This window comes from Bartonella sp. AA2SXKL (assembly GCF_042197205.1).
Lineage (GTDB): Bacteria > Pseudomonadota > Alphaproteobacteria > Rhizobiales > Rhizobiaceae > Bartonella.
Genome location: NZ_JBHIRN010000002.1, coordinates 1 through 105,439, shown reverse-complemented (window position 1 = coordinate 105,439; position 105,439 = coordinate 1). Strand labels below are relative to the sequence as shown.

Below are 105,439 nucleotides of genomic sequence, written 5' to 3'. Positions count from 1 at the left end.
TGAGAAACAAATTGGCGAAAAATTTCTGGCAATTCATGCCAATGAGGGGTTTCAAGTTCCAATGTCGGTGTATGAAGTGACACTTTTACAATTTCTTTTTTTATTTGTTCTGATGACATTTCTCCTTCGCACAAAGCAAGGGGAGGCCCTCTAAGAACGCCCAAAGGCTGTTTTGAGCAATTCGATTTGTTTTCCCACTAGATTATCATCGTTCAAGATAAAGCCGCCCCTTATTGACCAGAACGCTTAAACTACAGCAGCATCTCTAAATGAAAAAAATGCGCGCTTCTAAACGCAATGAATGAGAAACAAATTGGCGAAAAATTTCTGGCAATTCATGCCAATGAGGGGTTTCAAGTTCCAATGTCGGTGTATGAAGCGACACTTTTACAATTTCTTTTTTTTATTTGTTCTGATGACATTTCTCCTTCGCACAAAGCAAGGGGAGTCCCTCTAAGAACGCCCAAAGGCTGTTTTGAGCAATTCGATTTGTTTTCCCACTGGATTATCATCTTCTAGAGCACAGGAGGCCGCAGTTTCCCACCCAGCACGCATATAGGTTATCCGCGCTTCTAAACGCAATGAATGAGAAACAAATTGGCGAAAAATTTCTGGCAATTCATGCCAATAAGGGGTTTCAAGTTCCAATGTCGGTGTATGAAGTGATACTTTTACAATTTCTTTTTTTATTTGTTCTGATGACATTTCCCCTTCACGCTCTGCGCGAAGAAGAAGGAGTTGAGAAGCGATTTGCATAAGTCGTGTACTTAAATACATAGCCTCTTTCGCATAAACTGCAGAAACCTCTGCCGAAAGAGAGCGTGCTACTAATTTCCCTTCTGAGTCAATATACGCTGCGGTTTTTTCAATCAGCGCCATTGTTTCTTCATAGAGACGATTAAAAGCATTTTCAAAAGCATTATGCTCAATCATGATAATAGGTTCATCATATGGACGTTTATGTACACTCACGCTTTTATACTCCAAGTATCAGCACAAAATCATACCCCTTAACGAATAGAGTATTAAAAAGTTTCTTTTGTTGCTGTATAGAACGCTTTTTTTTAAAACTGCTACCTCTTTTAATTTTTTTGCGCAACGCACTTTTTATACTAAGGTTAACGTGCCCAACAAACACTACAGGAATATTTTTTATAAACGGATCATTTTCCTTGAAAAGGACCACTGCCAAGATTGCCGTTTTTCACAATAATAAGCGACTCCAAATTGCAAAGCAATACCCGTTATTATTAAGAGGGTATCGGAAAAAAACGTTTCTGTCATCACTGTTTTTATAATTTGTCCAAACATCGCAAAAATGGTTCCCGTTACAAAGACCGGTAAACTATGTTTTCCTAAAATTGCTAAAGGATGTTTCTGAGAGACATAAAACCATTTATTGATGCGCGGCAAAGAAAGAATGAGAAAGGCTAATGCAAGAACATGGAGTAAACGTGGCAAGCTTAAAAAGGTTTTATTAAAGTTCAACAATGGGGAAGACCAGCCAAGCCACCCCAAAATGCCCCACCAGTTTAAGCGAACCCATAACAGCGCCAACAAGAGATACGCTGCCGCACAAACAATCCAAAAAGACTGAAAAGCGATTTTTTTTCCTTGTTTAAGCGCTAAAGTACTGGTCAATCCTATGACAAATAAGAATTGCCAAGACAAAGGATTTAAAAACCACTTTCCCTTTAAAGGATAAGAAGGAGGAGCAATTTTATAAAATCCGCAGATAAGATACAGTGTAAAGGAGCCCAAAAGCAGCCATTTTGTCTGCTTACAACTCAAATAAAGGATAAAAGGCGCAAAAAACATCAAAACGATATAAAGAGGAAGAATATTATTATATCCCAATTGATGCCCAAAGCTTAAGGTACTCAAAAATGCGATACTAGGCTCTTTAAAAAAGAGTCCCACATTGTTCATCGATAAAAGTTTTTCTGTTCGCCATAATAAAAAGGCAGCAAAAAAAAGACTTAACGTGACAAAAGTCGTAAAAAGATATGCACCATAGAGCTGCAGAGCTCTGTACCAAAGTTTTCGGATAATAAAAGCAAAGGATTTTTGCTGTAATCGTCCATGAAAGCTTAACCCAAGAGCAATCCCTGAAAGCAAAACAAACACTTCTGCACAATCAGAAAAACCGAAGTTTCTATGAGTAAAAGACTCATAGATCGTTCTGGGAATATGGTTGATGAAAATCGTCAATAAGGCCAAAGAACGAAAAACATCAATGCGTGTATCACGATGAGAAGGTTGAGTATTATGCTCAAGAATACCTTGGTATTTCATCAGTGGACTCCCACACGTCACAAACCCCTTGAAGTCCCAATAAAAATGGTGCTTACCCTTATTGCCAACAAGCATGAACAGGATGAAATTTTAATTTTTAAGAGTCAAGTTTCATTTTAAGCGTTTATTTTTTTAAAAGCAAAAGTTTTTTAAAGGCAAAAGAACGAAAAGCGTCCATACGTGTATCACAACAAAAAGGCGACATATTATGCTTAAAAACACTCTCATTTCTCATAAACAGGCTTCCACACACCCACAAATCCTTTAAATTACGTGAAAATGGTGGTCACTTTCATCGCAAATAAGCATAATAGAATGAAACTTTAATTTTTAAGCGTTATTTTTTCTAAGAAACAGGGATTTGACATGACAGAACAAAAAAATAAACCAATTGATCCACCTCTTTTCCCTCAGTTGATTTTAACACTTGATGTTCGGCGCAACACCCCACACGCATTATTGCGGCAAATTTTGCAAACAAAGTCTTTTGCATGCGTCATCCTCTATGATTCTGAAAAGTTGAAAGATGATAGCTCTTTTTTGCAACAACAAGCGCAAATTTACGCAGAAGATATTCAACATCATGACGCAGCCCTTCTCATCGCGGGTGACAGCCGCATTGCTGGGCGCATAAAGGCTGATGGATTGCACATAGAAGATGATCTTAACGCTCTTGAAAGCTTCAAAAATCAGCAAAAGGAACAAAAAATTATAGGCTTTGGCAATTTACGCAATCGCCATAGTGCTATGCTTGCAGCGGAAACAGGTGTTGATTATCTATTTTTTGGCAAATTAGGGGCTGATAAAAAACCCCAAGCGCACCCCCGCAATCTCCAGTTAGCAACATGGTGGGCAGAGATTATGGAAATCCCTGCTGTTGTGCAAGCAGGAAGCGATTTTTCAACCTTTGATGAAGCCTTAAAGACTGGATGTGAATTCATTGCTGTAGAAGAAGTCATTTTCGGGAACGACAATCCCTTAATACTGCTTAAAACAATGCAAGAAAAATGTAAGGACACCCCCTTGTAATATAGGAGAAGAATTTATAAATAAAACGTTAACTTTTGTGTTTCTTATAGAGAACATAATGATATATAAAAATAGGAGAAAAATTCGTTTCGTTTATTCATAATTCAATCAGATCGCTTCATCACGCAGTAAAATTTCCCATCATTTAGTCAAGTTTTCCCACGTTTCAATCAATTGAATGGAAGGTGACCGTCTCTTTTTGTGCATTGTATAAGAAAATGAAATCATAAAGCTATTTAAATTCAAATAGTTATAAAAATAAATCAACATTTTATATTAATAACCAGCGATATTGAAAGAATATAAACAGTGAAATATAGCGGCACCTTCGAAGACCTTAAAGATATAGTTAAAACAGCTGGATATAAAATCATAGAAACTAAGTTTCTATCACTTAATTCTTCTAAAGGATATCAGATCAAAACCTCCGAAGGAGGCGTTATTAATTGGTATGAAAGCACAGGAACAATCAACGTTCAAGGCAAAGAAAACATAAAACAAAAGTTAATAGAAGATTTAGCAAAGCATATAGAAGAAACATCAACGATTCCTTCCTCAAAAACTGCCTCCAATCCTTCAAATAAAAAAATTTTTATCGTTCATGGTCATGATTGTTATGCCTTAACGGAGCTTGAAAATGTTCTTCTCAAGCTTGGTCTCGAACCATACATCTTACAAAACACGAGTGGTAATGGTTTACCCATCATTCAAACTTTGAAAAAAGAAATTTGTGACAGTTCTATAGGTTTTGGTATTGTACTCCTCACGCATGATGACATGGGTTATGCTATATCTCAAGGTGCAGAAAAAATTCAACCCCGTGCACGACAAAACGTTATTTTCGAAATGGGCATGTTAGCTGCCGCACTTCCTCTTGAGAGGATTGCTATTCTACAAAAAGAAGGCATTGAAATGCTTTCAGATGTTGGTGGAGTTTACTACCTTTCTTTTAAAGAACACGTAAACGAAACATTTCCCAAACTTATTAAGCGCTTACAAAAAGCTGATTTCTCTTTTAATACAGATACAATTCATGCATTAAAGTAAATTTGAATAATGCTTATGTTTATTTTTTAAAGCGCACGCCCAAAACCACAAGGCACCCCACCACATTCCACAGACACACATCCTATAGCACAGAGAAACGATCACCCCCCCTTCTTCAAACAGCAAGCGATTGTGCAAATTTTAATGAAGAGACCGCGTGTAAATTCATTACCATAGAAGAAATCATTTTAATCCCTTTGATAAACACGGAGGCTGTTGTCATGATTTTGGTAATTGTTCCAGAGAGATTTAAGAAGCAGATAGCCTCTCATTAGATTAAAGAAAAATAGGAATTTCACGTCAGGCATGTACTACAGCTACAATTTCGATTTGATGTGCAGCTACTCGATACAATATAAGGTAATTTGGATGCGCTACAATTTCTCGTAATCCTAATACCTTCTCACTCTGTCTGTATAAATATGGATGTTCAGCCAATGGCAGTAAGGATGCTTCCAAAAACCTTTTCATTCGGCGCGCAGCAGATGGATTTTCGCGAGCAATATAAGTTAAAATCTGACGCAAATCGTCGCGCGCCGAAGACAACCAAAACCGGAAGCATCACTTGTCCTGTTCAGCTTCAAGCTGACTGATTATAACTTCCATTTCAGCCATAACCTCATCATGCGGAATAGGAGGATATGGATTTGCAAGACTGCTCGCTACCTTATCGCGCAGCCATGCAGTGTAGCTGCTTTCCTGTTCAACGGTTTCGAACTCTGAAATTAGCGGAGAAAGGGTGGTCTTCATAATATATGTCCTTTCTATTCCTGAATATTGAAGATAATTACTCTTGGCTATGTTGTTAATATTAGCGAATTGAAAATGTTTAACTTTTAAGCGTCCAAAGTTCTTTTGATCTTAAAACTTAAGGCTTTTTAACCCTCTCAAAAAACACGGGGGCTAATGTCATGATTTTGACAATCATTCCAGAGAGATTTAAGAGGAAGATAGCCTCTCATTAAAAAACAAATTTTGTAAGTAAAAAACTATTTTTATTGTAAATTTCCTGAAATTACTTTATGAATTAAAAGATGTTTTGGTCGCATACGCAACGACCAAGAGGGTCTTGAAAGCCCGAAAATCTAAACATGAATTTACCCCACTTTGTGGGTATCCCGGAATTCCGGGAGTTTTTGCTATGTCCAGGTGCTTTAAGCACTAAAAGCAAAAAAAGCTGATTAGATTTCAGTACTTTCAAGCTCCCGGAATACTCATGCGAGGGCGCTCGCAACCGGCGGGGAAAAATGCAATCTCAAAATCTTAATATTGATCTTTTTATTGGCAAAAAAATTCGTTTGAGACGAAAAATGCTAAAAATGTCTCAAACAACTTTAGGGCACGCTTTAGGCGTAAGCTTCCAACAAATTCAAAAATATGAAAAAGGCTTAAATCGTGTCAGCGCAGGGCGATTAAAGAAAATTTCCGATATCTTGAATGTTCCCATTGCCTTTTTTTACGCGGATATCTTAACAAAACAGCAGTCCCCATACCACCATGATGAAATCGCATCAAGCACAGAGGAATACCTGCTTCTCAAAAGATTTAGAGTTCTAACAACGGTAAAAAAGAAAGCCTTTTTACAGCTGATCTCTGATGAGAATGCAAGCTAACATCACGCGATAGTGTGTGCTATTCAAAGTCCCCTTTGTGAACACTTTATTGCTTGAATGCAAAACATGCCACCCCTCCATTTTAAGAAACGACACGTTAAGAGACACTATTTTAATTTTTATTGTAAATTTCCTAAAATTACTTTATGAATTAAAAGATGTTTTGGTCGCATACGCAACGACCAAGAGGGTCTTGAAAGCCCGAAAATCTAAACATGAATTTACCCCACTTTGTGGGTATCCCGGAATTCCGGGAGTTTTTGCTATGTCCAGGTGCTTTAAGCACTAAAAGCAAAAAAAGCTGATTAGATTTCAGTACTTTCAAGCTCCCGGAATACTCATGCGAGGGCGCTCGCAACCGGCGGGGAAAAATGCAATCTCAAAATCTTAATATTGATCTTTTTATTGGCAAAAAAATTCGTTTGAGACGAAAAATGCTAAAAATGTCTCAAACAACTTTAGGGCACGCTTTAGGCGTAAGCTTCCAACAAATTCAAAAATATGAAAAAGGCTTAAATCGTGTCAGCGCAGGGCGTTTAATGGAAATTTCTGATATTTTGAATGTTCCCATTGCCTTTTTTTACGCGGATATCATTACAAAACAACAGCCCCCATACCACCATGATGAAATCGCATCAAACACAGAGGAATACCTGCTGCTCAAAAGATTTAGAGTTCTAACAACGGTAAAAAAGAAAGCCTTTTTACAGCTAATCTCTGATGAGAATGCAAGCTAACATCACACGGATAGCGTGCGCTATTCATAAGCATTCATACATATTTTAAAAAGCAACCTCCATTGTAAGCATTTTTTCATTTTAAGCGGAGAAGCCATTGATATAATAGAAGATAAGCATCTTTACATACGATAACCCTTCATCATTATTATTTTTAACAGAACTGTATTATTTTTAACAGGACTGTTTTAAACAGTCTGTCTCTCGTCGACATTTATGCTACTTTTTTAACTTACCCAACCCTACCTTGAACCAAGACGAAAAACTGAGAGATAAAAAGTAATATAGAAATGAGATTCTTATACGGCTTGTAATGATGAAAAAAAAATGTGAAAATTCTGATCGGTAATGAGGAGAAAACACCATGATCAAGAGAAGCGTGAAGCTGCTTATCTTAGGCGTGATTGGGCTTGCAAGTTCTGCTGTAAGTTCAGCGGGAAACACTGAAGAAATCTCAAATTCTGAAAGCTCTTTCAATACGATTCAAGAAGCTTCAAACACTCAAGAACCCTTTCAGCCCTTAAAAGCTGGAGACTATGACCAAGCCTATGACTATTACATCCAAGGTTATTATTTAAAAGCTTTTCGTGAAGCACTCCGACGTGCTGAAAAAAATGATCCTTTTGCACAAACTCTTCTTGCCCGAATTTATATGGAAGGATGTGCTGTTCCTATTGACGGTGCGCGTGCTGCTTTATGGTTTGAACGCGCTGCAAAACAGGGGGAACCCCAAGCACAACTACGCTATGGACTTATGTTGTTTGATGGTAACTTTATAAAACAAAATCAAGAACTTGGTGCGCAATTCATTCAAAAAGCTGTCAAAGCAGGCGTCAAGGAAGCCTATTTTTATTATGGACAACTGCTTCTTTATAAGGCCTCACAGGAAAAACAAGCTCTCCCTGGTGTTTCTTCCCAAAGTCGTGAAAATGAAGCAATAGAGCAAGCCTTAAAATGGTACTTAAAAGGTGCTGCTCTTGGCGATGCTGAAGCGGCTTTTTCTGCTGCAAAAATTCTTTCCTTAGGCACATTAAAGCGACCAAAAGATGATCGCAATGCCCGCAAGCTTATGGAAGTAGCAGCTCAAAACAACCACTTAAAAGCTCAACTTCATTTAGCACAATGGCTTGTACAGGGGCGTGGAGGAGAAACAGATTTTCAGCGTGCTTTTCATTTACTTCACAGAAATGCCGTCAACATGATTGCACCAGCACAGATTTCCCTTGCAAGGCTTTATCGAGATGGCACAGGAACAAAAGGCGATATAATAATGGCAGCGGCATGGTATATGCTCGCAAAGGAAGCAAAAATGCAAGCTCCTGATCTTGAAATAATGCTCCAAGGCATGGACAAGACACAACTAGAAAAAGCGCACAAAGAAGCAATAAAGCTCCTTCCTGTTTTTTAAAATACTCCTCTCTGCTTCAAAAAGATAAAATTTATAGAAATTCCGGGAGATTTTGCTCTGTCCAGGTGCTTTAAGCACTAAAAGCAAAAAGGCTGATTCGAGGTCAGTGTTTTTAGACTCCCGGAATACCAACGCGAGGGCGCTCGCAACCGGCGGGGGCTTTAAAATGCGAGCCAAAAATCTTGATAACGACATTTTCATTGGTAAAGAAAACGCACTGGTATCATTTGCTTAACAAACAATATCCAATAAGCAAAAGAGCTAGACTATCCCGAAAATTCCGCAAGCTCTATTTTTTCATTCTTTTTGCTTGGACGAAAAACACGCCGTCTCTTATAAAAAAACTATTTTTTATTGCCAAGCCTCCGAAATTACTTTACATATTTAAAGGTATTTTTGATCGTATACGCAACGATCAACGGGGATTAAAAACCCTAAGGTCCGATACATAAAAATGAACCCACTCTGTGGGTATCCCGGAATTCCGGGAGATTTTGCTATGTCCAGGTGCTTTAAGCACTAAAAGCAAAATGCTGATTCGGACTCAGTGTTTTTAACTCCCGGAATACCAATGCGAGGGCGCTCGCACTCGGAGGGGGCTTTAAAATGCGAGCCAAAAATCTTGATAATGACATTTTCATTGGCAAAAAAATTCGTTTGAGACGAAAAATGCTAAAAATGTCTCAAAAAACATTAGGTCAACATTTAGGTGTTACTTTCCAACAAATCCAGAAATATGAAAACGGCTTAAATCGTGTCAGCGCAGGGCGTTTAAAAGAAATTGCCGATATCTTAAATGTTCCACTTGTCTTTTTCTATGCGGATATCTTAACAAAACAACAGCCCCCGTACTCTCATGATGAAATCGCATCAAGTACAGAGGAATACCTACTTTTAAAAAGATTTAGAGTTCTAACCTCGATAAAACAAAGAGCCATTTTACAATTACTCTCTGATCAAAATGAAAGCTTTTAACATCATAATATAGGGCGCTACACTCTCTATTCTTGACTTGCCTCCCATCCCTCAAAGGACAGAAGCCCCTTCCCTATCCAGTTGGGAAACAATCCGTCTTCTCAGAACAGAACTCTTTTAGCTTCCCATTTTATGTGGTTCATTTCACAAGATTATCCGGACAAGCTCTCCCTCAAATATTCACCACACACTCTCATAAAAACATCACATGTACAAAGTTTTATGTCTTATAGCACCACACCTCAAACGACAGTATTTTACAGCAAACAGAATAAGCATTCATACGTATTTAAAAAAAGACAGCCCTTAAAAAGCAATGCTTGAAAATTTTTTTTGGTCGATCTGGAACAGAACCTAACGCATCATTTTATAATGGTGATAGAGGACATGATCTTAACATGCAAACGCAAAAATTTGCTTTTTTATCATAATCACTAAAAGCAGCAGTTTATTAAAATATACGCCACCAGAAGCACTTCAAGCAGCCTGTACAGCTGAAACCATTATTCATTGATTAATTAACCGATTGATTAGATACCGATATGTTGTTAATGTGCTATAAGTAAAGTTGCTCTTAATTTCTGGAAGAGGAGCTTCGCAAATAAAGAGCAACAATAAGTAAGGGGAATTAAAGATGTTAAAATATTTATTGCTGTCACCGGTTGTGTTGGTGGCTGGTTGCGCATCTGTAGGCAATTATTCATCAAATTATGTTGATCAAAGTCTTACAAAGCGTCAGGCACAATTAGTTGCTAACAAATTTATTAGCGGTAACAAAGGGTTTTTACCACCAGCTACAACCACACTTCTTATAAAGAAAAATAATACAGCAGACAACTTTACTCCTTTATTTATCAATCTGTTGCGACGGAATGGATATAATGTGATCTATACAGATCAACCTCAAAAGCAACAAAACATGGGTGTGAATTTGAGTTATAGAATAAGATTAAATAGTAGCACTATAGTGTCTCTTTTTCAGTATAACGTGAACGGAGAGCCGCGTTCTTATATAAATACTCAGCCCAGATGAACCCGCTATTTAATGTAAACATACTCTATATTTTACACGTAAAGACTTAAAAGCTCTTGCGAAAGGCAAAGAGATTTGCACCTCAATAAAAAACCTCATTTTTAGCCAGAGTGGATAAATTTTATTATAGATTGTGACAATACAAAATAGTGTAAATTATAGCTTTGAGATTTAAGAAAAGAAGAATACTAAAAATAATGAAAATGCCCCACACCCTAGTGAATTGTTACGCGAAGATGTAAATGCAAAACTTGGACTATCTGTGATTGAAGCAGCTGAAGAGTTTTCTATATCCCGTGTAGCATTTTCTAGGGTTTTGGTAAAAATCCTTATAACGACATTTTCAGCGGCAAATTCATTGGCAAAAAAATTCGTTTGAGACGAAAAATGTTGAAGATGTCTCAAAAAACATTAGGTCAACATTTAGGTGTTACTTTCCAACAAATCCAGAAATATGAAAACGGCTTAAATCGTGTCAGCGCAGAGCGTTTAAAAGAAATAGCCGATATCCTAAATGCTCCACTTGTCTTTTTCTATGCTGATATCTTAACAAAACAACAGCCCCCGTACTCTCATGATGAAATCGCATCAAGTACAGAAAAATACCTGCTTTTAAAAAAATTTAGAGTCCTAATCTCGATAAAACAAAGAGCCTTTTTACAATTACTCTCTGATCAAAATGAAAGCTAACACCACGCTCTATCCCATGAGACACTATAATAAACTCCGTATTCACATATTCATCACATATTCTTAATTAAAAACACCTCATGGTTTTAGGGAACTTATATCATTGCCATCAATTATATTATTGCCATCAATGATGATATTTTACGACACAACGGGATAAATTTCCCCAAAAATTCTAAAAAATTTTTGTGCAAATTTTTAAAAAGCTTGCGTCTGAGCGCTTTTTATGGTCTTGCAAAGAACTGAAAAGCAAAAATACATAAAGGTCCTTTTTTACTTAAGCTTTTCTCTTTGCAAAAAGCAGGAGAAAGCCCATAAAGAGCACACAGGACCATGAGAGAGCCGCAAGGTTAATCAAAGGGATTTTAGCCCGAAAATAACAAAAGAGCTTGACTGTTAAAGGCAGCAAAGAAAAGCGCCATAAAAACAACAAGAGAGTTCTTTTTGCAAGAATAGAATTGGATAGAAACGATGAAAATTAATGGCAATGAAATTCGCCCTGGTAATGTGATCGAACATCAAGGAAGCTTATGGGTTGCTGTTAAATGTAACGCTGTAAAACCAGGAAAAGGTGGTGCATTTAACCAAGTTGAAATGAAAAATTTGATTGATGGTACAAAACTTAATGAGCGATTTCGCGCTGCTGAGACAGTCGAACGCGTGCGCCTTGAACAAAAAGATTTCACCTTTCTTTATCAACAAGGGGATGCTTTGGTCTTTATGGATTCAGAATCTTATGAACAACTAGAACTTCAAAAGGATTTTGTTGGTGAACGTGCTGCTTTTCTCCAAGATGGGATGACAGTTACAGTTGAACTTTATCAAGAAAAGCCTATTGGCATCTCACTTCCTGATCAAGTTGCTGTCACGATTGCAGAAGCCGACCCTGCCATCAAAGGACAAACGGTTACCTCCTCTTATAAACCCGCCATTCTTGAAAACGGGATTCGTATTCTTGTTCCCCCCTTTATGAATGCTGGTGAACGTATCATTGTAGACACCAATGAGTTGATTTATTTGCGTCGCGCAAATGAAAAAGATAAATAAAGGAATAAAAAATGGCCCATTCTGCAGTCATGAATGTCATGGTGCAAGCTGCAATGAAAGCAGGACGCTCGTTGGTACGTGATTACGGTGAAGTGCAAAATTTGCAAGTGTCTTTGAAAGGACCAGCAGATTATGTCAGCCAAGCAGATCGCAAAGCGGAAAAAATTATTTTCAATGAACTAAGCAAGGCGCGCCCCAAATTTGGTTTTCTGATGGAAGAGTCTGAAGAAATCATTGGAGAAGATTCACAACACCGTTTTATTGTTGACCCTTTAGATGGTACTACAAATTTTCTCCATGGCATTCCTTTTTTTGCTGTTTCCATTGCCTTAGAAAGCCAAGGGACAATCGTTGGTGGTGTCATTTACAATCCCGTGAATGATGAACTCTTCACCGCAGAACGCGGGTGTGGTGCTTTTTTCAATGACCGCCGCTGTCGCGTTTCTGCTCGACGCAGACTAGAAGATTGTGTCATTGCCACAGGAATGCCTCATTTTGGTCGCCCAAATCATGGAACCTACCTTATTGAATTACGTAATGTGATGGCAGAGGTTGCCGGACTTCGCCGTTTTGGTGCTGCTGCTCTTGATTTAGCTTATGTGGCTGCTGGAAGAACCGATGGCTTTTGGGAAGATAACCTGCAAATTTGGGATATGGCTGCTGGAATATTGATGGTTCGTGAAGCCGGTGGTTTTGTCACCGATAAAGAAGGCGGCAACAATATATTTCGCAAAAAAAATATCATTGCCGGCAATGAACACATTCGCCTAAAATTAGAAAAAACCCTCAAAAAAGGCATTTAAGCCTAAAAAAATCCAGCAGATTACCTCAGCCAAGCAGATCGCAAAGCGGAAAAAATTATTTTAAATGAATTAAGCAAAGCGCACCCCAAATTTGGTTTTCTGATGGAAGAGTCAGAAGAAATCACTGGAGAAGATTCACAACACCGTTTTATTGTTGACCCTTTGAGATGGCACCACAAATTTTCTCCATGGCATTCCTTTTTTTGCTGTTTCCATTGCCTTAGAAAGCCAAGGAAAAATCGTTGGTGGTGTCATTTACAATCCCGTGAGTGATGAACTCTTCACCGCAGAACGCGGGTATGGTGCTTTTTTCAATAACCGACGCTGTCGCGTTTCTGCTCGACGCAGACTGGAAGATTGTGTCATTGCCACGGGAATGCCTCATTTTGGTCGCCCAAATCATGGAACCTATCTTATTGAATTACGCAATATAATGATGGAAGTTACTGGATTGCGCCGTTTTGGCGCTGCTCTTGAGTTTATCTTATGTCGCCGCAGAAAAAACCGATGGTTTTTGGGGAGATAACCTGCACATTTTTGATAAAACTACCAGCATACTGATGCTTCGCAAAGCCGGTGGTTTTGTCACCGATAAAGAAGGCGGTAGCGATATATTCCGCAAAAAAAATATCATTGCCGGCAATGAACACATTCGCATCAAACTATAAAAAAAACTTCAAAAAAGCATTTAATTCTTACAGTTTTTTACAAAACCCTTAGAACCTTAAACAAACACATGAAGAAAGAGTTTTTAATTTTCTTTCAAATAACGATAGGAAATAACTGATTAGATAGTGACAAAAAACATCACCACGAACAAAAAATGTACTTGCTATAAGCCCCCACAAAAGCAATCCCCAATAGCTTACCTTATGGACGTTTCTGTTATTCAAATTCCCCTGCAAACAAACTGAAAAAGGCAATAAACAAAAAAACATCACAACCAAACGCCACAAGAAACAATTATCGCACCTGAGGCAAAAACCTCTCCTACTTCTCTTGAGAGATCACTCTCTCCTTTTTGGTAAGAGCTGCTGTACATTACTCTCACTGCTTATCAATATGTTTCACCACCGCGTGTGATAACAGAGGTTTCAGTAAATTCACCGATTCATACAATTGTTATCAGCTTCTCCTTCTTTTCAGCATTATTCTAAAGTATGTATCAAATAGGCATGGGATTTATAAAAATGCACATTTTTGTTCTCGAGAATTGCTTCTTGAAATTCGCTCACGAACTGTTCTTGATCTTTTTTGATAGCCTCTTCCAGTGCATTTACCTTTTCATCACCAAAAATGATTTTTAATTTTTCTTTTGAATTTCCTATTTTGACAAGCATTTTCCAAAAGATCCATTGATTATCACATTTCTTACTTGACCACTTCATCCATTCTATGACTCCTAATTTATAGGCTTTTTCATATGTTGGAGTCTCTTTAGCAATACGCAACCCCTTTTTCTTTTCTTTATCTTTCTCTCTACAAACATCAATGTCATTTCTAACCGTGGAGTAACGACAATCCTTATCAAAGGCCATATATCCTTCTTTTACCGTATCAATAAGCTGCTTATAGTAAATAAAAGTTTTTCTTGCCGCTTTATAAGCACTGGAAATATCATACAATAATGCTAGAAGCTCTCTTTTATAAATGCATAGTAATTCAGCATCTCTAGGCAGACTAAGATACCAACAAGACAGTATCTCTTCTAGCGTTTCATATTCTGTATATTTAGGTATATCTGCATAATAAATTTCCAAAGACTTTAACTCTTCATAGTATCCTGAAGCCTTGTCTTGTAGTTGCTGTTCATATTCAGCCGTAATCATATCATCAATCATATATAACCACCAATGAAACAACAGCATTGTAGGCTTATAGCGCTTTTTTTTCGTCAAAGGGTCCACAAACTTTCGTAATGTGACACCATTCTGTCTCATGAATCGCACAACTTTAGGATAAGTTTCTTTAAAAATTGGACGCATCATTAATTCATTTATTTTTTTGATATGTTCATCAGTCAGTTCTTTTGTCAGCGCCTTTTCATACAAAAACCACGCTTCTCCATATCCTTGCATACAAATATCTTTTACCATCAAAGGCCATTGTCCGCTCGATTCAGAAGATAGCCAATGTTCAGGATTTTTTATCTCCAGTAAATCTCTTTCCCAATGCTTTGCTTCTTCATCCCATTGTTTAATCCATTTTGGCGATATTTTTTGAGTTTTTTTAACAAGCCTTTGTTCCCATTGTGCAATAATATCTTGGTATATCGCGCACTCTCGATCTTTTAGCTGCCATAATTTCTCATATTGCTCAAGTTGTTCACTTAATTGCTTTTTCTGATAATTTGCTAACCAAAGACTATAGATTATGCTCCCTATTATAACTATTCCTACTATAACTATGAAAGTATCGTGATCACTCATTCTTGCTTTCTTTTATTCTCACCAGTATTTAACGCAGCTCTTTTATCGATCCCTCGATATTGTATCATTATGTGTATATCTGATTTGAAAATCACTACATATTATATTTTAATAAAAACAATACACAAAATACAGATATTTTTTCTGGTAAAATAAAACAATTTGTATTTAATTGTACTGCTCTAATGATTTATGCACTTTTAAGAAGAGCTTTATAATTCTTAAAATGCACTCCCACAATATTGGTTCAAAGTACTCAAAAGCCTAACACAGCAAAACATGGCTGCGTGCTCACCTTGTTTTATAAAATTGATAAAAAGCGTCTTTCTACTCATTTATCGGCTCTTTTTTAGTAAAGCGACATCATCATACACTTTCCTAATCCCCTCAATATTACTACAGCCCCTAAAACTTGAGACGCTTCATGAAGAAGACTTATTCTTTCTTTAAGTATTTTTACTTCACGCAATCTTCCCTGCTTGGTATATGCAAGAGACATGGTTTTGACTAATGCAACATAATCAAATTTGAAACGAGAAATTCCATGTAAGATCTTTCATGAAAAACAATGAGTTATCCTTATAAATCAACGTGACAGTGCTGTTATGAAGAGAACTCCTCGCTCATCTTAATAGTCCATAGCGATTTAACTGGGTATTATTTTATATTTCGTACACAGAAGTGTCTTTATAAAAAGACTTCATCTCAGGCAAAAAAAAAGAACAGCCTATTAAAAAAGAAAAACATCTCAATACTTGCCTTTCTTTTTTCCATGAGAGTTTCAAATTGATAAGCCTGTCTGAAAAGAGTGCTGTTTATGCCCTTAAAAATACTGCTCTTGTATCAAGATCACTTACTCAGATGAGAATTGCAGTTTAGCCAAATGCGCATAAACATTATTTTTTATAATGAGTTGTGTGTTCCTTCTTCCACAAGGGCGCCTTTATCCATCACAAGAATGCGATCTGCTTTTAAAATTGTTGCCAAACGATGTGCAATGACTAGGATTTAGGATTTTGCATCAATCCTTCTAAGGTATCTTGCACTAACTTTTCACTGTTTGCATCTAAAGAAAATGTTGCTTCATCAAGCAGCAACATTTTGATTTATAATAATAATTCATTATTTTATAGGTTGAATGAAAATCCCGAATACCGTAAGATTCTCTCATTTCAAACCTGTTCCATGGTGAACCAATCAAAACCATGTCTTTTGCACGTACCAAGCGGAGAGAGCCCGCGTGAATAAAAAACTATTAAGAAAGAACTTAAAATGCCTATAATAAATTATCTCAAGTGCCAAGGGCTGTAGCAACATCCACGAGTTGGCAAATATAATGACGGTGCCAGCTTGCAACAAGAGGGCTGCATTTCTTAAAATCGCCAGTATAATACCAATGCGTTGTTTTTGCCCCCCAGAAAGCATAGTACCACGTTCTTCTACTTGCGTATCCAAGCCATCTGGTAAAGCTTGAATAAATTCAAATGCATTGGCAGCTTTAGAAGTGGCCAAAATTTCCTCTCCATGGGTATGTTCAGTTCCAAAAAAAGAAGAAAAGTTTACAATTATTTTATTTCAAGTCTTTATACTCTAGGGAAGAAAGGATTTATGCATATATTCAAAATGATTTTTGAATTTAAAAACGCAACCACAATGATTTATAAGTGTTTAAGACCCATCTGTTTATGTCGGATGCGTTTTTGAATTAATATTTAAAGTGCACTCTTTGATAGGATAAAAAACTCATCGTTTGCAATCGATTTGTTTAAAACCCTTGTTCCCCATAAAAAGGAGGCTTTTACATGCCAATATTACCAAAACGATTTTTGAATTTAGAAAGACGACCACCACGATCTACGAGTGTTTGGGAGCCACCTGTCCATGCCGGATGCGTTCTTGGATCAATATCTAGATTAAGAGTATCGCCTTCTTTTCCCCAAGTAGAGCGCGTCGTATATTGGGTTCCATCCGTCATAACAACGGTAATTTTATGATAGTTGGGGTGAATATTCGCTTTCATGCGTCAAACCTTTTGCGTTTATAGAATGAAATAGCACTTGCTTGTTTTTTTAAGTGCACTTCCTTTGTCTTTTTGATACATTGATTTAAAGTATTTATTCCTATAACTGAGCACGCATCAAAAAACAAGTGTTCAAGATACATCATTGTATCAAGTGTTACAAATCCAATACAGTGAGCAAAATTTTATGACATTACGTTCTCGTTCAGAAAAATCGACAAAGTCTTCCCCTAAAAAATCTTCATTCTCTTCGCTTGCAATTTTTGTTCCTTATCTTTTGCGCTATCGTTGGTTGTTTATCTTTGCTTTTCTAGCGTTATCTGTTGCTGCTCTAGTCACATTAGCTTTGCCTGTGGCTATCCGCCAAATGTTTGATCATGGGTTTTCTACTTCAAGCCATGGACATATCAATTTTTACTTTGGAATTTTGTTTATCTTAGCCTTGTTTCTCGCATTTGCTTCAGCAGCCCGTTATTACTGTGTTATCACCTTAGGAGAACGGATTGTTGCCGATTTACGGCGTGATGTGTTTGTCCATATTATGAAACTTTCTCCTGCTTTTTTTGATCGATCACATTCAGGAGAGATTGTTTCAAGGCTTCTAACAGATACCACACAAATAAAATTAGCTGTGGGCTCTACCGCCTCTACCGCATTGCGTCAGCTGATTATCGTGATCGGAGCCGTCGTGATGATGGTGATCACCAATGCTAAATTGTCTTTGTTGGTTTTAGCTGCTATTCCTGTTGTGGCCATTCCCTTGGTCGTCTTTGGACGTAAAGTTCGCTCTCGTACCCGCGCGGCGCAAGATCGTCTCGCAGATGCCAATGCTGTTGCTACAGAGCAGGTAAGTGCTATTCGCACTGTGCAAGCTTTTACCGCTGAAAAACTCGTTACAATACGTTTTTCACAATTGATAGAACGTGCTTTTCAAACAGCACGTGCTTCTGTAATCTTGCGCTCCTTTTTTACGGGGTTTGCAATTTTTTTGGTTTTTAGCAGTGTGGTTGCTGTTTTATGGATTGGATCGCGCGATGTTTTGAATGGAACGATGACAGGAGGGACATTAGGGCAATTTGTCCTTTATGCGGTTTTTGGAGCTTCTACTTTTGCGCAATTATCGGAACTGGGAGCAGAATTAATCCAAGCAGCAGGCGCTGCTGAACGGCTTGCCGAATTGTTACAAGAACAACCTACTATTGTAGCTCCTAAAAATGCTTTATCATTAGAGCAACCTGTTCGAGGTGAACTTGTTTTTGATCAGGTTGATTTTACCTATCCTTCTAGACCACAAGAGAAGGTTTTACGCTCGCTTTCATTTTCTGTAAAAGCAGGCGAAACGGTTGCTTTTGTTGGGGCTTCCGGAGCAGGAAAAAGCAGCATTTTTTCTTTGATCCTTCGTTTTTATGATCCGACAAATGGAACAATTCGGTTGGATGGCATAGAAATTAATCGCCTTTCTTTACAAGATTTACGCAGTGCAATTTCCTATGTTCCACAAGATGTTGCTATTTTTGATGGAACATTGCGTGATAATATTATTTTTGGAACTGAAAATACCCATGAAGAAGAAATCCTTGCTGCTGCTAAAGCGGCTAATGCATTTGAATTTATTCAAGCTTTACCAGATGGCTTGGATACGCAAGTAGGAGAACGCGGTACCATGCTTTCTGGGGGACAAAAACAACGCATTGGTATTGCGCGGGCAATTTTAAGAAATGCACCCCTGTTGCTGCTTGATGAAGCAACATCGGCTTTAGATGCAAACAGTGAAAAGTTGGTGCAAGACGCCTTAGAAGGGTTGATGCAAAACCGCACAACCTTGGTCATTGCACATCGTTTGGCAACAATTTTAAAAGCAGATCGCATTCTTGTTATGGATAAAGGCGCCCTTGTGGAAGAAGGAACCCATGCCGAACTTGTGGCAAAAAATGGCGTTTATGCTTACCTCGCAAAACTCCAATTTTCACCCGAATAAGTAATCTTGATACAAGAGCAATATCTTTAAGGGCATAAACAGCACTTTTTTCAGACAGGCTTATCAATTTAAATCTCTCATGGAAAAAAGAAAAGCAAGCATTGAGATGTTTTTCTTTTTTCTGCGCAAGATGGAGTATTTTTATAAAGACACTTCTGTGTACAGAATATAAAATGATACCAAGTTAATCGCTATGGGCTATTAAGATGTGCAAGGAGTTCTCTTCATAACAGCACTGTCACGTTGATTTATAAGGATAATTCATTGTTTTCCATGAAAGATCATGAATACCATAGGATTTTCTCATGTCAAACCCTCATAGTGAGTCAAACAAAATCTCTTGGCTTGCTCATCACAAGCAGAGTTGGTGTGTGGAGTAAAACGGTACAAGAAAGAGGTAAAATACCTCCCTTGCCCCTTTACGTTCTAAGGGCTGTCAAAACATTGGGGCGCTGACAAAAGAGTATACGCTGGCAAAAAGTATAATAGGTGCTCGCTTGCTGAAACCCTTATGCGGCTCACTTGATAGGCTCTAGGGACACAAGCACTACCCTAAAGACTGACCACACTCTTTAAAAAAACTGAATATGAAAATTTTTTCATGCCCTCTCTCACCGCTCTAAACAATAGTGCTTACCGAAAATCATGACAAATTGTAATTCACAAATACGCTTCTCTATTGCAAGAATATCCTTTTATTCTCTTTCAAAAACACGAACACTTTTTGAATATTGTTTGCAGATTCATATTATTGAAAAAGAGCAAAGACTTTTTTAGCACTTTTGGGCTTCTTATAACTTTGTGAGAGCACATGAGCAACAGCTTTTATAATAAACCGGCTTTTGGCAAAATTGTAAAATTTTATCAAATTTATTGTTTGTAAATATCACCACGATCACTGTTCTGCTCTTGCAGACACCGCAACCTCAAAACACCGTTCTCTTTACTCATAAATTGTCTCTCCAGCTCTCTCTTTCAGGCATAGCCCATAAAAATAAGGATAGAGTACTTCGATTGAACACCATCTTCTCACCCCCTCCAAGCCCCATATATTTTACAGCCCTCAACTTTATAGCATCCCCTGTCGTGCTTTAAGAAGGCATTTTAACGATGATAAGAACATGTACAAAGAGGATATATCTTTAGGGTATTTATGTTTTAAAGCTTGCACGAAATCGTAATTTTTTTGTATAGCGAGTCAAGCATATGCAGAACTGACACCCTAACCATTTCAAACCATTCAGCTGTTTCAGGAACAGATAAGCCAAGTTTTACGATTATATCTTCAACCACGAATTCACCGAAGTACGGAGGATTTTCATCATTTTTTAGCGCTCCCTCTTCAGTGATCCTCTCGATAATTAACTCATTCAGCATCTATACCAGCAAAGCGAAATATTACGTGCTAATTTTCCTTTACATTCATTAGCCAAGCCCCCTCAAAATGACCTTTTAGTGAATAGAGCTAAAAGGATAAGTCTTCAAAACCATTTGGTGAGATAGCTATATCAAGAGCACCTAAAATACGCCTTAGTTTCTAAGATAGGCAACTTCCCCCCTTTATCGTATCAGTCTTGTAGAACTTTAAACCCTTTACCTTCAAATCAAAAAATTATAATTGGATTATATTGCATAAAGATGCTTTTTCTCATTTTTCCATTTAACACACGATAAGTTACCATTTAGGCACGATGAGAAGCTTTCCCCTTATATCATGATTTCAGAACCGCATGAGAAGAATAAAAGATGATGTGGCTTAATAAGAGAGTTTGTTCATAAGCCGTTTTGCTGTCTTAAGGTCAAGGATGCCGTTAGGCGCACCGCCCTTGTAAAGGGTTGCCTTGAGGCTTAAGGACCCAAGGCTTGTTAGTCCCTTCATTAAAAGCGGGTTTGATGTTATGATTTTGGAGAGCGATTATTAAGAATTTGAGAGGCAGACAGCCTCTCATTTTTATTTGTATGCAAACGAATTGCACTCTATTTATTCAGGGAGAATAAGAACATACCCAGGAGGTGCTAAACGGAACAAGAGAGCGTCGTAACCCCACATAGCATACATGCAGCAAATAGAAAAAACGCCTTCACCAATTGCTAAGATTAATGTGAGCGATATACCGGCTTCATCTGCTGTTGCTTCGCGGCGTTGTAAGTAGTATCCGACAAAAAAGAAAAAGCACGCTAATCCACTCGCACCCGAAAAGAAGCTTAGTATGGCATGAACCGGTCCACGTATGTTGAACAGGATAAGAAAAATTGTGAAAGTAAATACTGTAAAGATCCCTTCGAATACCCCACGCACCATATTGCACAATTTTCGCATCATAATTGCAGAAAAGCTCTGTTCTGCGTATCGATTTTTTCTTTTGATGCTTGTATTCTTAGAAGATATACTGTTATTTTTAGAAGATATACCGTCCACAACTCCCCCCCGTTTTAAGCCAAGATGCTATGAAGTTAGACATTTGTAATTATATCATCAAAAAATACAAGAAAAATTTATCCATTTTAATGAAAAAATAGGTGTTTTATTGAGGTGCAAATCTATTTTCTTTCGCAAGAGTTATTCAATTCGTTCGCCAATAGAAAAACTACCCCCATTGAAGAGGAAGCTATCCTGACGTAGAAAAGCTTTATAAGCTGTATTCCAATCCGCTCAGAAATCGCAACTCTCTAATCTACCCGCTTAATCCACCTTTGAAACTGCAATCAAATGAATTCTGCCGATGACAAGTAATGATAACATGAAAAAGAAAAAATATCACAATATCAAACTCTTCAATACAGTATGAGCTTTATGATTTTCACGCAAAAAGTAAGTACCCACCCATGAACGACACCATACTAAAGTGCTGTGCATTCACAAATTTCCTAGCATTGTCTCCCCTTCTCGAAATTGCACCTCTCCCGCAATTTTATCTCTCGATAGCACCCATTAAAGACTTTTAAAAGGTCCAAGGAAAAAACTCTCTGAGAAAGCTTTCAAGCCTAAAATGCCCCCGCCATTTTTATCATGATGAGGGCACAAAAAATCACGCAGAAATATGAAAAATCTCTCCGCATTTAAAAACAGAGCTTGTGCTTCAAGCGCACGCTTTTTCTTGTTCTTTTGTCCATTGTCCCAAAGCCGCAAGATGATTCATCCGAGCCCGATGACGAAATGCCTTCTGTGCAACAGCAATATTCTCATCTTTTCCTGCCCATGCTTTTAAGGCAGCTGCTTGCAATGCGCGTCCATAGGAAAAGGTCAATTTCCAAGGCAATACGCCCAAAGAATTCATAGCAGATAAATGCGCCGTTGCTTCCTGATCAGACTGTCCTCCAGAAAGAAAAGCAATTCCTGGAACAGCGGCAGGAACAGTCTGTTTAAGCACCTGGACGGTCTTTTCAGCAACTTCTTCAACAGAAGCCTTGCGAGCATCCTTTCCATCAATCACCATATTGGGCTTTAAAATCATCCCCTCCAAAAGAACACGAGCTTCAAACAATTCTTTAAAGACAGCCTGCAAAACAGTGCGTGTCACCTCAAAGCAGCGTGTAATTGAATGCCCACACGATGATCCATCCATCAACACTTCCGGTTCAACAATGGGCACAATATTCAACTCCTGACATAAGGCAGCATAGCGTGCAAGAGCTTGTGCATTTTGTCTTATGGCGCCTCTTGTTGGCAAAGTGTGTTCATCAATAGCAATTACCGCACGCCATTTAGCAAAACGTGCTCCCAAAGCATAATAATCTTTTAGCCGCTCACGAAGACCATCCAACCCTTCGGTAATTGTCTCTTGGGGAAAAGCCGCCAATGGTTTGGCTCCCGTATCAACTTTAATGCCTGGTAATGCCCCCGTTCCACGAATAAGATCCGTCAACATTTGTCCAGTTGATGCTTTTTGCCGAATGGTTTCATCAAATAAAATAACCCCAGAGATGGCGTTTTCCATAGCTTCTTTTGTACTAAAAAGCATTTCACGATAAGCACGGCGCTTATCTTCATTGGATTCAACACCAATGCTTTCAAAACGCTTTCCAATGGTCGCCGTACTTTCATCTGCCGCCAAAATACCTTTACCTGCATGCACCAAAGCAAGTGCAATATCTTCAAGCCGTTCATTCATAAAAAAGTCCTCTTTATTTTGTCTTAATTTCTAAAAATGCGCAACACTATCAAAAACACTCTACACGACTGTATAATTTTTCTTTAACCTTCCCCTCCAAAGAAGCCCTTTAAGCCTGCATGAGGGCAAGAATACCAGGAAGAACCTTACCTTCCATCCATTCCAAAAAAGCTCCTCCAGCAGTCGAAAGATAAGTAAAATCATTGGCAACACCGGCATGATTAAGGGCAAAAACCGTATCGCCCCCTCCCGCAATTGAAACCAACTTTCCCGTCAAACTACGTTCTGCTGCATGGCGTGCAACGGCAATGGTTCCCTTATCAAAGGGAGACATCTCAAAAACACCAAGGGGTCCATTCCACACAAGAGTAGCAGCTTCATCTATCGCAGCATTGATATGCGCAATAGAGCGCGTCCCAATATCCAATATCATGCCATCTTGTGGAATATCTTCAATGTCATAAAGACGATGCGGTGCATCTTTTTCAAAACGAAATCCCACAACAGCATCCTGAGGAAGCAGAAGGGTACAGTGACACTCTTGCGCTTTTTTAATGATTTTTTTAATCGTTTCCATCAATGCATGTTCACACAGAGACTTTCCTACATGGATACCTTGCGCAGCTAAAAAACTGTTAGCCATCCCCCCACCAATAATTAAGGAGTCAACTTTTTCCACCAAATGATTGAGCACAAAAAGCTTACTAGAAACCTTGGCACCTCCCACAAGAGCAATTACAGGACGTGTTGGATTGCCCAATCCTTTTTCTAATGCCTGCAACTCACCTTGCAAAGAACGCCCCGCATAGGAAGGCAACAAATGTGTTATGCCCTCTACCGAAGCATGAGCACGATGAGAAACTGAAAAAGCATCATTAACATAGAGATCGCCATTATGGGCTAAAGCCTCAGCAAAAGAACAATCATTCTTTTCTTCACCAGCATAAAAACGAACATTTTCAAGCAGTAAAACACCACCATTTTGTAATGACTCAACTGCAACCTGCACCGCCGAACCGATACAATCGGGAGCAAAAGCAACCGGCTGATTAATGATCTTTTCCAGCACTTGCACAACAGGACGGAGTGAAAATTCTGGCTCTACCTTTCCTTTGGGGCGACCACAATGAGAAAGCAGAATAAGTTTAGCACCACGCTTTTGCAGCTCAACGAGTGTCTCTTTATGTCGTACAAGACGCGTCTCATCGCATACCTTACCTTGCGCCATAGGAACATTAAAATCTACGCGCACCAGAACACGTTTACCCAAAACATCAACATCATCAAGTGTACGAAACCCCATCACTGCTTCCTCTTCACTTTCCATTGTTTCAAATAAAAACGCATCCAACAACCCTGCCCACTTTTCTTTCCACTTATCCCCCCCTCTTTGCTTTTACAAGAGATCCACGACAGCCCATCTCTCACCCTCTGTTTGAAAAGCCAAAGCTTTTATCGTCAAATGTACAAAAGCCCACCATTGCTCTTAATCTTCATATTCCATTGTGGCAAACAAATGCATTGGCTCAACTTGATCTCTATTAAAGCTTCCTTTTACTTCTAGGAAAAAGAGTTTACATCTCCTGTTTTCTAACGTTTTCTCAAAGGGTATCTCGTTCAGATCTTACTTTTTAAAGTTTACTCTTTCATTCATCTTTTAAAAGCACGTATTGACACAGTATTAAAACAAAATACATCATCAATGTTTCAATAGCCTCTTCTCTCTAGCGCATGAGAACAACAGCCTCTATCTGTTTTTCTCAAAATTGCACAAAAATGAGACTTTTCCCTATAAAAAGAGGACCCTGAGGTCCTCTTATATTGTCTTAGCAAAAGCCACTGCCGTATCACTCATACGGTTAGAAAAGCCCCATTCATTATCATACCAAACCAGAACGCGACAGAGCTTACCATCAATCACTTTGGTTTGATCATTGTGGAAAATAGCTGAATGAGGATTATGATTAAAATCACAACTCACGAGTTTCTCTTCTGTAGTGTCCAAAACGCCCTTCAAAGAACCTTGTGCAGCAGTAGCAATAGCTGTATTAATTTCTTCGATTGTTGTGGAACGCTTAGCGATAAATGTCAAATCAACCACAGAAACATTAGGGGTCGGAACACGAATCGATACACCATCAAGCAATCCCTTTAATTCTGGTAAGACCAATCCCACAGCTTTTGCCGCTCCTGTTGAGGTAGGAATCATAGAAAGAGCTGCCGCACGTGCACGATAAAGGTCCCGATGCATTGTATCCAACACAGGTTGATCACCCGTATAAGAATGGATTGTTGTCATAAAGCCCTTTTCAATGCCGACCGTATTGTGTAAAACTTGTGCAACAGGCGCCAAACAATTGGTTGTACAAGAAGCATTTGAAACAACGCGATGCTCGCTGCTTAAAGATTGATGATTAACCCCATAGACGACCGTAAGATCTGCTCCTTCAGAAGGCGCAGAAATAAGAACACGCTTTGCCCCCGCATCTAAATGAGCACTTGCTTTATCACGCGCAGTAAAAATACCCGTACATTCCAAAGCAATATCGATATCCAAATCTTTCCAAGGCAATTGAGCAGGATCACGCTCTGCGCATACCTTTATTAAACCACCTCCCACATCAATAGCATCCCCTACCACCTTAACGATCCCAGGAAAACGCCCATGAACTGAATCATAGCGTAATAAATGGGCATTTGTTTCCACCGATCCCAAATCATTAATTGCAACCACTTCAACATCTTGTCGTCCACTTTCCACAAGTGCACGTAAAATATTGCGACCAATACGACCAAACCCATTAATTGCAACACGAACTGTCATTTCACATGTTTCCTCATCAATTTTTAAAAGCACAACATTTAAAACACAATAAATGGGTATTTCACCAATCCAAAATCATTAATTCCCACAATGTCAATATCTTGATCACTCACTCACTTATCCACAATAATGCACAAGATCATCCACAATACTGCACAAAATATGATGCCCTACAATCACCCCATTCATGACAACACAAGCTGTCACTTTGTCTTTTCCTCTTTGATCTTTTCCAGCTCTTTTTCAACGGTGGCAACAACATTTTCCCAAGTAATACCAAAATGCGCATAAAGGGCATCAATTGTTCCACTTGCCCCAAAGCCCTCCATACCAATAAACACACCATCACAGCCAATAAAACGGTCCCATCCTTGGGCGACAGCAGCTTCAATGGCAACTTTAATCGGTGCATCTCCAATGAGAGCACGCTGATAGGAGAGAGATTGTTGAGAAAAAAGTTCAAAACAAGGCACAGAAACCACACGCGTTGGGATGCCTTTTTCTTCTAACACCGCATGTGCTTCCACTGCAATTTGCAATTCTGAACCAGAAGCAAACAGCGTCACTTGTGCATCATCGCTAGCTGTTAGAAATTCATAAGCACCAAGCATACAGAGATTTTCTTCTTCATACTCTTGACGCAAAAGCGGTAGATTTTGTCGACTTAAAGCCAAGGTAGAAGGCGTCCCGCATGCTTTCAAAGCCAATTGCCAACACTCGACTGTCTCCATAGCATCGGCAGGACGGAACACAAAATGATTAGGCATTGCACGCAGGCAAGCCAAATGCTCTACGGGTTGATGGGTCGGACCATCCTCACCAAGACCAATAGAATCATGAGTCATGACATAAATCACCCGCAACCCCATGAGAGAAGACAAACGCATAGCAGGACGCATATAGTCAGAAAAGCATAAAAAGGTTCCCCCATAAGGAATAAAGCCGCCATAAAGGGCAAGACCATTCATCACAGCTCCCATTGCATGTTCGCGAATTCCATAATGCAGATAGCGCCCTGAAAAATCTTCAGCAGAGATACTTTTCATCTGGCTGCTTTTTGTATTATTAGATCCGGTTAAATCAGCCGAACCACCAATAGTCTCAACAACGACTTCATTGATCACTTCAAGAGCCATTTCCGAAGCTTTACGCGTAGCAACAACGGGGCGCTCTTCAACCAATTTCTGTTTATAAGTATCAATAGCGCCATCAAATCCGCCCACGAGATCGCCCCGCATCAATCTTTCAAACTCCACACGCTCTGAGACAGGAAGATCAGCAAATTTTTCTTCCCATTTTTGGCGTTTTTTAGCAGCATTGAGACTAGCCAAGCGCCAATTATCGAGAATATCGGCTGGAATAACGAAAGGCTCAGCATCCCACCCTAAAGCGATACGGGTTTCAGCGATTTCTCGTGCGCCCAAAGGGGCTCCATGAACTTTATTGGTACCCGCTTTATTGGGTGCTCCAAAGCCAATTGTTGTTTTACAAGCGATCAAAGTTGGTTTATCGGAATTTTGTGCCGCCTCAATAGCCCGCGCAATTGCTGCTTGATCATGCCCATTGACTTTATGTGTCTCCCAACCAGATGCCTTAAAACGCGCAATCTGATCTGTACTGTCAGCAAGGGAAATCTCTCCATCGATAGAAATATTATTATCGTCCCACAACACAATAAGCTTATTGAGTTTCAAATGACCGGCAAGGGAAAGTACTTCTTGAGATATCCCTTCCATAAGGCATCCATCGCCTACCAACGCATAAGTGTAATGGTTGATAAGATCACCAAAACGGGCATTTTGCAAACGCTCTCCAAGAGCCATCCCCACGGCATTCGCCAACCCTTGTCCGAGAGGACCAGTCGTTGTTTCGATTCCCGCCACATGCCCATATTCTGGATGCCCAGCAAGCTTTGCTCCTAATTGGCGAAAATTTTTGAGATCTTCAATGCCAATATCTTCATAACCAGAAAGATACAAGAGAGCATAAAGCAACATAGACCCATGTCCTGCTGATAACACAAAACGATCACGGTTAGGCCAGCGAGGTTTTTTGGGGTCATGAGCAAGGAATCTTGTATAAAGAACCGTAGCAATATCGGCGGCTCCCATTGGCAAGCCTGGATGACCAGAATTTGCTTTTTCAATCGCATCAATAGCAAGAAAACGGATAGCATTGGCCATCTGATTCTGTTGGTGGGTGTTTGTCATGAATAATCGACCATTTCGTTAAATACGTTATTCTGTTGCTTTTTCCGTATTCTCTTAAAATTCTCAAGAAATACTATTTTCTAATCCTTAGCGTGAGACTTTTTGCCACCACTTCAATAATATTAATAACATTCCCCTCACGCGTTCTGTATATCCATGTCATTTATGCCAATACGCGCAAAAAATCCAGCTTTTAATTTATATCTATCCCCTGCTTTGCTTGCTAAAATATCTTACATACTTAAAAATAAAATGCACACAACACAAGAGTGAAAGTGATTCGTTTTTGCATAACACATTGATAAAGGATACAATTACCCAAAGGATAAAAGCAATGAACCAAGAGACTACAGTTCTACAAGATGCTTTAGAGCACCTAGAAAAGGCACTTAGAACTTTAGAGATCACCATAATAAACCGTAATGCCGTTATTGATAAAAATAACGAATGGGAAGAAGAAATCCAACGAATGAATGCTGACCGCAGCCATCTTGCCCAAGCGCTTGACAAAGCTGAAGCCCAAATTGAACGCTTAGAGTCCGTAAACAAAGAAGTTTCCAAACGTCTTATTAAAGCAATGGAAACAATTCGTGTTGTCATTGATAGATAAAGGTTTGAATGTATGGAAACTGTTTCCGTTACCATTGATGGTAAAATTTATCGCATGGCTTGTGACAAAGGACAAGAACGTCGTCTTATTGCGCTTGCTGCTCAATTAGATCAATATATCACACATTTAAAGAACAATTTTGGTGAAATTGGCGACCATCGTTTATCGGTTATGGCTGGCATAATGATTATCGATGAAATGGAAGAAATAAAACGAGAAAATAAAAAATTACAAGAAGACTACAATACTCTTTTACGACTCCACAACGAAAGAGACCGCACCATGGGGAAAATTATGCGTGACACCACACAACGCATTGAAAATCTCACCAACCAATTGCTCAAAGATGATCAAAACTGCACAAACCTTCAAGAACAAGAACAGGAACAGGAAGATTTCTAAAAAGTACATCAGCGCATAATAAACCAGAGATTTGACTTGTCCGCCACATCTCACAGGATAAAAATCTTAAACCCACGCCAGTCTGTAAACAGTCTGGTTTCTTATAGGAAGGATTCCAGCTACTCACGACTTATAGGATTAACTTAAACCTCAACAAGAAAGCCCTACCCTGAATATTTCACCTCCGCACAAACGCTTCCTATATCAAGGAGACTGCCTTATATCACCACATTTCAAATGAGATGTCTTTTAACCGCGCAATAAGATAACAAAATCAACATCATTGTAAAAAAATCATATAAATGACAACAGCAACAAACAAATAAAGCACCCTTCGAAAAAAAGAGCTATATTCATGTTCCCTATGAATGCATGCCCAAAAATCCTTGCCCCTTAGATAATATCAAGCAGATTCAATATATATTAAAAAATAACCTTATCTATTATACCGTAAAACACCGCTATTTGATACTATAAGCACCATGGAGTCTTTGCACCTGAGATGTCCATCCGATGAAACCCACCGAAAAGAACCGTATCATTTATAAACCAGCGTGAACTTTAGTATTTTCATCCTTTAGAGCAGGAAAAAAGTCAAACCCGAAGAGTATGTTAATCTCATACAACCTCAAACATCATAAACAACAATAATAGCTCTTGAAAACATCCTCTACCGCTATTTTTATCCTTATAACAAATAATCCATATTTCTCTCCCCACCCCTCAAAATCTCCAAGCTTAATAAAAGAAAGAGCAAGTCGGCATCATCATTATAGTCAGCCCTCAATATTGCGATAGCCCCCTTGGCTCGTAAAACGATTCATAAGAGGGACGCCTTTCTTGTACAGCTTTTTCCCATAAAACCCACCGGCTTGTGATCTACAAACAAAGAGTTATGATTAACAAAACATGCACAAATTTAAAATAAGACAATCTTGCGGTATTCGGGATTTTGATAGAAGATAAAAGAAAGATAAATTATCATTATAAATCAATATGTTGCAAATGCTTCGACGAAGCATATTTTAAAAACACATTCACCCATCACTTTTTCTCATAACATACCAGTACGATTTTTTAAGCACATAATTTTAACTTTATTCAATTCTGTTTGCAAAAGTTTAAAATGGGAAAAATTTCAAGGCTCTTATCCAAAAAGCGAAAGAATGAACTCTCATTATCAATAAACATCTCGCTCGTATAAACATCAATAAAGCAATCCCCAATCTGTCTCAATGAAATAAAAGGGGGGCTCCCATTAAATGCCTACCGTAAAAGCAGTTTCCTCAGAACTAAAACAAAATCAACAGACAACATCACCGCATCTGCTTCCATCCCCAAACTGGACGACCTAATGCAACACCTTGCTATCTTACGATAGGAGATAAAAGAATAATGGGTCTATGGAGGCATTCACAAGAAGCGCACACCCGTTGTTTTTAAAGCCTGTTCAAAGGCGCATGAAAAAACACCATACGTAAACGGCTCAAATCCCTTTCGTTCCATCTTGAGAGACAGAAGCAATACGCAAGAGATTTGTCGCACCGGGCGTTCCAAGGGGAACACCAGCTGTCACAAGGAAGCGATCTCCCCCTTTGCAAAAACCTTCCTGAAATGCAATGACTGCTGCTCGATCAACCATATCTTCTAAATTGCGAGCATCTTGCGTGACCACACAATGAAGCCCCCAAACGAGAGCCAAACGCCTTGCTGTTTCCACAATGGGCGATAAAGCAATAATCGGTCTATTAGGGCGTTCACGAGAGGCGCGCACCCCCGTTGTTCCTGAAGCCGTATAGGCAACGATAGCGGATAGAGCAAGTGTTTCAGCAATCTGACGCGCAGCAAGAGAAATCGCATCCGTTCCTGTTGATTCTGGTGCTGGATGTTGTGCCCCAACCTGAGCGGCATAAGTATGATCTTGTTCGATTTGCCGCGCGATTCGGTCCATCATAAGCACAGCTTCTTCAGGATAGCGACCAGAAGCAGATTCAGCAGACAACATCACCGCATCTGTTCCTGCATAAACTGCTGTAGCAACATCCGACACTTCTGCGCGTGTCGGAACAGGAGATGTAATCATTGATTCAAGCATTTGTGTTGCCACCACAACAGGCTTTCCTGCTAAACGACAAGCTTTTATGAGCTCCATCTGAAGTGCAGGGACCTTTTCCAAAGGCATTTCCACTCCGAGATCACCCCGTGCAATCATAATGCCATCAGATACATCAATAATTTTCTCTATATGCTCCAAGGCTTGAGGCTTTTCGATTTTAGCCATCAAAGACACCTTACTTTTCGTCAACTGACGCACCGCCATAATATCTTCTGGACGTTGAATAAAAGAAAGAGCAACCCAATCAACAGGCTGCTGTAAAAGAGCCTGAAGATCCTCCTTATCTTTTGACGTCATCGAATCAAAAGGCAAAATTGTATCGGGAAAACTGACACCCTTTCGATCAGAAATACGGGTACCAGCAACCACGCGACACTGTACAAAGTGATCATCACAAACTTGCGCACGCAGTTCCACCCTTCCATCATCAATCAACAACCGGTCCCCTGGTTTAACAGCCGAAAATACATCCTCATGAGGGAAAAAAACACGCTGTGCATCACCAAGAACATCGCGATTATCTAATGTAAAGCTTTGCCCAACACGCAAATCTTCTTGCCCCTTAGCAAAACGCCCCACACGCAGTTTTGGCCCCTGAAGATCCACTAAAATACCAATGGGGCGTCGAACTGTTTTTTCAACTTCTCGTATAGACTTGACCAAATCACCCAGCATATCACGATCAGTATGGCTCATATTAAGACGAAAAACGTCTGCCCCTGCCCTAAAAAGCTTTTCAATCATCAAACGAGAAAAAGAAGAAGGACCAAGAGTCGCAATAATTTTTACTTTACGTGCACGTTTCACGGTGGAGAATTTCCTGAAAGAGAAGGTATAACTGAATTGTTTAACAAAGACTCATCCGTCAACTGTACCATCCAACTGGTTTGATTTCCGGTATCGATCTCTTTAAATTCAGCCTTTTGATATCCTCGAGGGAAACAATCATGAACCCCTTGAATGGTAAATTGGCTATCTTGTACACACATGGTCACAGAGCCTGCCCAGTTCCCTTTTTTTTGTGCCCCTTCCGCATAAAAATAATAAAACCGTGAAGCAAGAGGCCCCTCAATTAAAGTTTTACATTCCGTCACTGGTACCGTCCACCAGCCTTCGCTCACCCACCCTGAAAATGTACGATATCCAAGAGCAACCCCTACAGACTGTTGGGTTGTATTACAAACTCTAAAGTCAGCTTTTGCAAAAACAACAAGGGGAAACAAGAGCAAAATGCTCAAGAGAAAAACTTTTAATCCTTTCTGAAACACCCAATATCGCTTTTTTAAAATCACAAAACTTCCTCTATAATGCCAAATTCTCAAAACAAATTACACATTTCTTTTTTTAAAGCTTTTCAAATCTAAAACGTATATTTTTATATTTTTCTTTTTATAGCCCTTTTATCAATGCATATATCTTAAAAATTTTACAAAATATTTAAAGTCAATTTGTAAAAAAGCTGTGTAGCTTGATTTACTTTTTGTTTTCAAGCTTTTTTAACATAAATTCGTCGTCGAAAAACAACTTAAAATATATAACTTGGAGAAAAATACAATGAACGATACAGTAACCGATCAAACACACGCTATATCCGTAAACCAATTACGCTCTTTTATCGAACGTATTGAACGACTAGAAGAAGAGAAAAAAACCATTTCTGATGATATTAAAGACGTTTACACTGAACTTAAAGGCTCTGGTTTTGATAGTAAAGCTGTTCGAAGCATTATACGGCTGCGTAAAAAAGAAGAGCATGAAAGAATGGAAGAAGAAGCAATCATTGAACTTTATAAAAATGCGCTTGGTATGAATTAAAACCATTGATAACATTGGAAATTTTCTTAAGAAAAGAAAATACAAAAAACAAATGGCAAAAAATAAATGAATGTATAAAAATTTCACCCAACAATAAGCCGTTTGTGTAACTTGTAACGAGACTATCGGTCACAGAATACACAATATTGCAACAGCCCTCACATTTAAAAGGATTTATACAGAGAATTTTTATTCTTATTCTTCAATCATTGTTTATCCACATAAACCCTCACTTGTATGCCAACCCAGTTTGTGATGTGCAAGAGAGGTGTTTTTTATGATTAAACATCTATAAATTTGAAGTGAGAAAGTCTTCCGATATTGAGGACTCTCTTCAAATTGAAAAAAATGAATTATGATGATAAATCAATTTATTATCTACGAAAAGAAACATATGAAAGCGGTCAGCAGTTGAAACCCGCTAAACGAGAGTCTGAACCGTTTACAAAAGAAGAGGTGGTTAAGGATCTTCGTCTTTTAGGATAGGGAAAAGTGCAGCATATTTACACATTTGATAAAAAGACCCTTATCAAAACTTTATTCGAATCTATTAACGGACTCATAAAGATCATTGATTCGAGAGGTTAGAATGTGATCTCTCCATTTTCCAGAAATCATCAAATAGTCTTTGGCATAGCCTTCTTTTTCAAAATGAAGGCGTTTTAATAAACGTTCGCTTTTTATGTTCTCAGGTCTATAATTTGCCATCACTCTATGCAGATGATAAACATGAAAGATATGGCGTATTAGAGCCGATAAACTCTCAAACATGAGACCTTTGCCTTGTTGTTTTTCATCAAGAGAAAAACCAAGATGACAGGCTTGAAAAACACCCCGAACCACATTTGTAAAATTCACAACACCGATGACTGTGTTTTCATTTTTTAATCGTACAGCATATCGGTATGCTTGTCCCTGTGCGCTTTCATAAGCAAATGCATTGGCTCGTGTTTCCCAAGCTGTTAGGCTGTGGTAACCATCAGATCTAACAGGTTCAAAAGGACGCAGATGATTCGCATTACGGAGGAAATAAGAAGACAGTTCAGCTGCATCTTCTAAACCGATCAATGTGGAAATTGTTCGCTTTGTTTTAATTGCCATCATTTTCTCCTCCTAGACAATGTCACAATAACACGTTGATTTATCTTAACAAATCATCATTTTTAAACTCAAATCATAATGTCGAATACAGTAAGCTTTTCTCATCACAACACTTCTTACGTTAGAATCAATGAGGATCTTTTGCTTTTCCGTCATAAGTGGGGGTGGTATGTTTAAAGCATAAGGTAAAGACAGGGGAATATTTCTTATGAATGCTCTCAAGTTCTAAGGGGCGCTGTAGCAACATTGGGGACTGGCAAAGTATGCAAGGGAATTGGCGTACTTCCATATACGAAATTTTGAAAAAACTTACGGCAAAGATAGTTTTGTTTCTTTGCCTTGTAAGCTCAGAGCATGCTTGTTTTGCGCTACCATATCACTGCTCCCCCGTATACAAATCCCAATGACCATCGCCTTGAGATGCTATATGTTACAGTGCAATCTAAAAAGTCTCTGCCATAACTCGTCAACAACACTGTTCCCGCTAAATCAGCGACAAACTCTTGTAACAAATTAAAGAAAAGCGATGATGCAATACAAATCTTTTAAAGTTTTTTAGATATTATCGTGAACACGATTCCATTTCTTCGCGTAAAATTTCAAGTTCTAACCATTCTTCTTCTTTTTGTGTGCAAGTATTTTTCTTTTTTTCCAACGTTGTTGATAAACGCTCAAAACGCTCTTTATCACTGCGATAAAGGGCTGGATCAGAGAGTTCTTGCTCAATTTTTTTGATTTCGTCCTGTAAAACAGCAATTTCTTCAGGCAATTTTTCCAATGCATAAACCTGCTTATAAGACAATTTACTTCGTGTTTTTTTCTCTCGCCCTATCAAGCTATGATCTATTGATGTATCCTGTTTTGAAAGCTCTCCCACATGAGATTTTGAAGGTGTTTTACGTTGCGATAATTCTGTTTTTTTGCGTTGTAAACGAAGAGCATGCTGGTTTTGCGCCATCATATCACTATAGCCGCCCGCATACAAAATCCAATGACCATCACCTTGAGGTGCCAACATATGCGTTACAGTACGATCTAAAAAGTCTCTGTCATGGCTGACCAACAATACTGTCCCCGCAAAATCAGCAATAAATTCTTGCAACAAATCCAAAGTTTCCATATCCAAATCATTGGTCGGTTCATCAAGAATCAAAAAGTTTGCAGGACGAGAAAGAAGTCGTGCAAGCATGAGGCGTGCTCTTTCTCCCCCAGAAAATTCTTTAAGGGGAGTGCGTGCTTGTTCCGGTGAAAATAAAAAGTCTTTCATATAAGAAACCACATGCCGCTCCAACCCATTGATCACAAGAGTATCACCTCTTCCTCCCGTTAAATAATGCGCTAAAGTTTCTTCTTCATTTAAAATACGTTGCTGATCAAGCAATGCCATAGAGAGGTTATAGCCATGCCTCACCGTTCCACTATCCACGGCTTCTTGCCCAATTAATGCAGAAAGGAGCGTTGTCTTTCCGATTCCATTGGGTCCTACCAAACCGATTCGATCACCCCGCTGAATGCGCAAAGAGAAATCTTTCACGATAATGCGATCACCATAGGATTTTGAAATTTTCTTTGCTTCAAGCACCAATTGCCCAGAATCATGACTTTTTGCTGCTGTCAAAAGTGCATTTCCTGGCTGCCCTTTATAGGTTTGATGACGCTGTCTTAAGTCTTTTAATTCGCCTAAGCGCCGTACATTACGCTTACGCCGTGCGCTCACGCCATAACGCAACCATTGCTCTTCACGAGCAATTTGGCGCCCCAATTTATGCTGTTCGATGGCTTCTTCTTCCAGTGCTTTATCACGCCAATTTTCAAACTCAGAAAAACGCTTTTCCAGTCTTTTGGTTGTGCCACGATCAAGCCATACCGTTGACCGTGTAACATTTTCTAAAAATCGTCGATCATGGGAAATCACCACAATCGCTGAACGCAAAGAAGCCAAAACAGCTTCCAGCCATTCAATAGTTGGTAAATCAAGATGATTGGTTGGTTCATCTAAGAACAAAATATCGGGTTTTGCAGCAATGGCCCGTAACAATGAAACACGCCGCTTTTCGCCTCCCGAAAGCGTTTCCAATTTTTCCGTCCCAGAAAACCCTAAATTTGTGCGAAGCGTATTAATCCACTGAACATCAGATATATCATCCAGCCCCGCTTCCATATAAGCGTTAATATCTTCAAATCCTGAACAATCCGGATTTTGTGAGACATAACGGAGCGTTACTCGCGGGTGGCGAAAAATTTCGCCACCATGAGGTTCTAATATTCCTGCGGCAATTTTTAATAAGGTCGACTTTCCACAACCATTACGGCCAACCAACGCAATACGCGCCCCCTGCTCAACCGATAAAGAAGCTTGATTGAGCAAAGGCGTTTTTCCAAAATTTAAGAAAATGCGGTCAAGCCGCAAAAGCGGCACCGCCATTAACGAACGCGGCGCGGACAAGGTGCTTTATACATCACCCCTCTTGCATCACGGTAAGCACACAATTGCCGTACAGGAACTCTCTGTCCACAAGGTGCTTGGTAAACATGCCCTCTACGACCACGATACGTGCACAATTGTGATACCTGTCTTTGTTGTTTTCTTTGATTTGCAGCTGCACCTGTTACTGTTCCAGCCAAAGCACCAAATGCTGCACCGGTAAGTGCTGCTCCAGGCGTACTTCCACCAATAGCAGTTCCAGCCAAAGCACCGATCGCCGCTCCTCCTACGCCGTAACGTGCAACGCGTTCATCGTTTGTAGTACAAGCGACTGAACTGAAACCAATGGCTGAAACAACGGCCACTTTAAAAATTGATTTTAACATATCAAAACCTTTCCTTCTCAAGATCAATACATATATCGTTTATGTCGGCACTTCATCACTAGGCCCCCCCCTGCCTTATTCAGAATATATTTGGAAGAGCTTTATGGAATAGATACAGACGCTAACAATATAGCTTTTCCAGAACCTAAATAGCAAGAAAAGGTTCCACAAATACGGTTAGAAAGTGTTAAAGAAGAGCCAAATGACACATTTTTGTCACAAATTGGCCATTTTACCCCTTTAAGAGTCAAGCCTTTTAAATCAGAAAAGCCGATAATACTAAACAAACATCCCTTAGGCAAATCATACGAACAAGGTTTTGACAAAACCGGCCAACCTTCTTCCGAACCGCTTGTCAACAACACTGAAATACCCCTTTCAGCCATCATCAACGCTTGCGTCATATGAGAAAGGCTATGATCACTTCGCTCCCCTCCCAAAGCACCGCACAAAATAAGCTTTTTAGCGCCATTTTGCAGCGCTCTTTCACATGCCAGAGCACTATCTGTCATATCTTTATCAGAGGGAAAAACTTCACGCGGAACATGACTATATTGACGTATTAAGTTCTCATCTGATGAATCAAAGTCCCCTAACCACAACTCAGGCGTCACATTAAGCGCTGCCGCATGACGCATACCACCATCAGCAGCAATTACCCGACTGTTTTGAATTTTATTAAGCAAACGATCAGTGATATGAACATCCCCATTTAATAATATCGTAAATGTTGTCATGCCATACTTTGCCTTTCACAAAATTTTCTTTACAGTGCATCTTTTTATAAGTGAGAGTCATTTTTTATAAACAAAAAGCGTGATATAGCCAAACGAATCCTTATTCTTAATGCCTTTCTTAAAGAAACATACGATACAAAGATACAAATGCAATTTGCCAAATTACTCCGCAGAAATAATGTGCACCATGGTCCAACGCACCCCATTTTTCACCGCAATTTTCTTTTTCGCTCTTGCCTGTATAAAGCCACTCTCATAAGTTTAACGTTTCTCCTTTCAGCTTGTCATACACCCTTTTCTCAAAATGATAGGCTTTCTTCCACTTCTTCTAAAACGATCAAACGTACCAACAACCACAATATCTATGTCACATTAAGCGCTCTGCAACACCCACGTATTTTGCAAATGTATGGTGGCGCTTATCATGATGCAAAACTTGAACACCTTTTAGCAAAGATTGTCCGTAAACTAGCAGTTGCATCCCATAGTTCTCATCAAAGCTATTCTGTAACAATTTTAAACTCAGAAACTATCAACGCTTTTGCGCTCCCCAACGGCTCGATCTACATCACTCGTGGTATGCTGGCATTAGCCAATGATTCTTCAGAAGTTGCAGCCATTTTAGCCCATGAGATAGCACATATCAGAGCCAATCATGGCATTTTACGCCTGCAAAAAGAAGCCCAATTAAAGATGACCAATCATATGTCTTCACGTCTTCTTTCTTCTATTGGCAAAAAACTTCATAACCCTATGCAAAACAAGCAACAACTCGCGCAATTTTCCCGCAATCAAGAGCTGGAAGCTGATTCCCTTGCGCTCGAAATGCTCCAACAATCAGGATATGATCCTTTTGCTTCACCACGCTTTCTTCAAACAATGGAAGCCTACAGTGCTTTTCGTAATATTTCTGGCACCCAAAATGCCTCTCTAGATTTTTTAGCCTCCCACCCAACTACCCCTCAACGCATTCGGCTTGCGATAGAAAAAGCGCGTAAAATCAGTAAAGGGAATAGTAAAATATCCGATCATGATTCTTTTCTCAAAAGCATTGATGGCATAATTTTTGGAGGAGGCTTTTATACAGGTTTTGTACGAGGCAACCAATTTATTCACCCACAATTGCGCATAGCTTTTTCTGTTCCAAACAATTTTACAATAGAACATTCAGCACACACTGTTTGGGCCAGTGGACCAGATAAAATTGCGATTCGTTTTGACGCCATCCCACATCCTGCTGAAATATCTGCGATTGATTATTTGAAAAGCGGCTGGATTATCGGTCTAGACCAATCATCTATCCGCCCCATCACAATTCAAGGACTTACAAGTCAAGGTTTTCAAAGCCAAAGTTTACTTGGAGCAAGGGCCCATGCTACCAATGATCAATGGCAATTTGATGTGGTTGTCATTCCATTCAACAACCACATCTTTCGTTTTTTGACGGCCGCTCCACATAATTCTCGAAATTTTGCAGAAATTGCCCAAAAAACGCTACAAAGCTTTCATTCTCTTTCATCTTCACAGTTAAAAAAATTGCAGCCCTTAAAAATCCGTGTTGTCCGTGTTAAACAAGGAGAAACCGTTGCCAATCTTGCAGATAAAATGCAATACACACCATATAAAGAAAAACTCTTTCGCATCCTCAACGCCCTCTCACCAACGCAAACTTTACCCGCAGGTACAAAAGTGAAAATTATTACAGAATAAGCCTTTCTTCTCATCCGTTACAGTTTTGATTCTTTTCTGCCTGTATCACGCCCTCCCCCTTAAAGCATATTCGAAAATAAAGAGGAACACTTTAAAATCCAACTTCATCATGCCTTTATAGGTCTCCGTTTGATATATATATTTCCTCCAACTAACAGCCCCCTATCTTCCTCTGTTTATCAGTAGCGCCCCCAAGGAGGCATATTCCTAAACAAATATGAACACCCCCTAAAACTGACTTTATCATATTCTCATATGCCCCCACTTAATACATTCTCTTTCCTCCCCCCCAAAGCCTTTCACTGCTTATATATCGTAAGCGTCTTCTGAATGAACCGTAAGGAGAGCAGAACGCAATTTTTGCAAAGCCCTAGCTTCAATTTGACGCACGCGCTCTTTCGAGATTCCTAACTTTTCACCTAAAACTTCGAGAGTCGCCCCCTCTTCATTTAAGCGACGAAAGCGAATAATTTCCAACTCCCGTTCGTTGAGAATTTGCAACGCATCGTAAAGCCATTGTGTACGCCGTTGACCATCAATGACTTGCTCAATTAAAGCATCAGGAAGAGGACTATCATCCACCAAAACATCCATCTTAGCAATGGGATTATCACTGTTCTCAGAAACAGAAACACTCAAGGAATTATCAGAACTGGAAAAACGAAAATCCATCGTTTCAACATCGCGCACGGAAACACCGAGTTTTTCAGCGATTGTGCGAAAAATATCCTGTTTTGACAAAGCACTATCATCTTGTATCAGTTTTGCACGCAAACGCCGAAGATTAAAGAAAAGTGCTTTTTGCGAAGAACTCGTTCCCCCTCGAACGATTGACCAATTTCGCAAAATATAATCTTGAATAGAAGCGCGTATCCACCACGTTGCATATGTTGAAAAACGCACTTCCCGATCAGGTTCAAAACGTGCAGCTGCTTCCAATAGTCCCACATACCCTTCTTGTACCAAATCCCCCAATGGCATTTTGAAACGTTTAAAGCGATTAGCAATAGCAATCACTAAACGCATATGAGCCGCTGCAATTTGATGCATGGCATCATCATCACGTTTGTCTTTCCACCGCAGAGCCAAATCATGCTCTTTTTGTCGTTCAAGATAAGGTGCTTGCATAGCAGAACGCATCATATTACGTCCTAAGCTTTTGTCTGCATCGCTATAATTTTTGCTGCTTTTATAAACAGCATTTGAAAGATTACCCATAATAACCCCTTGCGATTAAAATTATCAAAATTGATTTGGCAACGACATCATTGTTCTTCGCTTAAAAAGAACGCAAAAGTTGTTAACTTCTGTGACCACTACTTTAACGTGTAATTTTATAATCGCAATTGTTTTTTTTACTGTCATGGTAAAACTTCTTGTCATAAGACACAATTTCACCTGCAAAATGCCTTTACAATATGCCTTTTAGCCTATGAAATATTTGAAAAAACTTTCTCTTCACTTTTCATGACAAAACAGCAAAAAAATAAAGTGATCATGCAAAAGAAATGCCGTTTTTTGATAACCGGTTCCGTTTCCTTTTAAATTGAAGAATTTATTTATGCTTTTAGCTTTACAATACAACTAATAAGTGTAATTTGCAAATATAAAGCATCCAAACTGAATGAAAACTGAATGAAAAAAGAATCATTCAAGTTTTAAAGGCGCAAAGAAACAGCAAAAAATGACAAGAGTGATTGAAGCAAACGCAACAAACGTGTTAAAGAAAGAGCACCATTATGAAATTGTCGCAAAAAGCTTTTGACCAGTGTCACACTGAGAAAGAAAATGATCATGGATAGCAAGATTGTTCAACAGAATGAGATTCTTCAAGATGATATTCTCATTGAAAAACACGGAAGGGGTAAATTTGAAGGTTTTCGTTTTTATGCCAACAAAAACAGTACCGATCAAATAGCTGAGAAGCAAATTTCAACAGAGAATGAGAGTTTGATTCTTGCTTTTTCCAAACGCGCGACACGTTTTTGTGCTTCTGCAAATGGAGATTTTACCCTCAGTTCTGATGGAATTGTGCGCTGGATTGGTCAACCCGTAGGACAACTTGTAGCAACAGAAGATTTTTTCAAACCAAAACTGATTGTTTTAGCAGATGAACAACTCACGGGAGAATCCCGCAATAACGTTGTGAAACGATTAGAACGCTTTGTCACCTTTCATTTTGAAACGACTTTAAAACCCCTGTTTGATTTGCGTAATGCTGATAATTTAACGGATTCAACAAACAGTCTTGCTTTACAACTTTTTAACTCTTTAGGGATTTTACCACGCCGCGAAGTCTTAGACATTGTCAAAAACCTTGCGCAAGAATCACGTGCCGTTCTTCGGCGTCTAGGCGTGCGTTTTGGCGCTTTTCATATCTATGTTGCCGGAATGCTTAAACCTGCTCCGGTTCAAGCCATTACTCTCCTGTGGAATCTTCAAAATGCGGGACAAGATCAAACTGGTTTGGGTGAAGTTTTTTCAGCATTATCTGCTGGTCGAACCTCTTTAATTGTTGACCCTAACTATAACCGCCAATTTTATCAATTAGCCGGCTACCGAATCTTAGGACAACGTGCTGTACGGATTGATATTTTAGAACGTCTTGCCAATCTCATCCGTCCCGCACTTCATTGGAAACAAGGAAGTGATCCCAGACCCGATGGAGCCTATGATGGCAAAAGTTTTTTTGTTACACCAGCCATGATGTCCATTCTTGGGGCCAACGGAAACGATATGGAAGAAATCCTCAAAGGACTTGGTTATCAATCGTACAGCATAAGCAATACTGTTTTTGAACAAAATCTCTTTGCACACCAAGCCTCTTCCCCTGTCAATAGGGCAATGCAAGATGTTCCTGCAGCAGAATGCGTTGGAAGTCAATGGCAAACAATAAGCGATTTAGAAACAACACGAGAAGAAAAAAATACCTCATTCCCAAACACTTCATCCTCTGGTATTGAAAAACATCTCCATAAAACCAATCGTTTACCAGCAGCTGAACCTGTTGGGAATTTCGCCAAATCCCCTCGCTCTACAGAAGAAGATAAAGTTATTTTGTTATGGCATTATAAGCATCAATTTCCCCACCATGCACAAAAAAAACGTGATAAATTAGGAAATAAGTGGCAAAATAAATCGAAGAACGCTGTAAAAAAAGCGGAATACAAAAATGAAAATTCCCCTCAAGAAGCACCATCACAAGCAAAACGCTCTCATAAGTTCCACAAATCCCAAGGAAAACATGCAAATCATAAGCCCTTTCAAAAAGAAAAGCGCCTTAATCCTGATTCACCTTTTGCGAAACTAGCTGTACTACGCGATCAACTCACCAATCATAAAAACACGCACACACTTTCCTCTAAAGAGAATTAAAGTAACAAATGGAGTTTGATCTTGACCCACGTAGTAACCGACAACTGCATTCACTGCAAATATACGGATTGCGTTGAAGTCTGCCCAGTTGATTGTTTTTATGAAGGGGAAAATATGCTTGTTATTCACCCCGATGAATGCATCGATTGTGGTGTTTGCGTGCCAGAATGCCCAGCAGAAGCGATTTTACCTGATACAGAACCAGGATTAGAAAAGTGGTTAGAACTCAATCTTCATTATGCAAACAAATGGCCTAATCTAACCACCAAAAAAGATCCTCTTCCTCAAGCAAAAGAAATGGATGGTGTTCCAAATAAATTAGAAAAGTATTTTTCAGAAAATCCAGGAAGTGGCGAAGAGTAATGATAAAGTGTACACTCTCCTCCTTCAACGATTGAAAGACTTCTCTTGTAAAAATAAAAAATCCTTAAGCGAAATGATTGATTCTTTTAAATTTTGATGTTAGTGTTATTTTAACATGATCATCTTTCTAAGTATTTTTCTTTGCTTGTTATAGTAAAGCGGTGTATTTTTTTTTGATTTAAAAGTACTCGGCTTTTATGCTCACTTAATTGGTACAATATACTTGGTTAAAGAAAACTCAACCCTCAGGTTTATAACCTGTTTTCCGATACATTTGTTGATCATAAGGGAGTAAACTAAAATATGGCATCCCAACATGGAACGTCTTCCAAGACCAAAGAATTTGCAACCTCTGAATATATCGTCTACCCTACGCATGGAGTAGGACAAATTATAGCGATTGAAGATCAAGAAGTTGCAGGACATAAATTAAAACTTTTTGTCATTCATTTCGCGAAAGATAAGATGGATGTCAAAGTCCCCATTGCAAAAGCCCTTTCCGTTGGAATGCGTAAATTATCTGCTAGTGATTCTGTCGAACGTGCCTTAAAAGTTTTACGTGGAAAAGCACGCGTTAAACGGACCATGTGGTCACGTCGTGCACAAGAATATGATGCTAAAATCAACTCAGGAGATCTTATTTGTATCGCCGAAGTGGTCCGTGATCTTTTCCGCTCTAATCTACAGCCTGAACAATCTTACTCTGAGCGCCAACTTTATACAGCTGCTCTTGAAAGAATGGCCCGCGAAATTGCGGTTATTAATAGTCTTTCTGAAACAGAAGCTATCAATCTCATAGAGATGCATCTCTCCAACAAGCCGGAACGCGAGTTTAAAACTGAGAGAGAAGAAACAGATGAAAACAGTAAAGCTGTCTACGCTGCATAATACACTCTTTCATCATAATGATGATATTTCGATAAAACCAGCGAAAAGCTGGTTTTATTTTTTAACATCCTCTCTGCCCTTAAGGACAAAGTTTCTTAACCAGCGCCAATCTATAAACAATCTAACTTTTCGACAAATTCCTCTTCCTCATTTTCTTTCTTCATAGATAACAAACTGATTAATCATCATAATCTAGCATTATTCATATTAAATTAGAATCTTGAATATGGTAAGATTACTCATTTCAAATTTCTCTCATGTTGAAGCAATCAAATCACTTGCTTGTCAATCACAAGTGGAGCTGATCTGTGGGTAAAAACTGTACAAAAAGAGCGAGACACTGTCTCAAGCACCAAAGGATATACCAACATTGGAATCTGGCAAGATGTGTAAGGCTGCAGGCTTGCTTTTTTATTAAGCGTAAAGATCATAGTGCCGTTTATACACTACACCGAAACTTTACCATTTACCCCCTTCTACAAAACCATTGGAACATTCAAAAACACCGTCATAAAATGGATGCCACAAATATTGAAAAATATTCCTTTTAAAAAAAGCGTGACAGTACAACATAAGCATATTTTGTCTTGGGCACTCTATTTTGCATGAGAAGCATTCCCCCCATTAAAAAACGCGATAAAAAAAGCATGAACTAAAACCATCATCTCCATTCTGTAAAAGGCATTCCAAATACTTTTGAAAGCTGTAAAATTAACTTAAAAAATAACAATAAAAATGAACGTTAGCATTGCCCCTTTCAATTTCATATTTTTCCAAAATGAGGTTTCTTATTTCAGAGATTACGAAATATATGCAATATTCTTACTCCAATCGGACACAAAAAATCTAGAACGATTCATAGAACTCTTAAAAGTCTCAATCTCTATTTTAAACAGACCGCTAAAGATTGGATATTCTCAGCAGGAATTGTCCAGTTATCATCTTCAATCTGATCTTCACGAATATGACGCAAAGGATTAGTACGAACGCCTGTCAGGATAAGCAAACGCAAAGCCAGTCGTGTTATGTTTTGTGTTTTACAGAGTAACTGATAAAAGGCAGGAACATCTTTCCAATCCATGGCTAGTCTATTAATAGTTTTATAGCGTTGCTTACCTTAAGAGTGCGCGTGCTTTTTTTGCTTGTAAATCAACATCCAAACCCAAAGCAACCGCATGCTTAAGACAACGATTAAGACGCTTCAGTGCTTTATCTGCTGTTGCAGCTTTTGCATGCCAAATAGAGGCAAGGGTATTGCGTATCTCTGTTTGCGTAATCTCTGAAACGGGTAGACAGCCTAATTTTGGGAGAATATGGAGGCGTAAATGTAAAAACCAATTACAAGCTTCACCATCATTTTTTAATTCAGCTTTACGGCTTTCAAAAGCATCTAGAGCAATGTTTTTTAAATAATGGAGATTACGCATTGCCTCACACTTTTGTTTATCGCGTTCTTTAATGGGGTCACGCCCCTCACGTAAAACAGCACCCCACCCAATTGCCAATTCACGGACTTGTTTAAAGAAACATCTCGCAACGCTCCCAAGCCCATTTCGCGGCCCCCGTGAAAGGTATAACGGTAAATCCATTGACCACCCCCATCTCTTACGTTTGTGAAGAAGCAAGCCGGTACCATCATTATATTTTCCAGCTCGTGGGTGTTACGACAGCCCTTGGCTCTTAAGACGATTCATAAGAACCATTTCTAGTCCTTTCTTATACAAATTTTATCCACACACTCATCCCACTTGTGACGTGCAAACGAGTGGTTTTGATTGATTCTAGATAGAGAGATTTGAAATGAGTGAATCTTACGTTATTCGGGGTTCTAATTCAATATGAAAAACAATGAATTATATATATAAATCAATATGTTGTCTAGTGATGAACAGATAACAAAAAAATCATAAACTTAGGTAAGAAACACTATAAAATCATTCATAAACCAGCTACGAACTGGAGAATCGTACCGGCTTTGATAAAATACTTTGCTCACCCCCACACATAACATATCTGGTTTTAAGTTTACTTATTTTTACAAGCTGTTCGCAACAAATCCCTTATATTCACAAAAATACGAAAAATATATGGACAATTCTTAGTTCAAAAATATGAAAAGACAGCGTGATATTCATAGAAAAGTCTCATATACCTTTATCATAAAAAGCACTAAAGGTTATTGAATGTGTACACCTTCTGTCTTGTAACGGTTTTCTCTTTTCTGCTCATAAGAAAGCACGCTGGCATCAGCATACACTTAACCCCAATGTTACAACAATTCTTACATTTGAAAATATTCATTATAAACATTTTTCCTTTTTATAGAGTTTTCACCCACATGCCAGCCCCACTTGTGACCGAAAAGCAAGTGATTGTCATTGATTCAACATAGGGAAAAATTTGAAATGAGAAAATCCTACGATAGACCTTCCATTCAAGGCGCAAAACAACAAATGATCTTTATAAATCAATGTGATGTCGATCTCTATTTTTTTAAGGAGAATCACATGTCACAATATAAGCCTATAGACAAACCATTGCCTTAAATATTCTCATAAAAAATACCGGTATGCTTAAAGCCTTACATAGATCAACCGCCTTAAACGATGATATTTTACGGTCTAATAGGATTCTCTCTATAGTCAATAAAGATTAAGTGCGATACAAAATGATTCTATTACTGAGCTAACTTATATCAATACCCAAGCTCTTAACGAAGTCATCATAAAAGACACTGATACAAGCAATCCCTTATAGCCTCTCAAGAAAACAAGAAAATCATCTCCCACAATAGAATCATTTCTCTACAGCAAAACTTTATCCCACACATGTTCTCAAGAAAAAGTGAAAAACGCATCTTACCCAATGCATTCACTAATGAAATAAAAGAAGTTCACCACTGGAAAAGAAAGAAAACGCGAAAGTTTTATAACCTCTAAAACAGAACGCCCACGATACATTCCCTGTTTCACATCGATAGAAGACGATGCAAGGGAACCTCAACATTCATCTTAAAGCGAAAATGCACGCCCCAAGCGTGCATTGATCGACGAAATAAAAGAAGTTCACCACTGGAAAAGAAAGAAAACGCTAAAGTTTTAACCTCTAAAACAGAACGCCCACGATACATTCCCTGTTTCACATCGATAGAATACGATGCAAGGGAACCTCAACATTCATCTTAAAGCGAAAATGCACGCCCCAAGCGTGCATTGATCGATGAAATAAAAGAAGTTGACCTCTGGAAAAGAAAGAAAACGCTAAAGTTTTAACCACTAAAACAGAACGCCCACGATATATTCCTTGTTCCACATCGATAGAAGACGATGCAAGGGAACCTCAACATTCATCTTAAAGCGAAAATGCACGCCCCAAGCGTGTATTGATCGATGCAATAAAAGAAGTTCACCTCTGGAAAAGAAAGAAAACGCTCAGTCTTTAACCACTAAAACGGAACGCCCACGATACATTCCCGTTTTCAAATCAATGTGATGAGGACGACGTAATTCACCAGAATTTTTATCTTCGATATAAGTCGGCGCCTTCAGAGCATCAGCCGAACGGCGCATGCCCCTCTTCGCTGGAGAGGTTTTTCGTTTAGGTACAGCCATAAAAAGACACTCCAAATCCATTAAAACAGAAAAAGCAATGTCAAAAATGACAATGCTTCATTTAAAACACCATAAAATTCGAGGATATTATACACTGATAAAAAAGAAGAGGCAATGTCAAAATGATCCTCCTCTTACCAAAAATGACCTTCCTGTTATCAAAAATGGTGTCACAATAATCAAATGAATATCAAAAACACTGCAAAATTTAAGAATTTTATACACCAATGAAAGCTTTTTATAAGCCCTTCATTCAATTTTTATTTGGTTTAAAAAGGGATTTGCGCATACAGTAGAGATACGGATAAAAAGAGAAGTTGATTTTTAATAAAAAACGACGCCAATTTATGAAAACAAGAAAAAGCGACAACCTTTCTCTTTAAACTTCATAATTTCATTTTTGTAAAAACAAAGGAAGCAAGAATGCACGAATTTACCACCCTTCTTGCAAAACATAGAGACACCGTTGAAAAACGGCTTGATACCCTGTTAAGTGATCAAATCCAAAATGGTGAAATTTCACGCCCTAAAAACTTAATCAAAGCCATGCGCTATGGTGTGCTGAACGGTGGAAAACGCTTGCGTCCTTTTCTTGTAATTCAAAGTGCTGCACTTTTTGACGTCCCTGTAGAACATTCTCTTGATGTTGCATGTGCCTTAGAATGTATCCATTGTTATTCGCTCATTCATGATGATCTTCCCGCTATGGATAACGATATACTCCGGCGTGGAAAACCCACCGTCCATATAGCATTTGATGAAGCAACAGCAATTCTAGCAGGCAATGCCCTCTTAACATTTGCCTTTGAAATTATTGCTCATAAAGCTAGTATTTTATCTACAGATATTAGAATCAAGCTGATCACGTCTCTTGCACAATCGGCAGGGCTTGGCGGTATGTTAGGTGGACAAATGCTGGACCTTGAAGCTGAAAAAAGACCGCAAGAAAGTACTGACATTATCACTCTACAACACATGAAAACAGCAGCCCTGATAAGCTTTGCTTGCCAAGCAGGTGCCATCATTGGCAATGCATCTAAAGAATTAACTGAAAAACTTACTGATTTTGGTACCTATCTTGGTTTAGCCTTTCAATTAACCGATGACCTTCTTGATGTCACCGCCAACACGCAAACCCTAGGAAAAACGGCTGGAAAAGATGAAACGGCACAAAAAGCCACTTTTGTTCATCTTTACGGCATTAAAGAAACCCAAAAAAAGCGAGATACACTCATCAGTAAAGCAGAAGCATTCTTACATCCTTTTGGCGCTAAAGCACTCCCCCTCCAACAAGCAGCACACTTTAGTGCAATACGCCAAAATTAAACTTCATCCGCCCTATTGTACATAGTGTACACCATCATATTTATTGAATGCATAATAGATTTTTCAAAGAAACATTACCATTAATCTCCATTATAGTCCTTATCATGAAATGGGTGCGACAAATCTTAAGAGGAATTTCATTAAAACAAGCCGCGTAAATTTATAACACAAATGCATTCTGGGTATCCTATTTTGCATAAAAAATGCCTTCCATTAAAGACTGAAAGAAACAAAATGTGAAAATGCGTAATCACCATGTTTTAAAAGATATTACAGTGGATGCTTTAAAGCCGAATAAAAAACAACCGGAAAGAGGAAAACTCATTTTCTCCTTTATATCTTTAATCTTCTAACGATAAGGCAAAAAATAAACAGAATAAGTATAAAACCAGGCATTTTATAAACCCGCAAAAAACAATAAAAATGCCGATTGGCTTTGTAGCCTTATCAAAGTCATCTGTTGTTTATTGCCAACCCTAGGAGTACACTGCCCTCAGTAAAGAGTCGTAATTTTTATGCCTTTCCACGCTATCTTGTTGTAAAAGATCAAATATGGTCACATTCTGTAAATTCACTCGTGTATTACTTGCTCTCTAAAAACACTTTTACAAAAGTGCTCGTTGTTTAGTTTAGGCATCATTTTTTTGAAGCTCGTATTTAAAATATCAGAAAAAAATGAATATAATGGCTATTTTGATTTTTATGCCACCCTCAAAGAACAAAGTCTTTTAATCCAATCTGCTCTGTAAACAGTCTAGTGTCCTACCGAGTAGGTTTCTCTCGTTTTCCACGCATGCGATTCACTTAAACTAAAGACGCAATAAACAAGACTTAAGAATATTCACCATACACTTCTTAAAATACTTAATGTATCAAACAAGATACCTTCACCACCCCTCAAATGACAGTATGTTACGGCATAACAGGATAAATAAAGCCATTAATTTCAATAGAACGAAAGACCAAAAAAATATTATTACCGATCTCTCTTTTCTTAGCAAGAAATATATAATACATTGATTTATAATGATAATTTGCGGTTTTTAACTTGAATAAGAACCCTGAATACCGTAAGATTCTCTCATTTCAAATCTGTGTATGTTAAATCAATCAAAATCACTTGCTTGCACGTCACAAGCGGGAAAAGCCGTGTGGGGCAAAACATCAAAGAAAAGACTAAAAACTGCCTCTTATGAACGTCTTAAAAGCCAAGGGCAGTCCGCAACATTAGGGGCTAGCAAAGTGAATAATTGTGTCGGCATGCTCCTTCAAAAGCAGAAACATTTTTATTTACAAAAGTGTGTAATAACTTCAATTGAATAATAATCATGATCACTGTACAACTTTAATTCATCACGCTCTTTATCTCGTTTATTCAATTCATCACATAAAAAGAAAATTGATAAGATTAAACAGAGAATGATCATTGCAACAGAAAGATAAAAAAAGTCCTTATTATTATATATAATAGCGCAATCTAATTTGTGATAAGTAGTTTTTTCAATCCAAGTGCAAATTTCCTCCTTTAAGTGCAATTTTCTTATTAAGATGAAAAGCATCATTGTAAGTGAACCTATGCCTGTTGTAAAAGCTGGAAAATATGTCCACCTTTTGAAGCCATAATAAAAAAACATGCAACATGGCCAAGAAAATGCCGCGATTATCAAGAGTATTATAGCCATTGAATATCCTTCGAGAGAATTTTTCTCATTATCCATTCAATGTCATTTGTAAATTCTTCTTGGTTTCATCATGTCATATATCGTGTTTAGCTCTATGCAAAAACGCGCTATTTGTTTAACATTTTCATCATCACCGGTCCTCATACTCGACACGAGATCAATCATTTGTGTTTTGAAACTCATGCCATTTTCACTTGAAGAATTAAGAAACTTTTTCGCGTAATCAATCATGGGGTCGGTAGAATTCATAGACATATTATAAGCCCAGATAAAATCGCTTTCTCTCCAATTATAGTCATAACGCAAACTGCTTATGACATTGAGTAACATATCTGCTGATATCCATTCATTATAATCACCACGCAATAAATTAACAAAACGTCCACATAAAACAATCAGTATGTGACGATGCCGTATAATGTCAAACTTTGGTACGATATTCTGATAGCCACGGCTATAGACGAAATTTCTTGCTTGTTCTTGCTTTTGAAAATGTTCAAAAGCCTCGTATTTTTCACTTATATATTCTTCGTAAAGTTTATTATACTACTCTAGACTATCTACGCGCGTACATCCCAACAACACAGATACAAAAAAAGAGTTATAAATGTTACAACACGCGTTATGGATAACGATTTCATCGCTTTACCTTTTAATGACCATAATTTGTACGGCTTAACAGATTCCTATCAAATATATCAATATATGCTGTTTTCTTGTGGCTTATTTATAGCAAATTGTACTCAACAATATTTCTGTACTTGGTTTTATTCCCTCTCAACGAGGGGAGATATCATTCAAAGTTTCCATAGATAAGTTTATTATCTGGATAAGAGTATTTTCTAACATCAGAAAATACAGAGCTAACGCCACAATCAAAGAGAAAATACTCAAAAATGAGAATGTACAACGTAAAAAAATTATCTCAACAAGATGATTGATATTTTAAAGGAGGCAATGGTAAAATCCGCTAAATATACCAACAATAAAATAGATCATCAAAATATCAAAATCGATCATACGGGAATTCTTATGAGGACAGGCTATAAATTGTCCGACTGCTTAAATTAGCTCTAATGAGATAAAGGGTTAGCAGCAAGGAACCAATGAAAATGGGGAAAACTGCTTCATCACCATTCCTTAATAAGCATATAATCTGGCACAATCATTTTCTTTATCAGCGTCCAATCTTATCAGCAACTCTTTGTGCAATATTCATGAGCAGCATTTTTATTTCCCTTTTAACGATTATTATGCCACGCCCACTTATAACGTACAAGCAGATGACTTTGATTGCTTCAACATACATAGATTTTAAATAAGAATAACTGAGACTATTCAGCTTTCTCATTCAACATGCAAAAACAACGATGCGCCTTAATAAATAAAAGCCTTGCCCCACTATGAAACCCTATAAAATACGTATCGTAATAAGTTAATATTTTCACTGAACTTTTTTGAGAGTTCCTTCTAAAAAAAATACCGCCAACAAGTAAATCAATAAATAAATAGCAAAAATATAAACGAGTGAGAAAAAGCCAAATATATTGACCATATACGCACTCATGTAAAAAAATACCAATAAGCTAAATCTCCCAACGGTTGACAAGAAAGATTCATATGTAGCCCTGAAATGATCACTAATACTATCGTGCAAGATAACTTCTACACGAAGATATGTATACTTAATGAGATAAAAAATCATACAGACTAAAATGACAGCCATTTCTTTTCTTGGTTCAAAGAAAGCGACTGTAGAAATCAGTAAAGCCGAAAGAAACAACAGTAAAATAAAATTCACTCTTTCACTTAGTTTTGTAAAGAGAAAACTAGCCAAGAGCTGAGAGAGCAATATCAATGAAAATGTCACACCAAGATCAAAATAAGTGACATTAATATTATGATCTTTAAATATCCACTGCCAATACTGCGAGAATATATTGAAAAAAATCAATGAAAAATAAAAGCATAAAGAGATATAAGGAACTTTAATAAAAATAGATAACATCTCCTTAGCTTCACAAATGAGAGAATTCGCTTTATTTGGTTTTTTCTCCCCCTTCAAGTCATCAAGAAAAAACAAACCAAATAGTGTCGTCATCAACATTAAAAACGCCGCGATATACCATATATATTGGCTCGAATAATCAGCAAAATATGCCCCGATTAAACTGAATATAAACATGCCGATGTAATTATATTGAGAGCTGGAACCAAGCACTTTTTTAGTGGATGTCAATTTTTCTTTTGCATATTGAACAAGTAAAGCATTATAGGCTCCAGCAATTAATGTCAGCGATAAGGCATTAAAAGTTTCTGCCAAAAGAAAACCATAAAAGCTTGTAGAAAATCCCATGAGAAAGAGCCATGTGGCAGCAAAAGCCGCTGCCAAAACGATCGATATTTTATAACTTTTTCGATCAGCAAAATATCCCAGAGGAATATCGGTAACCATCATAATAAAAGCCTGAAACGACTTAATGACACCTATATCAATAAGCGTTAAGCCTTTTTCAAGCATATAAAAGACAATAAAGGCGCCAGTTAAAATCCTTATACCGTTAAATAAAAAGCCAAACGCTAATATACTTGTCATGCACTCCCCCAATAACGCCAAAAAAGGCACCCGTATACATCATTTTATATCAATATAAAAGCTTACATTTTACGACAAATAGGACTATAATCGCTATAAGGATTTCCAATCCTATCAATTTGATACCCCAAAAAATGCTGGGAAAATGCCTGAAAAATCAATAAACAATGTTCTTTCTATAATTTGATATTTGAAGAATCCGTTAAATATTTTACTGTCTCAAGAGCAGCCAAAAAACCAGCAACAACATTTACGGATCTATTTAAAGTATTCATATCGTTTTGCTTAATAGTCTTAACACACTCAAACTCATTAATATCCTTCATAAGCTTCTGATTCTAAAACAGGCATATCATCTGGTTTTACCTAAAATAATAAGCAACCAACAACAGTATTGACCATAGCTAAAGCAGCATACAACAGCACCATCTTCACATTGAAGACAGCTTGTTTTAAAAAAAACGACACACCCTTTTTACTTCAACCTTATGCGATTTTTACCTCAACCTTGCCCAAAGCGTGTATGAATATAATCACTCAAAAGCGCTTCAAATTCTTCAGCAATGTGATCACCCCGTAAAATTTTTACCTTTTGTCCCTCAATAAAAACAGGTGCCGCAGGACTTTCCCCCACTCCAGGCAAAGAGATTCCAATATCCGCATGCTTTGACTCCCCCGGTCCATTGACGATACATCCCATCACAGCAACCTTCAAGCTTTCAACGCCAGGGTATTTTTCACGCCAAACAGGCATATTTTTGTATAAATCTGCTTCAATTTTTTGTGCCAATTGTTGAAAGACCGTTGAGGTTGTGCGCCCACAACCAGGACAAGCCGCAACAACAGGCAAAAATTGCCGAAACCCCATCACTTGCAAAAGTTCTTGCCCCACCTTTACTTCTCGTGTCCGATCACCACCAGGTTTTGGTGTTAAGGAAATTCGTATCGTATCACCAATCCCTTGCTGTAATAAAATACCCAAAGCCACCGAAGAAGCAACAATGCCCTTTGTTCCCATCCCAGCTTCCGTTAATCCCAAATGAAGAGCATAATCACAACGCGCCGCCAAGGTGGTATAAACAGCAATAAGATCTTGGACATCACTCACTTTAGCAGAAAGAATAATTTTATCACGCCCCAATCCTAACTCTTCTGCTAAAGCAGCCGAAAGCAAAGCCGACTGAACAACAGTTTCCCGCATCACTTCAGCAACCGATAAAGGATTTTCTTGCTGTGCATTTTCATTCATAAGCCGTGTTAACAACGCATTATCAAGAGAGCCCCAATTCACGCCAATGCGAATAGGTTTATGATACCGACAAGCAATCTCTATAATTTCTGCAAATTGACGATCTTTTTTTGCGCCAAAACCAACATTTCCAGGATTGATGCGATATTTTGCAAGCGCCTCAGCACACGCAGGATGCTCAGATAAAAGCTTATGACCAATATAATGAAAATCCCCCACCAATGGGATAAAAAATCCTAACCTCTCCAATCGCTCCCGTATTTTTGGTACAGCCGCCGCCGCTTCATCGCGATCAACAGTAATTCGAACCAATTGTGAACCAGCTTGCCAAAGAGCAGCTACTTGAGAAACAGTTGCATCAACATCAGCGGTATCTGTATTAGTCATTGACTGTACAACTATCGGGCTCTGCCCCCCAATAATCACATCACCAACAACAACACCAACAGATCGACGACGCTCAAGTGGTTTAGATAAAAAATAGGTCGTACTCATCAAGTCCTCAAATTTTTAAAACCTGCGCTATCAATCATTATTTACATTGACTTCCTCCGCGCTTCAAAGGACGAAAATTACACCGCCCACCAATCTTAACAGATTGCTCTCAAAAGGTTCTACCTACTAACACTGATGCAATACAATCCATAGGTGGATTCATTCTATAGACGCACCGGATAAGTTCTACTACTTCTGTTCAAGTTTATACTTCTACACTTGGTTGCTTCAAAAAGAAACTGAAACAAAACAGAGACAATACTGTATTTTTAAGTTGCATGCCGATACCTTAATCAACGTCACCACAAAACAATGTTTTACAACACAACAGATAACGCCTATCAAAGCGCAATTTTTAAAAATGCATGAAAGACATCGCCAAATTAATCCAACATATTGATTTATAATAATCTATTTTTTACAAATTTGAATAGCACCCCAAATATCGTAAGATTTCCTCATTTTAAATCTTCTTAATTGAATCAATCAATACCACTCCCTACAGCCACAAGAGAATAGGTAGATAAAAATTCCTTATAAACTATTTCAAGTGCCAAAAGCTATCCCAACACTTTAAACAAACAAAAAAATGAAGACATCGCACACCATCTTTATGAATGAATCTTACACCATTTTGTAAAAATTTTTACCTTACATCCTTAACAAACACCATCACGAAATAAACTCAAGCACATTAAGAAATGCCTCATTAAACCCAAACTCTTAACTCTCATCTCACCCACGCGCGGCATTATCAATGCAACCTTTCAATTTTCAAGCCGTTATAGCAAAACCCCAAACACAATTCCACCTGTCACGCAACAATTTAACATATGAAGGAGTCAATAAATGTGTCTATTTTCACCCCATAGAAAAAATGCTAAAATTAAAAAACGTATAGCACAATTAAAAAGAGAGCTGGTCCCCGTAAATCATTGGAGTTTTCAAAATGATAGCTTTGAAAACATTTCTGAGCTGTTTAACACATGGAAACAAAAAGGCCGTCACGCACTTTATCACCTCAACGAACATGCTACAGAATTAAAGAAAAAAGCGAAAGAAAATCCTAAAAAAACCCTCGCATTAGCAGCAGGAGTCGTTTTAGTAAGCTTCTTACTGATCCGTAAAAATTAATAACACAACCAATAACCTTCCCTTTTAATGCCCGCCTCAAAACGGGCATTTTTATGGTTTACAAAATATAAACTTTACGTCTTCCTCCTAACTTTACGCCCTCTCCCAAAAGGATAAGTTTCCCATCCGACCCAGTCTATAATCCAGTTTTTTATCTGGCATCCCCCCCTACCCCCATCTTCCAAACATGCGGTGACACCACACCTCAAAGGACAGTGTTGTGCAAAACCACAGGCAAAGCTTCCAATACTCCACCCCCTACTGAGTTAGTTCAAAAGAAATGGAAGTGAGTAAAGATGCATGCGCTTTAATATTCTAAGGAACATTATTTTACATCATGACATAAAAGTATAAGAAGCCTAAGAGCTTTAAAACATGTAGTATAGCAAACCAAACGAAATCTTCCAATGTAAACAACCACTTGCTATAAGTAAATGACGCAAAAATTAAACTGAAAAAACCCAAAATTTCATCCTCCAGAATCGACTCGCTGCGAAGTATCTACATAGGTAACCACGGACATGCCAGGAATGAGTTTTTCAATCCCTTCCTGCCCAGGATCTAAAGCAATCCGTACTGAAATACGTTGCGCAATTTTGATAAAATTACCAATTGTCGTATCCGTTTTTAACAATGAAAACTCTGAGCCTGTAGCAGGTGCAAAACGAACCACACGCCCTGTTAACTTTTTGTTGTTCAATGCATCAACAGAAAAAACAACCGGTTGTCCCACACGCATCTGAGAAAGTTGCGTTTCCTTATAATTAGCAATAATCCAAATATCATCAGAAATAACAGAGACCAATTGTGTCCCCGGCATAACATATTGCCCTACCCGCGCTCCAACTAATCCAATATAGCCTGTTCGAGGAGATAAAATCTTTGTGTGATCGAGATTAAGTTTTGCCAACTCAACACTCACCTTCGCTCCCGCAATTTCTGACTGTAAACTTTGCCGTTCAAGATCCAATTGTTTTTGCAATTGGCGTTTTGTTTCGAGAGCTGTCAAGAGTTGTGAAAGAGGACGAGAAACAGAACTTGCCGCATCACCAAAACCTAACTTTTTACTATCTGGAACAACATTGGAAAATGCTCGTGAACGCGCCAATTCCACCTCTGCTGTATTAATTTCGCCCTGCAAAAGCTGTGCTTGTAATTCAATACTTGCCAGTTTTGCATTTTTTGAATCGAGAACAGCCTGTGCCCGTGCAAGCTGCTGCCGAAAAAGAGAATCATCGAGCTCAAAAAGCAGCATTCCCTTTTCAACACGTTGATAATCTTGCACATAAATCCGTGCAATCACCCCAGAGATCTGTGAACTAACCAGAGTAACATTGCCCTTAATAGAAGCATTATCCGTTATTTGAATGTTACTCACAAAAGGAGGAAGCCTCCAAGCCCACAAAATCAGCAAAACACCCGTAATGCCCGATAGGAATGCAACAATCGTAGCTTTTGACCGTAATTTTTTTATCATTTTTTGCACCCCTCTTTCTATGACATTACTCTACTTTTCTAATGCACGCAAAGAGCATGACTTAACAATCATTGTGACAAGAAAAATAACGAATACAACCATTGAAATATAAAAATAAAGCCGAAAAACGTCATCATAAGCAAAAATATTTGCTGTTAACTTAAATTTCTCTATCAACATAGAAGTACCCTGCTCACTTCTCAAGCCATTGGGAACAGAAACACCATAAGAAGGCGAAAATAAAGTATTCATCTCACCAGAAATAAGCGGATCAGTAATAATAATATTTTGTGTTAAGGACTCAAAGTTCTTATGGGCAAAATAAAACTGAAGGCTGCCAAAAAAAGCCGACCCCATCAATCCCCCTGTCACTTGCGTTAGCAAAAAAACAGCAATAAAACTTAAAACGTAACGCGGTCCTCGCTCACCAGCGATCACAAACCCTTTGAAAAGAGCAGGAGGCAAAAAAAGTGCATAACTAAAACTCACCAACCCTTGGCTCAACATCATATCTTGTGGGCGCGTTAAATGGTTTACATGACTATCTAAATAAGCTCCTAACGCCAAACAACCCAAAGACAACAAATAAAAATAATCCTCACGCCCCGCCCGTAAAAAAAAGACACAAACAGCCCCCCCTAACAGAATCCCTAATGTCACCGCAAGATACATGGGCGCCATCTCACGATTGAGCAAACCAAAAAGATTAAAAAACCCTACGGGCAAATTTGACCGCTCCAATAAAAAAACATGAAAAATAAATAAAATAAAAACAGATTGGACCATTTCTTTACTGAAAATCCAACGGAGATCAATCAACGGTTTTTCTCTATTAAGCTCAATAATAATAGCAATAGCCAACGAGAAAATAGCAAGTGCGAGCCCCCAACCAATCCATGGTGCTTCATACCACCAATACAATATGCCAACAGACATGATCACAGCATTTAATCCAAGACCAAGAGCAATCAAACCATAGCTTATCCAATCTAATTTTTGAATAACCTTACTACGCACAACAGGAGTAAGAGGCAAAGTATAGATACAGACCAAGCTGATAAGAACCAACCCCATTTCCAGAGCGGAAAGACTGGAAAAACCACCATTTTCCAGCAAATCAGGAGAAATCAAACGTGATAAAGGTGCCGCTAAAGCCGCATTCATATAATTCAAACTAAGACCAACAGTAAACTTCTTTGCTGGAGCAAAAGCCTCCATCATATAAAGCAGCGCAAGCGAAGCCAAAGGAGCAGCAGCAATCCCAGCAAAAAAGCGAATAATCAATGCAGAACGCAAATCCGTAACAAAGAGCTGCAACACGCAAACCAAAACAAAGCCAAGAATTGATAATTCAGCAAAAGCGCGCAGCCCAAATTGATAGCGGATTTTGATCAACATAATCGCTACACTCACATTTGGCGCCATATAAGCCGCTACCAGCCATGTCGTCTCGGCCAAAGTTGCATGAAAATCACCCGTAAGATGGACAATGTTAGACTGAACAATATTAGCCCCTAAACCATAAGCCCATTGCAAAATAAGAGAAGCAAAAATATAAACAAAGCACTTTGGCAAAGGTCCGGCAAAGACACGACCAGGATGAGGAAAAGGTTTTGCACTCCTTTTAGCAGACACAACCGTACTCTTTTTTCCGCTCATGTCATCTTTTCCTGTATACTCTGCTACGCTTCTATCAACACAGCACCATCAGCTGACAACTGCTGGAAAAAAGCCTCTATTTTATGATTGTCCTCATCACTTGTCCCTCCTTCTAACGTCGCTTGAATCTGCAAAATCTGCTGTTCTAATACATCAAAAGAAAGATTCTCTACAGCCACAACGTGCTCTACCAATAAAGAGCAGCCCGAAAAGGTAATATTTGCAACGCCCCCGCATACAGCAAATAATTTTTCACCCAAAGAGGTGCGAACATGAACACTGCCCAACACAATACTTGCCGCCAATGGCGCATGGTGCGCCATAACTGTCAAATAACCTGAGGCTGAAGGAAGAACAACAGACACGACCTGCTCTGAAAACACAATTTTTTCAGGCGATACAAGCTCAAATAAAAAATGCTCTTCTCTATTGTTTTCCACAAAAGTCTCCACAATACCCGATATAAGGACTCTCCGTTTTCTCCAACGACTCGTCCTTTTTAACGAAAAATACCCATGACAGTTTTCTCTTGAATAAGAAGCTTCTTACTAAGAAGCCTCTGCCATGAGACGCTTTCCTTTTTCAAGTGCTTCATCAATCGAACCAACCATATAAAAAGCAGCTTCTGGCAAATCATCATAATCGCCAGCACAAAGCCCCTTAAAGCCTTTGATTGTCTCTTCCAAAGGAACGAGTTTCCCCGGTGAACCAGTAAAGGCTTCCGCAACATGGAAAGGTTGCGAAAGGAAACGTTCAATTTTACGCGCCCGCCCCACCAGCAATTTGTCATCTTCAGAAAGTTCATCCATTCCAAGAATAGCAATAATATCCTGAAGCGCTCTATAACGTTGTAAAATGGTTTGCACTTGACAAGCAACAGTGTAATGCTCTTCCCCCACAATCAATGGATCCAACATACGCGAGAAAGAGTCAAGCGGATCAACCGCTGGATAAATCCCCTTTTCCGCAATAGAGCGCGAAAGAACAGTTGTTGCATCCAAATGAGCAAAAGACGCTGCCGGCGCCGGATCCGTCAAGTCATCTGCCGGAACATAAATTGCCTGAACGGAAGTAATAGAGCCTGTTTTTGTACTAGTAATACGTTCTTGCAACGCCCCCATATCTGTTGCCAAAGTTGGCTGATACCCCACAGCAGAAGGAATACGCCCTAAAAGAGCAGACACCTCAGCTCCTGCTTGCGTGAAACGGAAAATATTATCCACAAAGAAGAGAACATCTTGTCCTTCATCACGGAAACTTTCTGCAATTGTCAATCCTGAAAGAGCCACACGCGCACGCGCTCCTGGTGGTTCATTCATTTGCCCGTAAACAAGGGCACACTTTGACCCTTCCGTTGAACCATTATTCTCTTTTGGATTCACATTCACGCGGCTTTCGATCATTTCATAATAAAGATCATTTCCTTCACGTGTACGTTCTCCCACACCAGCAAATACAGAATAGCCACCATGTGCCTTTGCAATATTGTTTATAAGCTCCATAATGAGAACGGTTTTTCCAACACCAGCACCACCAAACAAGCCAATTTTACCTCCTTTAGAATAAGGGGCTAACAAATCCACGACTTTAATACCGGTGACAAGAATTTCCGAAACAGTCGATTGTTCAACATATTCAGGTGCCTCTTGGTGAATAGAACGTGTTTTGGTTGAAGCGATTGGTCCCACATTATCCACCGGTTCCCCAATCACATTCATAATACGTCCCAACGTTGCTTCTCCTACAGGAACGCTAATTTGTGTGCCTGTATCCACAACCTTTTGGCCCCGCATCAAACCATCAGTCGTATCCATAGCAATCGTACGCACAGTATTTTCACCCAAATGCTGCGCAACTTCTAATACTAAGCGATTACCTAAATTCTCTGTTTCCAAAGCGTTGAGAATATTTGGCAATTCACCTTCAAATTGCACATCAACGACAGCACCAATAATCTGCTTGATTTCACCAACAGCGCCTTTTGCACGCTCTTCTTTTTTTGCGGATGTATCTTTTTTTACAGGTGTATCTTTAGCTGCATCACGCGCAGGTACAGAGGAAGCCTTTACATCCACTTGAGATTTCGAAGCGGCTTTTTTCACGCTGGAACGAGCAGCTGGTTTCTTTTTTTCACCTTTTTCTGTTCCTTTGCTTGAGGTTACTGCTTTTACCATCAATCCTTACCTTCTCCATTTAAAGCGCTTCAGCGCCCGCAATAATTTCGATCAATTCTGTCGTAATCTGTGCTTGACGTTGACGATTATAAGCCACCGTCAATTTACTAATCATTTCACCCGCATTGCGCGATGCATTATCCATAGCTGTCATCTTGGCGCCCATTTCACCAGCAACATTTTCTAGCAAAGCCCGAAAGATTTGCACCGAAAGATTACGTGGTACAAGGGCCTCTAAAAGAGACGCAGCATCAGGTTCATATTCATAAACAATCGATTGTGAACCTTTGTTATGATCGGTTTGCTCCACAATATCTATTGCCCTAACAGTTGCTTTTGGAGCAACCATTGGAATCAAATCCAAAGCTGTTGGACGCTGATTAATTACGGAAACAAATTCAGAATAAAACAGCGTACAAACATCGAAAGCGCCTTCATTGAATAAATCAACAATCCGTTGACTAATCATCACTGCTTCTGCAAAACCAATTCGCTTTACAGCATGCAAATCGATATGATCAATTATCAAGCCTTTGTAATCACGCGATAAAATATCCGCGCCTTTTTTACCCACAGTGATAATTTTTACTATTTTATCAGTCGCCAACAATGCCTTAATCTGTTCACGTGCACGACGAGCAATTTGCACGTTAAAAGCACCACACAAACCGCGCTCAGCAGTACACACCACCAAAAGATGCACATCATCGCGCCCCGTACCACGCATAAGAGTAGGCGCATCAACACCATCTACATCAGCAGCAACACTGGTCAAAATATCAGCCATTCTCTTCGCATAAGGGCGTGCAGACTGCGCTGCCTCTTGAGCACGATGCAACCTTGCCGCTGCAACCATTTGCATAGCTTTGGTAATCTTTTGTGTTGCTTTAACCGAAGCGATACGGTCTCTAAGATCTTTTAGTGAAGCCATTCAAGCATTCCATCAATTCATCACGAGAAATTTTTCGCATAAGTATCAAGAACAGTTATCAACTTATCTTTCAGCTCATCTGTTATTTGCTTTTGCTCAGCAATTGCCTTTAAGAGATCTTGATAATCACTACGCAAAAGCACTAAAAGTCCCTGCTCAAACCGCGCAACATCAGAAACCGCCAAAGCATCAAGATAGCCATTCACACCCGCGAAAATAACCACCACCTGTTCTTCTGTTTTGAGCGGAGAAAATTGTGGCTGCTTCAACAGCTCTGTCAAGCGCGCACCCCGATTTAACAAACGCTGGGTTGACGCATCCAAATCAGAGCCAAACTGCGCAAAAGCTGCCATTTCACGATATTGCGCCAATTCACCTTTAATCGAGCCAGCAACTTGCTTCATCGCCTTAATTTGTGCAGCAGAACCAACACGCGATACAGAAAGACCAACATTTACAGCAGGACGAATTCCTTGATAAAACAAATTAGTCTCTAGAAAAATTTGCCCATCAGTAATCGAAATCACATTTGTAGGAATATAGGCAGAAACATCATTTGCTTGCGTTTCAATAACTGGCAAAGCTGTCAACGACCCAGATCCATTTTCCGCATTCAACTTCGCAGCCCGCTCTAAAAGACGCGAATGCAGATAGAAAACATCTCCCGGATAAGCTTCACGACCTGGAGGACGACGCAATAAAAGAGACATTTGACGATACGCCACCGCCTGTTTTGACAAGTCATCATAACCAATCAAAGCATGTTGCCCATTATCACGGAAATACTCACCCATAGCACACCCAGCAAGAGGTGCAATAAATTGCAGTGGTGCTGGATCAGAAGCGGTCGCTGCAACAATAATAGAATATTCCAGCGCTCCACGTTCTTCTAAAACTTTAACGAATTGTGCCACCGTCGAACGTTTTTGACCGATAGCCACATAAATACAATAAACTTTGTCTTGCTCTCGTCCAGCCCCTTTTTCATGAAAAGGTTTTTGGTTTAAAAATGTATCGAGCAAAATTGCTGTTTTTCCTGTTTGGCGATCACCAATCACCAATTCACGCTGCCCCCGTCCAATAGGGATGAGTGCGTCAATCGCTTTCAATCCGGTCGACATCGGTTCATGGACAGACTGACGCGGAATAATTCCAGGAGCCTTAACATCGACACGACGACGCTCTGTTGCTTTAATGGGCCCCTTACCATCGATAGGGTTTCCCAACGCATCAACCACACGCCCAAGCAAAGCCGGCCCCACAGGAACATCGACGATAGCACCTAACCGCTTTACACAATCACCTTCACGAATATCACGATCTGAGCCAAAAATGACCACACCAACATTATCAACTTCCAAATTGAGTGCCATACCACGCACACCGTTTGGAAAAGCGACCATTTCCCCTGCTTGGACATTATCCAAACCATAAACGCGAGCAATACCATCCCCTACAGAGAGAACCCAACCAATTTCTGAAACCTCAGCCTTTTGGTCAAAGTTTTTGATTTGCTCTTTTAGAATTTTTGAAATTTCAGATGGTCTAATATCCATCAGCTGACCTCTTTTTTCAATGCAAGCTTAAGTGAAGACAATTTTGTGAGAAGAGACGTATCAATTTGAGACGACCCCACACGAACGATTAATCCACCAAGAATTGTTGGATCCACAACGATGTGCAGCAAGACTTTTCCTCCAACAACACCTTCCAAAGCCTCACACAACTCTTGTCTTTGTTGAGAACTTAAGGGGCGCGCAGAAACAATTTGCGCAGTAACCTGCCTACGAGCGCGTGCAACACAATGCTGGAAAGCACGTAAAATACCAAATACAGCACTAAGCCTACGGTTTGTGGCAATAACGCGTAAAAAATTACCAATGACCTGCCCTGCATTTTTATCAGCAAATTTGATGTTTGCACAAACAGATTGCATCACCTTAATTTGCTCTTTAACTGAAAAGAATGGACTAAGCACAAAGCGTTTTAAATCCTTATGCTCCAAAACAAGCAAAAGATCCTCTACTGCCTTTTCAACCTTTTCAACGTTTCCGGCTTCTTGAACGCAATCAAAAAGCGCTTGCGCATAGCGTTGATCTACCAACGGCAGCGGTATGAGAGAAAATGAATCCGACACGAAATACCGCCTCTTTCCCTTGAGCGACTCTCTGATAGTTATCAGATGAAATGAAACAGACATTCTCAATCTTAAGAATCTTTTTCTTAAAACCTAGAACAAAAATCACTTGGTTTCTAGCATAGACATAGCCGACTCGCAACACCACAAATCGCTGCTTTTTAAAAATTTTAATAAAATATTCAAAATATTTTTGAAAAGCATTTTTTTTAGATATACAGGATGGCATCACAGTTTTTTTATGCCTCTTTTTGACATTCTCTGAGCGATTTTTTCACTCTCTTTGATTTTTCTTCAAATGCCCTTGCCACCAAACGCTCTTGTCACCATAAAAAAACACTCCCTTTATCACCACAAGACCTTTAATGAGATGCAGCTGCGATTGAAAAAGTCTATTATTTCAAACTGATAAGAAAGAAAAAACAATGAATATCCTCCTAAAAATTAAAGAAAACATTGATCTTTTTTCTTCAAATACCCACTCCTTTTAAAAAATTTCACCAAGTAATATTTTCTTGTAAGCACACTCTTTAAATATACAAAACATTGATTTATAATGATAATATATCATTTTTCATACCGGATAAGCTTCAAATATCGACAAATTCTCTCTTTTCAAATTTTTTTATCAAAATCACGCCCTTCATTAAGCCCGCGTAGCTTCACTTTATATGGCACTATATTGCACTGATTTTAGAAGAAACATAGATCAATATCAATTTGAACGCGAATAGAATTGGGTATTTTGGGTGTACAACTAAGCATTTTCAGCCCTTATAATCCGCCTATCAAAAGAATACTGTCCCTCATACAAAAAAGAAGTAAAAGCCGAAATGATAGTGCCCTCGAAGAAGAGAGGCCCTTCTGCTGGTTCTATAACAAAGATATTTTTTCCCGTGGCTCCACTTAATGCAATGGACATGTATCATATTTTGCTGCCTGGATGCTTATTCTGAATAATATAAGAGTTCAAGTAAAGCACCTTAAGCAAAGAGACCTTCACTTTATGCGATACTGGTTTTAGAAAAAACTTTGCGGATCAATATCAATTTGAACCCGAACGGAACTGGGCATTTTGGGTGTACCGCTAAGCATTGCACGTATAAACCCTTGTATATCAAAAGAACGCTGTCCTTGCAGCAAAAGCCGAAAACGATAACGCCCCCGAACCAAAGCCAAAGGCGCTTCTGCTGGTCCCATAACCGAGATATTTTTTTCCCGTGGCGCTGCCTGACGCAATGCGCGCGCATAATATTCTGCTGCTTGGCGCTGTTGTGCAGACACAATCAAAGAGGCAAGCCGCCCATAGGGGGGCAAATGATAATGCTGACGCGCTGCAATCTCACGTGTGTAAAAATCTTCTGGCTGGCATGCAAGTAAGGCTTTGATGACCGGATGATCTGGTTGATAAGTTTGCAATAATCCTAAACTTTTCAATCCCACACGCCCTGCTCTTCCGGTAACTTGAGAAAGCAGCTGATAGGTACGTTCACTTGCGCGTAAATCGCCATTGGCAAGACCAAGATCAGCATCAATAACACCAACCAGAGAGAGCTTGGGAAAATGATGTCCTTTAGCGACTAACTGTGTTCCAATAATAATGTCCACATCGCCATTTGCAATGGCTTGTAATTCGCTTCGCAACTTCCCAATCCCTCCTTTGAGATCTGTTGAAAGAATCAATGATCGCGCTTGAGGAAAAAGCATTTGTGTTTCTTCGGCAATTCTTTCCACACCCGGTCCGCAAGCCACAAGATGATCTAATGTCCCGCATTCAGGACAGGCTTCAGGAAGTGGTTCATGATATCCACAATGATGACATTTCAGTTGCCCTTGCGCACGATGTTCGACCAACCAACTTGAACAATCGGTACAATGAAAACGATGTCCGCAAATTCGGCATAAAGTCAAAGGTGCATAACCACGACGATTAAGAAAAAGAAGAGCTTGTTCGCCCTTATCAAGCGTTTGTTTTAAAGCCCTTTCAAGAGCAAAGGAAATAAAGCGCCCCTTTTGCACTCCTCCTTGGCGCATATCAATCACCCGCAACTGTGGAAGTGCAACTTCTTTAAAACGGGAAGGTAAATGCACCTTTTGATAACGCCCTTTTAAAACATTGGCTTGGCTTTCAATCGACGGTGTTGCTGAAGATAAAATAACAGGAAAATGCTCAAAAGAGCCCCGTGCAACAGCCATATCACGCGCATGATAAAAAATGCGCTCTTCTTGTTTATAAGCGCTATCGTGCTCTTCATCGACAACAATCAAGCCAAGCTCATGAAAGGGAAGAAAAAGTGCTGAACGAGCCCCCGCAACGACACGCACCCGCCCTTCTGCAACTTGCCGCCAGACGCGTTCTCTACGACGTGGCGTCAGATCAGAATGCCATTCTGCTGCCGCAGCGCCAAAGCGTGCATAAAAACGATCTAAAAACTGCTGCGTTAAAGCAATTTCCGGCAATAAAATTAAAACCTGCTTACCTCCTCTGAAGGCTTGAGCGACCGCTTCAAAATAAACCTCTGTCTTTCCTGATCCGGTAACACCATCAAGCAAAAAAACTTGAAACTGAGAAGATAAAACACCTTCCCGCAATAATGTTGCTGCTTCATTTTGCGCTCCCTGCAACTGAGGAGGACAAAAATCAGGATCAGGCATTGCCACAAGATCAGGAGCAGGAACCTTAACATCTTCAAAAATTCCTAGCGCTTTTAAACCTTCAACAACAGAAACCGAAGTTCCAGCCGCATGTGCCAGACCAGAACGTGTCCATATCTTCTCATTACGCACCAATTCCAAAATCCGTGATCGCGCTGGTGTGAGACGTTCTACATTTCCACCACAATATCGCAAACCCAGCATCTGCGCTTCCGGCTCTAAAGCAGCCGGTACCGACAAAACCAATCGCGCTACAAGACCAAAAGATGCCATTGTATAGCGACTAACAAAACGCAAAAATGTGATCATTTCTGCCTTTAATGGGGGACAATCAAAAACATGAAGCAGAGAGCGTAATTTTTCACGCGCCACAGGAGCAGACTTTTGCCCATCGGCTGTCTGCTCTCCAACGTCCACAACAAAACCGCAAAGCTCACGCCCCATCAACGGAACCCGAACAAAGGAACCAACGTTCACCTCCATAGAAGATGGAACTTTATAACTATAAGCGTGAGCAACAGGAAGAGGAACCAATACGGATACAATCTTTTCCTCTATCATGTTTGAATTCATCTTTTAAACCAATCTACGACCTATTGAACACCAACAGGCCTAAACCTTAATCTTTAAACACTCTTATAAAATTCATTGCAGGATTCAATCCCCCCGATTACAACACTTTTCTAACAAAAATTCTTTTTAATACTCATTTCATCACCAAAGTGCCAATAAAAGAACCAATCTCATCGTCTATAATAAAAAACTCTATAGCAAAAAAAACAGCGCCATTCTTCTGTGCAAATAAAGCGCATCACTATTAAGCATTCAACATGCTATCGGTTAAGTGCATCCTTCAACAAAGCGATCCCATAATATGACTTCTTCCCAACGCACACTTTTATTTTTTTACCGCCTCATATCTCAATTTATCTTCAACAAACTGATTTATAAAGATATAATCATTATTCTACCTATTGTAATAAAAACCCTCAATACGATAATTTTTCTCATTTCAACCCCATCGAGGAACATTTGTAAATCCTTATTGATGAAAGAGTATCCCATGATTTTAATTATAGAGAGAATAATATTGCAAATGGAGCCGTTACAATATTCACCTTGGCTTTGTGCCAAAACGTGAAAACACGTGTATACATCTTTCAGCTTGATTGAGAATCAAGCAACAATACAAGCAGCACAAAAGCGTATTGTTGAAGAATGGAGAACACAGAATAAATCAATGTAATTGACCATAAAAAAACCCTTCATGCGTAAAATTTTACAGGCGTTCTTCAACAGTGTTTTACGACAAAATAAATCCATCCGCTTTCATCAAAAACAAAGTTAAACATACCCCCTAAAAAAGGAAGGTATCTTATGATGCACTCTCAAATATCAAGAGCAATCGCAAATAGGAAATGAGCAAAGTGTTTGATAATGCTAGCTTATTTCCATAAATATAAAAACACCGCTACGCAAAGATGCCAATACGCAAAAATGTTGGTACGCAATGAATTCTATACCTTATCACGAGTAACACTATGAAATGGGTGTGGAAACGATAAATCATATTTCTTTACCGAAAACGGGTACATGATTAACACCATAGCATTCTTGTTCTTTACACAGATATTAATTCTTTCTCTTGCTTTTGCAGTCAACAATAGCGCATAACAAAAAATAGGATAAAGCTAAAAAGAAGAGGTTAGAGATGAAATTTTTTGTGGATAGCGCCAATATTGAAGAAATTCAAGAGTTACAGAATTTAAGCCTTGTTGATGGTGTTACCACCAATCCCTCTCTTATCCTAAAATCAGGACGCAATATTCTTGATGTTACAAAAGAAATTTGTGCTCTCGTTAGCGGACCTGTTTCTGCTGAAGTTGCAGCAACAGAATTTGAAAGCATCATGAAAGAAGCAGCTGTTTTAGCAAAGATTGCCGACAATATTTGTATCAAGCTTCCTTTAACACTCGATGGATTAAAAGCCTGTAAAGCCCTCACAGCAGCAGGACTAAAAACAAATCTCACCCTTTGTTTTTCTGCCAATCAAGCCTTATTAGCCGCCAAAGCAGGCGCAACATTCGTTTCACCTTTTATTGGTAGACTTGATGATTGTGGAAATGATGGAAGTGAACTGCTTCATGAAATTCGCACAATTTATGATAACTATAACTTTGAAACACAAATCTTGGCCGCTTCAATCCGCACCGTTAATCATGTCAAAGAAGCAGCACTCAGTGGTGCTGACATTGCAACAGTTCCACCAGCAATCTTAAAAGCACTGGTCAAACACCCTCTCACCGACAAAGGGTTGCAAATATTCCTCGACGACTGGAAAAAAACAGGACAAAATATTGCTTAATATCTAGAATTTTTATTGGAAAGATCTTTTGAAAGTAACAAAAAGATCTGTTCAGCCAACTCTTCCGCAACACGTTTTTTTGCATCTTCTTCTGCTTGCAGCGTTGCATATTCTTGACGAAGTCGCTCAAAAGATGCATTCATCATTGCTGTTCCTTTTGCAACAAGAGTATTTTTCATATCCTGCAAAGTGTAAGAAGCTCTGCTCATAACAGTTCCAACAGAAGGTCGTCCCTTTCTCTTTTTCTCGAAATCAACCTCTATCTGCATAGATTCTCTTGTAAAGACGGATATCTGTAATGCCAATTGATAAGCAGGTAGAGAAGGTTTAGCACCATTTCCATACAAAAGAAAAAGCAGATGGTTGCACACCATTTGTCCAAAACGATCCGAAGGTTCTTCCACAACAATAGAAGCAAGCTTTTGCGCTAATCCCAAAGAAGCTTGTCCAGAAGGGTATCCAGAAGCAGGATTCCCATAAGAAGCAGAATCCATTGTCATTGCACTCTGCAACTCTTGACGGTAAAGCGGTTCAACTTTGCATCCACACAACAGTGTGAATACACCAGCTAAAATGACAAGAATAGAACTTCTAAAAAACGACATTCACAATCCTTTGTGGAACAACAATGATTTTTTTCACAGGCTTTTCAATTAGCTGCGCCTTTACAAAATCTAACGCCAAAACCGCTTCTTTAATCATCACCTCATCAGCAGTTGCTGCAACGCTCACCTCACCACGTTTTTTACCATTAATTTGTACTGGCAAAGTATAGCATTCCGCAACGGTTAACGTGGGATCATAAATAGGCCAAGCAAGCGCAGATATTAAATTTTTTCCCCCTAAAGCAGCATGACATTCTTCTGCTAAATGGGGCATCATGGGTGCAATCATAGCAAGAAAAAAATCCATGGCTTGACGTAAAGAAGCTTTCATTTCATCGTCAACACTTTCTATCCTATTTAACAACGGCGCCATAATATTCAAGAATTCATAAAGGCGTGCAATAGCCCGATTAAAAGCGAATTTTTCCAAATCATCTTCTACAGCGTGGAGCGTGCGATGTGCGACCTTTGAGAGTTCCAAAGCCGCTCCCTGATGCCCTGCACAAGGCGCCACATCCTTTAAAATAGAAGCACTCACAGCCACATGGCGCCAAACACGCTGTACAAAGCGATGTGCACCTTCAACACCAGATTCTGTCCAAATGACATCTCGCTCGGGAGGAGAATCTGACAACACAAACCAACGCACAGTATCAGCGCCATAAGATGCAATAATATCATCAGGATCAACGACATTCTTTTTTGATTTTGACATTTTCTCAATCAAACCAATCGTCACTTCACTTTGATCGGTTAATTTATAAGCACACCGCTTTCCATCTTTTTCAACAATCGAAATTTCTGCTGGAGAAACCCACCCTTGATCATCTCGATAGGTTTCATGCACCACCATCCCTTGGGTAAAAAGCCCCTTAAAAGGCTCATCTACCGTCACATGACCGACCAATTTCATGGCACGCATAAAAAAGCGCGCATAAAGAAGATGCAAAATGGCATGCTCAATTCCACCAATATATTGTTGCACAGGCAACCATTCAGCTGTTGCTTGTTTGTCAACAGGTTCCTGCGCAAAAGGAGCCGTAAAGCGTGCATAATACCAAGAAGAGTCAACAAATGTGTCCATGGTATCGGTTTCGCGTTTGGCAGGTTGACCACAGGAAGGACAAGTAACATTCTGCCATGTTTCATGTCGTGCAAGAGGATTTCCTGGTTGATCAAAAGTAACATCATCAGGCAACACAACCGGTAAATTGGCACGTGGAACAGGAACAACCCCACAAGTTGTACAATGGATCATCGGAATGGGGCACCCCCAATAACGTTGACGCGAAATCCCCCAATCACGCAAACGAAATTGCACTGTTTTCTTCCCTTGCGGTTGCCCATTGAGCATTTGTTTTTCAAGCTTTTTAGCAGCTTCTTCAAAAGCTTGTCGGGGTGTCAAACCATCCAAAAAACTAGAATTGATCATCACCCCATCACCCGTATAAGGTGTTTCAGTAATAACAAAATCTTCTGCTTGCTCTCCTTTTGGTAAAACCACGGGTTTTATTGGAAGATCATATTTACGCGCAAAATCGAAATCTCTCTGATCATGAGCTGGACAACCAAAAACAACCCCTGTTCCATAGTCCATAAGCACAAAATTCGCGATATAAACGGGAATATGTACTGTTGAATCGAAAGGATGAACAGCCAAAAGGGGCGTGAGAAACCCTTGTTTTTCAGCTGTTTCAAGAGCTGCCGTTGTCGTTCCACCACACCGACAATTTTCAATAAAAGCACTCAACGCTTTGTCTTTTTTTGCCAAAGCTTGTGCAATAGGATGATCAACAGACAGAGCCAAAAAGGAAGCGCCAAACAGTGTATCAGGACGCGTTGAATAACAAACAACCTCATCAAATTTCTCACAAACATCATCAGCATCACCCGCCGACTTTAAAGCCCAACGAATCAGCAAACCTTGTGATTTTCCAATCCAGTTTTTTTGCATGGTGCGAACTTTTTCCGGCCATTGGTTCAGCTCTTCAAGCCCTGCCAAGAGATCTTCACTAAAGTCGCTAATTTTGAAAAACCACTGCGTCAACTCACGTTGTTCAACCAACACACCAGAACGCCATCCCCGCCCATCAACAACCTGTTCATTGGCCAAAACAGTATGATCAACAGGATCCCAATTCACCTTAGCCACTTTACGTGCTACCAACCCCTTTTGATAGAAATCAAGGAACAACATTTGTTGTCGGTGGTAATATTCCTCATCACAAGTCGCAAATTCCCGAGTCCAATCTATCGAGAGCCCTAATTGTTTTAATTGCCCACGCATCACCGCAATATTTTGATAGGTCCAAGTTTTAGGGTGCACTTTATTTTGCATAGCGGCATTTTCAGCCGGCATCCCAAAAGCATCCCACCCCATGGGATGAAGCACATTAAACCCCTTGGCGCGTTTATAGCGTGCAACCACATCCCCCATGGCATAATTGCGCACATGCCCCATGTGAATACGGCCAGAAGGATAAGGAAACATCTCTAAAACATAATATTTTTCACGAGCATCTTCTTGGACAGTCTGAAAAATTTTCTTTTCATCCCAAATTTCTTGCCATTTTTTTTCTCTCGCCCGTGGATTATAGCGTTCGCCTATCTTATAATGCTCAATCGTCATTCCCATTATACTCTTTTAATAAAACTGAACCAAAAACTTGTTTTATTATGCTTGACCATGGATTAACCTCATCGTCAACATTTTCGTGAAATATTTCCCTAAGTATTTTATAAAACTTTAAAAAAAAACGACCAACTCTTGAACAAAAAAGGTAAAGCACAAAAATATGAATACACAAACACCCCTTGATGCCCCTTCCGTTGAAGCATGGCAAAACCTTCAAAAAGACATTGCTGAAACATGTCAAGAGTTACAACGCCCTGTAGAAGAAATTGAACTTATCGCTGTTTCAAAAACTGTTTCTGCTATTGATATACGACCCCTTTTGCAAGCAGGCCAATCTTTGTTTGCAGAAAACCGCGTACAAGAAGCAGCACAAAAATGGCCTGCTTTACGTCAACAATTTGAAAATATTAAACTTCATCTCATTGGTCCCCTACAATCAAATAAAACAGCAGAGGCGATCAAACTTTTTGATGTTATTCAAACGGTTGACCGTGAAAAAATAGCCAAAAGCTTAGCTGAAGAAATGGAAAAACAAAAAAAGCATCTCCCCTGCTATGTTCAAGTTAACATTGGCTTAGAACCGCAAAAAAGTGGTATAGCACCACAAGAAGCTACATCTTTTGTCAACCAATGCAAAAACAATTATGGACTTGATATCATCGGACTTATGGGCATCCCCCCTGTCGACGAAAACCCCGGTCCCTATTTCGCTCTTCTAGCAAAATTAGCAAAACAAGCAGGTCTTCCAAAGCTTTCCATGGGTATGTCCAGTGATTTCAAAACCGCTCTACAGTTTGGCTCTAATGTCCTTCGCATTGGCTCCGCTTTATTTGGAAAACGCCCTGTGTAAAGCAATTTCCCCTCATATAAATCTATTCCCCCTTCAATAAATTCCCATTGAAGATTCTACGAACAAGCCAAAAACAGCAGAAATGAGAAAAATATTTCCTTCAATCTCAATAAAGGAGCAATTCTAGCAAAAAAGATTCCAGTCCCTCTTTCATCCTGTTAGCAAAATAAGCAAAAAAGCTGGTCTTCTCAAATTTCTCACCGGCACATCCACAACACGTACAATAGCTTCAAAATAGCATTACAATTTGGCTCTCATATTCTCGCATATTGGCTCTACTTTACTCCCCTCTGAACGCCTCTCCAGCAAAAGCAACATAAAAAATAAATCCTTATATAAAAGCAAAATGATAAGAGGGGCGTTGAGCATGAATGAAAAAACTGTCGCAAAATCACTAATAGCAAAAGAATATTGAATACGATTATCGCAATGATTTTCATTGAAAATCACGCATTCTCTTAACTTCTCCAACATGCGTAAACAATTTCCCCGCATGCCAATGGCGTAAAGCAGGCAAAAGAGGCTTATGGCTGCATAATACAATAACAAAACTCTTTCATGTAAGTCACTTGAGCAAAATAAACATCTCAAATACCCAATAGAGCACCAAGAGCCGCGCTAAACAACATGCTAGCAATCTATAAGATCAACGATAGCATAGAGGCTTTCTATGCTCTACAAAGCGTAAATACAGTCAATATCCGCTTGAAAAATAAAAGAACGAATCCCATGCATGTGCGCATAATACATGCACGCAAAACAATGGCAATGAGACCGATTTCAATAACGATATTCCTTTGTCGTTCTCTTAAACAAAGAGAAAAACTTCAACTTTTCATATACGCAATTTTTCTAAATTTAAACTTTAATTAAGAAAAAACAGGAGATATTTCTTATATTTTAAAATATTGCAAATAATATTATTATCTTTTTAAGAATAAAATTTCACATATAAAAAAGTATTAATACAATATAGTTATTATTTATTACAGTATTTTTATCACCATTTTTAAAGTTTATATTTGTAATTTCTCTAAAAATACGTGATAGACATTTGAAATGTATAATTATGATTAATATTTTTAATGTAGATAATATTAGGAGTATTAAACTGAAACATTTTGGTTCAGGTTTAACTTATACGATACATGATTCAACACCTATCATTTATGGAAATACATGTAGTACTAATGATTTTATGTCTCACATAGGCGCAAGAGGGTTGGCATGGAGCTTTTGATGGAGGAATAGGCAGAGCAATTCTAGGTGGTATAACTGGAAGACCAGCGGGTGCATTTACAGGTAGACTCTTAGGCGCCGCAGGTGGATTCTTAGCAGATGATCTTTGGGCTTTATAGAAAAAGGTCGTGAATGTTGGTTCTAATTTATAGAGAATAGCGACAAAGATATCTCTGAAATTAGTATTTTTGTAAATATTGGAAAGAATATACCAAATATCTTTGGATAAAATATTTTTCAGGGATATCTATTATTTATAACATATTATAATTTAGGATTTTTTATAATGAATATTCGTTATGAAATAATAAGGCTATTTTGCATTCTCTTTGTATTCATCCCTATATATGCTATTGGTTTTAAAAAAATTGGTGGTTACAGTTAGAAAGTAGCTATAAAAACAACATTATATACAGTAATTATGTTCATTATTTTTGATAGTTTATGTAGATATTTTGGTTTATATTAATATTTAGTAAATTTATTCTTTTAAAAAGCATTCTCATTCCCTCTCCTTTATAGGATATTTTTTTAATATCTTTGTGCGTTTATAAAAAGCTCTATACCGCAATAGTCTTTGCCATATTTGAATATCTTAAAAGCATAAAATACCTTTTTAAGAAAAACGTATCAGATTTAAAAATTGACTATTCTAATCTTTGTCATTTAGTCTAACCTCATAATGAAAAGCTTTTGGGAAAACTCTGCCACAAATATAACCATACAAAAATACAGAGGCAGATTTTTCCAAACAATAAAAAGAGGGAAACATGACTGAAAAAATTTATCCAATATCAGAAGAGATCAAAAAAAATACTTTACTCGATGAGAAAACTTATCAACAATGGTATCGAGAAAGCATCAATGATCCAGAAAGCTTCTGGGCCAAACATGGTCAACGCATTGAATGGTTTAAACCTTTTACAAAAGTAAAAAACACTTCTTTTAACGGAGATGTCTCCATTCAATGGTACGAAGATGGGATAACAAATGTTACCTATAATTGCATTGATCGCCACCTGAAAACCCATGGAGACAAAATCGCGCTCATTTGGGAAGGAGATAATCCTTATCATGATAAAAAAATAACCTATAACGAGCTTTATGAACATGTTTGTCGTTTTGCTAATCTTTTGAAAAGTCGTGGCATTAAGAAAGGCGATAAAGTAACCATTTATCTTCCTATGATTCCCGAAGCAGCCTATGCCATGCTTGCTTGTGCTCGCATTGGAGCTATTCATTCGGTTATTTTTGCTGGCTTTTCTGCTGAAGCAATAGCAGGACGCCTTGTCGATTGTGAATCAACCTTTATGATTACCGCTGATCACGGCTTGCGTGGCGGCAAACGGATCAACTTAAAAGACAACGTTGACCATGCCATTGAGATAGCCGCGCGCCAAAACGTGCATGTGGACCAAGTAATGGTTATACGGCGGACTTGTGGACCCATTCAATGGGTAGAGGGGCGTGATTTTTGGTACCACGAAGAGATAGCTCATACCAAAACAGCTTGTCCACCAGAACCCATGAATGCTGAAGATCCACTTTTTATTCTTTATACTTCAGGCTCCACCGGCAAACCTAAAGGTGTTTTGCATACCACAGCAGGCTATCTTGTTTTTGCCTCGATGACTCACCAATATGTTTTTGATTACCACCCCGATGAAGTTTACTGGTGTACGGCTGATATTGGTTGGATAACCGGCCATTCTTACTTGGTTTATGGACCTTTATGTAATGGTGCGACCACTTTAATGTTTGAAGGCACACCAACCTTTCCTGACAAAGGAAGATTTTGGGAAATTGTCGACAAGCATCAAGTCAATACACTCTACACCGCACCAACAGCTATCCGCGCCTTAATGGGAGCAGGAAATTCGTTTGTTGAACACTCAGACAGAACATCGTTGCGTCTTTTAGGCACAGTAGGAGAACCTATTAACCCAGAAGCATGGGAATGGTTTTATCATATAATTGGAAATGACCGTTGTCCGATTCTCGATACATGGTGGCAAACGGAAACAGGAGGGCATATGATCACACCCTTGCCTGGTGCAACCCCCCTCAAAGCAGGATCGGCCACACGTCCTTTCTTTGGTGTTCAACCCCAAATTGTTGATGCCCAAGGCAATGTTTTAGAAGGTGAAGCAGAAGGCACTCTTTGTATCAGTGATTCATGGCCCGGACAAATGCGCACACTTTATAAGGATCATGAACGCTTTATTCAAACTTATTTTTCCTCCTATAAAGGAAAATATTTTTCAGGCGATAGCTGTAGGCGCGATAGCGACGGTTATTATTGGATCACAGGACGAGTTGATGACATTCTCAATGTCTCGGGGCACAGATTAGGAACCGCTGAAATTGAATCAGCTCTTGTTTCTCATCCCTCTGTATCAGAAGCAGCTATTGTGGGTTACCCGCATCCCATTAAAGGACAAGGAATTTATAGTTTTGTGACCCTCATGGAAGGAACAGCGCCAAGTGAAGAATTGCAAAAAGACCTTATCAAGCATGTGAGACAAGAAATAGGCTCTATTGCCATATTGGATAAAATTCAGTTTGCTCCGCAGCTTCCCAAAACGCGATCAGGGAAAATTATGAGACGTATTTTACGAAAAATCGCTGAAAACGATTTTGATACTCTCGGAGATATTTCAACTCTTGCCGAACCACAAGTTGTTGAAGATCTGATTGCCAACCGACAAAACTAAAAAACACGACGAAATACAACATACGGTGGTTTTTGTTTTTTGCTAAAATTATCTCAGCATTATTACGAAAACCACCGAGGAGAATAAAAAATAAAACAATTCACGAGAAGCTCAATCATTCTAACAACAAACGCTTTTTTTCATAACAGGTAAGAAATAATTTAAGCAAAAACCTCAGGATTGGGATGCGAACAAGAATAAGAAAGTAAGATAAAAAGAGCAACATAGCTTTTTAAAATCACCCAATGTCCACTCAGTGCAAAAAAAGCCTCTGAGTAAGAAGGAAAAATAGTTCTGATGTTTATGCTAGAATCCCTTTGAAATTCCTGCTAAAATCATAAATAAGGCTAAAAAAAGAAAGTATAAGTGATAATATTCTTGAGCAAAAATATTTATCTATAACGAGGGTGTATAAAAAATATTGAAAACCATGAAATCTAAAATAAACAAGCTTACAACAAAAATCTAAAGCAATGAAAGTAAGAGTTTTTAGAATAAATGATGCAATATAAAATCAGGAGTAATAATAAAAAGTGATTCATTTTGAAAATGTCGGCCTACGCTATGGAATGGGCCCTGAGGTCCTTCGTGATATTAGCTTTCATATTCCTCCTGGATCATTTCAATTTCTCACAGGTGCCTCTGGAGCAGGGAAAACGTCGCTGATGCGTCTTATGTTTTTGGCACTCAAACCCACCCGCGGTCATATTGATCTCTTTGGAACAGACACAGCATTACTCAAACGACAAGAGCTCCCTGCGCTGCGACAACGTATTGGGGTGGTTTTTCAAGATTTTCGTTTACTCGACCACATGACCACTTATGAAAATGTCTCCTTACCTTTACGCATTAAAGGACAAGAAGAAGCAACCTATCGCAGTGAAGTGGAAGATCTTCTCTGTTGGGTAGGTCTTGGAGATCATATTCATGTTTTACCACCGGTTCTTTCCGGTGGGGAAAAACAAAGGGTAGCCATTGCACGCGCACTCATTGATCAACCTGAAATTCTACTTGCCGATGAACCCACCGGAAATGTCGATCCGCCCTTGGCAAAACGCCTCCTCCGTTTGTTTATTGAATTAAACCGTTTTGGAACGGCTGTTATCATTGCTACCCATGATATTGCCTTAATGGAACAAGTTGCAGCACGACGTATGCTTCTCCATAACGGACGGATGACGATTCATGAATAAGTCTTTCCCCATTTTTACAAGCAATAAAAAAAATACAACAGCGATTATTCCCAGTGGTAATATTTCTGGAAAAGCATTAGTTGCCGTGATTGCTATTATGACATTTCTTTCAAGCCTCACCTTAATCGGTGTTGATTTGGTCCAACGTGCCGCCCAAAATTGGAGTAATCAGATTAGCTATGAAGCAACAATACAAATACGCCCCATTGACAATGTTGATATCAACAAAGCACTCCGTGATGCCGTACAATTGGTTAAAACATTTTCTGGTGTACAAGATGCAAAAATTGTTGACCAAAAAGCTACAGAAAAGTTACTGGAGCCATGGCTTGGAACAGGCTTCAATGTCAATGAACTACCCCTTCCCCGCCTCATCATTGTGACCCTGAAGAGAGATGAAAAAATCAATTTTGCAGCCATTAATCACGCCATTAAAACCCAAATTCCAGGAGGTCAATTTGATGATCACCGTGTTTGGGTCCATCGTTTTGCGACCATGGCATACACCACGGTTTTTATCGGTTTTTCAATTTTAGCATTGGTTCTAGGCTCTCTAATCCTCACCATCATTTTTGCCACCCGCAATGCATTGGCAGAAAATACACATATTATCAATGTCTTATATTTTCTTGGCACTGAAACTCTTTTCATTGCGCGTCAATTTGATTGGCATTTTTTTAAAACGGCACTGCGCGGTGCTTTATATGGTGGTTTCACAAGCATCTTTCTGTTTTCAGCCTTTTGTCTCTGGACGAATTATAACTTGGGAAGAGCAGAAGCTAGCCAAGTAACAGCTTTGTTTGGACATCTTTCCATAAGTTCCGTTCCTTATGGCAAAATCACTCTGCTTATTATTTTCGTTTCTTTTCTCACCACCCTTACAAATCGCATGACTATTTTAGCGCAACTGAAAAAAATCGATCAATGTGAAAACGGTTTATTTTAATTTATGACTCACAACACTTTCAACTCATTGACACAAAACAATTTAGAACGTCCTCTTCCAAAACGGCCCCACTATAATAGTTGGTCTTCATGGCTTTTATTTCGCTATTTTCCACCAACAACCCTTACTCTTGCAATCACTGTTTTCATTTTCTGGGGCGGTTTTATTATTTTTTCTGAAAAAACTGAACGACTTTCTCCCCCAACACCTCTCCCCAAAGCGGATGCCATTATCGTGCTTACAGGCGGAGAAAACCGAATAGAGACAGGACTTAATCTCTTACAAAGGGGGTTTGGTTCACGTCTCCTCATCAGTGGCGTAAACACCACAACCAATCTGAAAAGTCTCATGCACAACATGCATATTACCCCACGGCTTATCTCCTGTTGTATTGACATTGGGCATCAAGCGATTAACACCAGAGGAAACGCCGAAGAAAGCGCCGCTTGGATCAAAAAACACCACTATAGAACTCTTTATATCGTCACCCATGATTACCATGTGTGGCGCTCAATGCGAGAACTTAAATATTTAATGCCTGATATCCATTTCATTGCCTATCCTGTTAAAAAGAACAATGCTGAAAGCGCAATACAACAGATCAATCAAATCCGCATTCTTATATTCCAATATATTAAAACGCTCCAAGTCTATATCAGAACCGCATTCTAATCTTTATCCTTCTAACTTTTTAAAAACCTTGCCACCCACGAACCGCTTCATACCCTTCCACACGAATTACCGCCATAAAAGCTCGACAGAGCTTACCCTCATACAACGCAGAACATCCCAATGCACGTGTCACTGTATTTGCACGTTCACCAAAAACATCTCTTACATCCCAAACATATCTCACAGCGCGGATCTGTACATACCATCCCAATATATAAGCTCTTGTAAATAGAGCCCCTAGACAGCCATAAGATCGCCAGACTTGTCATAAAAATCTATTTATACCACTGTCTTACCCTTCATAAAAAATGCAAACCGCCCCACCCTATATTTTGCCGCCTCTCAAGTATTACGATTTCTCTTAAACCTCTTGGGATGATTGGTAAGAGGCATGCATTACGCCTTTCTTAAACACGAACATACCAACCTCATATGACATGCAAAGAAGTAATTTTAATAGATTTAAAATAAGAAAATTTATAATACTTAGATTTCTCATTTAACAGAGAGAACATTAAACTATCATTATAAGTCAATATATTAGTAACAATCTCTTATTCTAAAAAGCATCTTCATAAGAGCATTTTAGATCACAGATAGAAATAAGCTCAAAACGCACACCGCGACAAATACCCTACATTTTTTATCGCAATCTTTTTTGAAATCATTTCGCTCTCTAAGATCACCTTTTGTCTGGTTTCCTCTCCCAAAAAGAACGAAAACTTTTAAACTCTATTGATCTGTAAACAATAATAACTCAGCTTCTTGTCTAACGCGTTCCACCTGCTCACTTCAATATCAGAACATCTCAAAAGACAGATTTCATAAGAATTGTGATTTCCTCTCAACATCTCAAAGGACGATGATTCCTATCAGCAACGATTTGTAAACAGTTCACTTTCTCTGGACAGGTTCCTCTCAGCTTCCCCATTTATATGGTTTACTCACATAAAGCTCGACAAGAAAACCCCTCTGCCTGAGAATATTCATCACTGCCGCTAAAGCTCATGCGTCATAATTTTAGTGACCTCACTGCCTAAGGTGCTTTATTACATACAACATATTGATTTATAATGAAATTTTATTACGCTACAACTTGAATGAGAGCTCTCAATATCATCAGATTTTCTCATTTCAAATCTGTTCTCTATTGAATCAATCAAAACCATTTTCTTGCACATCACACAGGACTTGAACACCACAAGGGAAGAGAGCCTGCGCAGCGTAAAACGGTACAAGAAAGGCATGCCTCTTATGAACTTGTCTCAAGTGCCAAGGGCTGTCACAATACCCACGAGCTGGCAAGGTGTATGATAGTGCCAGTTTGTTACGACACAGCGCTGTTTTACCGCACAATGGATAACTTAACCTTTTCAGTTTCTCTCACTTCCAATTTTGGCAGGTTGCGCACAATTTTCATTGTTTCCAAGCTTACAGTAATAACCCGCTGAAACAATTCCAATGGATAAGCTGGATTACCCACCGTCTCAACAGCATAGCGATTAGCATCATTCACAATCCCACTCGCTTTATCCGTTTTGACAATCTGCCGTTCCATAACCCATTCAAGAGCAGACCTGCCATTGACCACATACTCATAAGCTTCAAGAGGAATATCCTGCATCGTGATATGCGCATTATAAATCACTGTGTTTTTATCAATAGCACCACGCTTACCAGCAAATTTCATTGCTTCAACACGATAGAAACTCTTCTCATCAGAAATCATCCAAGTTCTTGGATCGCCCTGTTTATAGGTAACAGGATAGGGCTCAACCTCTTCATAATTCATATGCAAATCACCAAGCTTTCGCCCCGCTGTAACAAAAGCCCAAAAATCCTCTACCTTTTTAACTGTTGGAATACGCGGCAATTGTTTAGACAGATTATGCGCATAACGAGCACGATAATCTTCAGAATGCAAAATCCCATAAACATAATAAAACAAATCATCCTTTGTAATCATTTCACCAGGATAAGCTGCCTTAAAATAAGCCAACCCTTCGTCCGTAAGAGCATCACGCCGCTCTAAACCAGTTTCTTTGCTTTCCTCTGCAAAATTTGCAAACAAATGAACCTGATCCCCCTCCTTATTTTTCAAGGACACAGTATCTTCATAAACATACCGTGGAAAACATTGACCAGTATCCATTGCATGAAGATTAGATAAATTCTTAGTCATCAGAACAGAAAATCCACTGCTTGCTCCAATTCCCGTAACTTGTATCACCTTATTTTCAGCCGCTTGTTCCAGAGGAAAAATACGTGGCATTTGTAAAACTCTATGGTTAAAAACACGATTGTAATAGAGCCACTGTTGTGTAAAAGGACGATAAAGGCTCTGGGTAATATACGTATCTTTAAATTTAAAAGCTTTCCCCCTTATTAATTCTTCTTTAAGGCTACTACTCCAACTAATCTTTCTAGAATCTGTATTGACAAAATCGTTCACAGCATTTGCACGTGCTTTGCGATCAGAATGTAGATACGCAGCATTAAAACGCTCTACTTCACTGTTATAAAAAGCAATCATATTGCTCATATTCTTTGCTAAAGCTTCACGACTTGAGTTATATGTCCAAGCATCACGACTAGTTTGTATACCGCCAGAAAAATTTTCAAAGAGCCTTTTATCACTGCCTTTCTTGTCACCTAAGGCTAGAAATTTTTCAAAATCATTATTGCGCTGATTCAGCCAATCGCCATGCTCATCAGGTGTAATCATCTGCCAGCTGTGTTCACGTGTGATACCACCAATACTCCCCAACCTCTGAAGTTCACGGAGCTTTTCTTTTGCTGTGAGATAATCTCCAATATCACGAAAATATATTTTCCCATGCTGTTGTGCATCCGGATTTTTAACCAAAATGGAAATCGCAATAGGTGCGCGAGACCCAGAACCAAAAATCTTTCCCCCCTCCTTTCGAGAGAGTTCTCCAGAAGTTCGTTGATTCCCCCGCAAATGGAAAATATAAAGGCTGCTAAATTCCTCGATTAAACATTTTCGTAAACCATCCGTAGAGTAACTACTAATAAAACCTGCATTTGTCACAAAACCAATAACACCACAGTCTTTTATACGGTCACTTGCCCAACGAATGGCACGAATATAACTGTCATAAAGTCCATTAACATTGCTTGCTTTAGATTGAGCGGCATAGGTTTCACGAATGCGACGATCCAATTTAGGATAGCCAATATTCTGCGCATTGTCGTTTTCACTTTTTTGTCCAGAAGAATAAGGGGGGTTGCCAACAATAACACGAATATCCAGTTCCTTCTGGTGCGCCCGACGTGTACTGTTATCCACCAGCAAATCACTGATCAGGTCTTTTTCTTGCTCATAAAGCTGGAATGTATCGGTCAAACAAATTCCCTCAAACGGAACATAACCTCCCCCCATCAGACCATGATAGGTCGTCTCAATATTAATGGCTGCAATATAATAGGCTAAAAGCACGATTTCATTGGCATGAATTTCACGACAAAATTTGTGTTTCATCTCCTCTGGTTTTATCAGACCCGATTGTAAAAGCCGCGTGATAAAAGTACCCGTTCCAGTAAAAGGATCCATGATGTGCACACCCGATGAGCCAAGCGTTTGCCCAAATTCTTGCTCTAAGACATCATTGACAGAGTGCAAAATAAAATCCACAACCTCGACGGGGGTATAAACAATGCCTAGTTTTTCTACAGTGCGTGGAAAAGCATAACGAAAAAACTTATCATAAAGCTCTACAATCAACCTCTGTTTTGCTTTTGGATCCGTAATGCCACTGGCTCGTAATTTTACACTTGCGTAAAATTTTTCCAGATCTTTGGATTCCTTATCAAGATTTGCCTCATCAAGCACATCAAGCATACGCTGCATAGCACGCGAGACAGGATTCTCACGTGTGAACTGATAGCCTTCAAACAACACCTGAAAGACAGGACGCGTGATAATATGCTGTGCCAACATCTCAATCGCATCAGCTTCTGTAACAGCATCATTTAAGTCATCACGCAGTTCTGCCACAAACCTGTCAAAGGCTTGACGCGCCTCAGTATTTGGCTCTGCCAGAATGCCTGTTAAGCGCGTGATATGATTCTTAGCAATTTCAGCAATATTGCTCGCCCAATCCTCCCAATAATCACGTGTCCCACATTTCTTAACGATCTTTGCCAAAATCGCACGAGAAAGTTCATCTACGCAGAAAGAAAGCTCCTCGTTTACCTGCTCTGTAAGAAAGCAATCATGCTCCAGACTTCCAATTCCCGCTCGTGCAGGCTGTGAGCGAACCGGAAGATTGTCTACAACAGCCGTAACAGCCTGTAACTCAGTGCTCTGCGTGACACCAATAATCTCAATCACATTGCTGATATCTTGCCCGAGGGATGCCTTATTAATCGTCGCATCAAAACGATCATCATGCGCACGCAAAGCATTTAAAATTTGCCAGATAACCCGATATTTATCATTGTTGTTCAAAGCCTGTTCCACTGGAGTATCAGGAGGAATGCCAATTGGCAAAATGACATATCCCATCTTTTTACCTTCAGAGCGACGCATCACCCGCCCAACCGCTTGCACAACATCGATCTGGCTTTTGCGTGGATTTAAAAACATGATCGCATCAAGAGCCGGAACATCCACCCCCTCAGACAAACACCGAGCATTGGTCAAAATACGACAAACATCATCCCCACTATCAGCTTTCAACCAGTCAAGTAATGCACCACGATCCTTCGCATTGAAAGTGCCATCAACATGCTCAATTTCACACTTCAGAAAATGCTCATTTTCTGTATCCTCTTTCGTATAATCAAGATATTCTCTAACAACCGTAGAAAACTCATCACGCACAAGTTCAGAACTTTTAATAGTTTTACAAAATGCTAAAGCACGATGCATAGGATATAAATCCGCACCAACATCAGCCTTCATATTTTGTTTTGTCAAAGCCTTATAACAGCCAATAATCTTTGTTGCATCATCAAGAACAAGCTCAGTATCGCTATCACTAAGGCGCTTCTGAACAGCGGAACTGACCAATTTTTCGTCCATTGCTAAGACAATAACCTTATAATCTGTTAAAAGATCATTTTGTACTGCCCATGAAAAACCCCGATAAAAAAGTGTTTTACCAAAAAGCTTTTCATCATCCATAGAAGCAAGAACAGCATTAACTTCATTCGCGCGACTTTTTGCGTTATCACCAAAAATGCGTGGTGTCGCTGTCATATAAAGGCGTTTCTTGGCACGAATAACATCATTGGAATGCACCTTAACAAAATTGGATTCATCCTCGCCCACCAGCGTTGCCCCTGTTGTACGGTGCGCTTCATCACAAATGATAAGATCAAATGTTGGCAAACCATAGTTTTTCTGAGCATCAGCAATCACCTGAATAGATTGATAGGTTGCAAACACCACGGTCATCTTATCTGCAACACTCTTCGCCACCTGTTTTGCAAGTTTAGCAGCATCGGTTGTCGCCGGAAAAGCAAGATCAAACACATCAATTTCAGCAACATCATCACTATTTTTACGACGCTTTCCCACTTGTGTATCGGAACAAACAGCAAAAGATCTCAATCCGATTCCTGCATCCGTTGTCCATTCACGAACCGTCTGTGACATCAGTGCCAAGGAAGGAACAAGAAACAAAACAAACTTGCCTTCACCCGCCAAATCCTCAGCAATTTTAAGACTGGTAAATGTCTTACCAGTACCACAAGCCATAATAAGCTTCCCCCGATCTGCTTGAGCAAGCCCAGCACGCACATCACGCAATGCTTCCAATTGATGTGGACGCAGCTTCTTTTTATCCTCCAAAACAACTTTGCCCTGGGCTGCAAAAGTTTCCCAACGGATCGGACTTTGTTGTATATCGGAAAGATTAATCCGTATAACAGGAATATCCTGCCCCCGTATCATTGTTTCAGCGTTATCACTCCAAGTACTTTCAGTACTATCTATAATAACACGCCGCTTGAATGGAGCTTTCCCTGATGCCGAAATAAAACTATCAATATCTGCTTTTCTAATCCGATAGGCTGCATCATAAAATTTACATTGGATTGCCGCAAAACCCCCTCCATCACGAAGCTTTGCCACAAGATCGATACCAGTATCATGACCATCCCAATCATTTTCATGAGCCCAATCTTTAAAGGTTTGAATCTTCTCATAACACCCAGACTGAAGAGGATCATGTATCAGATAAGCAAGAGCAAAACGCTCAAAATATGTACCTTTATCTCGTTCGGTACGCGCTTCATCACGATAGCTCTGTAAAAGCGATTGCAGCGTCGTCATGCTTTTCTCTCTATTAAAAACATTTTCAATTATCGAATCTAGACCTATTCATTAATGCCTCTTGTTCTACCCAAAAAACTTAAAAAAAGCTTAAAATTGCTTGATTTTAAGATATTTCGTCTATGCTTAATTAAATCAACAAGAGAGAATCTTTTGATCCTTTTGAGGATCCCCCAAATCATATGATGCATTTATTGATGTCTATATCCCTATGGAAATAAACGGTAAGGCGTGATGATTTTGAAAATATTTTTTGCCTTTTGTTAAGAATACACAATAAAGTGCGCAATAATTTTAGGATTTAGCTTAAGAATGAGAGGAGGAAATGGATAGGACACCTGCGAACACACAAGACACCAAGGAAGAAACTCCACACACAAAACAGCGCATTTTACGAACGATCATGCATATAATTTCACTATAATACGCAAAATATTAGTCGTGATATTCAAAATATTGATTTTTGAAATATTTCTTTGTCTTTTGTTCTTTCGTAGACTAATTATTCGCTTCTTATACTTTATAGCGGGTGGTTTTAGAATTCTTTTTTATATGTACAATATATTGATTTATAATGATAATATAGCGTCATTCATATTAAATTAGAACTCTGAATAACGTAAGATTTTCTCATTTCAAATCTGTTTATCTTGAATCAATCAAAACCACCTGCTTGCACATCACAAGCGGGATGAGTGTGTGGAGAAAAACTGTACAAGAAATGACTAAAAATGGCTCTTATGAACCGCCGCCTTAATGCAAGGTCTATCGCAACACCCACGAGCTGGCAAATATAATGATGGTGCCGGCTTATTACTTCATAAGCGTAAAGATGGAGGTGCTCAATAGATTTACCATGAACAGCGTCGCAAAATAGGCTTGGATACCTTGAGAAATGTTTCTTTAAAACAAGAGTGTTAATGTGCAACACAATGGCGCTCTGTATCGAACTTGTAGCAGGAGGAAGAATACCATACCAACTAGACATACCAGTGCTCATCACTAGCGGCCATTATGTTCTTTAGCAACATAACTGCAGCTTGGTATTACGATGTTCTCTTACTTCATCTCACATCTGCTGAATATGAGCTTATTCTTTTTCAATGAATGAAAGCCCCTTTCATTCATACATCATTCAAAATAAGAAGCTATCCGCCTCTCAAACTTTTTGTCTTCCTCACCAAACTCATGAAATCAAACCCGCATCTCACGGTATTAGTTCTTAAGATCACGCCCCCTACCGAGTATCTGACGGCATCCTTACCCTAGAAACTCAAATGGCTTGTTTATCCTTCAGCTCCAAAATCATGAGATAAGGCAGAAAAAAGCGATGCCTTAAACAAAATATTCTAAAGAAAGCTAAGTTACTCGCATAAAGGAACAGAAAATGGCTGTGTCTTAGGTCACATTTTAAAACTTGAGCACGATCATAATTTATTTGCATAAACCTAAACACCTATAATTTGCACCAACTTCTGCAAAACTAAAAGTGAGAAATCCTCATAACCTCTTTTCCGAAAATCTTAAAAAGACTAAACGAAACCTCTTAAACTGCTCAACTATCTCGATACCAGTTCATTTTTTGGAAGAACGGAGGTTTAAGCTGTTTTTGGTATCAACCTTCTTTTTTGTTCTTTTGTTTGTTAGCAGATATACTATTCACTTCCCCCGCCTCTTTTTAGGTTAAATCTTAAGAATCGCCGCGCAGTATATTTCACTTGTCCTCCTCTTCACATCTCAGAAGACGAGAATTTTTAACAAAATTCAGTCTGCAAGCAATCTCATTCTAACGGGTTCTATTTAATTTCTCCTTAATAGGATTTACTTCCATAAGACTCGACAAGAAAGATTTAAAATATTCATCATGCATTCTCAAAACATTTAATGCCTCAAGAAGGCTTATATGCCTACCATATCTCACATGATGTGGTGCGCTATAAAACGCTTACCTCTAGTGATACGTTCCACTTAATGAACAAAGCGTTTTCTAAAATAGAGCAGCAAATAATGCTAAACTTTTTCCATTCATGTTTCGCTTCATAAATGCTTCATCCAAGTAGGAAAGCATCACGAACAAACATGCCCCAATTGATAAAGCTTAATCGCGTGAAAGGGCGACAACAGGGTCAAGCCGTGAAGCTTGCCGCGCTGGAGAAAAGCCAAAACATATTCCTATGAGGGTTGAAAAAGTAAGAGACATAATGATCGATTCAATAGTATAAACCAAATGAATAGGTGCCTTAAACAGAAGAAACAAGCCACCTATAGAAAGTCCAAGCAAGATTCCCAAACCACCACCAATCACACAAACCAAAATCGCTTCAATGAGAAATTGCTGTAAAATATCACTTTGCCGTGCACCAACTGCCATACGCACGCCGATTTCATTGATCCGCTCAGAAACAGTGACCAACATAATATTCATCACCCCAATACCCCCCACAACCAGGGAAATAGCTGCAATTGAAGAAATTAAAAGTGTTAAAATATTTGTACTCTCCATAACACGTTCACGGAAAAATTCAGAATTTCTAATGAAAAAATCCTCCCCGCCATGCCGCATAATGAGAAAACGTTTTATCATGGTCTCCGCTAAATATGAATCAATATCATCAGCAATCCTAACGGTAATCGCACGAACTTCTGTTGTACCAAGAAAACGCGTCTGCACTGTTGTATAGGGTAAATAAAGCTGTAAAGTATTTGATGTATCTCCACTTGCATTATTTTGCGAATCAACAACACCAATAATACGCGCAGGAACATTACCCACATTCACCACCTTTCCAAGGGGGCTTTCATGGCTATGGGGGAAAAGAACAGACAATGCTTCTTTCTCGATCACGAGATCAACCGCCCGATCATGGACACTTTTTTGATCAAAAAACTGTCCTTTGAAAACTTTGAGCCCCTGTGTCTGAAAAAATTGTTCTCCCACCCCCGCAATGACAGCATTGACTTCAATTGCACCAAAACGCACTTTCGAGCTTGCTGAAATCTGTGGTGTTACACCAGAAACATAAGGTAATCCAGACAAGGCTTCTGCATCAGCTTCAACCAAACTGGTTATTTTTTCTGCTTGTGGATCAGAAAAACTTTTACCAGGAAAAATGGTTAATGTATTAGTACCCAAACTTTTAAAATTTTCCAGAATTTTCTCTCGTGTACCATTCCCTAAAGCCACCATAGCAATAATCGCCCCAATACCGATAATCACCCCAAGCATTGTTAGAAAAGTCCGCATGCGATGTGCATTCATTGCCAACAGAGCCATCACAAACGCCTCACGGAATCGCTCAACAAAAGAACGAAAAAAGCCCAGTTTTTGTTGGCCTTTTAGATTTTGTTGTTCCTGAAGAGATTTTCCACCAACTTTTGTTTTTGCAACCCTTGACTGCTTATCAGCAATAATTTCCCCATCACTGATTTCGATAATACGCTCTGCTCTTTCAGCCACCTGCATATCATGGGTTACAATGATAATGGTACGCCCCTCTTGATGAAGTTCATCCAAAATATGCAATACTTCTTGCCCACTCTTTTTGTCCAATGCACCAGTTGGTTCATCTGCAAGAATGACCTCCGCATTATTCATGAGCGCCCGAGCAATAGAAACACGTTGTTGCTGACCACCAGAAAGCTGATTTGGACGATGATTTATCCGATCACCCATGCCCAAACGCGTTAAAAGATCCTGTGCCCGCTGTTTCCTTGCTTCCACGGCACATCCCGCATAAATAGCCGGAATTTCAACATTACCAAGAGCTGTCAATTCATTCAACAAATGGTAACGCTGAAAAATAAAACCAAAATGATTACGTCGCAAAGCCGACAATTCATCCGCAGAAAGGGAAGCTGTTTCTTTACCAGAGATCCAATAACGACCAGAAGTTGGACGATCAAGACAGCCTAAAATATTCATCAAGGTCGATTTACCTGAACCGGAAGCACCTACAATTGCCACCATTTCACCACGTTTAATGGTAAGATTGATGTTTTTCAAAACGGTAACAAACGCTTCGCCCGCAGGAAATTTGCGCACAATATTTTCCAAGACGAAGACAGCATTTGCTTGATTTGTGCTCATGCTTTAACTCTCGTCTTCGCTGTGCATGTGAGAAGACTCTGGCATCACTCCATCAGACGAACTAGTGACGACGACATCACCCTCGTTAAGTCCTGAAACAATCTCTGCCATAACCTTATTATTCAACCCAACGCTCACCTGTTTAGTAACCACCTTATTTTCCCCCACCAAAACAGAAACCCATGCTTTACGCTCTCTTGTCTCATCGCGTAAAGCATCACTTGGAACCAACAAGACATTCTGCGCGCGCCCTAAGATAATATGAACTTGAGCAGTCATATAGGTTCGCAAAAAATTATCCGCATTATCAACATGTAGAATTCCATTGTAATAGATCGCCGATGATATTAAAGCACTAGAACCACTCACCATACCAGGATTAATACTCACATCAGCACGAATTGCTTCAGGAGCCGGCTCTACTTTTTCTAAAACGCCTTCATAACGACGCTGTGAATTACCTAAAACTGTAAAATAAAGTGGTTGTCCAGCTCGGACTTTAAGAATATCTGCTTCTGAGATTTGCGCCTTGATCGTCATCTTTGATAAATCACCCAAAATAACAATTGTTGGCGCCGACTGAACCGCATTCACATTCTGCCCTTCTTCCACAACTGTTGCCAAAACCGTTCCCGCTGAAGGGGCAGTGATGCGTGTATAACCTAAATTAACCTCTGCACTCTCCACATCAATTTGTGCTTGCACAATCTGCTGACGAAGTTGTTCAATTTGCGCCTCGCGTATTTTCACCTGTGTCGTAGCCTCATCGAGGTTCGCACGTGAAACCGCACGTGTTTCAATCATTTTTTTCTGACGCTCTAAATTTTTCTGTGCAAGAGAAAGATAGGCTTCTTGTTCTACCAAACTCGCATAATAATGCGATAATGCTGCTTTTTTTCTTTTTAAATCATTTTCCTGATCTGTAGGATCAATTTCTGCCAAGAGATCGCCTTCTTTCACAACACTCCCAGGGGAAACATGCATTGACACCACACGCCCTGTTGCTCGCGCACCAACAGCCACCAACCGGTAAGGACGTACAAGACCAGAAGCTAAAACACTTTCCTCAATATCCCCACGTTTCACCACAGCGGTTATATAAGTTGGAGTAGATGTTCCAAAAAAAACAGAACGTAACCATAACAACAAGAGAATGAGAAATATAGCAGTTAAAAAGAAGGAAAGTTTTTTGTGTTTTGTAATGAAATTTTTGAGTAAGTTTTTTTTCATTTCCCTACCTTTGCACGCGAACGAGGTGCATTATCAACGACTTCTGGACGCGATACATCAACAACGCCATCCCAGCCCCCCCCCAATGCTTTCATCAACGTGATATATTGCGTAACCAAAGAAACACGGCTATCTTTAAGCGCCATTTGTGCAGAATAATAAGAGCGATCAGCATTTAACAATTCAAGAAAACTAGTATTTCCATTCTCAAAAAGGTTCCGTGAAAGTTTTAAGGAATGAAGAGAAGCTTTATTCGCAACGATTAGCTTTTCTAAGCGTTGATGTTCCTTCGTTAATCTTACAAGCGCATTTTCTACATCTTCTAAAGCTTCCAACACAGCAGCTCGATAAGTAATAAAAGCTTGATCACGCTGCGCGCGCGCTACCGCAATAGAAGCCTCGACCTGACCTCCATTAAAAAGAGGAAAACGAAGACCAGGTCCAAAAGACCAGCCAATCGTTGAATTTTTCCATAATTGATCAATTGCCGTTGCTGCTGTCGAAATATTACCTGTTAAAGTAAGTGATGGATAACGATCTGCTTCACGTTGACCAATCCGTGCTGTCGCTTGCGCATATTGACGCTCTGCCCGTCGCAAATCTGGACGTGTTAACAAAATATCGGCTGGAATTCCTGCTGGTATCGGCCAGCGTGGTTGTGGAATCTTTGCATGCTTAGCATTTTTTTGTAAAAGATCCTTCAATGCCGTAGGCACACGACCAGTTAAGACAGAAAGGCGATGAACGCTCATTGCTAAATTCGCTTCCATCTGTGATATATCTGCTTCTGTATTTGCCATTTGTGCTTGCGCATTTGAAACATCAAGCTCAGAAACATCACCAGCTGTTAATCTAGCGCGCATCAGTTCATAAGTTTTACGTTGTGATACAGCAATTTGCCGCACAATAAACAACTTTTGTTGCCAGCCACGCATTTGCACATAATTTGTTGCCACATCTCCTAGTAATGTCACCATGGTAGCGCGCATATCTTCCACAGCCGCATCAAGGCCATAACGCGCTGCTTCAACCGCACGTTTATGCCCACCAAAAAAATCAAGCTCCCAGCTTGCATCAAAACCACTACTATACTGGTTTAACAATGCATCAGACTGTCCAGAACGACTACGGGTTCCTGAAATTGAATTGGACACATTTGGCAAAAGAGTTCCCACAACCTGTCCTAAACCCGCACGCGCCTCACGTACCCGAGCTTTGGCAACAGCAACATTATTATTTCCAGAAATCGCGTAATCCATTAACGCATCTAGAACAGGATCATTCAAATGCCGCCACCATCCGGCAAGCGCAACGGGCTGCCGTGTAGTCTGTGCAGATTTTTCTCCCCAAACTGCTGGAACACGAAAAGATGTTTTCTGGTAATTAGGACCAACCATACATCCTGACAAAAGCAAACACAACAAGACACTAAAAAATAATCCACGAGAAGCGCCCCATTTGAGATTTCTGATATACATCCAGTCTCCCGCATTCTTTCAGAATCATTATTTAATATTAATACTTTATTTACCTCTTATTTCAAACTTGACGTGAAAAATCAAATACAGTTTGCACAGGAATATGATCTGAAGGACGTTCCCATCCGCGCGCATCACGAAAAATCGAAAGATCTACAACAAAAGGGGCTAAATCTTGAGAAGACCAAACATGGTCAAGCCGCCGCCCATAATCGGTAAATGCCCAATCGCGAGCACGATAACTCCACCATGTGTAAAGCTTGGTAGGAACAGGAATATGCAACCGCATCAGATCAACCCATCCACCTTGACAACACAAATCCTGTAAACGCTCGGTTTCAATGGGAGTATGGCTTACAACCTTCAACAATTGCTGATGAGACCAAACATCCTCTGCCAAAGGAGCAATATTTAAATCTCCCACCAAAAGAGAAGAAAGACCATCGCCTTGATCCGCACGAATGGAGGACATTTCTTCTAAAAAATCAAGCTTATGACGAAACTTTTCATTCACATCAGCATCAGGGATATCTCCCCCAGCAGGAACATAAAAATTATGAATCCGCAAGCTTCTCCCATGGGCTTCCACAATAACTGAGATATAACGGCAATCTTGGTTTTGACAAAAAAAACGTTTTTCTACCTTTTTAAAAGGCAAACGAGAAACAATAGCCACCCCGTTATAAGATTTTTGTCCACTCAATGCGATATGCTTATAACCCGCTGCTTCAAAAGCCTCCACTGGAAATAAAGCATCTGGACATTTTGTTTCCTGTAGACACAAAACATCTGCGGAAAAGAGTTCCAAATACTGAAAAACCTGTGCAAGACGCAAACGAATAGAATTAATATTCCAAGTCGCAATACGAAAGAACATTTGTTTTAATCCCAATGACGTAACACTCTTTCTTCATTTCTTCGAAGGAAGTGTGAACATCCCATTAGCGAACCGGACGTCTGTCCGCACATTCATAATCTGCACAGTAGTTTCCAAATTTTGTTGGTCAACAATTGTCCACTGTCGCAAAGCAGAGCCTTTAGAATCAAAAACCATCCTTATTTGCCCTGCCCCAATCGTTTTATCACGCAGAACAATCGTTACAGCCCCTGGATCTTCGCGAAATGCGAACAAGCGCCCAGAAGATACATCAATTTTATCATCCAACAAAAATTTCATTGGCGTTTGCGAAAGTTGTGAAAAGTTCCAAGTATTCAAAGCCCGATTGTTAATACCTACAAATTGGCCATCTGAAATAATCTGTAAAGGCATTTTTTTGTAAATGAAACGAATTTTCCCTGGGCGCTCTAAATAAAATGTCCCCTGAGACATTTTTCCCTTTGGACTAAACTGAATAAAATCACCTGTCATTGTTTTGATTGCCGCAAAGTGATTCACAACATTTTGCGCCTTTATCACTTTATTAGATGCTTGCGAAAAAACAGGAACAGTTAAACACCAAAAGATAATAATTCCCACCAACCCAAAGACTCTTCTTTGCGGTAAAAAAGACGTTTTCATAAAAAATGCTCCCAAGCAATACTTAATTGACTTTATAATTCATAACTTAAGTGATCAACGACGAATAAATACCCTTCTTTATAAGATAAAGATATTGTTTGAAAAAAATATCAAAAGATTTTTAAAAGTATTTTTCTTCGACAGTCTCCAAAATTTTTCGCTTACCCATATCATTAGCTGGACTAATGATGCCTTCTTCTTCTATCCTTTCGATCAATGTGGCGGCACAGTTATAACCAATGCCTAAACGACATTGAATATAAGAAGTTGAAGCCTTACGATCACGAAGCACAATAGCAACAGCTTGACAATAGGAATCATCTGCTAAAGAAAAAGCTAAAGAAACATCCTTTTTTATTTCTTGCGGTATCGTTTCCAAATAATCAGTCTGCGTTTAAGTTTCCGAAATCATCAAATTTTCCTGCTTTTCTGCTGATTTTCTAAACGCATAATATATTCTTTCCCACCCCTAATCTATGAAGCAACATAAATTATAGTCAATACATAATGGATTAAGGACTAAACATATTACTCGCGAACCTGAAAGCTCTTTTAAGTGTCAAAAATGCTTTTTTGACTTCCTTCCCACCCAAAAGAATAAAAATCTTCATCCGAACCACTCTGTAAACAATTTGGAGTTTAGCAAATTTCACTTAGCTTCCCACCCCATATAATTCATTTATATTAAGACTCGACAGATCAGCCTTGCCCTAAATATTTAGAGCGCACTTAAAAAGACACTTAAATACCAAGTCTTACATGCTTTTACACCTCTACACTCGCAATGACATTATTTTATACCAAGATATTGATTTATAATAATTTATCTTTTTAACTTAAATCATAACGCCAAAGACAATAAGATTCTCTCATCACATACTCTCTCATATTGAATCAATTCAAATCATTTGCTTGCACGTTACAAGCAAGGTTGGTGTATGGATAAAAGTTATAAAAGAATCCCCTTATAAGGAGTCTCAAGTACCAAGGAGCTATCGCAAATTGAGAGCTGGTATATGAAAATGCAGACTTTCTACGATACAATAGGATAAACACTTGTTATACAAGGTATTATAAAAACAACTATAAAGATTTTTCAAAAGCGCTCTTCTTCAGCAGGCACTAAAATTTCTCGTTTCCCTGCGTGATTTGCTGGACTAATAATACCTTCTTCTTCCATCCTCTCAATCAATGTCGCAGCGCGGTTATAACCAATGCCTAAACGGCGTTGAATATAAGAGGTCGAAGCCTTACGATCACGAAGCACAATAGCAACAGCTTGACTATAGGGATCATCTTCTGAAGGAGAAGACAAAGAAACATCAGCACCATCCTCTTCAACTTCTTGCGTAATTGTTTCTAAATAATCCGGTCGTGCTTGCGCTTTGAGATGCGCAACAACCTGCTCCACTTCATCATCCGCAACAAAAGGCCCATGCACACGCTGAATACGTCCTCCTCCCATCATAAAGAGCATATCTCCTTGTCCCAATAATTGCTCGGCCCCCTGTTCGCCTAAAATTGTTCGGCTATCAATTTTTGAACTCACAGAAAAAGAAATACGTGTAGGAAAATTGGCTTTGATCGTCCCAGTAATAACATCGACAGAAGGACGCTGTGTCGCCATAATTACATGGATACCGGCAGCACGTGCCATTTGTGCTAAACGTTGAACCGCTCCTTCAATATCTTTACCAGCAACCATCATCAAATCAGCCATTTCATCAATAATGACAACAATATAGGGCATAGGACTAAAATCAAGTGTTTCCGTTTCATAAAGAGGCTCACCAGTCTCGCGATCAAATCCAACTTGAATTGTCCGCACCATTGTCTCTCCCTGACTTGCAGCTTCCCTAAGACGTGCATTAAACCCATCAATATTACGAACGCCTAGTTTTGACATTTTACTATAGCGTTCTTCCATTTCACGAACAGCCCACTTTAAAGCAATCACGGCTTTTTTAGGATCTGTCACCACGGGTGTTAATAAATGGGGAATGCCATCATAAACCGAAAGCTCAAGCATTTTCGGGTCCACCATAATGAGACGACATTGTTCAGGTGTCATACGATAAAGCAATGATAAAATCATTGTATTGATAGCAACAGACTTTCCCGATCCTGTTGTACCAGCAACCAAAAGATGGGGCATTTTTGCTAAATCTGCAACAACAGCTTCCCCCCCGATTGTCTTACCCAAAGCAAGTCCTAGCTTGGCTTTGCTGTCAATAAATTCTTGCGCCTGCAACATTTCTCGTAAATAAACCATCTCACGCTTTGCATTAGGCAATTCTATTCCAATAACATTACGTCCTGGAACCACCGCAACACGCGCCGAAATCGCACGCATCGAGCGTGCAATATCATCTGCCAAACCAATGATACGGGAAGACTTAATGCCTGCAGCCGGTTCAAATTCGTACAAAGTTACCACCGGTCCAGGACAAGCATCTATAATTTTTCCTTTGACTCCAAAATCTAACAAAACCCCTTCAAGCTCCTGAGAATTTGCTCTTAAAACAGCAGGAGAAAGTTTTGCATCCTTAACAGACGGTGGTGGAACCGAAAGATAATCTACAAGAGGAAGAACAAAACCACCCTTTGAAGAAGCTGTTAAAGACTTTCGATTTTTAACAGGAGAAACATAGGCTTTATTTTGATTTTCCTCACACTTTACTTTTTCACCTAAAAAAGTTGGCTCAATCCGATCAAATGGCTTTCCTTGCCCTTTACTCTGAAAACGCCTTTTGAAACAGAATAAACGAAAAAAACGCGCTTGTAAAAAATAAAAAAGATGCAAAAGAGCGCCACAAGTTGTCGCAAAAAAACCATGATTTTCACGATCCTCCTCTGCGGCATATTCCGTATCTTCTTCCAACTCAAAGACTGGATTAACGATTTCGTCTTTTGGAATGCTTTTTTCTTTTCTTTTCTTTGTTCGACGCCGCCATATCACATTACCAGCAAAAGCAGCGGTGAAAAAACCTAAAAGAATAAAAACAACACTGAAAAACACCGTGTAAGGAGGAGAAAGAAAAAGAGGAAAGACTGAAGAAGCAACACTTAAAACTTTATCTCCTAAAACCCCTCCCAATCCCATTGGCAATGGCCAATAAGTAAAAGAAGCAACAGGTGACATAAGGGCAAAAGCAATTAAAAAACAAATCGTTGATAGCACCCATAAAAAAAAGCGCAAAGTCAAATTGTAGATATTCTTTTGCGCCAACAAGAGAAAAGACCAAAATAACGGTGGCAACAAAACAGAAAGACTTGCCAAGCCAAAAAACTGCATAATAAAATCTGAAAAAATTGCCCCCATCCACCCCATAAGGTTTGTAACCTCATTTGTACTTGCATGGGTTAAAGATGGATCCGCAACATTCCACGTCGCCAAAGCAAACACACAAAAAATAATAAAGCCCAAAAGCCCGAGCCCAATAAATACTCCTATCTGACGTAAAAACATCTCAATAAGACGCGAACCTTGAGAATTTCGCACTTCTAATGAATCATAAGGAGAAGAACTTCGGTGCATCTATCAATTCCAAATACAAAAATTTTATATTTTAAAGAGTTATAACTCCCTCTCTCTCTTAAAAAAGGATGAAGCTTAAACTCTGTACCAATTTGTAAACAAATAGCCTGTAAACAATCCGACTTCTTATCTAGCGCGTTCTACCTTCTAACCACTTCATATCATTCATATACCACCACCCTAAGAGATAATCCTTCATAAGGCGCACAAAAAGCTCTCCCTGAATATTTATCACACGATCAACCAAAAAACACCTTATGTGTAAAGTGTTACATGGGTGCTATAGGCACCTTCTTAAACAAATAATATTTTTTACGCTACATCATGATAACGGCGAAATATGAATACTGTTTTAACCATCACGAATGACCACAATTTTTTATCTATTTTTATCTATCATACTAACGAAATGGCCCCCTTCAGGACAAGCATACTGAAGTAACTCACACAACTTAAAAAATACACGACCATCTTTGTTTATTTTTAGTTTTCTTTTTTATCAACCAAGTGTAAAAAGAATTGGAGAAGATATTTAAAAAAGCTTATCCGATAAATCTGTAAGATGAATCACATAAATGATTAAGCAGAAAAACTCTGAAAAACCAATCTGTCATCAGATTGGCGCTAAAAAGAAACCTCGTTTTTGTGAAGCAGAGAGAAAAGTAAAGGTTAAGATATTTTAAGCAATGTAAAAAGATATTCTTTTTAAAAGAAAGCAAACTATAAACAATGGAAGAAGTATTGTGTGTTCTAATCGCAATAAAAACGTACAACCCAATAAAAAAATTAAATCTCATAAAACTAAACAATGTGATCTGCTCATTGCAGGGGGGGCAGCTGTCGGTTTAACCCTAGCGATAGCACTCAAGCAAACAGCCCCTAATCTGAAAATAAAAATCGTTGATGCTGCTCCACAAGGAGATACCCCTGCTTCTAACATACGAACCATTGCCCTTGCTGCTGCTTCTATTCGTATGTTAAAACAATTACAATGTTGGGAATCTATAAAACCCTATGCGCAACCCATTCATTCAATGATCATCACAGATACAAGCACAAATGATCCTGTCAAACCCACTCTTTTAACCTTTGAAGGCGACATTAATCCCGGCGAGCCCTTTGCTGCTATGGTAGAGCATAGAGAACTCATCAACACTTTAAAAAAACGTGTCAAAGATCTCAATATCCCTGTTATTACAAACACCCGTGTCATTGATTTTCATCAAGAAGACCAACATACAACCGTCACTTTAAATAATGAAGAGGTTTGGCAAACAAAATTGCTTATTGCAGCTGACGGAGCCCATTCGAAATTACGCCAAAAAGCAGATCTTAAAAACTTTTCTCATCCCTATAAACAAACAGCAATCATCTGCACAGTTGAACATGAAAAAACCCATAATGGTCAAGCAATTCAACATTTTTTACCTGCCGGTCCTTTTGCTCTTCTCCCTCTCAAAGGCAACCGATCCGCCATTGTGTGGAATGAAGATCATAAAACTGCGCAATATTATCTCAAAGCTGATGCACTTATTTTTGAAACAGAACTCGAAAGACGCATTGGCCATCGATTAGGCAAACTCTCTTGGGATGGCGAACGTCAAGCTTTTCCTTTGAGTCTTTCTTTAACACGTCAATGCGTTAAACCACGTTTTGCTCTCGTTGGCGATGCCGCCCATACCATCCACCCCATTGCAGGACAAGGACTCAATTTAGGATTACGCGATAGCGCTGCGCTGGCTGAAGTGATTATTGAAACAGCACGACTAGGTCTTGACATTGGCTCCCTCACGGCTTTAGAGCGCTATCAAAGCTGGAGACGTTTTGAAATTGTCCGTATGGCTTTAAGCAATGATTGGCTTAATAAACTCTTTTCTAATGATAGCCTTCTTTTACGGATGCTCCGCGGTACCGGACTTGGAATCATTAATCAAGCACCAAAAATAAAAAAATACTTCATTCAAGAAGCTGCCGGACTCTCTCCAAATGCCCCACGTCTTCTACACGGCTTCCCACTTTAAGAAAAAATTCATACTATTTTACAACCTTTCCCTTCCTCCTTCAAAGAACAAAAAATTCCTATCTCATCCAATCTGTTTACAAACCGGATTCCTGTCGAGTAATTTTTTCTTGACTTCCTCCTCCCATATTTCACTTAACATAAAACTCGACAAGCAAGCTACATTATGAGAGTATTCACTACGCACTGAAAAAAACGTTTAATATCTCAAAGAGGTTGTTGCTTTATATCACCACACCTTAAAAGAAGCCATTTCACGGCATAATAAAATAAACAAGACTTTTTAGCACACAACACTTTTATTTATAATAATAAGTTCATTGTTCTCATATTGAGTGAGAAATCTAAAGATCATAAAATACCCTTATTTCAAATCTCTCTCATGTTGAAGCAATCAAAATCATTCGCTTGCACATCACAAGCGAAAGTGTCGTATAAATAAAACAATTAAACAAAGCGACAAAAGCCTCCCTCTCTCAAGAACTAAGGACTTTAGCAATATTGGAGGCGAGTAAAGTGTATAAGGACGCCGGCTTATACTTTTTATTGAAGTAAAAATGGTGGTGTACAATGAATTTTATATGATCATAGGGGCTTTTACGTTATACTATTCATGAGAAGCGCCATAAAATAAGCTTAGTTGCATTGAAAAATTTTCTTTTAAAAAAGCGCGTAAATTGGAAACATAAATGTATTCCGTTTGGGGCATTCTGCTTCTCAGACAAACTCTTTAACTTATTGTGGAATACCACACAATTTTAGAAAAAATATTCCGATATATAACAAAGTGTTCCGCACTCTATACCATCACACACAATTGTAAACCTGCATCCCCCCCTATTTCACACCATAAAAGAAGATAAACCGCAATAGAAATGATCCAATCCTTTTATTTTCAAATACACTCTTTATTCATTATTCATAAACGCTCATAAATGAATTTTAATCACAAACGCTCAGAAATATGTCATAAATTCTATAAAACCCATAACAGCCATAGAAATTTTCCATTTTTCTACACACTCACTCATCTCAACTAAACGAACGATAAATAAAGTAAATGCCTCATATATAATCTTACAGAAAAAAGACCAAACAAAATCTATAACATCAGGCTTGTTCTACAGAACAGTATTTCAAAAATATAAGTATGCTAATTTATTAACATATTAATTGATAAAATTATCATTTTACATATTGAGTTAAAATCCCTATGCAATAAATTATTCTCATTTCGACCATTTTTGTAAATAATCAATAAAACTCTTTATTTACATAGACTAAAAAGAGCAACGTTAATGAAACGATAAAAAGAAGTAAAATACCCCCCTCTCTCAAATGCCAAAAGCAATTACAATATTTCAACCTGGCATCATCATTATGCTTGCCAGATTATGACAACAAGACCTTTTGCATTTAAATAAATTGTTCACGCTCCCTATTGTTGTATTTGGTAACTCAATACTTTAATATATTTGTTCAGTATGTTTATACAATCAAATTACCCAAAAGAGCATACTTCTTGCATTTACATTCCTTAGTATTCCCTTATCTTGTAAATATCGCACACGTGTTACGTTACTTCGAGTTCATCAAGTGTATACCCATTCTCCAACCACTCTTTAATCCACTTAGGTCTACGTCCACGCCCATTCCATAATTCCCATTGGTTATTGGGATTTCTATAATGGCGCTCTTTGCTCACAAGATCAGCGATATCAATTCCATGGGCATTAGCAATTTCAAGAATTTTTCGTCGCGCATTTTGCTTTTCCTTTGCTTGCCGTTTTTTTAATTCCACATCGATTTGTGTACGCATCTCTTGTAGCTCATCAAAATTCATATTCTTGAGATCATTCACCTTAATTACTCCCCTTGCAAAAAAGAATTTCTTTTTGCCATATTTTAAACACAATTATAGACAATTTCTGTCCATTTATTATCGAAATTAAAATTACGATACATATATCACTTTGACGGAGATGTGCTTTGAGCCACAAAGAACTGTTTATTGGTATATCAACTACCACCACTGCATCTTTTTTCAGTTCAATTACTGGAACTACTAAATGCAGTGCTCAAACACCATCACACCTCTCTGACTCTCATGAATCAGTAGTCAAAAGTAAATATAAATCGTCACTCTATAAATTATGGCAATACGCAACAAAGAACAAGCCCTCTCTGTATAATGATAGTGTAGTTCATTATAACAGTAAAACCTCCCCTTACACACAACGGCTTTTTACTTCGTATAAATTTTTTTTGAAAAGATTTTTGCAACTAGAGAATTATATAAAACAAGCAGCTTCAATACAGTATCAAAGATTATTATTTTTTAAAAGCAGCGCCTTTTTTCGTGATTCCAATAATATTGGTTGGCGTAATGTGCTCTGTTTTATTCAACACTTTTATCTCGTTGGTTGGATATTCGCATATATTAGAAATCTTCTTAGAAGAGAACAAAGCAATAATCACAAGGAATATTCTAAGCTAAACAATCTCATTCTGCAAATTTATAAAATCAAAAGACAACGAGAAAAAGCACCACAAAGAATTAGCATTTTTATTAATAAAATTCTTCGTAATAAGGTGTATTGCTAATGATTGTTCCAGATTTCACATTTTTTGCTGCTGCATACATATCCAATACGCCCCCCATAGCATTTTCAGTTATCGCCAAACAAGAAGCGCGGGACAATGTCTATGTAACAGATGATAAAGATAACTTGTTCTATCAATCATCTCAGCTTAAGGAAACAATCGCAACAGCTGAACAGTTTAAACAGAATAAACATAATTTTAACATAATTTTAGGGCAAATTGATGTTGGAAATGTGAAATTGTTTTCTCTTTTTGATGCATTTGATTTTTGCAGAAATCTTACAGCTGCACAAAGCGCTTTAACTTACTGCTATGAACAAACAACATCAAAGTGCGTCTTTGAAAAAGCGACTTTGCAGTCTGTGCTGAATTTTTACAATACAGAAAACTCAAGCCACACCCGTATGCAAAAAATTACTTCATATGTTGGAGTAAAAGCTTCTGTACGAGGAAATGAAGACTTGCAGGAGCCTGTAAAGCTTAAAAAAGAAGAACCAGAACAGACAACTAAAGTAGATTCTCTTTCTCTCTCTTCAAAAGGAGAAGAAGATGCATTTACACATAAAGAAAGTAGCGCCAGAGATGCTTTTTCAGCTGAAGATTTTCTTCATCGAGAAGATCACTAGAGTAACGACTGATATTTTCACGAAACCCCAGAAATTTGATAGGATATTATAATGAAAGGTAGATAAGAAAATGTTAAAGCTCTAATTAGTAAGATTGAACAAAATCTCTTCTAATTGAGGGCAAAGATAATGAAAATGATAGAACAAAACAGCGTTGATATAGCATTTAGTCAAAAAGCAGCACGTGAGATTACAGTCGTGATGCTTTCAGAAAGGGAATGGTATTTCACGTTTATTTCCGATGATCCAATCACCGGAAAGCCAAATAAATATACGTTACTTACACAAAGAGGAAAACTAAGAACTTGGGCTGATCCAAAATATCTCTTTAAGTTTCTTCATGAACGAGGGGTCATTTGTGGGAGTTTTAATCTTAATCAGGATAAAGAACATGAAACAATTAAATATTCTTCACACAACAGCTCGTAATAAAATTGCTGCATTGTCTGCAGCTTTAACTGTATTTTTTATGACCAATTCCACATATGCCCAAGCAGCGGGTTTAGATCCTGCAAAAAAGGCTTTAGAGGGACTCCAAACAGATTTAAAAACGATTATCCCTATCGCTGCTGCAGTTATACTTTTATGCTTAGCAATTGGTTATGCAGGACGCTACATCGGAAAAGACACATTTGTACGGTGGGCAATCGGTGTCGTTATCGCGGGTTCAGCAGCTGAACTAGCAAATTTATTATTTAAGCCTACCTGATAAATCCATTAAACACGAAGTATTTCTTTCATGAAAAAAGAATTTTAGACTTTAATACTTTTATCCCACATCAATTCAATGAAATTATCCCTATTTCATGGAAAAACTACTTGCGCCAAATACAATTTTATAAGGTTGAACGATATGAAAAAATTAATCAATTTTCAATTGAACGATAATAACAAAATTACAGCAACCTCTGCAGCTTTAACTGTATTTTTTATGGCCAATCCTGTGTTAGCCCAAGCAGTAGTTTTAACTCCTGCAGACAACGCTTTAAAAGCGCTCCAAAAAGACTTGAAAGATATTATCCCCATTGCTGCTGCCGTTATACTTTTGTGCTTAGCAATTGGTTATGCAGGGCGCTATATCGGAAAAGATACATTCGTACGGTGGGCAATTGGTGTCGTTATCGCTGGTTCAGCAGCTGAGCTTGCTAATTTGTTATTTAAAAGCACCTGATAAATCCTATTAAACACGAAATGTTTCTGTTATAAAAAGAAACTTAGATTTCTGTATTTTTATTTAGTGAAATAACAAACTATATCAAAAAAAGAGATTATTTATACCAACTGTAATCTAAATTGGAATAAGCAATATGAAACAATTAAAAACTCTTCAAACAATAATTTGGAATAAAGCTACTAAAACCTCTGCAGCTTTAACTGTATTTTTTATGGCCAATCCTGTGTTAGCCCAAGCAGTAGTTTTAACTCCTGCAAATAACGCTTTAACTGCACTCCAAACAGACTTAAAAACGATTATCCCCATTGCTGCTGCCGTGATACTTTTGTGCTTAGCAAT

78 protein-coding genes and 7 pseudogenes are annotated in these 105,439 nt (G+C 38.9%); 35 read left to right on the top strand and 50 right to left on the bottom strand.

The annotated features are described in order from the left end of the window. From ACFINS_RS01690 to ACFINS_RS01675, 4 genes and pseudogenes are all read right to left on the bottom strand, one after another. Positions 1 to 128 (bottom strand): annotated as a pseudogene (locus ACFINS_RS01690) (DUF1465 domain-containing protein); the annotation flags it as partial. A 22-nt stretch (positions 129 to 150) separates the two neighbouring features. Next, positions 151 to 431: pseudogene (locus ACFINS_RS01685) on the bottom strand (DUF1465 family protein); the annotation flags it as partial. A gap of 22 nt (positions 432 to 453) precedes the next feature. After that, complete coding sequence (locus ACFINS_RS01680) at positions 454 to 972, bottom strand: DUF1465 family protein (protein ID WP_375705802.1); 519 nt, start codon at positions 970 to 972, stop codon at positions 454 to 456. A 180-nt stretch (positions 973 to 1,152) separates the two neighbouring features. Further along, a complete protein-coding gene (locus ACFINS_RS01675) occupies positions 1,153 to 2,295 on the bottom strand; it encodes an OpgC family protein (protein ID WP_375682639.1) in 1,143 nt (380 codons plus the stop codon). Between the two features lie 366 nt (positions 2,296 to 2,661). On the opposite strand from ACFINS_RS01675, the gene ACFINS_RS01670 reads away from it, so the two are divergent. Continuing rightward, entirely contained in the window at positions 2,662 to 3,324 is a 663-nt protein-coding gene (locus ACFINS_RS01670; RefSeq protein ID WP_375705801.1) for a thiamine phosphate synthase, read from the top strand. Positions 3,325 to 3,633: 309 nt separating this feature from the next. Then, entirely contained in the window at positions 3,634 to 4,371 is a 738-nt protein-coding gene (locus ACFINS_RS01665) for a TIR domain-containing protein (protein ID WP_375705800.1), read from the top strand. A gap of 300 nt (positions 4,372 to 4,671) precedes the next feature. Here ACFINS_RS01665 and ACFINS_RS01660 read toward each other — a convergent pair whose 3' ends face one another. Together ACFINS_RS01660 and ACFINS_RS01655 are read right to left on the bottom strand one after the other, a co-directional pair. Then, entirely contained in the window at positions 4,672 to 4,917 is a 246-nt protein-coding gene (locus tag ACFINS_RS01660; RefSeq protein ID WP_375705799.1) for a type II toxin-antitoxin system RelE/ParE family toxin, read from the bottom strand. A gap of 15 nt (positions 4,918 to 4,932) precedes the next feature. Continuing rightward, a complete protein-coding gene (locus ACFINS_RS01655; protein ID WP_375611750.1) occupies positions 4,933 to 5,121 on the bottom strand; it encodes an antitoxin in 189 nt (62 codons plus the stop codon). Positions 5,122 to 5,618: 497 nt separating this feature from the next. On the opposite strand from ACFINS_RS01655, the gene ACFINS_RS01650 reads away from it, so the two are divergent. From ACFINS_RS01650 to ACFINS_RS01610, 9 genes and pseudogenes are all read left to right on the top strand, one after another. Then, complete coding sequence (locus ACFINS_RS01650) at positions 5,619 to 5,984, top strand: helix-turn-helix domain-containing protein (protein ID WP_375705798.1); 366 nt, start codon at positions 5,619 to 5,621, stop codon at positions 5,982 to 5,984. A 371-nt stretch (positions 5,985 to 6,355) separates the two neighbouring features. Then, positions 6,356 to 6,721, top strand: coding sequence for a helix-turn-helix domain-containing protein (locus ACFINS_RS01645; RefSeq protein WP_375677835.1), 366 nt, complete (start codon positions 6,356 to 6,358; stop codon positions 6,719 to 6,721). Between the two features lie 364 nt (positions 6,722 to 7,085). Further along, the gene (locus ACFINS_RS01640) at positions 7,086 to 8,129 is read left to right on the top strand and encodes a tetratricopeptide repeat protein (protein ID WP_375620995.1); all 1,044 of its coding nucleotides are present in this window, start codon (positions 7,086 to 7,088) and stop codon (positions 8,127 to 8,129) included. Between the two features lie 606 nt (positions 8,130 to 8,735). After that, positions 8,736 to 9,104: a helix-turn-helix domain-containing protein gene (locus tag ACFINS_RS01635; RefSeq protein ID WP_375638272.1), complete on the top strand. Its 369-nt coding sequence runs from the start codon at positions 8,736 to 8,738 to the stop codon at positions 9,102 to 9,104. Positions 9,105 to 9,738: 634 nt separating this feature from the next. Beyond that, complete coding sequence (locus tag ACFINS_RS01630; RefSeq protein WP_375629711.1) at positions 9,739 to 10,137, top strand: hypothetical protein; 399 nt, start codon at positions 9,739 to 9,741, stop codon at positions 10,135 to 10,137. A 339-nt stretch (positions 10,138 to 10,476) separates the two neighbouring features. Continuing rightward, positions 10,477 to 10,827 carry a helix-turn-helix domain-containing protein gene (locus tag ACFINS_RS01625; RefSeq protein ID WP_375705876.1) on the top strand — a complete coding sequence of 117 codons (351 nt, stop codon included), beginning with the start codon at positions 10,477 to 10,479 and terminating at the stop codon, positions 10,825 to 10,827. A 471-nt stretch (positions 10,828 to 11,298) separates the two neighbouring features. Then, positions 11,299 to 11,874: an elongation factor P gene (gene efp / locus ACFINS_RS01620; protein ID WP_015856958.1), complete on the top strand. Its 576-nt coding sequence runs from the start codon at positions 11,299 to 11,301 to the stop codon at positions 11,872 to 11,874. A gap of 11 nt (positions 11,875 to 11,885) precedes the next feature. Beyond that, the gene (locus tag ACFINS_RS01615; RefSeq protein WP_375638271.1) at positions 11,886 to 12,677 is read left to right on the top strand and encodes an inositol monophosphatase family protein; all 792 of its coding nucleotides are present in this window, start codon (positions 11,886 to 11,888) and stop codon (positions 12,675 to 12,677) included. A 6-nt stretch (positions 12,678 to 12,683) separates the two neighbouring features. Continuing rightward, positions 12,684 to 13,362 (top strand): annotated as a pseudogene (locus ACFINS_RS01610) (inositol monophosphatase family protein); the annotation flags it as partial. Positions 13,363 to 13,825: 463 nt separating this feature from the next. Here ACFINS_RS01610 and ACFINS_RS01605 read toward each other — a convergent pair. The 4 genes and pseudogenes from ACFINS_RS01605 to rpmE all read right to left on the bottom strand — a co-directional run bounded on the left by ACFINS_RS01605 (position 13,826) and on the right by rpmE (position 17,126). Next, the gene (locus ACFINS_RS01605; protein ID WP_375705797.1) at positions 13,826 to 15,106 is read right to left on the bottom strand and encodes a hypothetical protein; all 1,281 of its coding nucleotides are present in this window, start codon (positions 15,104 to 15,106) and stop codon (positions 13,826 to 13,828) included. 853 nt (positions 15,107 to 15,959) lie between these two features. After that, positions 15,960 to 16,206, bottom strand: a pseudogene (locus ACFINS_RS01600) (ABC transporter); the annotation flags it as partial. Between the two features lie 97 nt (positions 16,207 to 16,303). Next, complete coding sequence (locus ACFINS_RS01595) at positions 16,304 to 16,618, bottom strand: hypothetical protein (RefSeq protein ID WP_375705796.1); 315 nt, start codon at positions 16,616 to 16,618, stop codon at positions 16,304 to 16,306. Between the two features lie 286 nt (positions 16,619 to 16,904). After that, positions 16,905 to 17,126: a 50S ribosomal protein L31 gene (rpmE, locus tag ACFINS_RS01590; RefSeq protein ID WP_005774581.1), complete on the bottom strand. Its 222-nt coding sequence runs from the start codon at positions 17,124 to 17,126 to the stop codon at positions 16,905 to 16,907. Positions 17,127 to 17,313: 187 nt separating this feature from the next. Here rpmE and ACFINS_RS01585 point away from each other — a divergent pair, with 187 nt between their 5' ends. Beyond that, a complete protein-coding gene (locus ACFINS_RS01585; RefSeq protein WP_375682911.1) occupies positions 17,314 to 19,104 on the top strand; it encodes an ABC transporter transmembrane domain-containing protein in 1,791 nt (596 codons plus the stop codon). 1,981 nt (positions 19,105 to 21,085) lie between these two features. Here ACFINS_RS01585 and ACFINS_RS01580 read toward each other — a convergent pair. The 5 genes from ACFINS_RS01580 to tkt all read right to left on the bottom strand — a co-directional run bounded on the left by ACFINS_RS01580 (position 21,086) and on the right by tkt (position 28,250). Next, positions 21,086 to 21,427, bottom strand: coding sequence for a hypothetical protein (locus ACFINS_RS01580; protein ID WP_375679906.1), 342 nt, complete (start codon positions 21,425 to 21,427; stop codon positions 21,086 to 21,088). A 757-nt stretch (positions 21,428 to 22,184) separates the two neighbouring features. Further along, complete coding sequence (locus ACFINS_RS01575; protein ID WP_375705795.1) at positions 22,185 to 23,216, bottom strand: class I fructose-bisphosphate aldolase; 1,032 nt, start codon at positions 23,214 to 23,216, stop codon at positions 22,185 to 22,187. A 109-nt stretch (positions 23,217 to 23,325) separates the two neighbouring features. Further along, entirely contained in the window at positions 23,326 to 24,519 is a 1,194-nt protein-coding gene (locus ACFINS_RS01570; RefSeq protein ID WP_375705875.1) for a phosphoglycerate kinase, read from the bottom strand. A 513-nt stretch (positions 24,520 to 25,032) separates the two neighbouring features. Further along, positions 25,033 to 26,040, bottom strand: a complete 1,008-nt coding sequence (gene gap, locus ACFINS_RS01565) for a type I glyceraldehyde-3-phosphate dehydrogenase (protein ID WP_375611739.1) — start codon at positions 26,038 to 26,040, stop codon at positions 25,033 to 25,035. Positions 26,041 to 26,243: 203 nt separating this feature from the next. Then, complete coding sequence (gene tkt, locus ACFINS_RS01560) at positions 26,244 to 28,250, bottom strand: transketolase (RefSeq protein ID WP_375705794.1); 2,007 nt, start codon at positions 28,248 to 28,250, stop codon at positions 26,244 to 26,246. 334 nt (positions 28,251 to 28,584) lie between these two features. On the opposite strand from tkt, the gene ACFINS_RS01555 reads away from it, so the two are divergent. Both ACFINS_RS01555 and ACFINS_RS01550 read left to right on the top strand, forming a co-directional pair. Then, positions 28,585 to 28,860: a DUF4164 domain-containing protein gene (locus ACFINS_RS01555; protein WP_005774573.1), complete on the top strand. Its 276-nt coding sequence runs from the start codon at positions 28,585 to 28,587 to the stop codon at positions 28,858 to 28,860. Between the two features lie 12 nt (positions 28,861 to 28,872). Beyond that, on the top strand, positions 28,873 to 29,262 hold the full coding sequence (locus tag ACFINS_RS01550) for a cell division protein ZapA (RefSeq protein WP_375705793.1): 390 nt from the start codon (positions 28,873 to 28,875) through the stop codon (positions 29,260 to 29,262). A gap of 1,486 nt (positions 29,263 to 30,748) precedes the next feature. On the opposite strand, the gene pyk is transcribed toward ACFINS_RS01550, so the two are convergent. Further along, positions 30,749 to 32,185 carry a pyruvate kinase gene (pyk, locus tag ACFINS_RS01545; protein ID WP_375705792.1) on the bottom strand — a complete coding sequence of 479 codons (1,437 nt, stop codon included), beginning with the start codon at positions 32,183 to 32,185 and terminating at the stop codon, positions 30,749 to 30,751. Further along, positions 32,182 to 32,670, bottom strand: coding sequence for a DUF1036 domain-containing protein (locus ACFINS_RS01540; protein WP_273790491.1), 489 nt, complete (start codon positions 32,668 to 32,670; stop codon positions 32,182 to 32,184). The genes pyk and ACFINS_RS01540 overlap by 4 nt, the downstream gene beginning before the upstream one ends. A 262-nt stretch (positions 32,671 to 32,932) precedes the next feature. Between ACFINS_RS01540 and ACFINS_RS01535 the strand changes: the two genes are divergently transcribed. Next, positions 32,933 to 33,193: a DUF2312 domain-containing protein gene (locus ACFINS_RS01535; RefSeq protein WP_005774567.1), complete on the top strand. Its 261-nt coding sequence runs from the start codon at positions 32,933 to 32,935 to the stop codon at positions 33,191 to 33,193. A gap of 537 nt (positions 33,194 to 33,730) precedes the next feature. Here the strand turns inward: ACFINS_RS01535 and rimJ are convergent. From rimJ to ACFINS_RS01515, 4 genes are all read right to left on the bottom strand, one after another. Beyond that, on the bottom strand, positions 33,731 to 34,294 hold the full coding sequence (gene rimJ / locus ACFINS_RS01530) for a ribosomal protein S5-alanine N-acetyltransferase (protein WP_375628687.1): 564 nt from the start codon (positions 34,292 to 34,294) through the stop codon (positions 33,731 to 33,733). 562 nt (positions 34,295 to 34,856) lie between these two features. Next, entirely contained in the window at positions 34,857 to 36,719 is a 1,863-nt protein-coding gene (locus ACFINS_RS01525; RefSeq protein WP_375705874.1) for an ABC-F family ATP-binding cassette domain-containing protein, read from the bottom strand. Beyond that, on the bottom strand, positions 36,719 to 37,105 hold the full coding sequence (locus ACFINS_RS01520; protein WP_375611735.1) for a hypothetical protein: 387 nt from the start codon (positions 37,103 to 37,105) through the stop codon (positions 36,719 to 36,721). Before ACFINS_RS01520 ends, ACFINS_RS01525 begins: the two co-directional genes overlap by 1 nt. Positions 37,106 to 37,206: 101 nt before the next feature. Then, positions 37,207 to 37,842, bottom strand: a complete 636-nt coding sequence (locus ACFINS_RS01515; protein ID WP_375705791.1) for a thiamine diphosphokinase — start codon at positions 37,840 to 37,842, stop codon at positions 37,207 to 37,209. Between the two features lie 147 nt (positions 37,843 to 37,989). On the opposite strand from ACFINS_RS01515, the gene ACFINS_RS01510 reads away from it, so the two are divergent. Continuing rightward, positions 37,990 to 39,552 (top strand): M48 family metalloprotease, encoded by a 1,563-nt coding sequence (locus ACFINS_RS01510; RefSeq protein WP_375705790.1) that lies wholly within the window; start codon positions 37,990 to 37,992, stop codon positions 39,550 to 39,552. A 306-nt stretch (positions 39,553 to 39,858) separates the two neighbouring features. On the opposite strand, the gene ACFINS_RS01505 is transcribed toward ACFINS_RS01510, so the two are convergent. Beyond that, on the bottom strand, positions 39,859 to 40,770 hold the full coding sequence (locus ACFINS_RS01505) for an RNA polymerase factor sigma-32 (RefSeq protein WP_015856975.1): 912 nt from the start codon (positions 40,768 to 40,770) through the stop codon (positions 39,859 to 39,861). 440 nt (positions 40,771 to 41,210) lie between these two features. Beyond that, positions 41,211 to 41,348: a hypothetical protein gene (locus ACFINS_RS01500; protein WP_375637565.1), complete on the bottom strand. Its 138-nt coding sequence runs from the start codon at positions 41,346 to 41,348 to the stop codon at positions 41,211 to 41,213. On the opposite strand from ACFINS_RS01500, the gene ACFINS_RS01495 reads away from it, so the two are divergent. From ACFINS_RS01495 to ACFINS_RS01485, 3 genes are all read left to right on the top strand, one after another. Further along, positions 41,347 to 42,927: a hypothetical protein gene (locus ACFINS_RS01495; protein ID WP_375611732.1), complete on the top strand. Its 1,581-nt coding sequence runs from the start codon at positions 41,347 to 41,349 to the stop codon at positions 42,925 to 42,927. The two genes, ACFINS_RS01500 and ACFINS_RS01495, sit on opposite strands and share 2 nt — an antisense overlap. A gap of 21 nt (positions 42,928 to 42,948) precedes the next feature. Then, on the top strand, positions 42,949 to 43,290 hold the full coding sequence (gene fdxA / locus ACFINS_RS01490) for a ferredoxin FdxA (protein WP_015856977.1): 342 nt from the start codon (positions 42,949 to 42,951) through the stop codon (positions 43,288 to 43,290). 303 nt (positions 43,291 to 43,593) lie between these two features. After that, positions 43,594 to 44,178, top strand: a complete 585-nt coding sequence (locus ACFINS_RS01485; protein WP_273790499.1) for a CarD family transcriptional regulator — start codon at positions 43,594 to 43,596, stop codon at positions 44,176 to 44,178. Between the two features lie 907 nt (positions 44,179 to 45,085). Here ACFINS_RS01485 and ACFINS_RS01480 read toward each other — a convergent pair. The 3 genes and pseudogenes from ACFINS_RS01480 to rpmF form a co-directional block, all read right to left on the bottom strand. Continuing rightward, positions 45,086 to 45,803 (bottom strand): annotated as a pseudogene (locus tag ACFINS_RS01480) (tyrosine-type recombinase/integrase); the annotation flags it as partial. A gap of 1,343 nt (positions 45,804 to 47,146) precedes the next feature. Next, the gene (locus ACFINS_RS01475) at positions 47,147 to 47,320 is read right to left on the bottom strand and encodes a hypothetical protein (protein WP_375705789.1); all 174 of its coding nucleotides are present in this window, start codon (positions 47,318 to 47,320) and stop codon (positions 47,147 to 47,149) included. A gap of 289 nt (positions 47,321 to 47,609) precedes the next feature. After that, positions 47,610 to 47,789, bottom strand: coding sequence for a 50S ribosomal protein L32 (gene rpmF, locus ACFINS_RS01470; RefSeq protein WP_005774555.1), 180 nt, complete (start codon positions 47,787 to 47,789; stop codon positions 47,610 to 47,612). 423 nt (positions 47,790 to 48,212) lie between these two features. On the opposite strand from rpmF, the gene ACFINS_RS01465 reads away from it, so the two are divergent. Beyond that, complete coding sequence (locus tag ACFINS_RS01465; protein WP_375611731.1) at positions 48,213 to 49,115, top strand: polyprenyl synthetase family protein; 903 nt, start codon at positions 48,213 to 48,215, stop codon at positions 49,113 to 49,115. A gap of 1,724 nt (positions 49,116 to 50,839) precedes the next feature. Here the strand turns inward: ACFINS_RS01465 and ACFINS_RS01460 are convergent. The 3 genes from ACFINS_RS01460 to ispG all read right to left on the bottom strand — a co-directional run bounded on the left by ACFINS_RS01460 (position 50,840) and on the right by ispG (position 55,137). Then, the gene (locus ACFINS_RS01460) at positions 50,840 to 51,163 is read right to left on the bottom strand and encodes a hypothetical protein (RefSeq protein WP_375611730.1); all 324 of its coding nucleotides are present in this window, start codon (positions 51,161 to 51,163) and stop codon (positions 50,840 to 50,842) included. Between the two features lie 1,078 nt (positions 51,164 to 52,241). Continuing rightward, a complete protein-coding gene (locus tag ACFINS_RS01455; protein ID WP_375621014.1) occupies positions 52,242 to 53,393 on the bottom strand; it encodes an MFS transporter in 1,152 nt (383 codons plus the stop codon). A gap of 502 nt (positions 53,394 to 53,895) precedes the next feature. Then, positions 53,896 to 55,137, bottom strand: a complete 1,242-nt coding sequence (gene ispG, locus ACFINS_RS01450; protein WP_375611729.1) for a flavodoxin-dependent (E)-4-hydroxy-3-methylbut-2-enyl-diphosphate synthase — start codon at positions 55,135 to 55,137, stop codon at positions 53,896 to 53,898. An 849-nt stretch (positions 55,138 to 55,986) separates the two neighbouring features. Here ispG and ACFINS_RS01445 point away from each other — a divergent pair. Further along, positions 55,987 to 56,271, top strand: a complete 285-nt coding sequence (locus ACFINS_RS01445; RefSeq protein ID WP_375611728.1) for a hypothetical protein — start codon at positions 55,987 to 55,989, stop codon at positions 56,269 to 56,271. Positions 56,272 to 56,740: 469 nt separating this feature from the next. Here ACFINS_RS01445 and ACFINS_RS01440 read toward each other — a convergent pair whose 3' ends face one another. The 9 genes from ACFINS_RS01440 to ACFINS_RS01400 all read right to left on the bottom strand — a co-directional run bounded on the left by ACFINS_RS01440 (position 56,741) and on the right by ACFINS_RS01400 (position 67,865). Then, positions 56,741 to 57,748 carry an HlyD family secretion protein gene (locus ACFINS_RS01440; RefSeq protein ID WP_375611727.1) on the bottom strand — a complete coding sequence of 336 codons (1,008 nt, stop codon included), beginning with the start codon at positions 57,746 to 57,748 and terminating at the stop codon, positions 56,741 to 56,743. 30 nt (positions 57,749 to 57,778) lie between these two features. After that, the gene (locus ACFINS_RS01435; RefSeq protein WP_375638260.1) at positions 57,779 to 59,407 is read right to left on the bottom strand and encodes an MFS transporter; all 1,629 of its coding nucleotides are present in this window, start codon (positions 59,405 to 59,407) and stop codon (positions 57,779 to 57,781) included. Positions 59,408 to 59,430: 23 nt separating this feature from the next. Then, the gene (locus tag ACFINS_RS01430) at positions 59,431 to 59,847 is read right to left on the bottom strand and encodes a F0F1 ATP synthase subunit epsilon (protein WP_375705788.1); all 417 of its coding nucleotides are present in this window, start codon (positions 59,845 to 59,847) and stop codon (positions 59,431 to 59,433) included. 108 nt (positions 59,848 to 59,955) lie between these two features. Next, the gene (gene atpD / locus ACFINS_RS01425; RefSeq protein WP_375611724.1) at positions 59,956 to 61,581 is read right to left on the bottom strand and encodes a F0F1 ATP synthase subunit beta; all 1,626 of its coding nucleotides are present in this window, start codon (positions 61,579 to 61,581) and stop codon (positions 59,956 to 59,958) included. 19 nt (positions 61,582 to 61,600) lie between these two features. Further along, complete coding sequence (locus ACFINS_RS01420; RefSeq protein ID WP_375705787.1) at positions 61,601 to 62,512, bottom strand: F0F1 ATP synthase subunit gamma; 912 nt, start codon at positions 62,510 to 62,512, stop codon at positions 61,601 to 61,603. 20 nt (positions 62,513 to 62,532) lie between these two features. Beyond that, positions 62,533 to 64,068 carry a F0F1 ATP synthase subunit alpha gene (gene atpA, locus ACFINS_RS01415; protein ID WP_273790513.1) on the bottom strand — a complete coding sequence of 512 codons (1,536 nt, stop codon included), beginning with the start codon at positions 64,066 to 64,068 and terminating at the stop codon, positions 62,533 to 62,535. Beyond that, positions 64,068 to 64,649 carry an ATP synthase F1 subunit delta gene (gene atpH / locus ACFINS_RS01410; protein WP_375686004.1) on the bottom strand — a complete coding sequence of 194 codons (582 nt, stop codon included), beginning with the start codon at positions 64,647 to 64,649 and terminating at the stop codon, positions 64,068 to 64,070. The genes atpA and atpH overlap by 1 nt, the downstream gene beginning before the upstream one ends. Positions 64,650 to 65,406: 757 nt before the next feature. Then, on the bottom strand, positions 65,407 to 65,571 hold the full coding sequence (locus tag ACFINS_RS01405; RefSeq protein WP_375682913.1) for a hypothetical protein: 165 nt from the start codon (positions 65,569 to 65,571) through the stop codon (positions 65,407 to 65,409). Between the two features lie 98 nt (positions 65,572 to 65,669). Continuing rightward, positions 65,670 to 67,865 (bottom strand): primosomal protein N', encoded by a 2,196-nt coding sequence (locus tag ACFINS_RS01400; protein WP_375705786.1) that lies wholly within the window; start codon positions 67,863 to 67,865, stop codon positions 65,670 to 65,672. A 1,150-nt stretch (positions 67,866 to 69,015) separates the two neighbouring features. Here ACFINS_RS01400 and fsa point away from each other — a divergent pair. Continuing rightward, entirely contained in the window at positions 69,016 to 69,669 is a 654-nt protein-coding gene (gene fsa / locus ACFINS_RS01395; RefSeq protein WP_375613172.1) for a fructose-6-phosphate aldolase, read from the top strand. On the opposite strand, the gene ACFINS_RS01390 is transcribed toward fsa, so the two are convergent. Further along, positions 69,666 to 70,274, bottom strand: coding sequence for a hypothetical protein (locus ACFINS_RS01390; RefSeq protein ID WP_375681268.1), 609 nt, complete (start codon positions 70,272 to 70,274; stop codon positions 69,666 to 69,668). The two genes, fsa and ACFINS_RS01390, sit on opposite strands and share 4 nt — an antisense overlap. Next, positions 70,261 to 72,903 carry a leucine--tRNA ligase gene (leuS, locus tag ACFINS_RS01385; RefSeq protein ID WP_375705873.1) on the bottom strand — a complete coding sequence of 881 codons (2,643 nt, stop codon included), beginning with the start codon at positions 72,901 to 72,903 and terminating at the stop codon, positions 70,261 to 70,263. Before leuS ends, ACFINS_RS01390 begins: the two co-directional genes overlap by 14 nt. 166 nt (positions 72,904 to 73,069) lie before the next feature. On the opposite strand from leuS, the gene ACFINS_RS01380 reads away from it, so the two are divergent. From ACFINS_RS01380 to ACFINS_RS01360, 5 genes are all read left to right on the top strand, one after another. Next, positions 73,070 to 73,759 (top strand): YggS family pyridoxal phosphate-dependent enzyme, encoded by a 690-nt coding sequence (locus ACFINS_RS01380; RefSeq protein ID WP_375649803.1) that lies wholly within the window; start codon positions 73,070 to 73,072, stop codon positions 73,757 to 73,759. A gap of 2,009 nt (positions 73,760 to 75,768) precedes the next feature. Next, a complete protein-coding gene (gene acs / locus ACFINS_RS01375) occupies positions 75,769 to 77,712 on the top strand; it encodes an acetate--CoA ligase (protein ID WP_375705785.1) in 1,944 nt (647 codons plus the stop codon). A gap of 533 nt (positions 77,713 to 78,245) precedes the next feature. Continuing rightward, on the top strand, positions 78,246 to 78,905 hold the full coding sequence (gene ftsE / locus ACFINS_RS01370) for a cell division ATP-binding protein FtsE (RefSeq protein WP_273723097.1): 660 nt from the start codon (positions 78,246 to 78,248) through the stop codon (positions 78,903 to 78,905). Next, positions 78,898 to 79,851: a cell division protein FtsX gene (locus tag ACFINS_RS01365; RefSeq protein ID WP_375705784.1), complete on the top strand. Its 954-nt coding sequence runs from the start codon at positions 78,898 to 78,900 to the stop codon at positions 79,849 to 79,851. Before ftsE ends, ACFINS_RS01365 begins: the two co-directional genes overlap by 8 nt. A 3-nt stretch (positions 79,852 to 79,854) precedes the next feature. Beyond that, positions 79,855 to 80,523 carry a YdcF family protein gene (locus ACFINS_RS01360; protein WP_375705783.1) on the top strand — a complete coding sequence of 223 codons (669 nt, stop codon included), beginning with the start codon at positions 79,855 to 79,857 and terminating at the stop codon, positions 80,521 to 80,523. Between the two features lie 19 nt (positions 80,524 to 80,542). Here the strand turns inward: ACFINS_RS01360 and ACFINS_RS01355 are convergent, their stop codons facing one another. Both ACFINS_RS01355 and ACFINS_RS01350 read right to left on the bottom strand, forming a co-directional pair. Beyond that, the gene (locus ACFINS_RS01355; protein WP_375705782.1) at positions 80,543 to 80,707 is read right to left on the bottom strand and encodes a hypothetical protein; all 165 of its coding nucleotides are present in this window, start codon (positions 80,705 to 80,707) and stop codon (positions 80,543 to 80,545) included. A 1,161-nt stretch (positions 80,708 to 81,868) separates the two neighbouring features. Further along, on the bottom strand, positions 81,869 to 86,824 hold the full coding sequence (locus ACFINS_RS01350; protein WP_375705781.1) for a DEAD/DEAH box helicase: 4,956 nt from the start codon (positions 86,822 to 86,824) through the stop codon (positions 81,869 to 81,871). Between the two features lie 731 nt (positions 86,825 to 87,555). On the opposite strand from ACFINS_RS01350, the pseudogene ACFINS_RS01345 reads away from it, so the two are divergent. Beyond that, positions 87,556 to 87,742, top strand: a pseudogene (locus ACFINS_RS01345) (integrase); the annotation flags it as partial. 1,180 nt (positions 87,743 to 88,922) lie between these two features. Here the strand turns inward: ACFINS_RS01345 and ACFINS_RS01340 are convergent. The 7 genes and pseudogenes from ACFINS_RS01340 to ACFINS_RS01310 all read right to left on the bottom strand — a co-directional run bounded on the left by ACFINS_RS01340 (position 88,923) and on the right by ACFINS_RS01310 (position 98,676). Next, positions 88,923 to 90,911, bottom strand: coding sequence for a MacB family efflux pump subunit (locus tag ACFINS_RS01340; protein ID WP_375705780.1), 1,989 nt, complete (start codon positions 90,909 to 90,911; stop codon positions 88,923 to 88,925). A 3-nt stretch (positions 90,912 to 90,914) separates the two neighbouring features. Beyond that, a complete protein-coding gene (locus tag ACFINS_RS01335; RefSeq protein WP_375705779.1) occupies positions 90,915 to 92,141 on the bottom strand; it encodes an efflux RND transporter periplasmic adaptor subunit in 1,227 nt (408 codons plus the stop codon). Next, on the bottom strand, positions 92,138 to 93,619 hold the full coding sequence (locus ACFINS_RS01330) for an efflux transporter outer membrane subunit (RefSeq protein WP_375705778.1): 1,482 nt from the start codon (positions 93,617 to 93,619) through the stop codon (positions 92,138 to 92,140). The genes ACFINS_RS01335 and ACFINS_RS01330 overlap by 4 nt, the downstream gene beginning before the upstream one ends. A gap of 61 nt (positions 93,620 to 93,680) precedes the next feature. Beyond that, on the bottom strand, positions 93,681 to 94,496 hold the full coding sequence (locus ACFINS_RS01325; protein ID WP_375611707.1) for an exodeoxyribonuclease III: 816 nt from the start codon (positions 94,494 to 94,496) through the stop codon (positions 93,681 to 93,683). A gap of 33 nt (positions 94,497 to 94,529) precedes the next feature. Continuing rightward, the gene (locus ACFINS_RS01320) at positions 94,530 to 95,138 is read right to left on the bottom strand and encodes an outer membrane lipoprotein carrier protein LolA (RefSeq protein ID WP_375617820.1); all 609 of its coding nucleotides are present in this window, start codon (positions 95,136 to 95,138) and stop codon (positions 94,530 to 94,532) included. A gap of 121 nt (positions 95,139 to 95,259) precedes the next feature. After that, positions 95,260 to 95,523: pseudogene (locus tag ACFINS_RS01315) on the bottom strand (DNA translocase FtsK); the annotation flags it as partial. A gap of 711 nt (positions 95,524 to 96,234) precedes the next feature. Then, on the bottom strand, positions 96,235 to 98,676 hold the full coding sequence (locus ACFINS_RS01310; RefSeq protein WP_375649746.1) for a DNA translocase FtsK 4TM domain-containing protein: 2,442 nt from the start codon (positions 98,674 to 98,676) through the stop codon (positions 96,235 to 96,237). 743 nt (positions 98,677 to 99,419) lie between these two features. On the opposite strand from ACFINS_RS01310, the gene ACFINS_RS01305 reads away from it, so the two are divergent. Continuing rightward, on the top strand, positions 99,420 to 100,697 hold the full coding sequence (locus tag ACFINS_RS01305; protein WP_375705777.1) for a ubiquinone biosynthesis hydroxylase: 1,278 nt from the start codon (positions 99,420 to 99,422) through the stop codon (positions 100,695 to 100,697). A gap of 1,572 nt (positions 100,698 to 102,269) precedes the next feature. On the opposite strand, the gene ACFINS_RS01300 is transcribed toward ACFINS_RS01305, so the two are convergent. Then, the gene (locus ACFINS_RS01300; protein WP_015857007.1) at positions 102,270 to 102,557 is read right to left on the bottom strand and encodes an H-NS family nucleoid-associated regulatory protein; all 288 of its coding nucleotides are present in this window, start codon (positions 102,555 to 102,557) and stop codon (positions 102,270 to 102,272) included. Positions 102,558 to 102,685: 128 nt separating this feature from the next. Between ACFINS_RS01300 and ACFINS_RS01295 the strand changes: the two genes are divergently transcribed. The 6 genes from ACFINS_RS01295 to ACFINS_RS01270 form a co-directional block, all read left to right on the top strand. Continuing rightward, on the top strand, positions 102,686 to 103,300 hold the full coding sequence (locus ACFINS_RS01295; RefSeq protein WP_375649731.1) for a hypothetical protein: 615 nt from the start codon (positions 102,686 to 102,688) through the stop codon (positions 103,298 to 103,300). Further along, positions 103,300 to 103,926, top strand: coding sequence for a TrwN protein (locus tag ACFINS_RS01290; protein WP_375611703.1), 627 nt, complete (start codon positions 103,300 to 103,302; stop codon positions 103,924 to 103,926). The genes ACFINS_RS01295 and ACFINS_RS01290 overlap by 1 nt, the downstream gene beginning before the upstream one ends. 129 nt (positions 103,927 to 104,055) lie before the next feature. Beyond that, complete coding sequence (gene korA / locus ACFINS_RS01285; protein ID WP_015857010.1) at positions 104,056 to 104,355, top strand: KorA family transcriptional regulator; 300 nt, start codon at positions 104,056 to 104,058, stop codon at positions 104,353 to 104,355. After that, positions 104,318 to 104,635, top strand: a complete 318-nt coding sequence (gene trwL / locus ACFINS_RS01280; protein ID WP_375611702.1) for a VirB2 family type IV secretion system major pilin TrwL — start codon at positions 104,318 to 104,320, stop codon at positions 104,633 to 104,635. Before korA ends, trwL (ACFINS_RS01280) begins: the two co-directional genes overlap by 38 nt. A gap of 144 nt (positions 104,636 to 104,779) precedes the next feature. Continuing rightward, entirely contained in the window at positions 104,780 to 105,097 is a 318-nt protein-coding gene (gene trwL, locus ACFINS_RS01275; RefSeq protein ID WP_375611701.1) for a VirB2 family type IV secretion system major pilin TrwL, read from the top strand. Positions 105,098 to 105,233: 136 nt separating this feature from the next. After that, positions 105,234 to 105,439: TrbC/VirB2 family protein (locus ACFINS_RS01270; protein ID WP_375611700.1), on the top strand; the 206-nt coding region annotated here is incomplete at its 3' end.

Coding starts and splice junctions, on each gene's coding strand:
- ACFINS_RS01675 (WP_375682639.1), bottom strand. CDS start 2,295: ATGAAATACCAAGGTATTCTTGAGCATAATACTCAACCTTCTCATCGT.
- ACFINS_RS01670 (WP_375705801.1), top strand. CDS start 2,662: ATGACAGAACAAAAAAATAAACCAATTGATCCACCTCTTTTCCCTCAG.
- ACFINS_RS01655 (WP_375611750.1), bottom strand. CDS start 5,121: ATGAAGACCACCCTTTCTCCGCTAATTTCAGAGTTCGAAACCGTTGAA.
- ACFINS_RS01650 (WP_375705798.1), top strand. CDS start 5,619: ATGCAATCTCAAAATCTTAATATTGATCTTTTTATTGGCAAAAAAATT.
- ACFINS_RS01645 (WP_375677835.1), top strand. CDS start 6,356: ATGCAATCTCAAAATCTTAATATTGATCTTTTTATTGGCAAAAAAATT.
- ACFINS_RS01640 (WP_375620995.1), top strand. CDS start 7,086: ATGATCAAGAGAAGCGTGAAGCTGCTTATCTTAGGCGTGATTGGGCTT.
- ACFINS_RS01635 (WP_375638272.1), top strand. CDS start 8,736: ATGCGAGCCAAAAATCTTGATAATGACATTTTCATTGGCAAAAAAATT.
- ACFINS_RS01630 (WP_375629711.1), top strand. CDS start 9,739: ATGTTAAAATATTTATTGCTGTCACCGGTTGTGTTGGTGGCTGGTTGC.
- efp (WP_015856958.1), top strand. CDS start 11,299: ATGAAAATTAATGGCAATGAAATTCGCCCTGGTAATGTGATCGAACAT.
- ACFINS_RS01615 (WP_375638271.1), top strand. CDS start 11,886: ATGGCCCATTCTGCAGTCATGAATGTCATGGTGCAAGCTGCAATGAAA.
- ACFINS_RS01605 (WP_375705797.1), bottom strand. CDS start 15,106: ATGAGTGATCACGATACTTTCATAGTTATAGTAGGAATAGTTATAATA.
- rpmE (WP_005774581.1), bottom strand. CDS start 17,126: ATGAAAGCGAATATTCACCCCAACTATCATAAAATTACCGTTGTTATG.
- ACFINS_RS01585 (WP_375682911.1), top strand. CDS start 17,314: ATGACATTACGTTCTCGTTCAGAAAAATCGACAAAGTCTTCCCCTAAA.
- ACFINS_RS01580 (WP_375679906.1), bottom strand. CDS start 21,427: ATGATGCGAAAATTGTGCAATATGGTGCGTGGGGTATTCGAAGGGATC.
- ACFINS_RS01575 (WP_375705795.1), bottom strand. CDS start 23,216: ATGAATGAACGGCTTGAAGATATTGCACTTGCTTTGGTGCATGCAGGT.
- ACFINS_RS01570 (WP_375705875.1), bottom strand. CDS start 24,519: ATGGGGTTTCGTACACTTGATGATGTTGATGTTTTGGGTAAACGTGTT.
- gap (WP_375611739.1), bottom strand. CDS start 26,040: ATGACAGTTCGTGTTGCAATTAATGGGTTTGGTCGTATTGGTCGCAAT.
- tkt (WP_375705794.1), bottom strand. CDS start 28,250: ATGACAAACACCCACCAACAGAATCAGATGGCCAATGCTATCCGTTTT.
- ACFINS_RS01555 (WP_005774573.1), top strand. CDS start 28,585: ATGAACCAAGAGACTACAGTTCTACAAGATGCTTTAGAGCACCTAGAA.
- ACFINS_RS01550 (WP_375705793.1), top strand. CDS start 28,873: ATGGAAACTGTTTCCGTTACCATTGATGGTAAAATTTATCGCATGGCT.
- ACFINS_RS01535 (WP_005774567.1), top strand. CDS start 32,933: ATGAACGATACAGTAACCGATCAAACACACGCTATATCCGTAAACCAA.
- rimJ (WP_375628687.1), bottom strand. CDS start 34,294: ATGGCAATTAAAACAAAGCGAACAATTTCCACATTGATCGGTTTAGAA.
- ACFINS_RS01525 (WP_375705874.1), bottom strand. CDS start 36,719: ATGGCGGTGCCGCTTTTGCGGCTTGACCGCATTTTCTTAAATTTTGGA.
- ACFINS_RS01520 (WP_375611735.1), bottom strand. CDS start 37,105: ATGTTAAAATCAATTTTTAAAGTGGCCGTTGTTTCAGCCATTGGTTTC.
- ACFINS_RS01515 (WP_375705791.1), bottom strand. CDS start 37,842: ATGACAACATTTACGATATTATTAAATGGGGATGTTCATATCACTGAT.
- ACFINS_RS01510 (WP_375705790.1), top strand. CDS start 37,990: ATGCAATTTGCCAAATTACTCCGCAGAAATAATGTGCACCATGGTCCA.
- ACFINS_RS01505 (WP_015856975.1), bottom strand. CDS start 40,770: ATGGGTAATCTTTCAAATGCTGTTTATAAAAGCAGCAAAAATTATAGC.
- ACFINS_RS01495 (WP_375611732.1), top strand. CDS start 41,347: ATGGATAGCAAGATTGTTCAACAGAATGAGATTCTTCAAGATGATATT.
- ACFINS_RS01500 (WP_375637565.1), bottom strand. CDS start 41,348: ATGATCATTTTCTTTCTCAGTGTGACACTGGTCAAAAGCTTTTTGCGA.
- ACFINS_RS01485 (WP_273790499.1), top strand. CDS start 43,594: ATGGCATCCCAACATGGAACGTCTTCCAAGACCAAAGAATTTGCAACC.
- rpmF (WP_005774555.1), bottom strand. CDS start 47,789: ATGGCTGTACCTAAACGAAAAACCTCTCCAGCGAAGAGGGGCATGCGC.
- ACFINS_RS01465 (WP_375611731.1), top strand. CDS start 48,213: ATGCACGAATTTACCACCCTTCTTGCAAAACATAGAGACACCGTTGAA.
- ACFINS_RS01455 (WP_375621014.1), bottom strand. CDS start 53,393: ATGACAAGTATATTAGCGTTTGGCTTTTTATTTAACGGTATAAGGATT.
- ispG (WP_375611729.1), bottom strand. CDS start 55,137: ATGAGTACGACCTATTTTTTATCTAAACCACTTGAGCGTCGTCGATCT.
- ACFINS_RS01445 (WP_375611728.1), top strand. CDS start 55,987: ATGTGTCTATTTTCACCCCATAGAAAAAATGCTAAAATTAAAAAACGT.
- ACFINS_RS01440 (WP_375611727.1), bottom strand. CDS start 57,748: ATGATAAAAAAATTACGGTCAAAAGCTACGATTGTTGCATTCCTATCG.
- ACFINS_RS01435 (WP_375638260.1), bottom strand. CDS start 59,407: ATGAGCGGAAAAAAGAGTACGGTTGTGTCTGCTAAAAGGAGTGCAAAA.
- atpD (WP_375611724.1), bottom strand. CDS start 61,581: ATGGTAAAAGCAGTAACCTCAAGCAAAGGAACAGAAAAAGGTGAAAAA.
- ACFINS_RS01420 (WP_375705787.1), bottom strand. CDS start 62,512: ATGGCTTCACTAAAAGATCTTAGAGACCGTATCGCTTCGGTTAAAGCA.
- atpA (WP_273790513.1), bottom strand. CDS start 64,068: ATGGATATTAGACCATCTGAAATTTCAAAAATTCTAAAAGAGCAAATC.
- ACFINS_RS01405 (WP_375682913.1), bottom strand. CDS start 65,571: ATGTCCATTGCATTAAGTGGAGCCACGGGAAAAAATATCTTTGTTATA.
- ACFINS_RS01400 (WP_375705786.1), bottom strand. CDS start 67,865: ATGATAGAGGAAAAGATTGTATCCGTATTGGTTCCTCTTCCTGTTGCT.
- fsa (WP_375613172.1), top strand. CDS start 69,016: ATGAAATTTTTTGTGGATAGCGCCAATATTGAAGAAATTCAAGAGTTA.
- ACFINS_RS01390 (WP_375681268.1), bottom strand. CDS start 70,274: ATGTCGTTTTTTAGAAGTTCTATTCTTGTCATTTTAGCTGGTGTATTC.
- leuS (WP_375705873.1), bottom strand. CDS start 72,903: ATGACGATTGAGCATTATAAGATAGGCGAACGCTATAATCCACGGGCG.
- ACFINS_RS01380 (WP_375649803.1), top strand. CDS start 73,070: ATGAATACACAAACACCCCTTGATGCCCCTTCCGTTGAAGCATGGCAA.
- acs (WP_375705785.1), top strand. CDS start 75,769: ATGACTGAAAAAATTTATCCAATATCAGAAGAGATCAAAAAAAATACT.
- ACFINS_RS01365 (WP_375705784.1), top strand. CDS start 78,898: ATGAATAAGTCTTTCCCCATTTTTACAAGCAATAAAAAAAATACAACA.
- ACFINS_RS01360 (WP_375705783.1), top strand. CDS start 79,855: ATGACTCACAACACTTTCAACTCATTGACACAAAACAATTTAGAACGT.
- ACFINS_RS01350 (WP_375705781.1), bottom strand. CDS start 86,824: ATGACGACGCTGCAATCGCTTTTACAGAGCTATCGTGATGAAGCGCGT.
- ACFINS_RS01340 (WP_375705780.1), bottom strand. CDS start 90,911: ATGAGCACAAATCAAGCAAATGCTGTCTTCGTCTTGGAAAATATTGTG.
- ACFINS_RS01335 (WP_375705779.1), bottom strand. CDS start 92,141: ATGAAAAAAAACTTACTCAAAAATTTCATTACAAAACACAAAAAACTT.
- ACFINS_RS01330 (WP_375705778.1), bottom strand. CDS start 93,619: ATGTATATCAGAAATCTCAAATGGGGCGCTTCTCGTGGATTATTTTTT.
- ACFINS_RS01325 (WP_375611707.1), bottom strand. CDS start 94,496: ATGTTCTTTCGTATTGCGACTTGGAATATTAATTCTATTCGTTTGCGT.
- ACFINS_RS01320 (WP_375617820.1), bottom strand. CDS start 95,138: ATGAAAACGTCTTTTTTACCGCAAAGAAGAGTCTTTGGGTTGGTGGGA.
- ACFINS_RS01310 (WP_375649746.1), bottom strand. CDS start 98,676: ATGCACCGAAGTTCTTCTCCTTATGATTCATTAGAAGTGCGAAATTCT.
- ACFINS_RS01290 (WP_375611703.1), top strand. CDS start 103,300: ATGATTGTTCCAGATTTCACATTTTTTGCTGCTGCATACATATCCAAT.
- korA (WP_015857010.1), top strand. CDS start 104,056: ATGAAAATGATAGAACAAAACAGCGTTGATATAGCATTTAGTCAAAAA.
- trwL (WP_375611702.1), top strand. CDS start 104,318: ATGAAACAATTAAATATTCTTCACACAACAGCTCGTAATAAAATTGCT.
- trwL (WP_375611701.1), top strand. CDS start 104,780: ATGAAAAAATTAATCAATTTTCAATTGAACGATAATAACAAAATTACA.